At 68.8% G+C, this 81,888-nt stretch carries 92 protein-coding genes (1 of these 92 running past the window's edge); 75 read left to right on the top strand and 17 right to left on the bottom strand.

The annotated features are described in order from the left end of the window. Positions 1-162: 162 nt before the first annotated feature. Genes CQ047_RS07390 through CQ047_RS07380 form a run of 3 tightly spaced genes read right to left on the bottom strand, consistent with a single transcriptional unit; the run spans position 163 to position 3,493 of the window. Positions 163-1,218 (bottom strand): NtaA/DmoA family FMN-dependent monooxygenase, encoded by a 1,056-nt coding sequence (locus tag CQ047_RS07390; protein ID WP_258132519.1) that lies wholly within the window; start codon positions 1,216-1,218, stop codon positions 163-165. An 18-nt stretch (positions 1,219-1,236) separates the two neighbouring features. Next, on the bottom strand, positions 1,237-2,433 hold the full coding sequence (locus tag CQ047_RS07385) for an LLM class flavin-dependent oxidoreductase (protein ID WP_219844599.1): 1,197 nt from the start codon (positions 2,431-2,433) through the stop codon (positions 1,237-1,239). A gap of 31 nt (positions 2,434-2,464) precedes the next feature. Then, a complete protein-coding gene (locus CQ047_RS07380; protein ID WP_105673780.1) occupies positions 2,465-3,493 on the bottom strand; it encodes an LLM class flavin-dependent oxidoreductase in 1,029 nt (342 codons plus the stop codon). Between the two features lie 242 nt (positions 3,494-3,735). Here CQ047_RS07380 and CQ047_RS07375 point away from each other — a divergent pair, with 242 nt between their 5' ends. After that, on the top strand, positions 3,736-4,461 hold the full coding sequence (locus CQ047_RS07375) for a GNAT family N-acetyltransferase (RefSeq protein ID WP_105673778.1): 726 nt from the start codon (positions 3,736-3,738) through the stop codon (positions 4,459-4,461). Here CQ047_RS07375 and CQ047_RS07370 read toward each other — a convergent pair. Beyond that, positions 4,458-5,099: a thioredoxin domain-containing protein gene (locus CQ047_RS07370; RefSeq protein WP_105673776.1), complete on the bottom strand. Its 642-nt coding sequence runs from the start codon at positions 5,097-5,099 to the stop codon at positions 4,458-4,460. The two genes, CQ047_RS07375 and CQ047_RS07370, sit on opposite strands and share 4 nt — an antisense overlap. Positions 5,100-5,165: 66 nt before the next feature. Beyond that, positions 5,166-5,570, bottom strand: coding sequence for a hypothetical protein (locus CQ047_RS07365; RefSeq protein ID WP_105673774.1), 405 nt, complete (start codon positions 5,568-5,570; stop codon positions 5,166-5,168). 72 nt (positions 5,571-5,642) lie between these two features. Between CQ047_RS07365 and CQ047_RS07360 the strand changes: the two genes are divergently transcribed. Genes CQ047_RS07360 through CQ047_RS07350 form a run of 3 tightly spaced genes read left to right on the top strand, consistent with a single transcriptional unit; the run spans position 5,643 to position 8,507 of the window. After that, the gene (locus CQ047_RS07360) at positions 5,643-5,987 is read left to right on the top strand and encodes a PLD nuclease N-terminal domain-containing protein (RefSeq protein WP_105673772.1); all 345 of its coding nucleotides are present in this window, start codon (positions 5,643-5,645) and stop codon (positions 5,985-5,987) included. Beyond that, positions 5,984-7,648, top strand: coding sequence for a 2-succinyl-5-enolpyruvyl-6-hydroxy-3-cyclohexene-1-carboxylic-acid synthase (gene menD, locus CQ047_RS07355; RefSeq protein ID WP_105673770.1), 1,665 nt, complete (start codon positions 5,984-5,986; stop codon positions 7,646-7,648). The genes CQ047_RS07360 and menD overlap by 4 nt, the downstream gene beginning before the upstream one ends. Positions 7,649-7,664: 16 nt before the next feature. Then, the gene (locus CQ047_RS07350; RefSeq protein ID WP_105673768.1) at positions 7,665-8,507 is read left to right on the top strand and encodes a PPK2 family polyphosphate kinase; all 843 of its coding nucleotides are present in this window, start codon (positions 7,665-7,667) and stop codon (positions 8,505-8,507) included. Positions 8,508-8,834: 327 nt separating this feature from the next. Here the strand turns inward: CQ047_RS07350 and CQ047_RS07345 are convergent, their stop codons facing one another. Then, positions 8,835-10,088: an isochorismate synthase MenF gene (locus tag CQ047_RS07345; RefSeq protein ID WP_105673766.1), complete on the bottom strand. Its 1,254-nt coding sequence runs from the start codon at positions 10,086-10,088 to the stop codon at positions 8,835-8,837. Between the two features lie 163 nt (positions 10,089-10,251). On the opposite strand from CQ047_RS07345, the gene CQ047_RS07340 reads away from it, so the two are divergent. From CQ047_RS07340 to CQ047_RS07315, 6 genes are all read left to right on the top strand, one after another. Further along, the gene (locus CQ047_RS07340) at positions 10,252-10,839 is read left to right on the top strand and encodes a hypothetical protein (RefSeq protein WP_105673764.1); all 588 of its coding nucleotides are present in this window, start codon (positions 10,252-10,254) and stop codon (positions 10,837-10,839) included. A gap of 69 nt (positions 10,840-10,908) precedes the next feature. Then, positions 10,909-11,568 (top strand): ubiquinone/menaquinone biosynthesis methyltransferase, encoded by a 660-nt coding sequence (locus CQ047_RS07335; RefSeq protein WP_223587448.1) that lies wholly within the window; start codon positions 10,909-10,911, stop codon positions 11,566-11,568. A 34-nt stretch (positions 11,569-11,602) separates the two neighbouring features. Next, entirely contained in the window at positions 11,603-12,664 is a 1,062-nt protein-coding gene (locus CQ047_RS07330; RefSeq protein ID WP_105673760.1) for a polyprenyl synthetase family protein, read from the top strand. 56 nt (positions 12,665-12,720) lie between these two features. Further along, on the top strand, positions 12,721-14,094 hold the full coding sequence (locus CQ047_RS07325) for an FAD-dependent oxidoreductase (RefSeq protein WP_105673758.1): 1,374 nt from the start codon (positions 12,721-12,723) through the stop codon (positions 14,092-14,094). Positions 14,095-14,175: 81 nt separating this feature from the next. Then, entirely contained in the window at positions 14,176-15,198 is a 1,023-nt protein-coding gene (locus CQ047_RS07320; RefSeq protein WP_146114281.1) for a hypothetical protein, read from the top strand. Positions 15,199-15,226: 28 nt separating this feature from the next. Continuing rightward, positions 15,227-16,237, top strand: coding sequence for an alpha/beta hydrolase (locus CQ047_RS07315; RefSeq protein ID WP_105673754.1), 1,011 nt, complete (start codon positions 15,227-15,229; stop codon positions 16,235-16,237). On the opposite strand, the gene CQ047_RS07310 is transcribed toward CQ047_RS07315, so the two are convergent. After that, positions 16,228-16,860, bottom strand: coding sequence for a GntR family transcriptional regulator (locus CQ047_RS07310; protein WP_105673752.1), 633 nt, complete (start codon positions 16,858-16,860; stop codon positions 16,228-16,230). The two genes, CQ047_RS07315 and CQ047_RS07310, sit on opposite strands and share 10 nt — an antisense overlap. Before the next feature lie 413 nt (positions 16,861-17,273). Here CQ047_RS07310 and CQ047_RS07305 point away from each other — a divergent pair, with 413 nt between their 5' ends. From CQ047_RS07305 to CQ047_RS07295, 3 genes are all read left to right on the top strand, one after another. Next, positions 17,274-17,957 (top strand): response regulator transcription factor, encoded by a 684-nt coding sequence (locus tag CQ047_RS07305; protein ID WP_181155862.1) that lies wholly within the window; start codon positions 17,274-17,276, stop codon positions 17,955-17,957. Next, positions 17,954-18,985: a sensor histidine kinase KdpD gene (locus CQ047_RS07300; RefSeq protein ID WP_105673750.1), complete on the top strand. Its 1,032-nt coding sequence runs from the start codon at positions 17,954-17,956 to the stop codon at positions 18,983-18,985. The genes CQ047_RS07305 and CQ047_RS07300 overlap by 4 nt, the downstream gene beginning before the upstream one ends. Positions 18,986-19,069: 84 nt before the next feature. Continuing rightward, a complete protein-coding gene (locus tag CQ047_RS07295; RefSeq protein ID WP_105673748.1) occupies positions 19,070-19,606 on the top strand; it encodes a hypothetical protein in 537 nt (178 codons plus the stop codon). Positions 19,607-20,494: 888 nt separating this feature from the next. Here CQ047_RS07295 and CQ047_RS19220 read toward each other — a convergent pair. Both CQ047_RS19220 and CQ047_RS07280 read right to left on the bottom strand, forming a co-directional pair. After that, a complete protein-coding gene (locus CQ047_RS19220) occupies positions 20,495-20,713 on the bottom strand; it encodes a PLDc N-terminal domain-containing protein (RefSeq protein ID WP_105673744.1) in 219 nt (72 codons plus the stop codon). 10 nt (positions 20,714-20,723) lie between these two features. Next, entirely contained in the window at positions 20,724-21,410 is a 687-nt protein-coding gene (locus CQ047_RS07280) for a hypothetical protein (RefSeq protein WP_146114280.1), read from the bottom strand. Positions 21,411-21,742: 332 nt separating this feature from the next. On the opposite strand from CQ047_RS07280, the gene CQ047_RS18830 reads away from it, so the two are divergent. Then, positions 21,743-21,880 carry a hypothetical protein gene (locus tag CQ047_RS18830; RefSeq protein ID WP_181155861.1) on the top strand — a complete coding sequence of 46 codons (138 nt, stop codon included), beginning with the start codon at positions 21,743-21,745 and terminating at the stop codon, positions 21,878-21,880. A 187-nt stretch (positions 21,881-22,067) separates the two neighbouring features. On the opposite strand, the gene CQ047_RS07275 is transcribed toward CQ047_RS18830, so the two are convergent. Both CQ047_RS07275 and CQ047_RS19215 read right to left on the bottom strand, forming a co-directional pair. Then, positions 22,068-22,502: a hypothetical protein gene (locus CQ047_RS07275; protein WP_105673740.1), complete on the bottom strand. Its 435-nt coding sequence runs from the start codon at positions 22,500-22,502 to the stop codon at positions 22,068-22,070. Between the two features lie 9 nt (positions 22,503-22,511). Next, positions 22,512-22,790, bottom strand: coding sequence for an antA/AntB antirepressor family protein (locus CQ047_RS19215; RefSeq protein ID WP_146114279.1), 279 nt, complete (start codon positions 22,788-22,790; stop codon positions 22,512-22,514). A gap of 108 nt (positions 22,791-22,898) precedes the next feature. Between CQ047_RS19215 and CQ047_RS18825 the strand changes: the two genes are divergently transcribed. Then, complete coding sequence (locus CQ047_RS18825; protein WP_181155860.1) at positions 22,899-23,060, top strand: hypothetical protein; 162 nt, start codon at positions 22,899-22,901, stop codon at positions 23,058-23,060. Between the two features lie 273 nt (positions 23,061-23,333). Here the strand turns inward: CQ047_RS18825 and CQ047_RS07270 are convergent, their stop codons facing one another. Beyond that, positions 23,334-23,822, bottom strand: coding sequence for a YajQ family cyclic di-GMP-binding protein (locus tag CQ047_RS07270; RefSeq protein WP_105673738.1), 489 nt, complete (start codon positions 23,820-23,822; stop codon positions 23,334-23,336). A gap of 186 nt (positions 23,823-24,008) precedes the next feature. On the opposite strand from CQ047_RS07270, the gene CQ047_RS07265 reads away from it, so the two are divergent. The 3 genes from CQ047_RS07265 (at position 24,009) to CQ047_RS07255 (ending at position 27,787) form a co-directional block, all read left to right on the top strand. After that, positions 24,009-25,223 (top strand): maltose ABC transporter substrate-binding protein, encoded by a 1,215-nt coding sequence (locus tag CQ047_RS07265; RefSeq protein ID WP_105673736.1) that lies wholly within the window; start codon positions 24,009-24,011, stop codon positions 25,221-25,223. Positions 25,224-25,293: 70 nt separating this feature from the next. Continuing rightward, positions 25,294-26,898 carry an ABC transporter permease subunit gene (locus CQ047_RS07260; RefSeq protein ID WP_105673734.1) on the top strand — a complete coding sequence of 535 codons (1,605 nt, stop codon included), beginning with the start codon at positions 25,294-25,296 and terminating at the stop codon, positions 26,896-26,898. Between the two features lies 1 nt (position 26,899). Then, positions 26,900-27,787, top strand: a complete 888-nt coding sequence (locus CQ047_RS07255; RefSeq protein ID WP_105673732.1) for a sugar ABC transporter permease — start codon at positions 26,900-26,902, stop codon at positions 27,785-27,787. A 9-nt stretch (positions 27,788-27,796) separates the two neighbouring features. Here the strand turns inward: CQ047_RS07255 and CQ047_RS07250 are convergent, their stop codons facing one another. Beyond that, a complete protein-coding gene (locus CQ047_RS07250) occupies positions 27,797-29,008 on the bottom strand; it encodes an ROK family transcriptional regulator (protein WP_105673731.1) in 1,212 nt (403 codons plus the stop codon). Positions 29,009-29,195: 187 nt separating this feature from the next. Here CQ047_RS07250 and CQ047_RS07245 point away from each other — a divergent pair, with 187 nt between their 5' ends. From CQ047_RS07245 to CQ047_RS07210, 9 genes are all read left to right on the top strand, one after another. Further along, positions 29,196-31,805 carry a chitosanase gene (locus CQ047_RS07245; RefSeq protein WP_105673729.1) on the top strand — a complete coding sequence of 870 codons (2,610 nt, stop codon included), beginning with the start codon at positions 29,196-29,198 and terminating at the stop codon, positions 31,803-31,805. Positions 31,806-31,810: 5 nt separating this feature from the next. Next, positions 31,811-33,079 carry an MFS transporter gene (locus CQ047_RS07240; protein ID WP_105673727.1) on the top strand — a complete coding sequence of 423 codons (1,269 nt, stop codon included), beginning with the start codon at positions 31,811-31,813 and terminating at the stop codon, positions 33,077-33,079. After that, positions 33,076-34,032, top strand: a complete 957-nt coding sequence (locus CQ047_RS07235; RefSeq protein WP_219844598.1) for a hypothetical protein — start codon at positions 33,076-33,078, stop codon at positions 34,030-34,032. Before CQ047_RS07240 ends, CQ047_RS07235 begins: the two co-directional genes overlap by 4 nt. Positions 34,033-34,088: 56 nt before the next feature. Then, positions 34,089-34,241 carry a hypothetical protein gene (locus CQ047_RS18820; RefSeq protein ID WP_181155858.1) on the top strand — a complete coding sequence of 51 codons (153 nt, stop codon included), beginning with the start codon at positions 34,089-34,091 and terminating at the stop codon, positions 34,239-34,241. A gap of 115 nt (positions 34,242-34,356) precedes the next feature. Then, the gene (locus tag CQ047_RS07230; protein ID WP_105673725.1) at positions 34,357-35,334 is read left to right on the top strand and encodes an ABC transporter; all 978 of its coding nucleotides are present in this window, start codon (positions 34,357-34,359) and stop codon (positions 35,332-35,334) included. A gap of 8 nt (positions 35,335-35,342) precedes the next feature. Further along, the gene (locus CQ047_RS07225; protein ID WP_105673724.1) at positions 35,343-35,834 is read left to right on the top strand and encodes a hypothetical protein; all 492 of its coding nucleotides are present in this window, start codon (positions 35,343-35,345) and stop codon (positions 35,832-35,834) included. 54 nt (positions 35,835-35,888) lie between these two features. Further along, positions 35,889-36,536, top strand: coding sequence for a spermidine/putrescine ABC transporter substrate-binding protein (locus tag CQ047_RS07220; protein WP_181155857.1), 648 nt, complete (start codon positions 35,889-35,891; stop codon positions 36,534-36,536). A gap of 127 nt (positions 36,537-36,663) precedes the next feature. Next, entirely contained in the window at positions 36,664-37,659 is a 996-nt protein-coding gene (locus CQ047_RS07215; protein ID WP_105673722.1) for an ATP-binding cassette domain-containing protein, read from the top strand. Beyond that, complete coding sequence (locus CQ047_RS07210) at positions 37,656-38,489, top strand: ABC transporter permease (protein WP_105673720.1); 834 nt, start codon at positions 37,656-37,658, stop codon at positions 38,487-38,489. Before CQ047_RS07215 ends, CQ047_RS07210 begins: the two co-directional genes overlap by 4 nt. Before the next feature lie 27 nt (positions 38,490-38,516). Here CQ047_RS07210 and CQ047_RS07205 read toward each other — a convergent pair whose 3' ends face one another. After that, on the bottom strand, positions 38,517-41,717 hold the full coding sequence (locus CQ047_RS07205; protein ID WP_105673718.1) for a BTAD domain-containing putative transcriptional regulator: 3,201 nt from the start codon (positions 41,715-41,717) through the stop codon (positions 38,517-38,519). Positions 41,718-41,942: 225 nt separating this feature from the next. On the opposite strand from CQ047_RS07205, the gene CQ047_RS07200 reads away from it, so the two are divergent. From CQ047_RS07200 to rplQ, 39 genes are all read left to right on the top strand, one after another. Next, positions 41,943-42,419: a DUF2975 domain-containing protein gene (locus tag CQ047_RS07200; RefSeq protein WP_105673716.1), complete on the top strand. Its 477-nt coding sequence runs from the start codon at positions 41,943-41,945 to the stop codon at positions 42,417-42,419. Further along, a complete protein-coding gene (locus tag CQ047_RS07195) occupies positions 42,419-42,640 on the top strand; it encodes a helix-turn-helix transcriptional regulator (protein ID WP_105673714.1) in 222 nt (73 codons plus the stop codon). Before CQ047_RS07200 ends, CQ047_RS07195 begins: the two co-directional genes overlap by 1 nt. Further along, complete coding sequence (locus CQ047_RS07190) at positions 42,637-46,338, top strand: SCO7613 C-terminal domain-containing membrane protein (protein WP_105673713.1); 3,702 nt, start codon at positions 42,637-42,639, stop codon at positions 46,336-46,338. The genes CQ047_RS07195 and CQ047_RS07190 overlap by 4 nt, the downstream gene beginning before the upstream one ends. A gap of 209 nt (positions 46,339-46,547) precedes the next feature. Next, positions 46,548-46,916, top strand: a complete 369-nt coding sequence (gene rpsL / locus CQ047_RS07185) for a 30S ribosomal protein S12 (RefSeq protein ID WP_013584051.1) — start codon at positions 46,548-46,550, stop codon at positions 46,914-46,916. A 5-nt stretch (positions 46,917-46,921) separates the two neighbouring features. Next, entirely contained in the window at positions 46,922-47,395 is a 474-nt protein-coding gene (rpsG, locus tag CQ047_RS07180; RefSeq protein ID WP_045256225.1) for a 30S ribosomal protein S7, read from the top strand. 84 nt (positions 47,396-47,479) lie between these two features. Further along, on the top strand, positions 47,480-49,597 hold the full coding sequence (gene fusA, locus CQ047_RS07175) for an elongation factor G (protein ID WP_105673711.1): 2,118 nt from the start codon (positions 47,480-47,482) through the stop codon (positions 49,595-49,597). Between the two features lie 148 nt (positions 49,598-49,745). Then, complete coding sequence (gene tuf, locus CQ047_RS07170; RefSeq protein ID WP_105673709.1) at positions 49,746-50,936, top strand: elongation factor Tu; 1,191 nt, start codon at positions 49,746-49,748, stop codon at positions 50,934-50,936. Between the two features lie 179 nt (positions 50,937-51,115). Further along, on the top strand, positions 51,116-51,328 hold the full coding sequence (locus CQ047_RS07165) for a hypothetical protein (RefSeq protein WP_105673707.1): 213 nt from the start codon (positions 51,116-51,118) through the stop codon (positions 51,326-51,328). Positions 51,329-52,195: 867 nt separating this feature from the next. Then, positions 52,196-52,504 carry a 30S ribosomal protein S10 gene (gene rpsJ / locus CQ047_RS07160; RefSeq protein WP_017201594.1) on the top strand — a complete coding sequence of 103 codons (309 nt, stop codon included), beginning with the start codon at positions 52,196-52,198 and terminating at the stop codon, positions 52,502-52,504. An 8-nt stretch (positions 52,505-52,512) separates the two neighbouring features. Then, the gene (gene rplC / locus CQ047_RS07155; protein WP_105673705.1) at positions 52,513-53,172 is read left to right on the top strand and encodes a 50S ribosomal protein L3; all 660 of its coding nucleotides are present in this window, start codon (positions 52,513-52,515) and stop codon (positions 53,170-53,172) included. A 2-nt stretch (positions 53,173-53,174) separates the two neighbouring features. Next, positions 53,175-53,837 (top strand): 50S ribosomal protein L4, encoded by a 663-nt coding sequence (gene rplD / locus CQ047_RS07150; protein WP_105673703.1) that lies wholly within the window; start codon positions 53,175-53,177, stop codon positions 53,835-53,837. Continuing rightward, entirely contained in the window at positions 53,834-54,157 is a 324-nt protein-coding gene (gene rplW, locus CQ047_RS07145) for a 50S ribosomal protein L23 (RefSeq protein WP_017201591.1), read from the top strand. Before rplD ends, rplW begins: the two co-directional genes overlap by 4 nt. Before the next feature lie 20 nt (positions 54,158-54,177). After that, on the top strand, positions 54,178-55,017 hold the full coding sequence (gene rplB, locus CQ047_RS07140) for a 50S ribosomal protein L2 (protein WP_105673701.1): 840 nt from the start codon (positions 54,178-54,180) through the stop codon (positions 55,015-55,017). Positions 55,018-55,029: 12 nt separating this feature from the next. Continuing rightward, positions 55,030-55,311 (top strand): 30S ribosomal protein S19, encoded by a 282-nt coding sequence (rpsS, locus tag CQ047_RS07135; RefSeq protein ID WP_017201589.1) that lies wholly within the window; start codon positions 55,030-55,032, stop codon positions 55,309-55,311. After that, the gene (gene rplV / locus CQ047_RS07130; RefSeq protein WP_105673698.1) at positions 55,311-55,709 is read left to right on the top strand and encodes a 50S ribosomal protein L22; all 399 of its coding nucleotides are present in this window, start codon (positions 55,311-55,313) and stop codon (positions 55,707-55,709) included. Before rpsS ends, rplV begins: the two co-directional genes overlap by 1 nt. Then, positions 55,709-56,464 carry a 30S ribosomal protein S3 gene (rpsC, locus tag CQ047_RS07125; RefSeq protein ID WP_105673696.1) on the top strand — a complete coding sequence of 252 codons (756 nt, stop codon included), beginning with the start codon at positions 55,709-55,711 and terminating at the stop codon, positions 56,462-56,464. The genes rplV and rpsC overlap by 1 nt, the downstream gene beginning before the upstream one ends. Continuing rightward, on the top strand, positions 56,464-56,883 hold the full coding sequence (gene rplP, locus CQ047_RS07120; RefSeq protein ID WP_105673694.1) for a 50S ribosomal protein L16: 420 nt from the start codon (positions 56,464-56,466) through the stop codon (positions 56,881-56,883). Before rpsC ends, rplP begins: the two co-directional genes overlap by 1 nt. Further along, positions 56,883-57,200 carry a 50S ribosomal protein L29 gene (rpmC, locus tag CQ047_RS07115; protein ID WP_017829202.1) on the top strand — a complete coding sequence of 106 codons (318 nt, stop codon included), beginning with the start codon at positions 56,883-56,885 and terminating at the stop codon, positions 57,198-57,200. Before rplP ends, rpmC begins: the two co-directional genes overlap by 1 nt. Then, positions 57,200-57,517 carry a 30S ribosomal protein S17 gene (gene rpsQ, locus CQ047_RS07110; RefSeq protein ID WP_105673692.1) on the top strand — a complete coding sequence of 106 codons (318 nt, stop codon included), beginning with the start codon at positions 57,200-57,202 and terminating at the stop codon, positions 57,515-57,517. The genes rpmC and rpsQ overlap by 1 nt, the downstream gene beginning before the upstream one ends. After that, positions 57,514-57,882, top strand: coding sequence for a 50S ribosomal protein L14 (gene rplN / locus CQ047_RS07105; RefSeq protein ID WP_017201583.1), 369 nt, complete (start codon positions 57,514-57,516; stop codon positions 57,880-57,882). Before rpsQ ends, rplN begins: the two co-directional genes overlap by 4 nt. Positions 57,883-57,884: 2 nt before the next feature. Further along, positions 57,885-58,244, top strand: coding sequence for a 50S ribosomal protein L24 (gene rplX / locus CQ047_RS07100; RefSeq protein ID WP_105673690.1), 360 nt, complete (start codon positions 57,885-57,887; stop codon positions 58,242-58,244). Next, on the top strand, positions 58,244-58,834 hold the full coding sequence (gene rplE, locus CQ047_RS07095) for a 50S ribosomal protein L5 (protein WP_105673689.1): 591 nt from the start codon (positions 58,244-58,246) through the stop codon (positions 58,832-58,834). The genes rplX and rplE overlap by 1 nt, the downstream gene beginning before the upstream one ends. A gap of 141 nt (positions 58,835-58,975) precedes the next feature. After that, positions 58,976-59,374: a 30S ribosomal protein S8 gene (gene rpsH, locus CQ047_RS07090; RefSeq protein ID WP_105673687.1), complete on the top strand. Its 399-nt coding sequence runs from the start codon at positions 58,976-58,978 to the stop codon at positions 59,372-59,374. Between the two features lie 6 nt (positions 59,375-59,380). Then, the gene (gene rplF / locus CQ047_RS07085) at positions 59,381-59,917 is read left to right on the top strand and encodes a 50S ribosomal protein L6 (RefSeq protein ID WP_105673685.1); all 537 of its coding nucleotides are present in this window, start codon (positions 59,381-59,383) and stop codon (positions 59,915-59,917) included. Between the two features lie 2 nt (positions 59,918-59,919). After that, positions 59,920-60,279 (top strand): 50S ribosomal protein L18, encoded by a 360-nt coding sequence (gene rplR, locus CQ047_RS07080; RefSeq protein WP_105673683.1) that lies wholly within the window; start codon positions 59,920-59,922, stop codon positions 60,277-60,279. After that, on the top strand, positions 60,276-60,974 hold the full coding sequence (rpsE, locus tag CQ047_RS07075; protein ID WP_105673681.1) for a 30S ribosomal protein S5: 699 nt from the start codon (positions 60,276-60,278) through the stop codon (positions 60,972-60,974). Before rplR ends, rpsE begins: the two co-directional genes overlap by 4 nt. Then, positions 60,974-61,159: a 50S ribosomal protein L30 gene (gene rpmD / locus CQ047_RS07070; protein WP_067121122.1), complete on the top strand. Its 186-nt coding sequence runs from the start codon at positions 60,974-60,976 to the stop codon at positions 61,157-61,159. The genes rpsE and rpmD overlap by 1 nt, the downstream gene beginning before the upstream one ends. Continuing rightward, positions 61,159-61,791, top strand: coding sequence for a 50S ribosomal protein L15 (rplO, locus tag CQ047_RS07065; RefSeq protein WP_105673679.1), 633 nt, complete (start codon positions 61,159-61,161; stop codon positions 61,789-61,791). Before rpmD ends, rplO begins: the two co-directional genes overlap by 1 nt. A gap of 103 nt (positions 61,792-61,894) precedes the next feature. Then, positions 61,895-63,217, top strand: a complete 1,323-nt coding sequence (secY, locus tag CQ047_RS07060) for a preprotein translocase subunit SecY (RefSeq protein ID WP_105673677.1) — start codon at positions 61,895-61,897, stop codon at positions 63,215-63,217. After that, positions 63,214-63,810: an adenylate kinase gene (locus tag CQ047_RS07055; RefSeq protein ID WP_105673675.1), complete on the top strand. Its 597-nt coding sequence runs from the start codon at positions 63,214-63,216 to the stop codon at positions 63,808-63,810. Before secY ends, CQ047_RS07055 begins: the two co-directional genes overlap by 4 nt. A 1-nt stretch (position 63,811) precedes the next feature. After that, complete coding sequence (gene map / locus CQ047_RS07050; protein WP_105673673.1) at positions 63,812-64,660, top strand: type I methionyl aminopeptidase; 849 nt, start codon at positions 63,812-63,814, stop codon at positions 64,658-64,660. A 125-nt stretch (positions 64,661-64,785) separates the two neighbouring features. After that, a complete protein-coding gene (locus CQ047_RS07045) occupies positions 64,786-65,454 on the top strand; it encodes a thioredoxin domain-containing protein (RefSeq protein ID WP_105673671.1) in 669 nt (222 codons plus the stop codon). A gap of 161 nt (positions 65,455-65,615) precedes the next feature. Beyond that, the gene (locus tag CQ047_RS07040) at positions 65,616-67,061 is read left to right on the top strand and encodes a choice-of-anchor A family protein (RefSeq protein ID WP_105673669.1); all 1,446 of its coding nucleotides are present in this window, start codon (positions 65,616-65,618) and stop codon (positions 67,059-67,061) included. Between the two features lie 161 nt (positions 67,062-67,222). Continuing rightward, positions 67,223-67,444: a translation initiation factor IF-1 gene (gene infA, locus CQ047_RS07035; RefSeq protein ID WP_005050493.1), complete on the top strand. Its 222-nt coding sequence runs from the start codon at positions 67,223-67,225 to the stop codon at positions 67,442-67,444. Between the two features lie 64 nt (positions 67,445-67,508). Continuing rightward, positions 67,509-67,625: a 50S ribosomal protein L36 gene (gene rpmJ, locus CQ047_RS07030; RefSeq protein ID WP_005050492.1), complete on the top strand. Its 117-nt coding sequence runs from the start codon at positions 67,509-67,511 to the stop codon at positions 67,623-67,625. 186 nt (positions 67,626-67,811) lie between these two features. Then, the gene (gene rpsM, locus CQ047_RS07025; RefSeq protein WP_047524098.1) at positions 67,812-68,186 is read left to right on the top strand and encodes a 30S ribosomal protein S13; all 375 of its coding nucleotides are present in this window, start codon (positions 67,812-67,814) and stop codon (positions 68,184-68,186) included. 31 nt (positions 68,187-68,217) lie between these two features. Next, positions 68,218-68,616: a 30S ribosomal protein S11 gene (gene rpsK, locus CQ047_RS07020; RefSeq protein ID WP_050722515.1), complete on the top strand. Its 399-nt coding sequence runs from the start codon at positions 68,218-68,220 to the stop codon at positions 68,614-68,616. Between the two features lie 124 nt (positions 68,617-68,740). Then, positions 68,741-69,730: a DNA-directed RNA polymerase subunit alpha gene (locus CQ047_RS07015; RefSeq protein ID WP_017201565.1), complete on the top strand. Its 990-nt coding sequence runs from the start codon at positions 68,741-68,743 to the stop codon at positions 69,728-69,730. Between the two features lie 63 nt (positions 69,731-69,793). Next, complete coding sequence (gene rplQ / locus CQ047_RS07010) at positions 69,794-70,345, top strand: 50S ribosomal protein L17 (protein ID WP_105673667.1); 552 nt, start codon at positions 69,794-69,796, stop codon at positions 70,343-70,345. Between the two features lie 158 nt (positions 70,346-70,503). On the opposite strand, the gene CQ047_RS07005 is transcribed toward rplQ, so the two are convergent. Together CQ047_RS07005 and CQ047_RS07000 are read right to left on the bottom strand one after the other, a co-directional pair. Beyond that, positions 70,504-72,081 carry an AMP-binding protein gene (locus tag CQ047_RS07005; RefSeq protein WP_105673665.1) on the bottom strand — a complete coding sequence of 526 codons (1,578 nt, stop codon included), beginning with the start codon at positions 72,079-72,081 and terminating at the stop codon, positions 70,504-70,506. A gap of 82 nt (positions 72,082-72,163) precedes the next feature. After that, the gene (locus tag CQ047_RS07000; protein WP_105673663.1) at positions 72,164-73,384 is read right to left on the bottom strand and encodes a PAS domain-containing protein; all 1,221 of its coding nucleotides are present in this window, start codon (positions 73,382-73,384) and stop codon (positions 72,164-72,166) included. Positions 73,385-73,545: 161 nt separating this feature from the next. Here CQ047_RS07000 and CQ047_RS06995 point away from each other — a divergent pair, with 161 nt between their 5' ends. The 8 genes from CQ047_RS06995 to CQ047_RS06960 all read left to right on the top strand — a co-directional run bounded on the left by CQ047_RS06995 (position 73,546) and on the right by CQ047_RS06960 (position 80,047). Continuing rightward, complete coding sequence (locus CQ047_RS06995; protein WP_105673661.1) at positions 73,546-74,574, top strand: tripartite tricarboxylate transporter substrate binding protein; 1,029 nt, start codon at positions 73,546-73,548, stop codon at positions 74,572-74,574. Position 74,575: 1 nt separating this feature from the next. Next, complete coding sequence (locus tag CQ047_RS06990; RefSeq protein WP_105673659.1) at positions 74,576-75,142, top strand: tripartite tricarboxylate transporter TctB family protein; 567 nt, start codon at positions 74,576-74,578, stop codon at positions 75,140-75,142. After that, on the top strand, positions 75,142-76,689 hold the full coding sequence (locus CQ047_RS06985; protein WP_105673657.1) for a tripartite tricarboxylate transporter permease: 1,548 nt from the start codon (positions 75,142-75,144) through the stop codon (positions 76,687-76,689). Before CQ047_RS06990 ends, CQ047_RS06985 begins: the two co-directional genes overlap by 1 nt. Positions 76,690-76,805: 116 nt before the next feature. Next, positions 76,806-77,603, top strand: coding sequence for a sulfite exporter TauE/SafE family protein (locus CQ047_RS06980; RefSeq protein ID WP_105673655.1), 798 nt, complete (start codon positions 76,806-76,808; stop codon positions 77,601-77,603). Between the two features lie 26 nt (positions 77,604-77,629). Continuing rightward, entirely contained in the window at positions 77,630-78,085 is a 456-nt protein-coding gene (locus CQ047_RS06975) for a MaoC family dehydratase N-terminal domain-containing protein (protein ID WP_105673653.1), read from the top strand. Further along, complete coding sequence (locus CQ047_RS06970) at positions 78,085-78,483, top strand: MaoC/PaaZ C-terminal domain-containing protein (protein ID WP_105673651.1); 399 nt, start codon at positions 78,085-78,087, stop codon at positions 78,481-78,483. The genes CQ047_RS06975 and CQ047_RS06970 overlap by 1 nt, the downstream gene beginning before the upstream one ends. Further along, positions 78,483-79,613: a UDP-N-acetylmuramate dehydrogenase gene (locus CQ047_RS06965; RefSeq protein WP_105673649.1), complete on the top strand. Its 1,131-nt coding sequence runs from the start codon at positions 78,483-78,485 to the stop codon at positions 79,611-79,613. Before CQ047_RS06970 ends, CQ047_RS06965 begins: the two co-directional genes overlap by 1 nt. 32 nt (positions 79,614-79,645) lie before the next feature. Beyond that, on the top strand, positions 79,646-80,047 hold the full coding sequence (locus CQ047_RS06960) for a glyoxalase/bleomycin resistance/extradiol dioxygenase family protein (protein WP_105673647.1): 402 nt from the start codon (positions 79,646-79,648) through the stop codon (positions 80,045-80,047). Positions 80,048-80,139: 92 nt separating this feature from the next. Here CQ047_RS06960 and CQ047_RS06955 read toward each other — a convergent pair whose 3' ends face one another. After that, entirely contained in the window at positions 80,140-81,339 is a 1,200-nt protein-coding gene (locus CQ047_RS06955; protein ID WP_105673645.1) for a pyridoxal phosphate-dependent aminotransferase, read from the bottom strand. Between the two features lie 129 nt (positions 81,340-81,468). On the opposite strand from CQ047_RS06955, the gene CQ047_RS06950 reads away from it, so the two are divergent. After that, positions 81,469-81,888, top strand: partial view of a PaaX family transcriptional regulator C-terminal domain-containing protein gene (locus tag CQ047_RS06950; RefSeq protein ID WP_105673642.1) — the beginning only. It continues 435 nt past the right edge of the window; only the first 420 of its 855 coding nucleotides appear in the window; it begins with the start codon at positions 81,469-81,471; the stop codon falls past the right edge of the window.

The following is an 81,888-nucleotide window of genomic DNA, read 5'->3' as shown; positions in this document are numbered from 1 at the left end:
CCTGCCCGACGTCGACCCCGACCCCCAGGCGCCCGCCATCATCCAGGGCCGTGCGTTCGTGTTCCAGGACCGCATCGAGACGGTGCGCGCGTGGCGTGAGCTCGCCGAGGCGAAGGGGCTGACCCTGCGCGGCCTCGCCCATGAGATCGCCGGCAGGGCCGGTTACGTGGGCACGGCCGCGCAGGTCGCCGACCAGCTCGACACGTTCGTGCAGGAGGGCGGAGGCGACGGCGTCGTCCTCGGCTCGCACCTGGTGCCGTCGGGGTCGTACGCCGAGAGGTCGCGATTCCACACCTGCTCGAACGTGACCTGGATGGTCTTGTCCGTCAGCTGCTGCTCGCGGATGTGACGCTCCTTCTCCTCGGCATCCGCCTGCGAGTCGCCCAGGACGAACCCCGCGGCGGGCAGGATCTTGATCTCGTCCGGACCGCGGCCGAAGCGTGCGGCGCGCTCCCTGATGTCGGCGGAGAACGCCTTGCCCTCCGCGAGCGTCGCGTAGGGGGAGAAGATCGCATCGGCCGTGGATGCCGCGAAGTCCCGCCCCTGCGGGGAGACGCCCGCCTGCACGATGACCGGACGGCCCTGCGGGCTGCGCGGCACCGTGAACCGCCCGGAGATGTCGAACTGCGTGCCGCTCTGCGCGAAGGCGCCGGCATCCGCATCCGCGAGGAACACACCGGACTCCTTGTCGGCGAGGATCGCGTCCTGAGCCCACGAGTCCCACAGGCGTCGGACCGCGGCGACGGTCTCCTCCGCCCTGACGTAGCGTTCGCTGTGCGGGAGGAATCCGCCGCGACGGAAGTTGGCTCCGGTGAACGCGTCGAACGACGTGACGACGTTCCACCCCGCCCTGCCCCCGGAGAGGTGGTCGAGGCTGGCGATCTGCCTGGCCAGCTCGTAGGGCTCGTTGAACGTCGTGTTCAGCGTGCCGACGAGGCCGATGTGCTCGGTGACCGCGGCCAGGGCGGCCAGCACGGGGAGCGTGTCGGGTCGCCCGGCGATGTCGTGGTCGAAGATGCGCCCGGCGCGGGCGCGCAGGGCGAGGCCCTCCGCGAGGAAGAAGTAGTCGAAGCGGCCGCGCTCGGCGGTCTGGGCGACGTGTCGGAACGTCGCGAAGTCGATCTGGCTCCCGGCATCCGGGTGCTCCCACAGCGTGTGCTCGTTCACGCCGCCGACGTAGGCGGCGAGGATGATCTGCGTGCGCGGTCTGGTGGTCATGTCATGTCCTCCGGGTTCTCAGGCGATGGCGTAGCGGTTGGGGACGGTCTCGGCGAGCCCGAGCAGCCCCCGCAGGGTGTCGGCCTCGTAGGACTCGTGGAACAGCCCGCGCGACCGCAGCTCCTCTGCGAGATCTCCCGCGATGCGCGGGAGATCGTCGGTGAGCACGCCGGGGCGCAGTCGCACGCCGTCGTAGCCGATGGCGCCGAGCTGCGTGATGAGGTCGGCGAGCTCGGCGGCCGAGCCCGTGAAGATCCGCGCATCGCTCGTGAGGGGCCGGCCGAGGGCGTCGAGCCTGCGCAGTCGATCGGCGGCGCGCTCGCCACCCGGCTCGTCGAGGAGCACGACGATGTCGGCGAAGATCCGCAGGCGCTCGCCCGTCCGCCCCTCGGCCTCCTCGGCCGCGGCGACCTCGTCGAGGATCGACCGGGCGTGCGCGGCATCCGCGGGGGTCACGAAGACCGCATCGGCCGACCGTGCCGCCAGGCGATACGGCACCTCCGCATGGGCGAGGGCCACGACGACGGGCTGCCCCTGCGGCGGGCGCGGCGTGATCGATGGCCCGCGGACGCTGAACCAGCGCCCCTCGAAGTCGACCTGGTGCACTCTGTCGGCGTCGAGGAAGCGGTCGGTGGCGACGTCGCGGATCTCGGCGTCGTCCTCCCAGCTGTCCCAGAGCCGGCGGACGACCTCGACGGAATCGGCGGCCTCGTCGAAGAGCTCGGCGACGAGCGCGTCGAACGCCGGCTCGCCCCACGCCGCATCGGCGCCGGGGTGCTCTCGCCGGCCGAAGTGCGTCGCCTCGTCGTGGCGACCGGACACCTTCACCTGCCACCCTGCGCGCCCCTCGCTGGTGTAGTCCAGGGTTGCGACCCCCTTCGAGACGTGGAAGGGCTCGGTGTGGGTCGTGGTGATCGTGGGGATGAGCCCGATGCGCGAGGTCGCCGGCGACACCCGCGATGCGATCAGCAGGGCGTCCAGGCGCCCGCGCACCTCGTCGGTGCGGTCGTCCGGTCGGCCCTGCTCGGAGGACTGCAGCGCGAGCGAGTCCTCGATGGTCGCGAAATCGAGGAGGCCCTCCTCGGCGAGGCGGACGAGGTCGACCCAGTACCCGGGTGTGAACAGCTCCGCCGGGCGGGACGAGGGCTCGCGCCAGGCGGAGGGATGCCAGCCGGCGCCCTCGAGGGCGACGCCGATGCGCAGTCGTGAACTCATTGTGTGTGCTCCAGTTCTCAGGCGGTGGATGTCAGGCGGAGGGGACGAGGGCGGATGCCGCCGGCACCCAGCCGAGGCGGGGGAGGACGGCGTGGCGGATGTCGGAGAGGATCTGCCGGTAGTCGTCGAGGGCGAGCGCATAGGGCAGCGCGATGCGCAGCTCCGTACGTCCGTCGATCGCAGGGTCGGCGAGCAGGCGCTCGACGATGTCGTCGGCGGTGCCGAACAGATCGCGCTGGAAGACGTGGCCGCCGACCGGCGCCTCGGTGCGCGCCTGGCGGCTCTCGGCGAACGCCGTGTACCGCGCGCGCTGCGAGGAGGTGGCGCTGTCGAGCGGCAGGATCACCCGCTCGACCCCCACCGACGGGGCGCCGGGACCGGAGTGATGCGCGTAGTAGTCATCGATGTGCGTGCGCTGGGCGGTCTCGAAGTCGTCGCCGGATGCGCTCGCCGTGATGTTGCCGAGCAGGAGCTTGAGTCCGCGCTGGGCGGCCCAGCGCACCGAGCGGGCGGATCCGCCGCCGAGCCAGACGCGCTCGCGCAGATCCGCGATGTGCGGCTGCACGCGGGGCGTCTGCGGCCCGTACGGCGTGGTGATGTCCGGACCCAGTGCGCGGCCCTCCACGGCCTCCAGGAATCGGGAGATCAGCTCGTACGGATCCACGGCCTCCTCCTCGCCGCGGCCGAGGTGGCGGAGCAGGTCGCCGTGCGGCGCCGAGGAGCTGATGCCCACGTTGAGCCGGCCGCCCGACAGCGCGTCCACGGTCGCGAAGTCCTCGGCGAGCCGGAACGGCGTCTCGTAGCCGAGCGGCACCACCGCCGTCTCCAGGCGGATGGTGTCGGTGCGCTGCGTCGCGGCGGCGAGGAAGGTCAGCGCCGAGGAGACCCCGCGTTCGAGGTGCCGCTGGCGGATGCCGGCCACCTGGAACCCGATCTCCTCGGCGAATTCGAACAGCCGCAGGGTCTCCTCGAGACCTCCGGACGGATCCGCCTCCGGATAGTTGCCGGCGAGCGTGAACCCGGCCTCGGAGATGGTGTGGCCGTGCGGGTGTGCGGTCATCGGTGCGGGTCCTTCCCTGCGACGTGGAGTGCCGATGGGCGATGTTCTCACCGCGCCGCGGAGCCGCCAACGCGACGGTCACGCGCTGTCGCCCACGGTCACCGCCCGACCTCGACGGTTAAGCGGTGACGCGAGACGTCACCGGGCGACACAGGACGGAGGCAATACGACGGAGCCGACCCGTGTTGCTCCTAACGTGGGTGCACGCCACCCCGAGAGCCCCTGACGAACGGACCGGTCCCATGACGCACGTACCCACCGACGACCACGTCCTCGACAACCCCGCGTGGCACGCCCTCACGGGGCCGCACGCCTCGTTCGCCGTCGGCGGCGACCTGGTGCGCCGCTACCCGGCCGACGTCGCTCCGTTCGTCGCAGTGCGGACCTGGGAGCATCCGTACGTCTGGCAGGAGCTCACCGAGCTGGTGGGGCCAGGACAGGAGGTGGGCATCTCCGCCGCCGACCCCGAACTGCCGGAGGGGTGGGAGGAGCTCGGGCGCGGTGCGGGCGTGCAGCTGGTGGAGACGGATGCGCTGCGCCCCCGCCCCGATGAGGAGGCGGTGCTGCTCGGCGCCGCGGACGTCCCCGAGATGCTCGCGCTCGTCGAACGCAACCAGCCGGGGCCCTTCCGTCCGCGCACACACGAGCTGGGCCGGTACGTCGGCATCCGCCGCGACGGCAGGCTGGTCGCGATGGCGGGGGAGCGGCTGCATCCGGAGGGGTGGACCGAGATCAGCGCCGTCGCCACCGACGCGGAGCACCGCGGACAGGGTCTGGCCTCGCGGCTGGTGCTCGACGTGGCGTTCCACATCCAGGAACGAGGCGACCGGGCGCTCCTGCACGCGGCGGCGACGAACACGGGGGCGATCCGCGTCTACGAGCGCCTGGGTTTCACGCTCCGACGGCGCACCACCTTCCTCTCGGTCCGCACCCCCGTGGACGCGGACGACCGGGTCCTCGCCGGCTAGCCGTTCACGGCCTTCTCGATCGCGGCCTCCAGGTCGCCCCAGGCGGTCAGCTCGAGCAGCGTCCCGTCGAGGAAGAACGACGGGGTGCTCTGCACGCCGAGGGCGACGCCGTCCGCCTTGTCGGCCTCGATGCGCGCGAGCGTCGCCGGATCCGCGACCGCCTCGTCGTACGCGGCCAGGTCGAGACCGAGCTGCTCGGCGAACCCGCGGAACACCTCGGGGGTCTCGACGGGCTTCTCGCCCCACTCCGCCTGGGTCTCGAAGAGCATCGCGTACATGTCCTCGAAGCGGTCCTGCTGCGCCGCGGCCTCGGCGGCCAGCGCCGCCTGGGTCGAGTTGATGTGACCTGGCAGCGGGAAGTAGCGCACGACGTAGGTGATCTCGCCGTCGTACTTCTCGCGGAGGTCTTCGACGATCGGGTGGAAGGCGCCGCACGCCTCGCACTCGAAGTCGAGGAACTCGACGAGGGTCACGGCGCCCTCTCCGGCGTCGTCGAGGACGTGCGAGTCGGTGCGGACTGTCTCGCCGTCTCCCGACGGGGCGGACGCGCGCTGGTTGAGGGCGAACACGATGGCGCCGATCGCGACGAGGACGATGACGGCGAGGGTGATGATGAGGGCTTTGAACGAGGTCTTCATGGGGTCTCCGAACACAGGACGAACAGGGGTGAGCACAGCGGATGCCGCAGAGAGCGGCGGCGCGGCTCAGGTTCGCGAGACGGAGAGCTGGGTGAGGGTGAGGGCGGGGACGTGCAGACGGGGGCTGGCTCTGCTCGGCAGCTGCGCGCGCACGGCCACGCCGGTGGTGACGACCAGCCTGTCGGCCGCCACGCGCAGGACCAGGAGCACCAGCAGGAAGCAGCAGATCACCGCGATGACGCCGAGGCCGGCATCCGAGGTGAGGACGTCCGCCGTCGTCGTGCCGTGGTGATCGGCCGCGGCGGTCCCCGCTGGTGCGTCCGCCGCGACGCACAGCGTCGCGTGGGCGTCGCTCTCGCCGTGCGACGACGACCAGGCCCCGACGACGAGCAGCAGTGCGAGCCCGAGCGCGATGGCGATCCTGACGATCAGCATCCGCTCGGTCCGAGGCGACGACGACGGACGGGGCATCGCCGGGCAGTCTAGCAAGGCCGCCTCTGCGGACAGGGGCCGGTGCTCAGCCGACGCGCCTACACTGAAGACGTGGCGAGATTGTTGATCGTCGGCGGCTTCCTGGCCGCCGTCTTCTGGGTGTTCAGCATCGTCGACTGCGCAGTGCAGCCGGCGACGCGGCACCGCGGTGTGCCCAAGCCAGGGTGGATCGCCATCGTCGTCCTCATCCCCGTCGTCGGAGGCGTGCTGTGGTTCGCTCTCGGCCGGCGCCGTGGCGATGATCGCTCCGCGAGGGTGTTCGCTCCCGACGACGACCCCGCCTTCCTGCGCAGCATCGACAAGAAGGAGCAGGACGCCCGCATCGCCGAGCTCGAAGCGGAGCTCGCACGCCTCGAGGACGAGGGCGACGGGACTGCGACGGACGCGCGTCCGTGACGTCGTCTCCTGCGGCGGATGCCGCGGCATCCCTGATCTCAGACCTCATCGCGCACGGCGTGCGCGATCTCGTGCTCTCACCGGGCTCCCGCTCTCAGGCGCTCGCGCTCGCCGCGGTGGCCGCCGCCGGACGCGGGGTGCTCCGCGTCCACGTGCGCATCGACGAGCGCGTCGCCGGGTTCACGGCACTCGGGCTGTCGCGGGAGACCCGCGTGCCCACCGCCGTCGTCTGCACCTCAGGCACGGCCGTCGCGAATCTGCTGCCTGCGGTCATGGAGGCCTTCCACTCCGGCGTGCCGATGCTCCTGCTCACGGCCGACCGGCCGCCGGAGCTCCGCGGAGTCGGCGCCAACCAGGCGACGATCCAGCCGGGGATCTTCGGGCCGTTCGTGCGTGCGCAGCTCGATGCGCCGGTGCCAGGGGACGGCGACTGGACGGGGCTCGCCTCCGCGGCGGTCGCGACCGCCATGGGCGGGGATGCCGCGCACGGGCTCCCCGGTGTCGCCGGCCCCGTGCACCTGAACCTCCCCTCCCGCGAGCCGCTGTCGAGCGGGTCCCCGGTCATCGACGTCGACCCCGGTGAGGCCCCGCGCCACGGCGAGGGCGCGCCGATCGTCCTCGAAAGCGGTCCGCGGACGGTCGTCATCGCCGGCGCCGACGCCGGGCCGCGCGCCGAGGAGATCGCCCACGAGGGCTCCTGGCCGCTCATCGCCGAGATCGTCAGCGGCGCCCGCTTCGGCAGGCGGCTCGTGCACGGCTACCGAGCGCTTCTCGGCGAGCCTGAGCTCGGCGGACGCATCGAGCGCGCCGTGGTGCTCGGCCACCCCACGCTCAGCCGAGAGGTGTCGCGCCTGCTCGCCCGCACCGACGTCGACGTCGTCGCCGTGCGGCACGGGGGAGAGGATCTGAACCTCAACGGACGCACGCGCCCCGCGGCATCCGTCGTCGTCGCCCCGGGGGAGCCGGATCGCGACTGGCTCGGCGCGTGGCTCACGGCATCCGCCTCCCTCGCGATCGACCTCAGCGAGCGGGCCCCCGATGCCGACGGACTCGCGTCGACCGACGTCGCGGCGCGGAGGGACGCGGTGCGGGCAGAGCTCGCCGCCGTGCGACGCCCGCTCGATCGCGAGCTGCTCGCCGACGCCGTCTGGCGCGCGACCTGGCCGCACGACCGGCTGGTGTTCGGGTCGTCGCGGCTCGTGCGCGTCGCCGACGCCGTGCTGGGCGGCAAGAAGGTGCCCGTGCACGCCAACCGCGGGCTCGCGGGCATCGACGGAACGATCGCCACCGCCACGGGCATCGCCGTGGCCAGCCAGGCCGAGGGGGCGCACGGCGTGACCCGCGTGCTGCTCGGCGACCTGGCCTTCCTGCACGACGTGGGGGCGCTGCTGCTGCCACCGGATGAGACCGCGCCCCGGCTGCAGGTCATCGTCGGCAACGACGGCGGCGGCACGATCTTCGACGGACTGGAGGTCGCGGCATCCGCACCCGCCGTCGACCTCGACCGCGCCTTCTACACGCCGCACGCCGTGCAGCTCGAGCAGCTGGCCCTCGCGTACGGCTGGGAGCACCACCGCGTCACGACGCGCTCCGCGCTCGACCAGGTGCTCACCGCCCCGTCGGGAGGACGTCAGCTCATCGAGGTGCCGCTGCCGCGCTGACTGGCATGATGTGTGCATGAACGCACACGCCTGGACACGCGAGCTGCAGGTCGGCGAGGGGTTCCGCCTCGCCGACGTCGACCCCGACGGCAAGCCCGGATTCTCCGGTGGCAAGACCGAGGGGGCGCACGCCCTGGTCTCCGGGCTCGATGACCTGAACCACCTGCAGGAACGGCTGTTCGCGGAGAGCCGTGCGGGCGTCGCGAAGGATGCCGTGCTGCTCGTGCTGCAGGCGATGGACTCGGCGGGCAAGGGCGGCATCGTGCGGCACGTCGTCGGCGGGGTCGACCCGCAGGGCGTCTCGCTGGCCGCGTTCAAGGCGCCGACCGCGGAGGAGCGGGAGCACGACTTCCTGTGGCGTATCGAGAAGCGCCTGCCCGAACCCGGCTTCATCGGGGTGTTCGACCGCTCGCACTACGAGGACGTGCTGATCGGACGCGTGCGCGCGCTCGCGGAGCCGGACGAGATCGAGCGCAGGTACGGGGCGATCAACGACTTCGAGGCGGAGGCCGCGGCCTCCGGCATCCGCATCGTCAAGGTCATGCTGCACATCTCGCGCGACGAGCAGAAGGCGCGGCTCATGGAGCGGCTGGAGCGCCCGGACAAGCACTGGAAGTACAACCCGGGCGACGTCGACGAGCGGTTGCGGTGGGACGACTACATGGCCGCGTATCAGACCGTGTTCGAGCGCACGTCGACCGAGGTCGCCCCCTGGCACGTGGTTCCGGCGAACGCCAAGTGGTACGCCCGGCTCGCCGTGCAGGAGCTGCTGCTCGCGGCGCTGGAGGACATCGATCCGCAGTGGCCGGCCGCCGAGTTCGACGTCGAGGCCGAGAAGAAGCGGCTCGCCGCGAGCTGATTCCGGGCGCGCCCGGAGCGGCTGGCGCGCACGCGGTGCACAACTCCTCAAGAATCCGCCTCAGGGCGCCGGATCCGGTTCGGTCGGGCGGTTTCCTCGCATTCTGTGAGGAGTTGTGAACGGAGCCGTGCTCCAGAACTCCGGAGATCCGGTCCGGTTCGGACGGCCGCCGCCCTGGATCTGTCAGCCGCTGTCGAGGGGCCGGAGCGTTCTCCGGAGTTCTGGCGCGCGCACGCGGTGCACAACTCCTCAAGAATCCGCCTCAGAGGGCCGGATCCGGTCCGGTCGGGCGGTTTCCCCGCGTTCTGTGAGGAGTTGTGAACGCGCTCAGGCGAGGGCGTCGACCAGAGGGCGGAACTTCACCCTGGTCTCCAGCAGCTCGGACTCCGGGTCGGAACCGGCGACGATGCCCGCACCCGCGTACGCCGTGACGGCGATGTCGTCGGGGCCGGTCTCGAACTGGGCGCAGCGCAGCGCGATCGCCCACTCGCCATTGCCCGCGGCGTCCACCCAGCCGACCGGCCCGGCGTAGCGGCCGCGGTCGAAGGGCTCGAGCTCGCGGATCGCGGCGATGGCGTCGGGGGTCGGCGTGCCGGCGACGGCGGCGGTCGGATGCAGCGCGCCGATGAGGTCGAGCGCGGACTCGCCGTCGGCCAGCTCCCCCTCGACGTCGGTCGCGAGGTGGAACAGATTGGGGAGCTTCAGCAGGAACGGCTGTTCGCTCGCCGCCAGCGCCCTGGTGTGCGGTCGGAGAGACGCGAGCACGCTCTGCACGGCGTACTCGTGCTCGTCGAGGTCCTTGGTGCTGGACGCCAGCGATGCGGCGGCAGCGGTGTCGGCATCCGCATCGGCGCCTCGCCCGATGGTGCCGGCCAGAACCCGTGCGGTGACCGTGCGGCTCCGCACGGTCACGAGGGTCTCCGGGCTCGCGCCGATCAGCCCGTCGACGGCGAACGCCCAGGTGTCGGGGTATCCGCTCGACAGCGCGCGCACGAGGCGGCGCAGGTCGGATCCGGCGGGGATGCTGCCGGTGAGGTCGCGCGCCAGCACGACCTTGCTCAGCTCGCCGTCGGCGATGCGGCCGAGCGCCTGCCGCACGGAGTCCTGGTATCCCTGGGGGCTCTGCGCGCCCGGTCCGACCGTTCCCGCCCAGTGCGGCCCGTACTCCCGGGGCTCGGGGTCCGCGGACGTCGCCGGGTCGGACGAGCTGCGGATGCGGGTCAGCCAGGTGCGGCCGCGGTGACGGCCGATGACGGCGGAGGGCACGACGAGGATGCTGTCGACGGCGGAGTCCTCATCGAAGGAGAGGGCGCCGAAGGCGACCAGTCCGGTGCCGGGGAGGCCGAGGGGATCGTCGATCTCGGCATCCTGCACCAGATCACGCCAGAGCCGAGCGGCGATCGCCGACCGCAGCGGGCCGCGGCCGGCAGGGATGCGGATGCTCTCCACGACACCGGATCCGACGGCGACGATCCCGTCGCCGCGGCGCAGCCACGCGAGCGGGTCGGCGGGGTCGGCGTACGCCAGGGGGTCTTCGACCGGGTCGATCTCGCGGGTCTCCACGACCAGCCTCGTGCTCACCCCTCCAGCCTAGTTCGTCGGTCCGGGCGGTCTCCCCGCCCGAGCCCCGTCTCCGCTTCTGTCCGCTTCTTCCTCCAGGAGTCTTCGCCCGACTCCACGGGCACGAGAGCTCGGCAGGGGGCGCAGCGGCGGGCGTGGGGGTGGGGGCGCATACGCTGAGGGCATGAGCGATGCACGCCCCGCACCCGGCACCGAGATGATCATGCAGTGGCGCAAGTGGGACGGCTCCCCGCACTGGCGGCACGAGTGCGTGTACCTCGGCTCCGACCGATGGGGCGACTGGATCGGACAGCCGGTCGGCTGGCGGAGTGCTCGTCCGGGTCGCGAGTTCACGGCGGACGGGCTCAATGTCACTCTCGTCCCCGCCGGTCGAGAGGACTTCGCGCTCACGGTGAACCGAGACCACCCCAAGGGCATGCGGATCTACATCGATCTGGGCTGGGACGTGCACTGGTCCGACGACCCGCTTCTCGTGACCGGGATCGACATGGACCTCGATGTCGTGCGGGTGACGGGGGAGCGCGGCACCTGGGTCGACGATCGTGACGAGTGGGCCGAGCACAGCGCCGAGTACGTCTATCCGCCCGAGGTCATGGCCCACCTCGAGGCGCTCGCGCTCGATCTCGAGGAGGGGGTGCGGGCGCAGCATCCGCCCTTCGACGACGCCACGGCGGATGCCTGGCTCGACCGCCTCGCCGCGCTCGACCTCGGACCCGGCGAGCAGGGCGGGCGCTCAGCCGGGCGCGCCTAGACTGAACCCGTGACCCCGAACGAGCCCAACCGCGCAGATCTCGGCAAGGACCCCGCCCGCGTCAGCGGCATGTTCGACCAGGTCGCGGCGGGATACGACCGCACGAACACGGCCATGACGGTCGGCAACGACGCACTCTGGCGCGCCGCGACGACGCGAGCCGTCGCCCCGAAGCCGGGGGAGCGCATCCTCGACCTCGGCGCGGGCACCGCCTCGTCGTCGGCCTCCCTCGCCCGCAGCGGCGCCGAGGTCGTCGCCGCCGACTTCTCTCCCGGCATGCTGGCCGAGGGCAAGCGTCGGCACGGCGGCATGCGCAACCTGTCGTTCGTCGAGGCGGACGCCACCGACCTCCCCTTCGCGGATGCCGAGTTCGACGCCGTCACGATGTCGTATTCGCTGCGCAACGTGAACGACCCGAAGAAGGCGCTGCGCGAACTGTTCCGCGTGACGAAGCCCGGCGGGAGGCTCGTGATCAACGAGTTCTCCACCCCGCCGCGGAAGCTGTTCCGGGGTGCGTACCGCTTCTACAACGCGCAGGTGCTCCCGCGGGTGGCGCGCGTCGCCGGCACCAACGGCGACGCCTACGACTACCTGAACGAGTCCATCCGCGAGTGGCCAGACCAGCGCAGGCTCTCCGCCTGGATCCGCGAGGCGGGCTGGACGGATGTCGCGTACCGCAATCTGTCCTTCGGCATCGTGGCCCTGCACCGTGCCCGCAAGCCCGAATGATCGAGGGGTCGCGCCGCGCAGGTAGGCTGGGTTCGTGACTTCGAGCCCCATCGCCCCGGGTTCGCGACTGGCGAGCCGTCTCGGCTTCAGCGACCGCGTCTTCATCGGACCCGCCGCTCGCCGTGTCGCGCGCGCCATCGAAGACGGACTCGAGCTCGTCGAGACCGGGCTGGCCGAGGACGTGCGCGTCGCCGACCCGCTCGCCGACGCGACCAGCCGCTACCTGTACGAGGCCGGGGGCAAGCGCATCCGCCCCGTGCTCACCCTCCTCGCCGCCCAGCTCGGCGACGGCAGCACGGAGGCCGTGATCGACATCGCCAAGGCGCTGGAGATCACCCACCTCGGCTCGCTGTATCACGACGACGTCATGGACGGCGCCGACCGGCGCCGTGGAGTGCCCGCGGCGCAGACCGTGTGGGGCAACAACATCGCCATCCTCACCGGCGACATCCTGTTCTCCCGCGCCAGCCAGCTCATGGCCCGCCACGGCGACCGTGCGATCCGTCTGCAGGCCGACACCTTCGAGAGGCTCGTGCTCGGCCAGATGCACGAGACGATCGGCGCCCAGCCCGGCGACGACCCCATCGAGTTCTACATCCAGGTGCTCGCCGACAAGACCGGATCCCTCATCGCCGCCGCCACGCAGGCCGGCGTCATCTTCTCGAACGCCTCCGCGGAGTACGAGGAGCCGATGCGCGTGTACGGCGAGAAGATCGGCGTGGCGTTCCAGCTCCTCGACGATGTGATCGATCTCTCGGCCAAGCCCGAAGACACCGGCAAGGTGCCGGGGACCGACCTCCGCGCGGGCGTCCCCACCATGCCGTACCTGCTGCTGAAGGCCGAGCCCGACGCGGCATCCGCCGACCTCGCCGCCCGGATCGACGAGGGGGTCGCCCTCATCGCCGACGGCGCCGACCCCTCGATCCTCGACGGACCTCTGGCCGAGCTGCGCGACCACGCCTCGACGCAGAAGACCCTCGAGCTCGCACTCTCCTGGACGCAGGACGCCATCGACGCGCTCGCGCCGCTGCCGAAGGGCACGGTCCGCGACGCGCTCACGCGCTTCGCCGAGTCGCTGGCCGAACGCTCCAGCTGACCCTCGCCGCTCCGCGCGGCCGCACCCGGATCGCCGGGCGTGACGAAAGGACACCCATGACCAAGCTCAGACTCGCCATCGTCGGTGCCGGCCCCGCGGGCATCTACGCCGCCGACATCCTGCTGAAGGCGGAGCGCAAGTTCGACGTCTCGATCGACCTGTTCGAGCAGCTCCCCGCGCCGTACGGCCTGGTCCGCTACGGCGTCGCCCCGGATCATCCCCGCATCAAGGGCATCATCACGGCGCTGCGCGATGTGCTCGACCGCGGCGACATCCGACTGTTCGGCAACGTCCGATTCGGCGAGGACATCACCCTCGAGGATCTCAAGAAGCACTACAACGCCGTGATCTTCGCCACGGGTGCGATCCGCGACACCTCGCTCGACATCCCCGGCAGCGACGCGGTGGCGTCCTACGGCGCGGCGGACTACGTGAGCTGGTTCGACGGACACCCCGACGTGCCGCGCGAGTGGCCGCTGGACGCGGCATCCGTCGGCGTCCTCGGCAACGGCAACGTCGCGCTCGACGTCGCCCGCATGCTCGCCAAGCACGCGGAGGACCTGCTCGTCACCGAGGTTCCGGAGAACGTCTACGAGGGCCTCAAGGCCAGCGAGATCACCGACGTGCACGTGTTCGGTCGCCGCGGTCCCGCTCAGGTGAAGTTCACGCCGCTGGAGCTCCGCGAGCTCGGGGAGCTGCGCGACGTCGACATGGTCGTCTACGACGAGGACTTCGACTACGACGAGGCGTCGAAGGACGCGATCGCCAGCAACAAGCAGGTCATGGTCATCGATCGCGTGCTGCAGTCGTGGCGCAAGCGCGACTCGGTCAACAACGCCGGCGGCACGGCATCCCGCCGCCTGCACCTGCACTTCTGGGCCCGCCCCGTCGAGGTCCGCACCGACGAGAACGGCCGCGTCGCCGCTCTCGTCTACGAGCGCACCGAGCCCGACGGTCAGGGCGGCGCGGTCGGCACCGGAGAGCTCCGCGAAGTCCCGATGCAGGCGCTGTACCGTGCGATCGGCTACTTCGGCTCGCCGCTGCCCGGCGTGCCGTTCGACAAGAAGCACGGCGTGATCCCGAACCGCGAGGGCCAGGTGCTCGCGAAGGACTCCAACCAGCGCGTGCCGGGCATCTACGCCACCGGCTGGATCAAGCGCGGACCCGTCGGCCTCATCGGCCACACGAAGTCCGACGCCATGGAGACCGTGCGCCACATCATCAACGACCAGGGCTCATGGTGGCAGCCGGAGGATCCGTCTGAGGAAGCGATCACGGCGCTGCTCTCCGAGCGCGGCGTGAAGTGGACGGACCTCGAGGGCTGGCACCGCCTCGACGAGCACGAGATCGCCCTGGGCGCCCCGCAGGAGCGCGCCCGCGTCAAGGTCGTGCCGCGCGACGAGATGGTGCGGGTCTCCCGGGGCGAGTGATCGTCATCGGTTCGTTGCAGGGATGCGGCGGGTCGACGGGGGAGCCACATCTAGCATGAAGTCATGCGTCACCCTCGATACTTGGTATTCGGCACGGCCGTGCTCTTCGCACTCGTCGGCTGCGCACCGACTCCTGAGCCCGTAGTGACACGGACGGCGTCGCAACCACCCACACCCTCCGCCACGCCTGCACTCGAGCCGGTGGTGGAGCCTGCGCCGGCCTTCGATGTGACGTGCGCCGATGTGGCTGACGCGGTAGCTGCGGTGATCGGCGAGCCCTCCACGCCTGTGCTGCCGGTCATGTCGACGGTGTCGACCATGGGCTGGATCGCCGGACCGGCGCAGTACATGTTCCAAAGGGCGGGAGGGATTGCGTGCTCTGCAGGCGGATCCGACGATTTCTGGGAGATCCTTCTGTTTCCCGGTGCCGAGGCAGTGATCGCCGGCGTGGACGCCCGCATCGGAGTGCCGATGAGCGAGGGCGGCAGTTGCTCTGCCGACGGATACTGCGGGTTCGAGATCACGGAGGGCGACGTCCATCTCTCCGCCCTCTTCGTGGATCCGGACCTCGATGACTCGACGAGCGCCGGGCTCGATGCGGCTCTGCGCGGCCTCGTCAGGAGCGCTGCCGAAGACACGCGCGACGTCGAGATCGCGAACAGCGACATCGAGGGAGCCCGTTGCGAGCGCTTCGTCACCATCGAGGAGCTGTCGGCTCTTCTGGGAACCGAGGTGAAGCAATTCGCCCACTTCGGAGGCTGGGGTGTGCCCGCAGAGGTCTACAACGTCGTGGACAGAGCGAGCCACTGTCTTTACACCTCACCGGGCGCGGGGTACGAGGTGAGCAACTATCTGCAGATAACCACGCTCCCGGCGGGTCGATGGGCGTTCGAGCGACAGGACGGGGTTCCGGTCGTCGTAGAGGGGGCGGACGAGGCGAAAGCCAGTTCAGGCGAGCTGGGAGAGAGCTTCTTGGACGTGCGTGTCGGCGATGACTGGATCAGGTTCACCACCTACGAAGGAGAGTCAGGCGCGAGGGACCCTCTACCGATCGCGACCAGGATCGTACGCAACCTCACCGTCGGTCACCTCGCTCCGCAGTAGACGGATCGCGGTCGGCTAGCCTGGCGGCATGGCTGACTGGATTCCCGACGTCCTCGGAGAGGAGTTCGCGCAGCTGACGCTCGAACTCGGCGACGACGACGAGGGGCCGGTCGTCGCGACCCTGGTGAGAGCGCTGCCGATCGAGGCGGGGTGGTGGGAGCGGTTGCTCGGACGCCGCCGTCCGCTGGAGGACGTGGACGTGCTCTACGTGCACGGGTGGTCGGACTACTTCTTCCAGAAGCGCCTCGCGCGGTTCTGGACGGCGCGGGGTGCGCGGTTCTACGCGCTCGACCTGCGCAAGTACGGCCGCAGTCTGCGACCCGGACAGACGCCCGGATACATCACAGATCTCGCGACCTACGACGAGGACATCGCCGCCGCTCTCGACGCGATGGGTCGCGGCGCGGATGGCGCGGCATCCGCACGTCGCCTGGTGCTGTTCGGGCACTCGACGGGTGGGCTGACGCTGAGCCTGTGGGCCTCACGTCACCAGGGGAGTGCGGATGCCGTCATCCTGAACAGTCCCTGGCTGGAGTTCCAGGTGGCCTCCGTGCGCCCGCTGATCGCCCCCGTGGCGGAGCTGCAGGCGCGGTGGGCTCCCCGCGAGGTGGCTCCCCAGGTCGACCTCGGCTTCTACACCCGTGCGCAGCAGGAGGTCGCCGATCCCGACGACCCGGTCGAGGTGAACCTCGACTGGCGCCCCGTGCAGACCATGGCGGTGCACGCGGGGTGGTTCCACGCGATCCTCCGGGGGCACACGACCGTGGCCGCCGGCCTGACGATCGCGGAGCCGGTCTGCGTGCTGCTCTCGGCGCGGTCCGCGACTCCGACCAGGTGGTCGGACGACCTCACGCGGGCCGATACGGTGCTCGTCGTCGACGACATCGCCCGCGCGGCGCTGAAGCTCGGCCCGTCGGTCACCGTCGAGCGCATCGACGGCGCCCTGCACGACGTCTTCCTCTCGCGTCATGAGGCGCGCGAGGACGCGTACCGGCGTCTCGGCCGCTGGGTCAGCGGGTGGGCAGCGGCTCAGACGTAGTGCATCGCGCGGGTGAGCTGCTCGGCCCTGTCGCCGTCGGCGCTCAGCACGGCGTCGCGGAAGTCGCGGTAGACCTGCTGCATCCGCTCCTCGTCCTCCTGGGGGATCTGCCAGTCCCGAAGGTTGCGGAACAGTGCCATGCCCGTGTCCTGGATCAGCGCGCGGTGCTGAGCGTTGGCACTGCGATCGCTGAGGTAGGAGAACACCGCCCACCGCGACTCGGAGATGCTGCGCGGCTCCTGCGCCTCGTACATCTTCTCGATGAGGCCGGCCACGTGCTCGCGCTCCACCTCGGTCATGCGCGCGACGCCCATGCGCGCCGCGACGCCCGCCTGGTACCCGGCGAACTCGAGGGTCTGCGCCACGATCTCGGGTGTGACCGCGGTGACCTCCGTGTACCTGCTCGGGTACATCGTCACCAGGCCTAGGCGCTCGAGGCGCTGCAGTGCTTCACGCACCGGTGTGCGCGACACATGGAGCTCGTCGGCGACCTCCACGTCGCGGATGCGGTGCCCCGGTGCCAGATCGCCGTTGACGATCTGCGTCGCTATGTATTGGAACACCTCTTCAGCGAGCAGCTGCTTGCTCTCGCCGATGGTGCTGTTCGAACGCTTTCCGTTCATGGATTGCCCCCAGTTGCATGTCCAGATCCCGGACGCCCCCATGATGTGCCCGGAGGGCAACTACATCACGAACTGCGGCCGGATGCCAACACTCCACGCGCAGGCGCTCGGATTACGTCTGCGCGCGGGTTTTCCCCTGATATTTCGTAAAAATCATTTCTGTGGTCGGCGGGCGTTAGGGACGCCCGCCGACCACAGGCGATGGGCATGCACGGAGCTGTCGGGTGCCCGGTCCCCACAGGGCAGGATCCGCGATCCCGAGAACGCGAATCCGAGATCGGCAGCGCGTCGTGCACGCGAACATCGTTCGTCGCTTCCGGATGCGACAGCTTCCAGTCTTGAGCAACTAAACCCGTATATCAGTATGCGATCGCTGGGATCCCTCCATAGGCGCAGCGGAGCATACTGGGAGCGTGTCGAACTCACGTGACGGTCAGCCCGTGGGGCGGGCGCGGCTGCTCTACGTCGAAGACGAGCCCGACATCGCCGAGATCGCCGTCGAGGTGCTCTCCGACGACTTCGTCGTCGATCATGCGGCAGACGGCGAGGCCGGGCTCCGGATGGTTCTCGCCCGTCGTTACGACGTGATCGTCGTCGATCGACGGCTCCCCGGCATGAGCGGCATCGAGCTGATCCGCGCCATCCGGACCGCGCGGCTGGCGACCCCTGTGCTCATGCTCACCGCGCTCGGAGCGGTCGAAGATCGCGTCTCCGGCCTCGATGCCGGAGCCGACGACTACCTCGTGAAGCCGTTCGACTTCGCCGAGCTGCGCGCGCGACTGCGTGCGCTGATCCGCGGCAGGGGCGTCGGCGACCGCAGGGAGATCGGCGACTGGCTCTTCACCCCGGTCGCCCAGGCACTGTACTCGCCCGCGGGCGAGAGGATCCCGCTCACTTCGGCAGAGACCGAGCTCCTCGAGCTGCTCACCTCGAGCCCCGAGCACGTGTTCTCCAGGGAGGAGATCCTCGACAGCGTGTTCCCCGGTGGTGCGGCGGCGACGGTCGACGCATACGTCCACTACGTCCGCCGCAAGTCGACCCCCGAGATCATCGACACGGTGCGCGCTCGCGGCTACCGGACGGGGACTCCCCGATGAGCGGGCGGACGGATGCCGCGATCCGTGCCGACCGCCGCAGGGTGCAGCGTGCGGCGCTCCGAGCCGGAGTGTGGGTGGCGGCGGCATCCGCCGTGGTCGTCACGCTGCTCAGCGTCGTGACGATCGCCGCGCTGTCGGCGTCGTCGCGCCCGGAGCACCCGCCGGAGGGCCCCGGTCCCGGTGGGGGACGACCGCCGGGGCGCGTGATCGAGCTCGGCACGGCGATTCCGATCGCCGTCGCCGTGGGTCTGCTCGGCATCATCGCCCTCGGCGCGACGTCCTGGTATCTCGCGCGCCAGGCGGCCCAGCCGCTGGCCGCAGCTCTCGAGGTGCAGCGCTCTTTCGTGGCCGACGCCAGCCACGAGCTGCGCACTCCGCTCACCACCCTCACCAGTCGGATCCAGCTCGCCGAGCACCGCGCCGCACGCGGGGGCGACGTCGGCGGCGCCCTCGCGGATCTGCGTCGCGATGCGGCGGTGATGGATGCCGTGCTGACCGATCTGCTGGTCACCGCGGAGTCCGCCGGCACGACCGGGGCCGATGCGCACGCCGCCGCTTCCGTCGGGGCCGCCGCGCGCGAGGCGGCCTCCGTCCTCGCCCCGCGTGCCGCGGAGGCCGACGTCTCCGTGGCGGTCGAGGTCGCGGACGGGCTCGTGGTCGCGGCGGACGCCGTCGCCCTGCAGCGAGCGCTGACGGCACTGCTCGACAACGCCCTGCGCTTCGCGCCGAGGGGCTCGACCGTCGAGGTATCGGCGGTCGTCGTGGGGCGGCGCGTCGACATCAGGGTCGTCGACCACGGCCCGGGGATCCGCGGCATCGACCCCGAGCACGTCTTCGACCGGTTCGCGCGAGCGGAGGGCGCGGGGGACAGCAGCGGACGCCGCGGTTTCGGACTCGGGCTCGCCCTGGTCCGTGACCTCGCCCACCGGTTCGGCGGCACGGTCGCGGTCGAGGAGACCTCGGCGTCTGGCACCACCTTCCTGCTCTCGCTCCCCGCAGCGACCGCCACGGATGCGCGGAAGGGCTGAGGCTTTCTGATCACCGGGCTATGAATCCGCCGGACGGGGCCGATTCTTGGTCCTGTCTTGGGGGCGGGCGGCGACAGTGGCGTCATGTCCAAGAACTCAGACAACAGCACCGGTTCATCAGGTGCGGATGCCGAGGCGTCCGCACACCTCGGCTCCGATTCCGCGGCCACATCGCCCGAGCAGGAGACCGTGCCCCTGACGCCGACGGCCTCCGCGCCGCCACCGGCGGCGTCCTACGCCCCGGCCGCAGCGGCCCCGGCGGGCGCGCCGGTCGCGGTGGCCGCTCCACCCGCGGCTCGACGCAACGGGCTCCTCATCCTCGTCGCCGTGCTCTCCGGCATCCTTCTGCTCGGCATCGGGTTCGGGGCGGGCTGGGCGATCTCCGGCGTCGCCCACTCCCACTCCCAGGGCGGCTTCGGGCCCGGCGGAGTGTCCGGCCCCGGCGAACGCCCTGGCGGGTCGGAGGACGGCCGAGGCGGTCCTGGAGGAGGCGGCTCCGGCGGACAGGGGGGTCAGCAGAACGGGCCGCGCGGCGGTTCGACGGACAACGGCGGCACCGGGTCGACGGACGGCGGCGGCACCGGGTCGACCGAGGACGGCGGCAGCGGCACGAGCGGCTGAATCCCGCGCGCTCTTCGCGCGCACGAGAACGGCCGGATGCCGGGGCTCACCCCTCGACATCCGGCCGGTGTCGTCTGCGCGTCAGCGGTAGTTGATGAACTGCAGGTCGAGGTCGAGGTCAGCGCCCTTCGTCGGATAGGTGAAGGGGGTATCGGGCAAGTTTGGTCCTTAAGTTGGATTTCTATCAGCCTCGCTGTCCGAACGGCGGGGCTGTGATGCGGGATCGTTCGAGTGGATTCATGTGCGCGTGTTGCGGCCATTGTGATGACCATGGTGGGAGCGAAGAGTCGTTTCCACTCCCTCCCTGATCAAACGTCGCGCATGTTCATCGAACGGGCAATCAACATCGCGAACCGATACCCCGACTCGATCGCGATCACCGATGACTTCATGTCCTCAGGACCTATCAGCGGTGCCGAATCCATTCCGATCGCTGACCTGAAGGTCGGAAAGCTCCACACGGGCGAGGGAAAGCATCTGCGGGTCAACGGATCTGCGACGCGACACCAGCGAACTGGCTTACCTCGCCACCGCTCTGTAGGGATATCGACGTACTCGTCGGGATGATCCGCCCACGAGGCTCCCAGACGCCGACGTCACCGGCCCGTCTCGCGAAGATACGCAGCAGCAAGTAGGAGCGCTCCGCCCCACCGGGCTCGAGTTCATCACCGCGACGACCGAGACGATCAAAGGTTCCGCGCTGATCAAGACCACCGGCACCTACCAGCGCCGTGACGACGTCCGCGGGGTCGAGGCCGACGACGTGCCCGAGCTCCAAGCCAAAGTGCACGGCGGGTGGCAGCGGTTGCCTGTGCGTGACAGGTAGCCTTGGAACGTAGAAAGACCCCCACCCGCCTTTCCGGCGGTGGGGGTCTTTCTCTTCCCTGTTTAGGCAGAGTCTCTGCTAGGGGCCTTGGGTGCAGCTATGAGCACTGCGATTGCGCCGACTACTGGGAGCAGCAGGATGAGTAGGACCCATAGGATGACCCGCCCTGTGACCCCTTCACGCAACCGCACGATTCTGATCAGAGCCAGGACGTCCAGTGCGATGACTACGACGGCGAAGGCGATGATCAGGAGGACATGGAAAGCGGAAAGGCCGATCATGATCGTCAGCTTAGTTCGACCAGGCCGTGCGGTCCTTGACGAACAGGCTGAGCGTGACGCTCGTGTTGCCAGTCGCGAAGTTGTAGTTCGTCTTCAGGTTGATCTGAGCGGCGCTTTCGCCCGACTGGTACTGACGGACGAGCTCGAAGACGGGCTCAGAGCAGGTCCCCGGCCCGCATCCCCACGTCGTCTGCCCCCAGTTGTACACGCTCGCGTGCCGGTCGTTCTTGGTGTAGGAAGACCGGAACGACATCTCGACCGGGCCAAGCCAGCCGTACACCTTGCAGTTCGTTGCGTAGGTGGTGGCCACCGTCGTGCACCCGTCGACGCTGCGTGCGAGGCTGGACGAGTCAGGGGCGATCGAGCTGACCGCGACCGAGCCGTCGGAGAACCGCGACACGGTGACCTGCTTGGCGCCTTCCGAATGCTCCTCCTGCGAAACAGGAGCCAGCCCGAGCATGGAGTCCAGAGGCGTGCCCTGGTCCAGCTTGGCGAGGAGTTGATCCTGCGTTGCGGCCGGCACGTCGTACTCGGTCCAGACAGCGACCATCGCTGCCTCTGAGGTGCCGTAGGCGTCTTCGTCTGCAGCCGTGGTGTCTGCGAGTGCTGCGGAGGGCAGTGCGCTGGCGGCAACGGCTGCAAGCATGACGCTGGCGGCTGCCGCTGTGACTCGCCGCCACATTCTCTTGTTGTTCATGACGCTATCTCCGATCTGGCCCCTGTTCAGGGCCTCGCAACGAAGCTAACAATTCGACTGGACTAACTCTGTAGGATCTTCGGCCTACAGACAGATCCTGAGACGCCGCCTATACTCGCGCACACGTGGAACTCGCCGCCCGGGAGGGGCGAAGCTCGAGGCCAGGCAGGTAAGCATCGCGGTCACGCTGCGCGCCGCAGATGCCACACCTGGGCGTCCCGCAGCGCGATCATCCCGTTCACGCCCCTAGGCCTCGTGCGGCGCGGACTTCTGCTGTCCGCTGGCCGATGCTCCATGCCGGGCTCTCATCCCTGGATCGGGACATGAGAACGATGTACGACAACCTTGAGCCCGACATCGACATCGCAACAACACCCGACGATGAGCTCGGGCGCATTTGGGTCGAGCGTCACGAAGGAATGTCAGCCGAGCTGATTGAGACCGTGCTTGACGAGATCAACGGCCGATAGCCTCAGCATTTCCAACGGATGGCGAGAATCTGCGCATGAATGAAGAACGCGGCCCGACTGTCCGAGGGGACTGTCTACCGCGTTCACCACGATTTTACATCGTCCACCTGGGCGGTGGATGGACCATCCCGGCAGGGGTCAACGCGGGATCAAAGGTTCCCCGCGAAGGCTGCTCATGACGTGCGTCTTACCTTTCTGGCGCGAGGTAGACCTGCCCTTGCCGGGAGAACCTCCACGGACGGACGGTGCGCCGCGGCGCCCGCGCCACCAGTTCAAGCAAGCGCAGAAGGACGTCCTGACGTCGGTTGACTCGTCCGCTCGCCCAGAGCGCCCCCAGCAGGGCGAACACCACGACGACCCCGGCAACATGACCGATCAACGTTTCGGCTCCGAAGGAGGCGACGATAGCCCACAGAGCAGCGCCGAGGGCGGTCAAGGTCCAGAGGCCTGTCATTGTGTCTCGATCATCGGCCGCCGACAACTGCATCACGGAGATCGCGTAAGTCACGTCATCCAGACGGTACTCGTCATTCTCGTCGAGCCACCTTCGGACCTGGTCACGCCTTTGTTGCGCACGGACATTTGTGAGATCTCGCAGCTCGGCCGCCCTGGAATCGGTCACTCCCGAGCCCTACAAGCTCCGTGCCGTCGTTGGCCCTGCACTGCGGCGGCACGGTCTGACTCCTCGTACGCAGGGCGTCGAGGTAACCGATCCCGGCATGTCCAGCGTCAGAGCGTGATCGGTGGATGGTCGATCACCGGTGCTTTCCGTCAGAACTGACGAACAGTCCTGGCTGTCGACCAACCCATACTCGACCATGCGGGCGAACCACTTCGCGCACTCGGCTGCAAGCGGCCCGCGCCAGGCGCGTTTCTCGTCGAACGTTGCGCTTCGCGCTGATCCGGCCATGGTTTCACCTGGACGCGGTCGCGTGAGGCTACTGGTGCCGGTGTCGCTGGGGTCTGGGATGCTGTCGTTGTCCCGTGCGCAAGGTTCGGGCAGAGGAAGGAACAGGGTATGGCGAAGTTCATCATCAACGAAGACCACACAACGGAGCTGGAAGTCGAGGCACGGAACTACACCCTTGCAAGCGACTTCTTCTGGTTCGCTGCTGAAGACGGCGAGACCGTTCTGGCTTACTCGGCGTCGAAGGTCGTCAGTATCCGTCGCAAGGACTGAACTCGTTGAGCGAAGCCCCGGTGACCTCCATGAGGGCCGGGGCTTCGTTCTGGGCGAAGAGGTGCGCAGTCTCGGTTGCACGCGGCTAACGTACGTGCGCGTCAGCGCCTCGAACGTTCGAGCCCCCTCATCGGAATTCGCTTGCGCGCGGCCCGTGCGCGCACCATACGTGCGCGCGTCACAGGGTTCGACCGGTCGAAAGGTGTCCGCAGAGAGTGATTCTGCGGACACCTCGCGGACTGATTCAGGAAAACCCCTGTTCAGAGCACGTGCCTACCGGTAGTTGATGAACTGCAGGTCGAGGTCGAGGTCGGCGCCCTTGAGGAGCGCGATCACCGACTGGAGGTCGTCGCGGCTCTTGGACTGCACGCGCAGCTCGTCGCCCTGGATCTGGCTCTTGACGCCCTTGGGGCCCTCGTCGCGGATGATCTTGTTGATCTTCTTCGCGTTCTCCGAGGAGATGCCGTCCTTGAGGGAGGAGACGATGCGGAACTCCTTGCCGCTGGCGAAGGGCTCGCCCGACTCCAGGCTCTTCAGCGAGATGCCGCGCTTGATGAGCTTCGACTGGAACACGTCGAGCACGGCCTTGGCGCGCTCTTCGGTGTTCGCGATGATCAGCACCTGCTCGCCGCTCCACGCGATCGATGCTCCGGTGCCCTTGAAGTCGTAGCGCTGTTCGATCTCCTTGTGAGCCTGGTTGAGCGCGTTCTGCGCCTCCTGGTGATCCACTTTCGAGACGATGTCAAAGGAACTGTCAGCCATAGGGAGAAGTCTACCGACACCCTCATTTCCAGGGGAGTTGGAAGCGCTTTCATCTTGATCAGCGCGCAACGACACGGTCACAGGTTGGTATCGACGCACTTTTTCATTGCGGATCACGACGATCCCGGTGCATACTGTAAGCGCTTGCAGTACCGCAGGCCACAGCACTGAGAGAGGCTCACACCAATGAAGGTGAACAAGAGGAGCATCGCTGCCGTCGGCGCGATCGCCATCGTTTCGACCCTGACGCTCGCCGGTTGCTCGACCGGTACCAGCGGCGACTCGTCCAAGGGCGAAGAGGCCGGCAGCACCCTGACGGTGTGGGTCGACTCCGAGCGCGTCGACGCGCTGCAGGGCGCAGCCGACTCCTACGAGGAGAAGACCGGCGTCAAGGTCAAGCTCGTCGGCAAGTCCGTCGACGACATGAAGGACGACTTCATTCAGCAGGTGCCGACGGGCAAGGGCCCCGACGTCGTCATGGGCGCGCACGACTGGCTGGGCGAGCTCTCCACCAACGGCGTCATCGCCCCGCTGGAGCTCGGCGACTCGGCATCCGACTACCTGCCCGTCGCCCTCCAGGCCGCGACCTACGACGGCACCGTCTACATGCTCCCGTACGCGGTCGAGAACATCGCCGTGCTGCGCAACGCCGACCTCGTCCCCACGGCTCCGACGAGCTTCGACGACATGCTCTCCAAGGGCACGTTCGTCGTCGAGCAAGGCGCCGAGGGCAACCCGTACCACCTCTACCCGTTCCAGACGGCGTTCGGCGCCCCGGTCTTCGGCACCGACGACTCCGGCAGCTACGACCCGACCGACCTCCAGCTCGGCAGCGAGGGCGGCTTCGCCTTCGCCGACTGGCTCGCGGCCAAGGGCAAGAACGGCACCGGCACGCTGAACACCGACATCGACGGCGAGATCGCCAAGCAGCAGTTCCTCGACGGCACCGCCGCCTTCTGGCTCACCGGCCCGTGGAACGTCGGCGCGGCTGTCGACGCCGGCATCAACGTCGCGATCGACCCCGTCCCCAGCCCCACCGGTGAGACCGCGTCGCCGTTCGCCGGCGTCAAGGGCTTCTTCGTCAGCGCCGAGTCCAAGAACAAGGTCGCGGCCAACGACTTCCTCGTCAACTACCTCGGCACCAAGGACGTCCAGCTCGAGCTCTTCAAGGCCGGCAACGTGCTGCCCGCGCTCACCGCTGCGGCCGACGAGGCGGCATCCGACCCGATCATCGCCGGCTTCCAGGCCGTCGGCGCCGACGCCGTCCCGATGCCGGCCATCCCGGCCATGGGCTCGGTGTGGCAGTTCTGGGGCGTCGCCGAGGCGGCCATCATCAACGGCGCAGACCCGAAGACGACGTGGCAGAAGCTCGTCGACGACGTGACCGCGGCCATCAAGTAAGACACACCCAGCACCATCCTGCCGGGGCGGACGTCACCGTCCGCCCCGGCAGCTCCACGACGGGGACGAGATGACAGACACCGCCGAGCCCACGGCTCCTCCGACCAAGCGCCAGCGTCAGGCCGCGAAGATCGCCGAAGCGGCGTCCACGCCGATCGGCTGGATGCTGCTGAAGATCCTGCTGCTGGCCATCGTCGACGCGATCGCGCTCTACGCGGCCTACGTGCTCTTCACGCACCAGGAATGGCTGATCCTCGGCATCGTGGTCGTGGTCGCCGTCCTCGTCAACTGGATCTACTTCTCCCGCAAGCGGATCCCCGCGAAGTACCTCACGCCCGGCATCATCTTCCTGATCATCTTCCAGGTGTTCACGCTGCTCTACACCGGGTACATCGGCTTCACGAACTACGGCACCGGTCACAACGGCACCAAGGACCAGGCGATCTCCTCGCTGCTCGCCTCCGCGCAGGAGCGCGTCGAGGACTCGCCCACCTACCCCGTGACCGTCGTCGAACAGTTCGGCACCTACGGCCTCCTGGTCACCGACCCCGACTCCGGCGATGCGCTCCTCGGCACCGCCGAGCAGCCGCTGCAGGAGGTCGACGCGGAGTTCGACGGCGACAGGGCCGTCTCGGTCGACGGCTGGACCACGCTCCCTCTCGCCAAGGTCTTCACGCTCTCGAGCGTCCTGGAGAAGCTCTCGGTGCCGTTCAGCGACGACCCCAACGACGGGAGCCTCCGGGCGCCAGACGGGCAGAAGGGTTATCTGTACTTCTCGACGCTCGCGTACGACGCGGATGCCGACACCATCACCGACACCGACACGGACACGGTCTACTCCGACGTCGGCACCGGCGCGTTCACCTCCGACAGCGGCGAGGAGCTGCTCCCCGGATGGCAGACGACGGTCGGCTTCGACAACTTCGTGCGCGCCGTCGCCGACGAGTCCATCCGCGGCCCGCTGATCTCCGTCACGATCTGGACGTTCGTGTTCGCCCTCGTCTCCGTGGCGTCGACGTTCTTCCTCGGTCTTCTTCTCGCGCTCGTGTTCAACAACACCCGGATGCGGTTCCGCAACGGCTACCGGATCATCCTGATCCTCCCGTACGCGTTCCCCGCGTTCCTCTCCGCTCTTGTCTGGGCGGGCATGATGAACGAGAGCTTCGGCTTCATCAACCAGGTCATCTTCGGGGGCGCGGAGATCCCGTGGCTCACCGACCCGAACCTCGCCAAGGTGTCGGTGCTGATCGTCAACCTCTGGCTCGGCTTCCCCTACATGTTCCTCGTCTGCATGGGCGCCCTGCAGGGCATCCCCGAAGACGTGAACGAGGCGGCGGTGATGGACGGCGCGAACCCGTGGCAGGTCTTCCGGCGCATCAAGCTGCCGCTTCTGCTCGTGACGGTGGCGCCGCTGCTGATCTCGTCGTTCGCGTTCAACTTCAACAACTTCAACCTGATCTACATGCTCACCAAGGGCGGTCCCCGCTTCGACGACGTGAGCATCCCGGTCGGGCACACCGACATCCTCATCTCGATGGTCTACAAGGTGGCCTTCACCGGTCAGAACCGCGACTACGGTCTGGCCTCCGCCTTCACCATCCTCATCTTCATCGTGGTGGCGACGATCTCGATCATCAGCTTCCGCAAGACCAAGGCACTCGAGGAGCTGAACTGACATGAGCACCGACATCCTCGCTCCGCGCAAGCGCAGCCTCGGCGCGTGGTTCGCCGACACCGGATGGCGCCACGTCGTCGCCATCGTGGTGAGCGCCTTCGCCCTGTTCCCGCTGCTCTACGTGTTCTCCGCATCGCTGAACCCGAAGGGCACGCTGACCGGATCCAACCAGCTGTTCTCCGCGATCGGCATCGACAGCTACGTGCGCATCCTCAGCGATCCGCAGAACCCCTACGGCCTGTGGTTCCTGAACACCCTCGTCATCGCCGTGGTTACGGGCGCATCGACCGTGTTCATCGGCGCGCTGGCGGCATATGCCTTCTCACGCATGCGATTCGCCGGGCGCCGCATCGGCCTCGTCACGATCGTCGTGGTGCAGATGTTCCCGCAGCTGCTCGCGGTCGTCGCGATCTTCCTGCTGATGTCCACGCTGGGGGACTGGTTCCCCGCGATCGGCCTGAACACGCACACCGGCCTGATCCTCGTGTACCTCGGCGGCGCTCTCGGCGTGAACACCTACCTGATGTACGGGTTCTTCAACACGCTGCCGATGGAGCTCGACGAGGCCGCGCGCATCGACGGCGCCGGGCACGCGCGCATCTTCTTCACGATGATCCTCCCGCTGGTGGCGCCGATCCTCGCGGTGGTCGCCCTGCTGTCGTTCATCGGCACGGTGAACGAGTACGTGATCGCGAGCATCATGCTCGTCGACGTCGACAAGCAGACGCTCGTCGTCGGTCTCACGAAGCTCGTCGCGAACCCCCGCTACGCGGACTGGTCGGCCTTCTCCGCCGGCGCCGTGATGGCGGCCGTGCCGGTGATGATCCTGTTCCTGTTCCTGCAGAGGTACATCGTCGGCGGCTTGACCGCCGGAGCGACCAAGGGCTGACGCGGCGGGTCAGTCGTCGTCGCCCGCAGGCTTCGACTGGCCGCCGCTCACGGTGCTCAGCACCTCGTCCTGCACCCGCTCGAGCGCAAGGCGCAGGGCGCCGTCGAGAACCGGGTTCTCGTCCAGCGCCGAGAGCAGCACGGGCGGCCGTGCGACGACGGCGGCGTGCAGATGGTGCTGCACCAGGCTGCGCAGACGCTCCCCGCCTGCAAGGGCGAAGTCGCCGGCCAGGACGATGAGGTCGGGGTCGACGATCGCGACCACCGCAGACAAGCCGAGGGCCAGTCGGCTGGCGATCTCGTCGAGGGCCGCTGACGCCGCGTCGCCGTCTGCGGCGACGGCATCCGCCACCGCCTCCACCGGCGTGGCCGCGTCGAAGCCGTGCTCCGCGAGCACGCGGCCGAGCGCGGGTGCGCCGGCGAGAGCCTGCATGCCGCTCGCGCCGAACTCGTTGGTCAGGCTGCCGACCGGCGCCCCGGGGAGCGGCAGGTCGGAGATCTCGCCCGCGCCTCCTGTGAGGCCACGGTGCACGCGTCCGCCGAACATCAGACCCATGCCGATGCCGTCCGAGACCCAGAGCACCGCGAAGCTGTCGTTCTCCGTCGCGACGCCGTGGGCGCGCTCGGCGATCGTGACGAGGTTCACGTCGTTCTCGATGTCGACCGGGGCGCCGATGCGCTCCTGCAGGGCGGCGGTGAGACCGGCGCGCTGCCATCCAGGGAGGTGCGCCGCGAAGCGCAGGCGGTCGGAGGTCGGGTCGATCGCGCCCTGGATGCCGATGACGACGCGGCGCAGGTCGGACGGATCCACGCCGATCGGGGCGCACGCGCCGCTGAGCGCCTCGTGCACCTGCAGGGTCGGGTCGCTGACGTCGCCCTCGGGGGTCGGCAGCGCGAACTCTCCGACCTTCCTGCCGGTGAGGTCGACCACGACGGTCGCGATGCGCTCGGGCGTCACGTCGACGGCGGCGGTGTAGGCGGCCTTCTCGTTGACGCTGAAGAGCTCGGCGGCGCGTCCGATGGCGCCGTCGCGGTTGCCCTCGCTCTTGACCAGGCCGCTGTCGCGCAGCTGCATGAGCAGGTGGGATGCCGTGGGCTTCGACACGGCGAGATGGGCGGCGATCTCGGGGCGGCTCAGCGGGCCGAGATCGAGCAGGAGCCGCAGCGCCGCGCGCGCGTTGATCGCTCTGACGACGCTGGTTCCGGTCGGGGCAGTAGGCACGGAGTCCTCGATGTTTCGTGGTCGGGTACTCCGAATCGTACAGACCTTGACGACCGATGAACGCGAGAAGAAGTAATCATCCGACCATTGCGCACGGCAGGCGACTGGGGTATAACTCTTCGTAAAGAATGTTTCCTAACTTTCTGAACCGACCCCCATCGGAGGAACCATGCGTCAACGTCGACCAATGCTCGCGCTGCTGGCAGCCGCGATCGTCATACCCCTCACCGGGCTCGTGGCGACCTCGGCGCAGGCAGCGACCCCCCTCTCGCTGCGCGACCCCGTCAAGCGGGAGATCGCGCAGGAGATCATCACCTCCGCCGAGAACTCGCACCTGAACTGGTACGACTACTACGACTACATCGAGGACATCGACGACGGCCGCGGCTACACGGGCGGCATCGTGGGCTTCACCTCGGGCACGCACGACATGCTCGTGCTCGTCGAGAACTACACGAAGAAGTACCCGAACAACCCCCTCGCCAAGTACATCTCCGCTCTGCGCAACGTCGACGGCACCGAATCGCACGCCGGACTCGGCACCGCGTTCGAGACCGCCTGGAAGGCGGAGGGCAAGAAGCCCGAGTTCCAGCGGGCGCAGCGCGACGAGACCAAGGTCCAGTACTTCGACCCGTCCGTCAACCTCGCGATCTCCGACAAGCTCGGCCCGCTCGGGCAGTTCGCCTACTACGACGCGGCGGTCGTGCACGGCTTCGACGGCCTGGAGGACATCCGCACCCAGGCGAAGAAGAAGGCGACGACCCCCGCATCCGGCGGCAACGAGACCACTTACCTCAACGCCTTCCTCGACGCCCGCGTGGTCGAGATGAAGAAGGAGGCCGCGCACGAGGACGTCAGCCGCATCGAGAACGCGCAGCGTGTCTGGCTCAACGCCGGCAACCTCAACCTCAACACCCCGCTGAGCTGGTCCGTCTACGGCGACCCCTTCAGCATCCCGACCGACCCGACACCCCGCTGGCCCAACGACGACGGCACCACGCCGACGCCGACTCCGACGAGCACTCCGACGTCGACGCCGACGCAGAACCCCGGCACCGCGACGCTGATCTCGAAGAACAAGCCCGTGACGACCTCGTCGTCCGAGGGCTCGGGCTTCGAGGGTGCGAAGGCGGTCGACGGCAACGCGACGAGCCGCTGGTCGAGCGTCGAAGGCGTGGACCCGCAGTGGATCCGCATCGACCTGGGCGCAGGGTCCAAGGTCGACAAGGTCGTCCTGAAGTGGGAAGCCGCGTACGCATCCAAGTACCGCGTCGAGGTCTCCGCCGACGGCACCACCTGGACCACCCTCGCCACGGAGGCTGCGGGCAACGGCGGCACCGACGAGTTCACGAACCTCAACGGCACCGGCCGCTACCTGCGCATCTACGGCACCGCACGCGGCACCTCCTACGGGTACTCCCTGTTCGAGGTCGAGGCCTACACCCTCACCAGCGGCGGCACCCCCACGGCGACGCCCACGCCGACCCCGACGCCGACGCAGACATCCACTCCGACGCCGACCCCGACACCGACCAGCACGGCGAACCCGGCGGCCACCCTCATCTCGAAGAACAAGCCCGCGACGACCTCCTCGGTCGAGAGCGCGGAGTTCGACGGGGCGAAGGCGGTCGACGGCAACGCGACCAGCCGCTGGTCGAGCGTCGAAGGCGTGGACCCGCAGTGGATCCGCATCGATCTCGGTGACGGCGCGAAGGTCAACAAGGTCGTCCTGAAGTGGGAAGCCGCATACGCGTCCAAGTACCGCGTCGAGATCTCCGCCGACGGCACCACCTGGACCACCCTCGCCACCGAGGCCGCGGGCAACGGCGGCACCGACGAGTTCACCAACCTCAACGGCACAGGACGCTACCTGCGCATCTACGGCACCGCACGCGGAACCGCCTACGGCTACTCGCTGTTCGAGGTCGAGGCCTACGGCACCGCAGGCAGCACCCCCAACCCCGGCACGGGCTTCACCGTGGTCGCCGCCGGCGACATCGCGGGCCAGGGCTGCACGACCCGGGGCAAGAAGGTGACGGGGGAGTTCCCCTCCGACTGCAAGCACTTCGAGACGTTCGACCGTGCGCAGGCGATCAACCCGGTGTTCTACATCACCCTCGGCGACATGCAGTACGACGACGCGAAGGCGAGCGATTTCTCGACCGTCTACGCCAAGTCCTGGGGCACGGTCAAGGGCAACACCTGGCCGATCCCCGGCAACCACGAGACGTACGACGACTACGACAACCTCGACCCGAAGGCCTACCGGGACTACTTCGGCAACCGTGCGACGCCCCAGGGCAAGATGTACTACAGCTACGACTACTCGAACTGGCACTTCATCGCCCTGGACTCGAACACCTTCACCGACCAGGCGCAGCTCAACTGGCTCGCGGCCGACCTCGCGTCGAACACCAAGCAGTGCGTCGTGGCGTACATGCACCACCCGGCGTTCAGCTCGGGCGATCACGGCAACGAGCCGGCGAGCCAGCCGGTGTGGAAGATGCTCGCGAACGCGAACGTCGAACTCGTGCTCAGCGGGCACGACCACGACTACGAGCGCTTCAACGCCATGAACGCCTCTGGTGCGGCATCCTCGTCGGGCACGGTCCAGATCGTCAGCGGTCTGGGCGGTCATGAGATGCGCGACTTCGGCAACACCAAGGCGAACAGCGCCAAGCGCATCAACACGGCGTACGGGGTGTCGAAGCTCGACTTCACCGACACGTCGGTCACGCACTCGTTCGTCGACATCGGCGGCACCGTGCTCGACACCAACACGATCACCTGCCACTGACGATCATGTACCTCGCCGGCAGCAAATCGCGGCAGGACGACGGAAGCACGGCGGTCCACCCTCAGGTGGGCCGCCGTGCGGCCGGAGTCGGCAGCACCGCGATCGCACTGGGGGCGGTGAGCCTGCTCACCGACCTCTCCTCCGAGATGGTCACGGCGGTCCTTCCGCTGTACCTCGTCATCGGGCTGGGCATGACCCCGCTCGCCTTCGGCTTCCTCGACGGCCTCTACAACGGCGTCACCGCCTTCGTCCGCCTTCTCGGAGGTCACATCGCCGACCGCTGGTCGCAGCACAAGCTCGTGGCGGGCATCGGCTATGCGCTGTCCGCCATCTGCAAGCCGTTCCTGCTGCTGTCGGGGACGTCGACCGTGGCGCTGTCGGCGACGCTCGCCGTCGACCGCATCGGCAAGGGCATCCGCACGGCGCCTCGTGACGCCCTGATCTCGCTCTCGGTGGACGACGCCCATCAGGGGCGCGCGTTCGGCGTGCACAGGGCGATGGACACGGCCGGCGCACTGCTGGGCCCCCTGGCCGCCTTCGGGCTGCTGTGGATGCTGGCCGACGCCTTCGACGCCGTCTTCATCGTGAGCTTCTGCGTCGCCACGCTCGGGGTCCTCGTCCTCATCGCCTTCGTCCCTGGCCGGGGAAACGTCCCCGTCGGGGCCCCGCGCCCGACGCTGCGGGAGACGGTGAAGATCCTCGGTGATCCGGCGTTCCGTCGTCTCCTCATCGCGGCGACGATCCTCGGTCTGGCCACGATCGGCGACGGCTTCCTCTACCTGGGTCTGCAGGACCGGATGCAGTTGGATGCCGTGTTCTTCCCGCTGCTGCCGCTGGGCAGCGCGCTCGTCTATCTGACGCTCGCCGTGCCGATGGGGCGTCTCGCCGATCGGATCGGACGTCGGCTGCCGTTCCTGCTGGGAAACCTCGCCCTGCTCGGCGCCTACTCGACCCTGCTGCTCCCGATCGACGGCCCCGTGCTGCTGGTGCTCCTGCTCCTGCTCCTCGGCGTCTTCTATGCGGCGACCGACGGCGTGCTGATGGCGCTGGCCGGTCCTGGCATCCCGCGCGACCGCCGCGCCGGCGGCATGGCGCTGCTGCAGACCGGGCAGGCCACCGGTCGGCTGTTCGCCGCTGTCCTGTTCGGCGCCGCCTGGACGTTCTGGGGCGTGACGGCGGCGTTCGCCGCGGCATCCGTCGTGCTCCTGGTCGTGCTCCTCGCCGCCGCCGTGCTGATCCGCCCCGAGCGCTCCACTGCGGAGGAGGTCGCGTGACCCCGATGACGAAGCGGATCGCGCTCGTGGGGTCTGCGGCGCTGGTCCTCGCGTTCGTCGGCGTCGGCTACTCGCTGTTCGCCGTGAACCGCGACGGCGCGCCCTCGCACGCCGAGGCCGCCGTCGCTCCGGCGACCGATGCGGGGCTCTACGTGCGCGGCACCGACGGATACGTCGTGCAGCAGGACGGACAGGACAGGAGCGGCACCGGTCTGGAGTGCAGCCGGTTCTACGCGGCCGCGGACACCGCCGTGTGCGTGAGCATCGAGGGCAGCCTGAAGCCGACGACCACCGTGTCGGTGAGGGATGCCGACCTCACGGAGGAGCAGACATTCACCTACAGCGGGGTGCCCTCGCGCGCACGGGTATCGCCATCGGGGCGGATGGTCGCGTGGACGGTGTTCGTGACGGGCGACAACTACGCCGGGACGAACTTCTCCACCAGGACCGGGATGTACGACCGCGAGAAGGACTTCCTCGTCGACTCGATCGAGGGGCTCCAGCTCTTCATCGACGGGCAGCGCGTGCACCGCGTCGACGCGAACTACTGGGGAGTGACCTTCACCGACGACGACAACACCTTCTACGCCACGGTCTCGACCGGCGGCAAGACCTACCTCGTCCAGGGCGACTACGAGAAGTGGACCGCGCACACCGTGCGGGAGAACCTCGAGTGCCCCTCGCTGTCTCCCGACGGGACGCGACTGGTGTTCAAGAAGCGCGTGAACGACAGCGTCGACGACCCGTGGCGACTGTACGTCCTCGATCTGGCGACCATGGAGGAGGAGCCGCTCGCCGAGGACCGCAACGTCGACGATCAGGCCGCCTGGCTCGACGACGATACGGTCGCCTATGCGGTCGGCGACGACGTCTGGTCCGTGCCGGCCGACGGCAGCGGGAAGCCCGTGCGCATCGCCGAGAACGCGTCGTCGCCGGTGATGGTGAGCCGCTGATCGTGATGTCGGCGTTGCGCCGCTCACCGGCGCATCAGCGGTCGTAGCGTGGAGTCATGGCGAAAGTGGGGGGACGCAACCTGGCGATCAGCTGGATCGCCGGGCTCCTGTGCACCGGGGTGATCGCCGTGCTCGTGTGGTTCGCGATCCCGATCGTCCCGGCGATGGCCTCGTTCGTCGGCGACAGCCTCCGCAGCGTCCTGCCCTGAGGTCCTGTCCCGGTACCGCGGAACCCCGGGTCGGCGACACGTCGGCACGCCTCCGGCAGCGCGTGAACACGCGGAGGTACCCTCGCACTGACCACATCCTATGAGAGGCGCCCCCATGAGTGACCCCGAGGTTCCCCGGCCCGAGCAGCCGAACGACGTCGATGACGTCGTCGACAGCGCGAACGCCGGTCTCGACGCCGCCGCAGCAGCGGGTGCGGATGTCCCCGGAGCGGCGTCCGACGCCGCGGAGACGACGGATGCAGCGGCCGACGCCGCCCCCGTCGCCGACCCCGATCTCGCCGCCTTCGAAGAGGCAGAGCGCGACCACCCCGGAACGTTCTCCACTCCTGCGCTGAACGACGTCTACGCCGCCGACGCGGATGAGACCGCGGTGTACACCGCGCCCGTCGCGCACGAGGAGTCGACGATCGCCGATTCCGCCTACGCGTCTGCGGACGACACCGAGACGCGCATCGTCCCGTCCGAGCCCGTGCTCGCCGAAGCTCCGGTCGTCGCCGCCTTCGCGCAGCAGCCCATCTTCGTGCAGGCCCCGGAGCCGCCTCGTGAGCGGGGCAACCGCGGCACGGCCGGCGCGATCGGCCTGCTCGCCACCCTCGCCTTCGCGATCCTCTACCTCGGGGCCACTCTGGGGCTCGGCGCGCTCTCCGGAGACGTCACGGGGAAGAACATCGGCGAAGCCGCCCTCGCCCCGCTGACGACGTTCGGCTTCTGGATCCCCGTCGTGGTCTTCTTCCTCGGCTTCTGGCTGCTGGGAGCGATCATCAACCGCGGTCGCTGGGGTCGCTGGGTGATCTTCGGCATCATCGTCGGCGCGATCGCGTACGGCGGGCACATCCTCGGCCAGCTCGTCGAGGAGCCGTTCTGGCGCCTCACGGCCTCGGAGGGCGCGGAGTTCGTCAACGGCCAGCTCCTGACCCCGCTGGCGATCGCCGCCTTCGTGTTCGCACGCGAGCTGACCATCTGGTTCGGCGCCTGGGTCGCCCGCAGCGGCGCCCGCAAGACCGAGCTCAACGCCGAGGCGCAGCGCGAGTACGAGCGCACGCTCGAGGCGGGGCCGACGCTCTCCCGCTAGGACACGAGATGTCATCGTCAGACCCCCGCAGGCCTTCGTCTGCGGGGGTCTCGGCCGTTCTGGCCCTGGTCATGGCCGTGATCAGCTTCTTCGCGCTCGCCGTGTTCGGGCTCGGGGCGCTGAGCATCACGACGGATGCCGACATCATCTCCATCCGGGGCCTCGGTCAGGCACCCGGAGCGGTGGGGATGCTGTTCGGCGTGATCGCGTTCGCCGCGACCCTCGGCCTCGCGCTGCGGGCGCGGCATCCGTCCTTCCTCTCCGTGCCCGTGGTCGCTCTGAGCGCCGCTCTCGTCCACCTGCTCGCGGTGTGGGTCGCCGTGCTCCTCTCGACGAGCGATCTGATCGTCGCGACGGCGGTCGTCGGCGATCTGGTGCGCGGCGGCCCGAGCCTCGTGCTCCTCGCCGCCGCGGCCGTGGCCGCATGGGGTGGCATCGCCCTGCGGCGCACGAGGGCGCAGCATCCGCACTGGCCGTGGGAGGGCGACGACGCCGAGTGACGCCACGACCCGCGAATCTGGTCCGACACGCCCGGCGCGCCGTACGCTTGTGGTGTGGAGCGCTCGCTGGAGACGCAGGTCGACCAGGCCGTCGAGGCCTGGCTGCGCTGGGTGCCGCGCTGGGAGCCGGCCACCCACCGCGGACGCGTCGCGCCCTGTCGCCGGTGCCTCGGATCGCCGGTGCTCTCCGCCGCCGGGATCGCGGCGAACGCCCCGCACGGTGTGCAGCACGGCCTCTCCACCCGCATCAAGGCGATCGTCGACGCGGCGGTGGCCGAGTACACGGCACGCAACCTCCCGATGCTGCAGCGCGAGCTCGACCAGCAGTCCGCACGCAACAGGGCCCGCAGCTACCGGCCGTCGGAGGACCTCGATCCGGAGTTCGACGGACTGCCGCTCGACCCGGAGCCCGTGCCGGGTGCGCCGTTCCTGTTCACGATCGCCGGCATGGCCGATGACGCCGCCGAGGAGCTCCCTCCGCTGCCGCCGCTGAGCGACGAGGCCAAGGCCGCCCTCCGGCAGGAGGTGTCGCTGGCCGACGAGTACGCGAACATGGTCGGGCGGGAGATCTGCGGCATGCTCCTGCGCCACCGCCTGCACATCCAGGCCGCGATCTCTCAGCACGTCGAGCCGCAGATCGAGGCGATGCTCGCCGAGCTCACGCAGTCGCTGGACTCGCCCTTCGGCCCCGACACCGTCTGACCGCGGCCGGTCGGCGGAGCGCGTCGGCATCGCCGACGCCGCACCGCGACGTGCGCCGACAGTGCGCGACAGCGGACGACAGCGACGCGACAGCGCCCTGAAAGCGGGCGAGCGGATGCTGTCTCCCATGACAGAACGCAGCGCAGACTGGGCCGTCGAGGCCGATGGACTCGTGAAGGTGTTCGGGCAGAACCGCGCGGTCGACGGCGTCGACCTCCGCGTGAAGACCGGCACCGTCTACGGAGTCCTCGGCCCGAACGGCGCCGGCAAGACCACCACCATCAACATGCTCGCGACCCTGATGCGTCCGGACGGCGGATCGGGTCGGATCTTCGGCTACGACGTCGTGAGCGACCCGCAGATCGTCCGCCAGCTCATCGGCGTCACGGGGCAGTTCGCATCCGTCGACGAGACGCTCTCCGCCACCGAGAACCTCATGATCTTCGCCCGTCTGCTCGGCCTCGGCCGCAGCGAGGCGAAGACCAAGCAGGAGGAACTGCTGGAGCGCTTCGGGCTCGCGGAGGCCGCCCGTCGTCCGCTCAAGGACTTCTCCGGCGGCATGCGTCGGCGCCTCGACCTCGCGGCATCCCTCATCGCCCAGCCCCCGCTGATCTTCCTCGACGAGCCGACAACCGGCCTCGACCCCCGCACCCGCGGTCAGATGTGGGACACGATCCGCGAGCTCGTCGCGACCGGGTCGACCGTCCTGCTCACGACCCAGTACCTCGACGAGGCCGACCAGCTCGCCGACCGCATCGCCGTCATCGACCACGGCAAGGTGGTGGCCGAGGGCACCGCCGACGAGCTCAAGGCGTCCGTGGGCACGTCGAGCCTGCAACTGCGGCTCACCGACCCCGCCGACACGGCGGACGCGCTGACCGCGATCGAGAGGATCCTCGGGGTCCGCGGCACGCTGTCGCCCGAGGCTGCTCGCCTCACGGCTCCGATGGCCGATGCGAACCGCGTCGCCGACCTGCTCATCACCCTTCGCGAGAGCGGCATCGGCGTCACGGAGCTGAGCGTGCAGAAGCCGACGCTCGACGAGGTGTTCCTCACCATCACCGGTCGCCCGGCGACCGCAGACGAAGACGCAGACACGCAGAAGGAAGAGGTGCACGCATGAGCGCCACCGCCGTCGCGCCCGCCCGCATGATCGTGCCGGCATCCGAGCGCCGCCTGAAGAACCGCACGAGCCTCGGACAGACCGTGCAGAACACCCTCACGATGGCCTACCGCGGCCTCGTGAAGATCCGCCGCACGCCGGAGCAGCTCTTCGATGTGACGCTCCAGCCGATCATCTTCACGCTGATGTTCACCTACATCTTCGGCGGGGCGATCTCGGGCGACGTCGCGTCCTACCTGCCCGTGATCATCCCCGGCATCCTCGTGCAGACCGTGATCACCACATCCGTGGTGACGGGCACGCAGCTGCGCGAGGACATGGACAAGGGCGTGTTCGACCGGTTCCGGTCCCTGCCGATCGCCCGCATCGCGCCGCTGTCGGGTGCGCTGCTCGCCGACACCCTCCGCTACGCGATCGCGACGACGCTGACCTTCGCGATGGGCTACATCATGGGCCTGCGTCCGGAGGGCGGCATCGGCGCGGTGATCGTGGCCGGCCTCCTCGTGATCGGCTGCTCGTGGGCGATCAGCTGGATCTTCGCCTTCTTCGGAGTGATCGCGCGCACCGCGTCGAGCGTGCAGGGCATCTCGATGCTCGTGCTGTTCCCGCTGACGTTCCTGTCCAACGCCTTCGTCCCGGTGGACACCATGCCGGACTGGCTGCAGGGGTTCGTGAACATCAACCCCGTGTCGCACCTGGTGACCGCGGTGCGGGAGATCATCAACAACGGCGTCTTCGGCGCTGACGCCTGGATCTCGATCCTCGGCGCCGCGGTGATCGTCGCGATCTTCGCTCCGCTCACGGTGCGCGCGTACATGCGCAAGGCCTGACCCGGATCCGGACGGCCCCGTGCGGACTCAGTCCGTGCGGGGCTTCTCCAGCATCCGCAGGGCGCGCTCGGCGAGCTCGTCCGATGCGAGGACGGATGCCTCGGCGCGTGCCGCCGCGACCGCCTCCGCGCCCGTGACCTCCGCGGCGCGGGCGAACAGGGTCGCGAGGCTCAGGCTCGGCAGGTCCTGTCGGGCGCCGAGCCTCTCGGCCAGGGCCAGCGCGGCCAGCCCTCGATCCCGCTCCGGTGCGCTCGTGAGCGCCCAGGCCGCCCACCCCGCGAGCACGGTGCCCAGCACGGGGCGGTCGACGTAGACGGGGTTCATGCGGTGCAGCGCCCGCATCCGCGTGCGAAGCCGGGCCGCCCAGCGCGCGACGTCGGCGGGCGGCAGCAGCCCGTCGGAGGCGGATGCCGCGATCAGGCTCGCGACGAGCAGCAGGTACCAGGGGTTCGCGCGCTGGGAGCCGTGGGCGAAGGCGTCGAGGGAGCGCTGGTAGTCGGCGACGGCGCGGTCGCGCTCACCGCGGGCGCGTGCCACCTCCGCGAGCCCGAACCAGCCGAGCGCGGCGTACTCGAGGCCCTGCTGCGTGAGCTCGCCGGTGCGCGAGAGGTCGTCGAAGTAGCCTTCGGCCTCGTCGATGCGCCCGAGGCCGAGCAGCGCGATGCCGCGAGTCCAGTCCTGCTGGACCCGCTCCTCGGCCGCGTCGAAGTCCTCCGCGGCGCGCTTCGCCCTGTCGAGCCAGACGAGCGCGTCGGCGGGTCGGCCAGACTGCCCGGCGATCTGGGCGGACGAGCTCGCGGAGAGCGTGGCGATCCAGCGATCACCGGTCTGCTCGGCCAGCTCCCATGCGCGCTGCGCCGAGCGGGCGGCGCCCTCGGCGTCGCCCATGTTCTCGGCCGTCTGCGACGTCATGAACTCGCCGATGAGTCGTGCGGAGGGCTCGCTCGACCGGCGCAGCTCCTCCAGCGCCTGCATCATCCTCTCCGGCCGGGCGATCTGCACGGCCACCGAGGTGAGCGCGGCCCACCCTGGGCTCAGGACGACGGCGGGGGAGCGGTGCAGTCGGCGCAGCCTGCTGAACGCGCGCAGGCCGCGGGGGTCCTCGCCGAGCAGCGACATCAGCGCGCAGGGCAGGAGCACGCTGACGAGCACGTCGTGCGGCACCGCATGGTCGTCGAGGCGGTCGATCGCCGCGATCATCGCCGCCGCGAATCCGATGAACTCGGTGAAGGAGCCGCGCACGACCCACGACGTCGCGAGCGTCGCGAAGATCCGCACGGCCTCGGCGGAGCGGTTCCCGTCGAGTGCGTGACGCAGCGCGGCGACGAGGTTGTCGTTCTCCGCGCTCAGCTCGCGCAGCGCCTCGGCCGTCGCGGGGGAGTAGGCGCCCAGCAGGCTGGCGCCCGGCATCCGCGAGTAGGCGCTCGCCCAGGAGAGCACGGCATCCCAGGCGGCGTCCTCCGCACCGGAGGAGGCGAGCCTGGCGAGCCCGAACTCGCGCACGGTCTCCAGCATCCGGAACCGCAGGTCCGCGCCGTTGCCCGCCTCCGCGACGACGAGCAGCGACTGGGCGACCAGACGGTCGAGGAGGTCGTCGACGACGGGCTCGTCGAGCACGGCGGATGCCGTCGCCGCGGAGAACCCCGCAGGGAGGAGGGACAGCCTCGTCAGCGCGGTGCGCGAGTCGTCGTCGAGCAGATCCCAGCTCCACTCGATGACCGCCTGCAGCGTGCGGTGGCGCTCGGGGGCCGCGCGATCGCCGCCGGTGAGCAGGGCGAAGCGGTTCTCCAGCCTGGCTTCGATCTGCTCGGCGGTCATGGTGCGCACACGGGCGGCCGCCAGCTCGATCGCCAGGGGGAGGCCGTCGAGGCGCACGCACAGTCGCGCGACGGCATCCGTGTTCAGCCGGGCGTCGGGCCGCACGGCGCGCGCCCGCTGCAGGAAGAGCCGCACCGCCGGTCCCTCACCGTCGTCGGCGCTGAGGGAGGTCAGCGGGTAGACCGCCTCTGCCGCGATCGCCACGGGAGTGCGGCTGGTCGTGAGGATGCGCAGGGTCGGCGCGGACGCGAGCAGCTCCGTCGCCCAGCGCGCCGTCGCGTCGATGATCTGCTCGCAGTTGTCGAGCACCAGCAGCGTCGGGCGCTCGGTGAGCAGCGCGACGATGCGGGTCCGCAGATCGGGCTGGGCGCGCGCTTCGGAGAGACGGCCGCCGGTCGACGCCTCGCTGATGCCGAGGGCCGCGCCGATCGCCGGTTCGAGGTCGGCATCGGCGCGGATGCTGGCGAGGGCGATCACCGCGACGACCGGGGCGTCGGAGGCCGCCGCGACCGCCTGGGCGAGCCGGGTCTTGCCCAGGCCTCCCGCCCCGAGGATCGTCACGAGGCGCGAGCGCACCAGCAGGTCGCCGATCCCCGCCACGTCTCCTTCGCGGCCGATGAGCTCGTTGGGCGCAGCCCGCAGACCGATGCGGATCGGCGCGGGGGAGCCACCGGTCTCGCCACGGAGGATCCGCGCGTTGAGGGCGGTCGTGGTCTCACCGGGAGAGGCGCCGAGGTCGTCGCGCAGGCGCGTGCGCATCGCGGCGAACACCGCGAGCGCCTCCTGTGGTCGACCGGAGTCGGCGAGGGCCGTCATCAGCTGCGCGTGCACGTCCTCGTCGTAGGGCTGCGCGGTCGCGATCTCGGTGAGCTGCGGAACGGCCTCCGCGGCGCGGCCGAGGGCTATGAGCGAGCGCGAGCGCGCGGACCGCAGTCGCCGGTGCAGCGCATCGGACGCCTCGGCGAGGTCGGCGGCCACGGGGGAGAGCCCGAGGTCGGCGCCGGCGTCTCCCCGCCACAGGGCGAGGGCGTCGTCGAGCAGGGCGAGGCGAGCGGGATCGCCGTCGGGCAGGCGGAGCGCCTCGGCATCCGCCGACCGCGCGATCGTGAGGTCGCAGGAGCCCTGATCGCCGAGCGCATAGCCGATCGCGTCGCTGCGGATCACGTCGGCTCCGCCCGATGCGCGCAGGCGGGAGACGAGCGTCTGCAGCGCGCCGCGCGGATTCGCCGGCTGCTCGTCGCCCCAGACGTCGGCGGAGAGCGCCTCGATGCTGCGGGAGGCCCCGGCGCTCAGCGCCAGGGACGCGAGGAGGGCGCGGGAGGTCGCGCCGGGGATCTCGACCGGGGATCCGTCCGCTGCCGCGACCGTCACGGGGCCGAGCACGGCGACCCGGGGAGCGTGCTGCGTCACCTCGCCAGCATAGGCCGCGCGCGCCGCTCCGCGCGGTCCGTCGACAGGGAGGCGCGCCCTGGGTGCGCTCGCCGGTCCCGGAAGCGACGCCGCCCCGCATCGCGGAGGGGATGCCGGAGCCGGATCCTGCGCATCCCCTGGGAGAAGCGCGGCGCGAGTGGAGCGTCGAGTCGGCGATGGCTATCGTTTTTCGATAGATATCCATTGCTGATCGATAGGGTCGTCATGCAGCCTCACGTCACTCGCATCCTCAAGGCGTTGATCGTCCTCCTGCTCGGGCTCCTGCTCGCGAGTCAGATCCTGGTGATCCCGGAGGTCGCGCGCATCACCGCGATCCGCAATCCCGACGTGGCCCAGCTGGAGGTGCCGGGCATCATCGGCGCCGTGCTGTTCCTCGGACTCGTCGAGGTGACCCTGGTGTGCATCTGGTTCCTGCTCTCCCTCGTGCAGGCCGAGCGCATCTTCCGCGTGGAGGCCTTCCGGTACGTCGATGTCATCCTCGCCGCCCTCGTCTCGGCCGGAGCCCTGATCCTCGCCTCGTTCATCGTGATCGTCGCGAGCCGCGCGGTGTCGCTCTCGCTCGTGCTCCTCGCCGTGCTCGGCATCGTGGTGAGCGCGGCGCTCGCCCTGCTCGTCGTCGTGCTGCGCGGACTCCTCCGCAAGGCGCTGGAGCTCGAGCAGGATCTGTCAGAGGTCGTCTGATGCCCATCGTCATCGACCTCGACGTGCAGCTCGCCCGCAAGAAGATGAGCGTGCAGGAGTTCGCCGACGCGATCGGCATCACCCCCGCCAACGTCGCCGTGCTCAAGAACGGCAGGGCCAAGGCCGTGCGCTTCACCACCCTCGACGCGATCTGCCGCGTCCTCGACTGCCAGCCGGGAGAGATCCTGCGCTGGATCCCCGATGAGGAGGAGCAGCGATGACCACGACGGGCACCATGCCGCTGTCGACCTGGGGCGAGTCCGTCGCCAGACACCTGCTCGACGACTCCAGCTGTCCCATCTGCCAGTGGACGCTGTCCGGCGGAACCTGCGCGCGCTGCGGCGCCGATCTGCGCGGGCCCATCTCGGGAGACGTGTGGAAGGCGTCGCAGTCCGCGGCCGCGGCGATGCGCGCCCGAGACGAGCTCCTCCGTCAGGTCCCGGTCCTCTCACTCGCACCGGTCGGCGCGATGCCGCGCCCAGCGGAGGATGCTCCGACCCCGGTCGTGGCCACGGACCTCTCCCCGGCATCCGCTCCCGATCCGCAGAGCAGCGCGACGCTGCAGTCGGTGCTGGCGACGGCGGGGGCCGGTCTGTTCGCCGTCGCGGCGATCGTCTTCACCTACTTCAACCCCGACCTCGCCGACCGTGCGCTGCGCGGGGTGATCGTCGGCCTGGTGACCCTGCTCTTCCTTGGGGGAGCGTGGATGCTCTCCCGTCGCTCGCTGCGCTTCTCGGCGGAGGCGGTCGGCGGCCTCGGCCTGGTGTTCGCGGGGCTCGACATCCACGCCTTCGCGCAGCTCGCCGCCCCCGCGGTGGATCCGTGGTTCACGGCCGCCGCCGTGACCGCCGCCGCCGGTGCGGTGATGCTCCTCGCGGGGCGTCGCCGCGGCATCCGGATCTGGGAGTGGACCGCGGTCACCGCGCTCGCGCTCACCCCGGCGATGCTGGGCGTCGCCGGGGGCACTCCGCTGTCGGTGGTGCTCGGTGCGATCGGCGTCGCCGCGGCCGGAGCAGCGCTGATCGAGTGGGTGCGGCCGCCTCTGGTCGAGCAGATCACCCTCACCGCGGTGCAGCTCATCGCCTCCCTGAGCGCCCTCGCCCTCATGTGGCGGGTGGATGCCGGGAGCGACACCGCGTTCTTCCTCACGATCAGCGGGGTGCTGCTGCTCGTCGCGGTGCACGCCGTCATCGCCGCACGGCGGATGCTCGCCGGTCTCTGGGCGTACGGCGCCGGAGGCACGGGAGCGGCGGCCGTGGTCGTCGCGGTCTTCGCGCTCACCGGGGAGGCGCTGCAGAGCACGCCGTGGCTGTTCGCGATCGTCCCCGCTGCGGCATCCGTCGCGCTCGTGCTGATCGGGGCGCTCGTCCCGCTGCCCCGTGCGGTGCCCCGTGGTCTCGTGGCGGCCGGAGCCCTCACGGTCCTCGCCGTGCCCTCCGCGGTGCTGCTCGGCTTCTCCGCCATGTCGGGCGTCGCCACGGTGGGCGAGTTCGTGCGGGGCGGCGACTCCGGCTACGCGCTGGGAGACACGGCGTGGGGTGTCGTCGTCGGACTCGCCGCGGTGTGCGCAGGGCTGGCCGTCTTCGGCGGGCTCGCACGCGACCGCGACGGGCTCCGCGGGCTCTCGGTGCCCGCCGCGCGGCTGTCGCTCGTCGCCGCTGCCGTCGCGGTGCTCGTGCTGGGCTGCGCGAAGCTGGTGCCGCTTCCGGCCTCCGTCGCGGTGCTCGCCGCGGCCGTGGTGCTCGTCGCCGCCGCGCTCCGGATGCTCCCGACCTTCGTGTCCGCTCCGGGGGCCAGGCTCATCCTGCTGGTCGCGGCCCACCTGGCGCTCGTCGCCGCGGTGATGGTCGCGTGGCGCGAGACCGCGGCGGTCCCGCTCGCAGGGGCGGGGACCCTGGTCGCGCTGGCCGCGCTCGCCTCCGCGCGTCCGCAGCGGTTCCGCTTCCTCTACGTGGGCGCCGGCTTCGCGTACGCCCTGGTCCTCGTCGCCATCGCGCTCGGGCAGGGCGGCGTCTCCGGGATCGCGCAGCTGTGCCTGACGGCATCTGCCGGCCTCGGCGCCGCGATCGTCTGCACCTACCTCCCGCGGGTTGGAGCGCGCGCCTGGCAGGCCGTGCTGGTCGTCGCGACCGTGCCCTTCGGCATCGGCATCCTGCAGGTGGTCGTCGAGCGCAGCGGATGGACGGCGCTGTCCACCGGTCTGATGTTCGCCCTCGCGATGTCTCTGCTCCTCACACGGCGTCCAGGGCTCACCCTCGCCGTGCGCACCGCGGCCGCGGCGATGCTCGTGCCCGCGCTCGCCGTCGTCGTGGTGTGCCTCGGCGCGCAGCTGCTGACGTCGAGCGGATCCCCGGTGACGCTGCCGATCATCGCCGTGCTCGTCGCCCTGGTGCTGCCGTCGACGCCGATCGTGAGAGCCGCGCTCGTGACCAGGGGACACCCGATCGGAACGGCGGATGCCGCGCGCATCGCGATCGAGGCGTCCGCCCTGCTCACCGGGGTGATCGCGGTCGGGCTCGCGCTCTGGCGCGACGCCGCGGGGCTCGGGACGACGTTCCTCGTGCTGCTGATCCTCGGCATCGGCGCGACCGCCGGCGCGATCTTCGCCGGCCGTCGCCTGCTGTGGTGGGTCGCGGCCGCGTCCTTCACCGGGGCGCTGTGGTGCGTGTGGGGGATGACCGGGGTCGACCTGCTCGAGGCGTATCTGCTGCCGCCGACCCTCGGCGCCGCGGCCGTCGCGACGGTGCTGACCCTGCGGGGTCGGGCGGCGATCGGTCTGTACGCCGCGGGTCTCGCGCTCGCGATCGGCCCGCTGCTCGCCATCGTCGCCGTGGTCGAGCCGGATGCCGCGGGCCAGGTCTCCGTGCCCTGGCGGGTCGGCGGTCTGCTGCTCGCCGCCTGGGCGCTGCTCGGGCTCGCGGCTCTGCTCGGCCGCGAGGGCGCCGGGGTGAGGATGCGGCGGCTGCGGAGACTGCGCATCCCGACGCTCCTCGCCGCGGGCCTGGCATCCACGGTCGGCACGATCCAGGCCATCCGGATCGGGCTCGGTCAGGACGTCCCGACGCTGCACGGCGCCGCTCTCCTCCTCTCCTGCCTCGGCGTGAGCGCGCTCGGCGCCGCCGTGCTGCTGCTCGCCGCCCGCGGCATCCGAAGGGCTGTCCCCGCGGAGTCCCCTGTGCGATCGAGTCGCTGGCTCGGCGCCCCGTCTGCGCTCGCGCTCGCCGCGGGGACGTGGTTCGCGATCGAGCGCGACTGGTTCTCGATCTGGGCGATGTGGTCGTTGATGCTCGTGTGGCTGCTCGCCGTGGTGGTCGCCGCATCCCGTGCGCGACGCGGGGGGACACTGCTCCCGCCGGTCTGGTTCCTCTTCGCGATCGCGTTCGTCACGGCCGTGGTCGCGTGGAGCCCGCGCGACCTGCGCGTGGAGTGGTTCTCGCTCCCGCTCGGCGCCTTCCTGCTCCTCGCCGGCGTGCTCGGCGGCTCCTCGACGCCGCCGAGCGGCGGTGAGGGGGAGGCCTCCACGAAGAGCCGGCCGACGCTGAACAGCTGGCCAGGGCGGTGGAGCGGATCCTGGGCGCTCCTCGCCCCGGGGATCGTCGTGATGATGATCGCGTCCATCGTCTCGACCTTCACCGATCCGCTCACCTGGCGGGCGATCCTGGTGATGGTGCTGGCTCTCGCCGCGATCCTCGTCGGATCCCGCGGGCGGCTCGCCGCGCCCTTCCTCATCGGACTGATCGTGCTGCCGATCGAGAACGTGTTCGTGTTCTCGGTGCAGATCGGGCGCGGCATCGAATCCATGCCGTGGTGGATCACGCTGGCGGTCATGGGAGCGGTGCTGCTCATCATCGCGGTCACGGCCGAGCGCAGGACGGGGGAGGGCGGTTCGGTGGCCGCGCGTATCAGAGACCTGCGGTGAGCGCACCTCCCATTTGACCGCCACGTTACGCGGCATTACACTTGGTCAGGTGTGTGCACGTCTTGACGTGCGCGCTGGGCGTCGGCTCCATAGCCGGTCCGCCCCCACGGCATACCCACCACCACACAAGCACGTCGGTTCCGGCGTGCCGGTGGGTCATGATGTGAAACCCATCACGCTGTCACCGTGCAGCATTATGAGGAGAGAACGTGCCAACCATTCAGCAGTTGGTTCGCAAGGGTCGCTCGCCCAAGGTCTCGAAGACCAAGGCGCCCGCACTGAAGTCGAACCCCCAGCAGGCCGGTGTCTGCACCCGTGTGTACACCACCACCCCGAAGAAGCCGAACTCGGCGATGCGCAAGGTCGCCCGTGTCAAGCTCCGCAACGGCACCGAGGTCACCGCGTACATCCCCGGTGAGGGCCACAACCTCCAGGAGCACTCCCTGGTCCTGGTCCGCGGCGGTCGTGTCAAGGACCTCCCCGGTGTGCGTTACAAGATCGTCCGCGGCGCCCTGGACACCCAGGCCGTCAAGAACCGTAAGCAGGCTCGCAGCCGCTACGGCGCGAAGAAGGGTTGAGTTAGATGCCTCGTAAGGGTCCCGCACCTAAGCGTCCCGTCGTCAACGACCCGGTATACGGCGCTCCGATCGTCAGCCAGCTGGTCAACAAGATCCTCGTCGACGGCAAGAAGTCCCTCGCCGAGTCGATCGTCTACAACGCCCTCAAGGGCGTCGAGGCGAAGAACGGCGGCCAGGATGCCGTCGCCACGCTGAAGAAGGCGCTCGACAACGTCCGCCCCACCCTCGAGGTCAAGAGCCGCCGCGTCGGTGGCTCGACCTACCAGGTGCCGGTCGAGGTCAAGCCGCACCGCGCGAACACCCTCGCGCTGCGCTGGCTCGTCAGCTACGCCAAGGGTCGTCGTGAGAAGACGATGACCGAGCGTCTCCAGAACGAGATCCTGGACGCGTCGAACGGCCTCGGTGCCGCGGTCAAGCGCCGCGAGGACACCCACAAGATGGCCGAGTCGAACCGCGCGTTCGCTCACTACCGCTGGTAACAGCTTCGCCCGCCCCCGGCCGCCCGCCGGGGGCGGGCACCCCCCTCTTCGCAGTTCGACTGCCAAAAAGATAAGGACACTCCTGTGGCACAAGACGTGCTCACCGACCTGAGCAAGGTTCGGAACATCGGCATCATGGCTCACATCGATGCTGGCAAGACCACCACGACCGAGCGCATCCTGTTCTACACGGGCGTCAACCACAAGCTCGGCGAGACGCACGACGGTGCCTCGACCACCGACTGGATGGAGCAGGAGAAGGAGCGCGGCATCACGATCACGTCTGCCGCCGTGACCTGCTACTGGAACAAGAACCAGATCAACATCATCGACACCCCCGGTCACGTGGACTTCACGGTCGAGGTGGAGCGCTCGCTCCGCGTCCTCGACGGCGCGGTCGCCGTGTTCGACGGCAAGGAGGGCGTCGAGCCCCAGTCCGAGACCGTGTGGCGTCAGGCCGACAAGTACAACGTCCCCCGCATCTGCTTCGTCAACAAGATGGACAAGCTCGGCGCGGACTTCTACTTCACCGTCGACACCATCATCAACCGCCTCGGCGCCAAGCCGCTCGTCATCCAGCTGCCGATCGGCGCGGAGAACGACTTCATCGGCGTCATCGACCTCGTCGAGATGCGTGCGCTGGTCTGGGCCGGCGACTCCAAGGGTGACGTCACCATGGGCGCCTCCTACGAGATCCAGGAGATCCCGGCCGACCTCAAGGAGAAGGCGGACGAGTACCGTCAGCAGCTCCTCGAGACCGTCGCCGAGACCGACGACGCGCTGCTCGAGAAGTTCTTCGGTGGCGAGGAGCTCACGGTCGCCGAGATCAAGGGCGCCATCCGCAAGCTCACCGTCGCGTCCGAGATCTACCCGGTCCTCTGCGGTTCGGCGTTCAAGAACCGCGGTGTCCAGCCGATGCTGGACGCTGTCGTCGACTACCTCCCGAACCCGCTCGACGTGGGCTCGATCGAGGCGCACGACCCCAAGGACTACGACACGATCATCGAGCGTCACCCCGACGCCAACGACCCGTTCGCAGCTCTCGCGTTCAAGGTCGCCGTGCACCCGTTCTTCGGTCGCCTGACCTACGTGCGCGTGTACTCCGGCCAGCTCGACTCCGGCGCTCAGGTCATCAACTCGACCAAGGGCAAGAAGGAGCGCATCGGGAAGATCTTCCAGATGCACGCCAACAAGGAGATCCCGGTCCCCTCGGTCACCGCCGGCAACATCTACGCGGTCATCGGCCTGAAGGACACCACGACGGGTGACACCCTCACCGACCCCGCAGCGCCGGTCGTCCTCGAGTCGATGACGTTCCCGGAGCCCGTCATCGAGGTCGCCATCGAGCCGAAGACCAAGGCCGACCAGGAGAAGCTGGGTGTCGCCATCCAGAAGCTCGCTGAGGAGGACCCGACCTTCCGCACGGAGCTCAACCCCGAGACCGGTCAGACGACCATCAAGGGCATGGGCGAGCTGCACCTCGACATCCTCGTCGACCGCATGAAGCGCGAGTTCAACGTCGAGGCGAACGTCGGCAAGCCGCAGGTCGCGTACCGCGAGACGATCCGCAAGGCCGTCGAGAAGCACGACTACACGCACAAGAAGCAGACCGGTGGTTCGGGTCAGTTCGCGAAGATCCAGTTCAACATCGAGCCGCTCGAGCTCGACAACGACAAGACCTACGAGTTCGTCAACGCCGTCACCGGTGGGCGCATCCCGCGTGAGTACATCGGCTCGATCGACGCCGGTTTCCAGGATGCGATGAACGTCGGCGTCCTCGCCGGCTACCCGATCGTCGGCGTCAAGGCGACGATCGTCGATGGTGCGGCTCACGATGTCGACTCCTCGGAGATGGCGTTCAAGATCGCAGGCTCGATGGGTCTCAAGGAGGCTCTCCGCCGGGCGAGCCCGGTGCTGCTCGAGCCGCTGATGGCCGTCGAGGTCCGTACTCCGGAGGAGTACATGGGCGACGTCATCGGCGACCTGAACTCGCGTCGTGGCCAGATCCAGTCGATGGAGGATGCCGCAGGCGTCAAGGTCGTCCGCGCGCACGTCCCGCTGTCCGAGATGTTCGGCTACATCGGCGACCTGCGCTCGAAGACCTCGGGTCGCGCCGTCTACTCCATGGAGTTCAACAGCTACGCTGAGGTTCCCCGTGCAGTGGCCGACGAGATCGTCCAGAAGCACCAGGGCGGCGAGTAACACTTCTGGGAGCCGGGTTCCGACCCGGCTCCCAGGTCACCTACAACTTCACATTCCCTCTCTACTAAACTGAGAAACAAAACCCGTAGAGAACCGGTCGCAAACCAGTGCCCGGTCACCTCTACAACGACGTCCTGAGGAGGACCCAGTGGCTAAGGCCAAGTTCGAGCGGACCAAGCCGCACGTCAACATCGGAACCATCGGTCACGTTGACCACGGCAAGACCACGCTCTCCGCAGCGATCTCGAAGGTGCTTGCTGACAAGTTCCCGTCTGACACCAACGTGCAGCGCGACTTCGCTTCCATCGACTCGGCGCCGGAAGAGCGCCAGCGTGGTATCACCATCAACATCTCGCACATCGAGTACGAGACCCCGAAGCGCCACTACGCGCACGTCGACGCTCCCGGCCACGCCGACTACGTCAAGAACATGATCACCGGTGCGGCTCAGATGGACGGCGCGATCCTCGTGGTCGCCGCCACCGACGGCCCGATGGCTCAGACGCGTGAGCACGTGCTGCTCGCCAAGCAGGTCGGCGTTCCCTACCTGCTCGTCGCGCTGAACAAGTCCGACGCGGTCGACGACGAGGAGATCCTGGAGCTCGTCGAGCTCGAGGTTCGCGAGCTGCTCGCCGCTCAGGGCTTCGACGAGGACGCGCCGGTCGTGCGCGTCTCCGCTCTGAAGGCCCTCGAGGGTGACGAGAAGTGGACCCAGGCCATCCTCGACCTGATGCAGGCCGTCGACGACAGCGTTCCGGAGCCGGAGCGCGACCGCGACAAGCCCTTCCTGATGCCCGTCGAGGACGTCTTCACGATCACCGGTCGTGGAACCGTCGTCACCGGCCGCGCCGAGCGTGGCACGCTGGCCATCAACTCCGAGGTCGAGATCGTCGGACTCCGTCCGACCGTCAAGACCACGGTCACGGGTATCGAGATGTTCCACAAGCAGCTCGACGAGGCATGGGCCGGCGAGAACTGCGGTCTCCTGCTCCGTGGCACCAAGCGTGAGGACGTCGAGCGCGGCCAGGTCATCGTGAAGCCGGGTTCGGTCACGCCGCACACCAACTTCGAGGGCACCGCCTACATCCTCTCGAAGGAAGAGGGCGGCCGTCACAACCCGTTCTACACGAACTACCGCCCGCAGTTCTACTTCCGCACCACCGACGTCACCGGCGTCATCTCGCTGCCCGAGGGCACCGAGATGGTCATGCCCGGCGACACCACCGACATGACGGTCGAGCTGATCCAGCCGATCGCCATGGAGGACGGCCTCGGCTTCGCCATCCGTGAGGGTGGACGCACCGTCGGCGCCGGTACGGTCACGAAGATCATCAAGTAAGCATCCGCTTCCTTCGCACAGGGGTCGAGCCTTCGGGCTCGGCCCCTTTGTGTTTCCCGATTCGATGACACTCGGTGTCTCAATCGGTGCACGGGGTTCCGTATACCGGCGTCGACATGCAGAATGAGTGGGTCGGCCTGATCGGTCGGCGCAGAGCACACCTCAGAAGGGGATTCACCATGGGTATCGAGGACGCCGTCAACAAGGGCAAGGAACTCTTCGAGCAGAACAAGGACAAGATCGAAGAGGCGGTCAAGAGCGAGCAGGCCGAGGACATCAGCGACAAGGTCCTCGACGGTGTCGCCGACTTCGCCAAGAAGATCGCCCCCGGCGCGGCCGACAAGATCGACGAGATCCGCGACGGCGCCGACAAGGCCGTCGGCAACGAGTAACCCTCGCGCAGACTCGGAGCGGCGGTCCTTCCTGAGGGGAGGGCCGCCGCTTCTCTGCGTCCGGACGAGATCGGGGAGGAACCCAGTATTCCGGTCTCCGGTATCGCGTTCCTGCGGAGTCATCCCGTACAATGACATCTGACCGTCTGGGGAACTTGCGGTCTGGGACGTCGAAGGGGTTCGACCTCCCGCATCCACGCGGCTCGCCGCGTTCGAACTGGGGAACGATCTTGGGGATCATCGTGCGACGCGCGCACTCTGTGCGCCACAGCGTCTCCCTGCCTGCGCGGCAGGTCATCTGCCGCGCCCTCGGTCGGGGAGCACGGCGTCCCTTCACGCCGGGCTCCTCGCGTTCGGTGTGCCCCCTCGCACTGGACGCCCTCCCCAAGCGGGGCGAGGCATGGGGATGCCTCGCCCCGCTCTCCTGATCCGCCCGCGTCGCGGGCTGCAGAGGCCTGAAGAACGCCGTTGCGACGGCTGCGGCGGAAGCGCGACACGCCCGGGTTTGCAGAAGTGAAATCCGGCATGGCAGAATAGTCAGGTTCGACATTTCGGCGTGCTTCGCGTGCGCTGGATCACCATCACGAGTGTGCATAGGCGGCGTCGTCCCGAATGGGATGGGGCGCAGGGACCTAGGCCGCGTATGGCAGAACACCCCCGACACTCCTCATCGAGGCTTCATCATGCGTGATGGAGGTCGGCATCCGCACGTCGCGAGGCGTGCGGGATGACAGCAGAACAGTGGTGCAGCAGATCGACTCGCAAGAGCCGTTCTCGTGCCGAGGCGCAACCAGCGCCATCGTGCGTCCAATGCCCCAGGATCATCCGGTCCCGGACGGTACGACGCCTAAAGAGAGAGAGCAGACAATGGCGGGACAGAAGATCCGCATTCGCCTGAAGTCGTATGACCACGAGGTCATCGACACGTCCGCACGCAAGATCGTCGACACCGTGACCCGTGCGGGCGCGACCGTCGTCGGACCCGTGCCCCTTCCGACCGAGAAGAACGTCGTGTGCGTCATCCGGTCGCCCCACAAGTACAAGGACAGCCGCGAGCACTTCGAGATGCGCACCCACAAGCGTCTGATCGACATCGTCGACCCGACGCCCAAGGCCGTCGACTCGCTGATGCGCCTTGACCTGCCGGCCGATGTCAACATCGAGATCAAGCTCTGAGGTTCGACATGGCTGACATCAACGCAAAGATTTCCAAGGGCATGCTGGGCACGAAGCTCGGCATGACCCAGGTGTGGAACGAGAGTGGCAAGCTCATTCCCGTCACCGTCATCGAGCTCGCGCCGAACGTGGTCACCCAGATCCGTACCCCCGAGAAGGACGGCTACAACGCCGTGCAGATCGCGTACGGTCAGATCGACCCGCGCAAGGTGAACAAGCCGCTCTCCGCCCACTTCGAGGCTGCAGGCGTCACGCCGCGTCGTCACGTCACCGAGATCCGCACCGCGGATGCCGGCGACTACACCCTGGGCCAGGAGCTCACGGTCGACGCCACCTTCGAGGCCGGCCAGCTCGTCGACGTCGTCGGCACGAGCAAGGGCAAGGGCTTCGCCGGTGTCATGAAGCGTCACAACTTCAAGGGCGTCTCGGCATCGCACGGTTCGCACCGCAACCACCGCAAGCCCGGCTCCATCGGCGCATCGTCGACCCCGAGCCGCGTCTTCAAGGGCATGCGCATGGCCGGCCGTATGGGTGGCGAGCGCGTGACCGTCCTCAACCTCACGGTGCACGCCGTCGACATCGAGAAGGGTCTGCTGCTCGTCAAGGGCGCAGTCCCCGGTGCTCGCGGTCGCATCGTCTACGTCCGCAACGCAGTGAAGGGTGCCTGATCATGGCTGACTCGACTCTCGCGCTCGACGTCCTCAAGGCAGACGGCAAGAAGGCAGGCTCGATCGAGCTTCCCGCCGCGCTGTTCGACGTCAAGACGAACATCCCGCTGATCCACCAGGTCGTCGTCGCGCAGCTCGCTGCCGCACGTCAGGGCACCCACTCGACCAAGCGTCGCGGTGAGGTCTCCGGTGCCGGCCGCAAGCCCTTCAAGCAGAAGGGCACGGGTAACGCCCGTCAGGGCTCGATCCGCGCGCCGCACATGACCGGCGGTGGCATCGTGCACGGCCCGAAGCCGCGCGACTACTCGCAGCGCACGCCCAAGAAGATGATCGCCGCCGCCCTCCTGGGCGCGCTGAGCGACCGTTTCCGCGGCGACCGCATCCACGCCATCGAGTCCTTCGGCATCGACGGCACGCCTTCGACCAAGACCGCGGTGAGCTTCCTCACCAACGTCGTCTCGTCGAAGAACGTGCTCGTGGTGATCGAGCGCAACGACGACGTGACGCTGAAGAGCATTCGCAACCTGTCGAACCTGCACGTGCTGACGTTCGACCAGCTCAACGCCTACGACGTGCTCGTCTCCGACGACATCGTCTTCACCCAGGCCGCTCTCGAGGGCTTCATCGCCTCGAAGACCGGCGCCAACCAGGAGGTCTCCGCATGAGCGAGCAGGCATCTGTTCTCCAGACGGCCCTGAACAAGGACCCGCGCGACATCATCCTGAAGCCGGTCGTGTCCGAGAAGAGCTACGGGCTCATCGATGAGGGCAAGTACACCTTCCTCGTCGACCCCCGTGCCTCGAAGACCGAGATCAAGCTCGCCATCGAGAAGATCTTCGGCGTCAAGGTCGCGAGCGTCAACACTCTCAACCGCGTCGGCAAGGCTCGCCGCACCCGCTTCGGCACCGGCAAGCGCAAGGACACCAAGCGCGCCATCGTGACCCTGAAGTCGGGCACCATCGACATCTTCACGGCAATCGGCTGATCCGGGGGATAAGGACAATCATGGCTATTCGCAAGTACAAGCCCACGACCCCGGGCCGCCGCGGCTCGTCGGTGGCTGACTTCGCCGAGATCACTCGATCGACGCCGGAGAAGTCGCTGCTGCGCCCGCTCTCGAAGACCGGTGGTCGCAACAACCAGGGCCGCATCACGACCCGTCACATCGGTGGTGGCCACAAGCGCCAGTACCGTGTCATCGACTTCCGTCGCAATGACAAGGACGGCGTGAACGCCAAGGTCGCTCACATCGAGTACGACCCCAACCGCACCGCACGCATCGCACTGCTGCACTACTTCGACGGCGAGAAGCGCTACATCATCGCGCCGAACAAGCTGAAGCAGGGCGACATCGTCGAGTCGGGTGCATCGGCCGACATCAAGCCGGGCAACAACCTCCCGCTGAAGAACATCCCCACGGGTACGGTCATCCACGCCATCGAGCTCCGCCCCGGCGGCGGCGCGAAGCTGGCACGTTCGGCCGGCGTGTCCGTCCGTCTCGTCGCCAAGGACGGCCCCTACGCCCAGCTGCGTCTGCCCTCGGGCGAGATCCGCAACGTCGATGCGCGCTGCCGCGCGACCATCGGCGAGGTGGGCAACGCCGAGCAGTCGAACATCAACTGGGGCAAGGCCGGCCGCATGCGCTGGAAGGGCGTCCGCCCGACCGTGCGTGGTGTCGCGATGAACCCGGTCGACCACCCCCACGGTGGTGGTGAGGGTAAGACCTCCGGTGGTCGTCACCCGGTCTCCCCCTGGGGTCAGGCTGAGGGTCGCACCCGTCACGCCAACAAGGAAAGCGACAAGTACATCGTGCGCCGTCGCAACGCCGGCAAGAAGCGCAAGTAGGAGTAAGAGAAGATGCCTCGCAGTCTTAAGAAGGGCCCCTTCGTCGACGAGCACCTGCTTCGCAAGGTGGTCGTGCAGAACGAAGCCGGCACGAAGAACGTCATCAAGACCTGGTCTCGCCGGTCCATGATCATCCCGGCCATGCTGGGTCACACGATCGCGGTCCACGACGGTCGCAAGCACATCCCTGTGTTCGTGTCCGAGACCATGGTCGGTCACAAGCTGGGCGAGTTCGCGCCCACCCGCACCTTCCGCGGCCACGAGAAGGACGACAAGAAGGGGCGGCGCCGCTAATGGTCGAATCCATCGCACGCGTGCGACACATCCGCGTGACCCCGCAGAAGGCTCGTCGTGTCGTTGCGCTCATCAAGGGCAAGCAGGCCCAGGAGGCTCTCGCGATCCTGAAGTTCGCGCAGCAGAGCGCCAGCGAGCCGATCTACAAGCTTGTCGCGTCGGCCATGGCCAACGCGCAGGTGAAGGCGGATCGCGACGGGGAGTTCCTCGACGAGCAGGACCTGTACGTGGCTAACGCCTACGTCGACGAGGGCACGACGCTCAAGCGTTTCCAGCCCCGTGCACAGGGTCGCGCTTTCCAGATCAAGAAGCGCACGAGCCACATCACGGTCGTGCTCTCGACGCCCCAGACGGCTCCGGCCGCCTCGGGCGACAGCAACAAGAAGGCGAGCAAGTAATGGGACAGAAGGTAAACCCGTACGGCTTCCGTCTCGGCATCACCACGGACCACGTGTCGCGCTGGTTCTCCGACTCGACGAAGCCGGGTCAGCGCTACGCCGACTACGTCGCCGAGGACATCAAGATCCGCAACCTGCTCAAGACGCAGCTCGACCGCGCCGGTGTCTCGAACATCGAGATCGAGCGCACCCGTGACCGCGTCCGCGTCGACATCCACACCGCCCGTCCGGGCATCGTGATCGGTCGTCGTGGAGCCGAGGCCGAGCGCATCCGCGGCGACCTCGAGAAGCTCTCGGGCAAGCAGATCCAGCTGAACATCCTCGAGGTCAAGAACCCCGAGGCCGACGCTCAGCTCGTCGCACAGGGCATCGCCGAGCAGCTCTCTGCTCGCGTGGCGTTCCGTCGTGCGATGCGCAAGGGTCTCCAGGGCGCGCAGCGCGCTGGCGCCAAGGGCATCCGCATCCAGGTCTCCGGCCGTCTCGGCGGCGCCGAGATGAGCCGGTCGGAGTTCTACCGCGAGGGCCGTGTGCCGCTGCACACGCTTCGTGCGAACATCGACTACGGCTTCTACGAGGCCAAGACCACCTTCGGCCGCATCGGCGTGAAGGTCTGGATCTACAAGGGCGACCTCACCGCCAAGGAGCTTGCCCGCGAGCAGGCCAACGCACCGAAGTCCCGTCGTGACGACCGTGGTGGCGACCGCCGCCGCGCGCCGCGCAACGAGGCCCCCGTCGCAGAAGGAGCGTCTGCCTGATGCTTATCCCTCGTAAGGTCAAGTACCGCAAGCAGCACCACCCGGGCCGCTCGGGCCAGGCCACCGGTGGCACCAAGGTGTCGTTCGGTGAGTTCGGCATCCAGGCGCTCACCCCGGCGTATGTGACCAACCGTCAGATCGAGTCCGCTCGTATCGCGATGACGCGTCACATCAAGCGTGGCGGAAAGGTGTGGATCAACATCTACCCCGACCGTCCGCTCACGAAGAAGCCGGCCGAAACCCGCATGGGTTCCGGTAAGGGTTCCCCCGAGTGGTGGGTTGCCAACGTCAAGCCGGGTCGCGTCCTCTTCGAGGTCGCCGGCGTGAGCGAGGAACTCGCTCGCGAGGCACTGACCCGTGCCATTCACAAGCTGCCGCTCAAGGCACGCATCATCAAGCGCGAGGAGGGCGACGCGTAATGGCGATCGGCACCAAGGAGCTCGCTCCGGCAGAGCTCGACACGTTCGAAGACCAGCGCCTCGTTGAGGAGCTGCGCAAGGCCAAGGAGGAGCTGTTCAACCTCCGTTTCCAGTCGGCCACCGGCCAGCTGGAGAGCCACGGCCGCATCCGCGCCGTCAAGCGCGACATCGCGCGTCTCTACACCGTGATCCGCGAGCGCGAGCTGGGCATCCGTGCGACGCCCGCTCCCGTCGAGGCTCCGGCCAAGAAGGCGACCAAGTCGAAGGCGAAGAAGGCGGACTCCGCTGACGACGCCGTGAAGGAAGAGGCTGAGTGATGGCCACCAAGAAGGAAGCCGCCGTCGAGGCTGAGCACGCCGCTCACGACGTCCGCGACGAGGATGCCCGCGGGTATCGCAAGTCGCGTCGTGGCTACGTCGTCAGCGACAAGATGGACAAGACCATCGTGGTCGAGGTCGAGGACCGCGTGAAGCACCCGCTTTACGGCAAGGTCATCCGCCGCACCTCGAAGGTCAAGGCGCACGATGAGACCAACTCCGCCGGCATCGGCGACCTGGTCCTCATCAACGAGACCCGCCCGCTGAGCGCCACGAAGCGCTGGCGTCTGGTGGAGATTCTGGAGAAGGCCAAGTGATTCAGCAGGAATCCCGACTCAAGGTCGCCGACAACACCGGCGCCAAGGAGCTGCTCACCATCCGCGTGCTCGGTGGCTCCAAGCGTCGTTACGCCGGCCTGGGCGACACCATCGTCGCGACCGTCAAGGACGCGATCCCCGGTGGGAACGTCAAGAAGGGCGACGTCGTCAAGGCGGTCATCGTCCGCACCAAGAAGGAGGTCCGTCGTCCGGACGGCTCCTACATCAAGTTCGACGAGAACGCCGCCGTCATCCTGAAGAACGACGGGGAGCCCCGCGGCACCCGCATCTTCGGTCCGGTCGGTCGTGAGCTTCGTGACAAGAAGTTCATGAAGATCGTGTCGCTGGCGCCGGAGGTCATCTAATCATGGCGAAGATCAAGAAGGGCGACCTGGTTCAGGTCATCAGCGGTCGCAAGCAGGAGAAGGGCGGCGACCGCGGCAAGCAGGGCAAGGTCCTCGAGATCCTGTCCGGCCAGAACCGCGTCATCGTCGAAGGCGTGAACTACGTCACCAAGCACACCCGCGTCGGCCAGACGCAGCGTGGCACCAAGACGGGCGGCCTCGAGACTGTCGAGGCTCCCATCCACATCTCGAACGTCGCAGTCGTCGACCCCTCGACCAAGAAGCCGACCAAGGTCGGCCACCGGGTCGAGGAGCAGACCAAGGACGGCGTCAAGCGCACCGTCCGCGTGCGTTACGCGAAGAAGAGCGGTAAGGACCTCTGATGAGCAACGCCACTGCCGCGCCGGCTGGCAAGATCCAGCCGCGCCTGAAGCAGAAGTACAACGCCGAGATCAAGAAGGCTCTGCAGGACGAGTTCGGCTACTCGAACGTCATGCAGATCCCCGGTCTGGTCAAGGTCGTCGTGAACACCGGTGTCGGTGAGGCGGCTCGCGACAGCAAGGTGATCGATGGTGCGGTCGACGACCTCACCAAGATCACCGGCCAGAAGCCGATCGTCACGAAGGCCCGCAAGTCCATCGCGCAGTTCAAGCTGCGTGAGGGTCAGGCCATCGGCGCGCACGTCACCCTCCGTGGTGACCGCGCGTGGGAGTTCGTGGACCGCCTGGTCTCGCTCGCACTGCCCCGCATCCGCGACTTCCGCGGTCTGTCGGCCAAGCAGTTCGACGGCAACGGCAACTACACCTTCGGTCTCCAGGAGCAGAGCGTGTTCCACGAGATCGACCAGGACAAGATCGACCGGGTTCGCGGTTTCGACATCACCGTCGTCACCACCGCGAAGACGGATGACGAGGGCCGGGCACTGCTCCGTCACCTCGGCTTCCCGTTCCGGTCGGACGACGCCCAGGCGTAAGCCCGGCATGTGAGAGCCGGATGCTGTGTTCACCCGCAGCATCCGGCTCCCGGCATGCCGTACAATTGAAGATTGCGTGTTCATCGCAGGCCGTCTGTCGTGTAACGGCAGCCGGAACCTCATGACCAAAGGAAAACAACAATGACAATGACAGACCCGGTCGCAGATCTGCTGACCCGTCTGCGCAACGCGAACTCGGCGCATCACGACTCCGTGACCCTGCCGTCGAGCAAGCTCAAGACGCACATCGCCGAGATCCTCCAGCAGGAGGGCTACATCGCCGGCTGGGAGACCTCTGACGCTCGCGTCGGCAAGAATCTCACCCTCCAGCTGAAGTACGGCCCCAACCGTGAGCGTTCGATCGCGGGCATCAAGCGCGTGTCGAAGCCCGGCCTCCGCGTGTACGCGAAGTCCACCGAGCTCCCCAAGGTCCTCGGCGGCCTCGGCGTGGCCATCCTGTCCACCTCCTCCGGTCTTCTCACCGACCGTCAGGCTGAGCAGAAGGGCGTGGGCGGAGAAGTTCTCGCCTACGTGTGGTAATCCGAAATGTCGCGTATTGGACGACTTCCCATCGAGGTTCCCGCGGGCGTGACCGTTTCGGTCGACGGCCGTGAGGTCGCGGTGAAGGGCCCCAAGGGTGAACTCACCCTGACGGTGGCCAGCCCCATCGAGGTCGCGGTCGAGGAGAACCAGGTTCTCGTCACTCGTCCCGACGACGAGCGCGCGTCGCGGTCGCTTCACGGCCTGACCCGCACGCTCATCAACAACAACATCATCGGCGTGACCCAGGGCTACACCAAGGGTCTCGAGGTCGTCGGAACCGGTTACCGCGTGGCTCAGAAGGGCAGCTCGGTCGAGTTCGCCCTCGGCTTCTCGCACCCGGTCCTCATCGACCCGCCCGCCGGCATCACCCTGACGGTGGAGGGCACCAACAAGCTCACCGTCAGCGGCATCGACAAGCAGGCTGTCGGCGAGGCAGCTGCGAACATCCGCAAGATCCGCAAGCCTGAGCCGTACAAGGGCAAGGGTGTCCGCTACGCGGGCGAGGTCGTGCGTCGCAAGGCCGGAAAGAGTGGTAAGTAACCATGGCTCTCAAATCAAAGTCTGACGCCCGCGCGCGTCGTCACGCCCGCCTTCGCAAGAAGGTCGTCGGCACCGAGGCGCGTCCGCGTCTCGTCGTCAACCGTTCGGCTCGCCACGTCTTCGTGCAGCTCGTCGACGACAGCAAGGGTCACACCGTGGCGTCGGCTTCGACGCTCGAGACCGACCTGCGCACGCTCGAGGGTGACAAGACCGCCAAGGCCCGCAAGGTCGGCGAGCTCCTCGCCGAGCGCGCGAAGGCCGCAGGCGTTTCCGAGGCAGTGTTCGACCGTGGCGGCAACCGCTACGCCGGTCGTGTCGCCGCCATCGCCGATGGCGCTCGCGAAGGGGGCCTGGCACTGTGAGTGACAACAAGGAGAACGAAGTGACCGAAGCGGCTGCTGCCACTTCCGAGACGGCCACCGGCACCACGCAGGCAGAGCCGTCTCAGCGCGACAACCGCCGCGGCGGTGGCCGTGGTGACCGCAACCAGGGTGGCCGTGACCGCAACTCGCGCGACCGTGGTGACAACCAGTTCCTCGAGCGCGTCGTCACGATCAACCGCGTGTCGAAGGTCGTGAAGGGTGGTCGTCGCTTCAGCTTCACCGCTCTCGTGGTCGTCGGCGACGGCAACGGTCTGGTCGGCGTCGGCTACGGCAAGGCTCGCGAGGTGCCCCTGGCCATCTCGAAGGGCGTCGAAGAGGCCAAGCGCAACTTCTTCCGCGTTCCGCGCGTCGGCAGCACCATCCCGCACCCGGTGCAGGGTGAGGCGGCCGCCGGTGTGGTCCTGCTTCGTCCGGCCGCTGCCGGTACCGGTGTCATCGCCGGTGGTCCCGTCCGCGCCGTGCTCGAGTGCGCCGGCATCCACGACGTGCTGTCGAAGTCGCTCGGCTCGTCGAACACGATCAACATCGTGCACGCGACGGTCGCGGCCCTGAAGCAGCTCGAGGAGCCCCGTGCGGTCGCCGCGCGTCGTGGCCTCGAGTTCGACCAGGTCGCACCTGCGCGTCTCGTCCGCGCCGAGGCTGAGGCCATCGCCGCACAGAAGGTAGGTGCCTGATGGCCGCCCGGCTCAAGGTCACGCAGATCAAGTCCAAGGTGAGCGAGAAGCAGAACCAGCGTGACACGCTGCGCAGCCTCGGTCTGAAGCGCATCGGTGACAGCACCGTTCGCCCCGACGACGCGCAGACGCGCGGCTACGTCAAGACCGTCGCCCACCTCGTGAAGGTTGAGGAGATCGACTAATGGCTGAGAAGAACGAAGCCGTCGAGGCTGAGAAGGCCCCGAAGAAGGCAGCGGCCCCCAAGGCTGCCGCCGCGAAGAAGCCCGCTGCGGCAAAGGCTCCGGCGAAGGCCGCGGTCGACGCCAAGGCCGAGGCTCCTGCGAAGAAGCCCGCCGCCAAGAAGGCTGCGCCGAAGAAGGATGCTCCGGCATCCCGCCCCGGCGTCCTGAAGGTGCACCACCTGCGTCCGGTCCCCGGATCCAACACCGCGAAGACCCGTGTCGGTCGCGGTGAGGGTTCCAAGGGCAAGACGGCCGGTCGCGGCACCAAGGGCACCAAGGCCCGCAACACCGTTCGCGTCGGCTTCGAGGGTGGGCAGATGCCTCTGCACATGCGCACCCCGAAGCTGCGCGGGTTCAAGAACCCGTTCCGCGTGGAGTACCAGGTCGTGAACCTGGAGAAGCTCGCGGAGCTGTACCCGGCCGGTGGCGACGTCACCGTCAGCGACCTGGTCGCCAAGGGTGCCGTTCGCAAGAACGAGAAGGTCAAGGTTCTGGGCAACGGCGACATCGCCGTGAAGCTCACCGTCGCGGTCGACAAGGTCTCGGGTTCTGCCGAGCAGAAGATCGTGGCTGCGGGCGGATCCGTCAAGTAACCACTGCAAGAGAGGGGTCGGAGAAATCTCCGGCCCCTCTTTTGAGTTACCCTGGTCTTTCAGCCATCCCTCAGGGATAGGCAACCTTTTCAGGAGGACGTCCTTGTTTAGCGCCATCGCGCGGATCTTCCGCACGCCCGACCTGCGTCGGAAGATCGGTTTCACTCTGGCGATCGTCGCCATCTACCGGCTCGGGTCCAACATCCCCGCTCCGTTCGTGCACTTCCCGAACGTCGAGGCGTGTCTCGCGCAGAACTCCGGTACGGAAGGCCTTCTGGGTCTCGTCAATCTCTTCTCCGGCGGTGCACTGCTGCAGCTGTCGATCTTCGCCCTCGGCGTCATGCCGTACATCACCGCGACGATCATCACGCAGCTGCTCCGTGTGGTGATCCCGCACTTCGAGGCGCTGCACAAGGAGGGTCAGGCAGGGCAGTCCAAGCTGACCCAGTACACGCGCTACCTCACCATCGCTCTCGCGCTGCTGCAGTCGACCACGCTGGTCACCGTCGCGCGCAGCGGGCAGCTCTTCGGCAACACCGACGTCGCCGCATGCCAGAACCTGCTGACGAACGACGTGTGGTGGGCGCAGCTGCTCATCATCGTCGCGATGACCGCAGGCACCGGACTCATCATGTGGTTCGCCGAGCTCGTCACCGAGCGCGGCATCGGCAACGGCATGTCGCTGCTCATCTTCACCTCGATCGCCGCGACCTTCCCCGGCGCGATGGCGCTCATCTGGGAGACCAAGGGCTTCGAGATCTTCCTGATGGTGCTCGTCGTCGGTGTGATCGTGATGGGACTCGTCGTCTTCGTCGAGCAGTCCCAGCGCCGCATCCCGGTCCAGTACGCCAAGCGCATGGTCGGGCGCCGCACATACGGCGGCACGAACACGTACATCCCGATCAAGGTGAACATGGCCGGCGTGATCCCCGTGATCTTCGCCTCGTCGCTGCTGTACATCCCTGCGCTGATCGCGCAGTTCAACACTCCGCAGGACGGTTCGACGCCCGCAGCCTGGGTGACCTGGATCACGGCGAACTTCACCAAGGGCGACCACCCGATCTACATGCTGGTGTACTTCCTGCTGATCATCGGCTTCACCTACTTCTACGTCGCGATCACGTTCAACCCGGTCGAGGTCGCCGACAACATGAAGAAGTACGGCGGCTTCATCCCCGGCATCCGCGCGGGGCGTCCGACCGCCGAGTACCTCGACTACGTGCTCACGCGCATCACGCTGCCGGGCTCGATCTACCTCGGTCTGATCGCGCTCATCCCGCTCATCGCCCTCGCCGTCGTCAACGCCAACCAGAACTTCCCGTTCGGCGGCGCCTCGATCCTCATCATCGTCGGTGTGGGTCTCGAGACGGTCAAGCAGATCGACGCGCAGCTGCAGCAGCGACACTACGAAGGGCTCCTCCGATGACCGCATCCGCTCGTCTCCTGATCGTCGGCCCTCAGGGCTCCGGCAAGGGCACGCAGGGTGTGCGCATCGCCGAGTCGTTCGGCATCCCCGTGGTGTCGACCGGAGACATCTTCCGCGCGAACATCAAGGCCGGCACCGAGCTGGGCCAGCAGGTGACAGCGATCCTCGACGCCGGCGACCTCGTGCCCGACGAGCTGACCAGCGAGATCGTCCGCGATCGACTCGCGCAGGATGACGCCGCCGCCGGGTTCCTGCTCGACGGATACCCGCGCAACACGCATCAGGTCGAGCACCTCGACGAGTTCCTCGCGGGCCGTGGCGAGAGCCTCGACGCGGTGATCCTGCTCGACGTGCCGCGCGACGAGAGCATCTCGCGTCTGGCGCTGCGTGCGACCGAGCAGGGCCGCACCGACGACACCCCCGAGGCCATCGCGCACCGGCTGGACATCTACGAGCACGAGACCGCTCCGATCCTGTCCGTGTACGGTCCTCGCGGCATCGTGGACACGATCGACGGCGTGGGCTCGCTCGACGAGATCACCGAGCGCATCTTCGCGGCGCTCGACGCCCGCGGCCTCCGCGTCGCGGTCTGAGATGTTCCGTCGCTCGATCTACAAGACCCCCGCGCAGCTGCGGTCGATGGTCGAGCCGGGGCTCATCACGGCCGCGGCGCTCGACGCCGTCGCTCCGCTGATCCGTCCGGGCGTCACGACTCTCGAGCTCGACACCGCCGCGAACAGGACGATCCTGGACCGCGGTGCGGAGTCGAACTTCCAGCTCGTCCGCGGCTACCGCCACACGCTGTGCGTGTCGGTCAACGAGGAGGTCGTGCACGGCATCCCCGGTGATCGCGTGCTGGAGGCGGGAGACATCGTCTCGGTCGACGGCGGCGCGCAGTACCAGGGGTGGAACGGCGACAGCGCGCGCACGTTCATCGTGCCCGGCGACGCGGATGCCGAGATCGTCGCTCGCCGCACCGAGCTGTCCCGGGTGACCGAGGGCTCGATGTGGGCGGGCATCGCCGCCATGGCGTCGGTCTCCCACATCGGCGACATCGGCGCGGCCATCCAGGGGTTCATCGAAGACCAGGGGCCTTCGGCCGTCTCCGGAGAGACCTACGGCATCCTTCGCGAGTACGTGGGCCACGGCATCGGCCGGAAGATGCACGAGGCGCCCAGCGTCTTCAACTACCGGACGCCCGACCCCGGCGCCGAGATCAAGCCCGGCCTGGTGCTCGCGATCGAGCCGATGGTCACCGCGGGTGGAGAGGCGACCTTCGTCGAAGACGACGACTGGACCGTCTCGACCGTCGACGGCTCGGACGGCTCGCACTGGGAGCACAGCGTCGCCGTGCACGACGGCGGCATCTGGGTTCTCACCGCAGCCGACGGGGGAGCGGCGGGTCTCGCTCCCTTCGGCGTGACGCCGACGCCGATCGCCTAGGCGCCCCGGACGCGGTCACAACAGCCGCATAGGTTTCTCCAGGCAGAATAGAGTCGTGTGGCGCATCTGCGCCCGAGGACTTCAAGGCGGACTCACGACAGTGGGCCTCGACAGATCGGAAAGCAATGGCAGTCGCGAAGAAGAACACCAACTGGTTCGCGGTCGGCGTGTCCGCGGCCGTGGTCGTCGTGCTGATCGCGCTCGGTGGCGTCGTGTGGTTCATGAACAATCAGGCGACCAGCCCTGGCGCGACTCCCACCAGCAACCAGACGTTCGACGCCAAGACCGGCGCGATCTCGTTCGGCGAGGGCAAGGATGAGATCGCGGTCTTCGCGGACTTCCAGTGCCCGATCTGCAAGAGCTTCGAAGACCAGTTCGGCGCCGACCTCGAGGCGGCAGCCGCCGACGGGCGCATCACGCTCTCGTACCACCCCATCGCGATCCTGGACCGCTACTCGCAGGGCACCGAGTACTCGTCGCGCTCCGCAGGAGCCGCGGTCTGCGTGGCGGAGTCGAACCCCGACAAGTACCTCGACTTCGCCAAGGCGCTGTTCGAGAACCAGCCCGCGGAGAACAGCACCGGCCTCACGAACGAGCAGCTCGTCGACATCGCGAAGCAGGTCGGCGCGGATGATGCTGCCTCGTGCATCACCGACGAGACCTACCGCAAGTTCGGCGCCGCCCAGGCCCAGGCGCACGACATCAAGGGGACGCCGACCGTCGAGGTCAACGGCAAGCGCCTCAACCTCCAGGATGCCGCGGACATGAAGACGTTCACCGACCTGATCAGCTGACCGTCGTCCGGGCGCTCCGACGCCTGAACGCACACGTCCCGAAGCGGGCCCGCGAGTTATCGCGGGCCCGCTTCGTCGTGTGCAGGAGCGGCTCCGCCCAGGCGCCGCTCAGATTAGTTAGCTAAGGTAACAAAAGTCCATCATGAACCGGGGAGGGAGACATGATGAAGAGCAATTTCGCGCGCCCGAAGCGCGCTGGAGGAGCGGCCGCCGTTGCCGCCGTGGGAATCGCGATGATCGCCGGAGGCGCCGCCCCCGCGGCGTTCGCCGCTCCGCTGCCTGGAGGCATCGGAGCACCGCTGGGGATGTGCACGCCGGACGGCGGGTTCCCGTGGATCGACGGGAGCGCTCCGTGGCAGCCGCAGGTGCATGATACGGGCATCAACACCTACGTCGGCGGCGATCTCACCGTGACCGGATCGGCCGAGGCCGAAGGGCTGGTCGTGGTCGGCGGTGACATGCACATCGACCGCAGCTTCATCGTCGGCATCGCGATCGGATCCGACATCCGCCCCGCGCCGGGAGAGACCCAGCTCCAGGTCGGCGGAGACGTGACGGCGGCCGACGGCGCCGTCCTGCACGTCGGCGACACGTCGAACCCCGGTGGAGCCGTCAGGATCGGCGGCTCTGCGGCTCCTGGCAGCATCCAGAACAGCGGAGCATCCCTGGAGACGGGACTGACCGCCCCGGTGGCGCTGGACCCCCACGGCTCCTTCCAGAGCCGTGTCGAGGGGTGGTCCTCCGCACTGAGCGACGAGACCGCCAACGGCGTCGTCACCGTGCAGGGGGCCGGCTGGGTCGACATGGAGCTCAGGGGCACCGGCGCCGACGAGCTGCAGGTGTTCGACGTCACCGCGGAGCAGCTCGGATCCGCGAACGCGATCTACTTCCGCAACATCCGTCCGCACGCGCCGATCGTGGTGAACGTGAGCGGCGGCGCCGTCAGCCTGAAGGCCAACGCGTACGACTACAACGACCTGCGGGCGCCGTTCGGCATCGCGATGACGTCGCCAGGAGACGGCGACATCGCCGCATCCATCCTCTGGAACCTCGAGGACGCGACGACGGCGACGATCGGGGGATCCACGCAGATCCCCGGATCGTTCCTGGCTCCCCACGCCGACGCGGAGGTGATCGCCAACACCAACGGGCGCATGTACGTCGGCGGCGACCTCCTCGCCAGCGGCGGCGGCAACGAGATGCACGCCTACCCCTGGTCGGGGACATGCGGTGATGACCCCGATCCCGGTGTGGACGCGGATGCCGGTGCGGACGCGGATGCCGGTGCGGATGCGAATGGTGCGGATGCGAACGGTGCGGATGCGAACGGTGCGGATGCGGGCGCCGATGCGAACGGCGTGCACGCCGACGCCGGGGCGGACGGGGCGTCTGCGGGCGCGAGCGCCGCTGCCGACGCGAACGCGGCTGCCAGCGCCGCGGCCTCGGCCACGGCGGCAGCGAACGGCGATGCGAGAGGCGCTCACGACGGAGCGCTCGCGACCACCGGCGGCCAGGCGTCGACCTGGCTGATCGGGGGAGGCGCGGTGGTGCTCCTCGGCGGTGTCGTCCTCTTCCTCGCCGCACGCGCTCGGCGCGTCGCGGAGTGACGCATCGGCGGCGGGGGCGCCAGCTTGCCGGAACCCCCGCCGTCGGATACCATAGATCTTTGGTGCCTTGCGCCTTGATTCGGCGTGTCTGAATCGGTGCAGCACCGCAATCCAAATCACCCACCGCAGATCGACCGGTCTGCAGAAGCGTCAGCGAGGCTATGGCTAAGAAAGACGGTGTCATCGAGATCGAGGGCGTCGTGTCCGAGGCGCTGCCCAACGCGATGTTCCGCGTTGAGCTCACCAACGGACACAAGGTTCTGGCAACGATCTCAGGCAAGATGCGGCAGAACTACATCCGCATCATCCCCGAGGACCGCGTGGTCGTGGAGCTCAGCCCCTACGACCTCACGCGCGGGCGCATCGTCTACCGCTACCGCTGATCGGTCGAGAAGTAACACCCCAGGCATCGTGCCTGCCCGGTGAAGACAGCGAACAGGAAAAATCATGAAGGTCAACCCCAGCGTCAAGCCCATCTGCGATCACTGCAAGGTGATCCGCCGCCACGGCCGCGTCATGGTGATCTGCAAGAGCAACCCGCGCCACAAGCAGCGCCAGGGCTGATCCCTAGAGATCTGACACACAACTCAATACAGGTCGCGCGAGCGATGAGGCGTCTCGTCTCTCTTCGCTCGCTCACCGACCGCGACTAGCAGGCAGGATCAGATCCCACTCCGGTGGGGGACACCTCGGGGCGGAGGCCCGGGCACCGATCCTGTTCCACACCTCCACAAAACCCAGGAGAACCGCATGGCACGTCTTGCCGGCGTTGACATCCCGCGCGACAAGCGCGTGGTGATCGCCCTTACCTACATCTACGGCGTCGGCCGTACCCGCTCGGTCGAGATCCTCAAGGCTACGGAGATCGACGAGAGCATCCGCGTGAAGGACCTCAGCGACGACCAGCTGATCGCCCTCCGCGACTACATCGAAGGCAACTACAAGGTGGAGGGTGACCTGCGCCGCGAGGTTGCAGCAGACATCCGCCGCAAGGTCGAGATCGGCTCCTACGAGGGCATCCGCCACCGTCGTGGTCTCCCGGTCCGTGGTCAGCGCACCAAGACCAACGCCCGTACCCGCAAGGGCCCGAAGCGCACCGTCGCAGGCAAGAAGAAGGCCCGCTAAGCGCGGCCCCAGGGACTAGGAGAACATTTTCATGGCTGCACCCAAGGCCGCCGCGCGCAAGCCGCGCCGCAAGGAAAAGAAGAACATCGCGCTGGGCCAGGCCCACATCAAGTCGACGTTCAACAACACGATCGTCTCGATCACCGACCCGTCCGGCGCTGTCATCGCGTGGGCGTCGTCGGGTGGCGTGGGCTTCAAGGGCTCCCGCAAGTCGACCCCGTACGCCGCCGGTATGGCTGCCGAGTCCGCTGCCCGTCAGGCTGCGGAGCACGGTGTCAAGAAGGTCGACGTCCTCGTGAAGGGTCCGGGCTCCGGCCGCGAGACCGCGATCCGCTCGCTCCAGGCCGCTGGCCTCGAGGTCGGCTCGATCTCGGACGTCACCCCGCAGGCGCACAACGGCTGCCGCCCGCCGAAGCGTCGCCGCGTCTGATCCGGCTCATGCGAGGGGTGCCACGGCATCCCTCGCATGCCCGCGTGCGGGCATGACTTCCACAACTCAAGACCTCACCACACCACATGTCATATAGCGGGCATGTGATCGAAAGGAACACAGAGTGCTTATTGCACAGCGTCCCACACTGACCGAGGAAAAGATCGTCGAGAACCGGAGCCGGTTCATCATCGAGCCTCTGGAGCCCGGCTTCGGATACACGATCGGCAACGCGCTGCGTCGCAGCCTGCTGTCGTCGATCCCCGGCGCCGCGGTCACCAGCGTTCGCATCGACGGCGTGCTGCACGAGTTCAGCACCATCCCCGGCGTGAAGGAGGATGTCACCGAGATCATCCTCAACATCAAGCAGCTCGTCGTCTCGTCCGAGCGCGACGAGCCGATCACGGCGTACCTGCGCAAGACCGGTGCGGGCGAAGTGACCGCCGCCGACATCTCGGCTCCGGCCGGTGTCGAGGTGCACAACCCCGAGCTCGTCATCGCGACGCTGAACGACACGGCGAAGTTCGAGCTGGAGCTCACCATCGAGCGCGGCCGCGGCTACGTCTCGGCGACGCAGAACCGCAACGAGTACGCAGAGGCCGGTCAGATCCCGATCGACTCGATCTACTCGCCGGTCCTCAAGGTCAGCTACCGCGTCGACGCCACCCGTGCGGGTGAGCGCACCGACTTCGACAAGCTCGTCCTCGACGTCGAGACCAAGTCGGCGATCAGCCCCCGCGACGCCGTCGCTTCGGCTGCGAAGACGCTCACCGAGCTGTTCGGCCTCGCCCGCGAGCTGAACGTCGAGGCCGAGGGCATCGAGATCGGCCCGGCGCCGGTGGAGGCTGTGAACTCCAGCGAGCTGTCCATGCCGATCGAGGACCTCGACCTGTCCGTGCGCTCGTACAACTGCCTGAAGCGTGAGGGCATCAACACTGTTTCCGAGCTCGTCGCCCTGTCGGAGACGCAGCTCATGAACATCCGCAATTTCGGCCAGAAGTCGGTCGACGAGGTGCGCGACAAGCTCATCTCGCTCGGTCTGTCGCTCAAGGATTCGGTGCCCGGTTTCGACGGCGCCCACTTCTACGGCGGCAGCGAAGACGAGTCCTTCTGACCCACCCGGATTGTCATCTGGCAGAGGCCAGCTGACCCGACCTTTCCTGACCAGGAGTTAGATATGCCCAAGCCCACCAAGGGTCCCCGCCTCGGAGGCGGCCCCGCACACGAGCGCCTGCTGCTTGCCAACCTCGCGGCCCAGCTCTTCACCCACAAGTCGATCACCACGACCGAGACCAAGGCGAAGCGCCTGCGTCCGCTCGCGGAGCGTCTCGTGACGCTCGGCAAGCGCGGCGACCTGCACGCGCGCCGTCGTGCGCTCACGGTGCTGCGTTCCAACAAGGACGCCGCGCACATCCTCTTCAACGAGATCGCGCCGCTGGTCGCCGACCGTGAGGGTGGCTACACCCGCATCACGAAGATCGGCAACCGCAAGGGCGACAACGCTCCCATGGCCGTGATCGAGCTCGTCCTCGAGCCCGTCACCCCCAAGGCGAAGTCGACGAAGAAGGCTGCCGCGAAGGCTGAGAAGCCGGCCGAGGTCGTCGAGGAGGCTCCCGTCGAGGAGGCTCCCGTCGTCGACGAGGCCGCCGAGGCAGGCGCCGAGTCGCAGGCCGAGGGCGAGGCCGCCGAGGCTGCTGCCGCGGACGCCGTCGAGGAGAAGTCCGAGTAAGCACCCGCTTGCTGAAAGAAGCCCGCCGTCCCCTTCCGGGGCGGCGGGCTTCTTCGTGTTCCCGGGGGAACTGCTCCCCTCGCGGATCCGCCGTATGGAGACTGGGGATCGACGGAATCAGCGAGGGGAGCGTGGGGACCGGGCCTGGGGGACCCGTCTCAGGTGCGGATGCGGAGGTCCTTCCGGAGGATCTTGCCGGACGCGGACTTCGGGATGACGTCGATGAACTCCACCTGGCGCACCTTCTCGTGCGGGGCGACGTGGGAGGCGACATGGGCCATGACGGCATCCGCATCCAGCTCCGCGCCCGGCTGCACGACGACGAACGCCTTCGGCACCTCCTGGCCGTCTTCGTCGAACGCGCCGATGACGGCGGCGTCGGCGATGGACGGATGCTCCAGCAGCACGGCCTCGAGCACGGCGGGGGCGACCTGATAGCCCTTGTACTTGATGAGCTCCTTGAGGCGGTCGACGATCCGGTAAATGCCGTCGTGCGTCACGGTCGCGACGTCTCCGGTGTGCAGCCAGCCGTCGGCATCCAGCATCTCGGCGGTCGCGTCCGGGCGGTTCAGGTAGCCGACCATGACCTGCGGCCCGCGGACCCACAGCTCACCCGGTTCGCTCACGCCCTCGGCGGGGACTTCGACGTCGGCGCCGGACTCCGGGTCGACCAGCCGGGCCTCGGTGTTGGGCACGAGCGGACCGATGCTGGAGCGGTCGATGTCGTCTCGCGTCTCCGAGATGAGGTTCACGGCGGGGCTGGTCTCCGTCATGCCGTAGCCCTGCGTGACCGTGCAGCCCAGTCGGGAGGCGACCGCGGAGGCGAGAGCGCCGTCGAGCGGAGCCGCTCCCGAGAACACCACCTTGATCGAGGACAGGTCGTACTGGTCGACGATCGGATGCTTGGCCAGAGCCACCGCGATGGGCGGGGCCACGAACACCCAGGTCGTGCGGTGCTCGGCGATGATGCGCAGGAACTCGGCGAGGTCGAACCGGGGCATCGTCACGAGTCCGGCGCGCTGATGCAGCGCGAAGTTGAGCAGCACGGTCATGCCGTAGATGTGGAAGAAGGGCAGCACCGCGAGCACACGGTCGGTCTCGTCGACGCCGAGAACGGGCTGGCACTGCGACACGTTGGCGACGAGGTTGCGGTGCGTGAGCATGACGCCCTTGGGTCGACCTGTGGTGCCGGACGAGTAGGGGAGCACCGCGAGGTGCGTCGCGGGGTCGAACGACACCTCGGGGGCCGGATGCCCTTCGCCGAGGAGGGCGGGCAGCGAGGGGTGGCCGTCGGCGCCGTCGAGCACGATCACATGGTCGGCGTCGATGCCCAGCTTCTCCGCGGCCGCCTGGGCGCCGGGCAGCAGGGGCGATACCGTGACGAGCCAGGTGGCACCGGCATCCGTCAGCTGATTCGCGATCTCGTCGGCCGTGTAGAGGGAGTTGATGGTCGTCGCGGTGGCTCCGGCGCGCAGGATGCCGTGGAACACCGTCGCGAAGGCGGGGACGTTCGGGCACAGCACGCCGACGACGGTGCCGACCCCGACCCCGCGGGCGGCGAGGGCGCCGGCGAATAGGTCGATCTGACCGACGAGCTGACGGTACGTCGTCGTCGCTCCGCTCACCCCGTCGACGAGCGCGACCGCGTCCAGCCGAGACTCGTCGAGGCCCCCGAAGAGGAAGTCGTAGATCGAGACCTCGGGGATCTCGACATCGGGGTAGGTACTGCGAACCATGAGATCTCCTTCGATCCGGGTCTGCCGGTGGCGCCGTCTGATGCGATCCAGTGTCGCACATTACGGGACCGAGTCCCAGGGGTCAGTTGTTCTCGATGGTCCGATACCGCGTGCTCGGACGCCCCTTCGTCGAGTAGTCGAGCGCCCTGACCGCCCTGCCGGAGCTCGCGAGATGCTCCAGGTACCGTCGCGCGCTGACGCGGGAGATCTGCAGGGCTTCGCCGATCTCGCTCGCCGACGCGTCGACCCGTGATCCCAGGGCGCCCGCGACGCGATCGAGCGTCTCGGCGCTCAGGCCCTTGGGCAGGCCGAAGCGCTGACGGAAGGCGATGATGGCGTCGGCGGCCTCCACGCGGCGCACGACATCGTGCAGCTCGGTGTGGTCGCGCAGCAGCAGCGTCGCCTCGACGCCGGCGCCGTCGACCTCACCGCCCGTGCTGCGGGCGACGAGCACGTGCGAGCCCACGATCACCGGCCGACCCGTCGCCTCTCCCTCGCGCAGCACCGTGTACAGCTCGTCCCCGAGCATCTCCGCGGCGTCGGCGCCGTCGAGCTCTTCGGCATCCCTCCCGAGGAACCGTGCGGCGGCATCGTTGGCCAGGGTGATGCGTCCGGCGCCGTTCACCGAGACGACCCCTTCGCTGAGCCGGTGCAGCGTCGTCTCCTGGTTCTTCACGAGCGCCGCGATCTGGTGGGGCTCCAGACGGTAGATGCGCCGGCGGATGACGGACGTCACCCACGCCGAGCCGAAGACGCCGAGCACGGCCGCCGCGAGCATCGCGGAGATCAGCCATGCCAGCCCGCCGAGGAAGTCGGCGCTCAGATCCTCCTCCAGGATGCCGACCGACACCGTGCCGATGACCTCGCCGTCGTCGTCGCGGATCGGCACCTTCACCCGCCAGGACGGGCCGAGGGTCCCGGTCTGCGTCCCGACGTAGATCTTGCCGGAGAGGGGGATCGACGGATCGGTCGAGACGGGCTCTCCGATCAGGTCGGGATGCGGGTGGGAGTACCGGATGCCCTCCGCATTGGCCACGACGATGTACGCGAGGTCGGAAGCCTTTCGGATCACCTCCGCGACCGGCTGGATGGTCGCCGACGGGTCCTCGTCGTCGAAGGCGTCGAGCACGGTGGGCAGCTGCGCGACGGACTGGGCGACGGCCTGCATCCTGTCCTTGTACGACTCCCGCAGCGCGTTCTCCTGGAACGCCCCCGCGATGATGCCCGTGGCAAGGGTCACCAGGAACACGATCAGCGCCTGCAGCGCGAGCAGCTGCATCCGGAGCGTCATCTTCGAGGCCACCGGACCATTCTCCTCGCTGCCCGCGTGCGGGGCGACACGGGGGAGGCGCCGCTCGCGACCAATAGTTTCAGAACCGCGACCAATGGTTTCCGAAGCTTGAGCGGCGGCATCCGTCCTTCGAAGGTGGACGGACAGCACCCGACGCTCAAGGAGGAGCGAAGATGAAGAAGACCCGTATCGGCACCCTGACGGCCCTGGCCGCCGCAGCCACCCTGGCCCTCACCTCGTGCGCCGGAGGTGGCGGCTCGACGGGAACCGGATCGGACGACGCCGGAGCAGACGAGGCCTCGACGATCAGCGACCTGAACATCGTCGTCCCCGCCGACCCCGGCGGAGGGTGGGACCAGACAGGACGCGCCCTGTCGCAGCTGCTCACGGAGGAGAAGGTCGTGAGCTCCGCGCCCGTCACCAACGTCGGCGGCGCCGGCGGCACGGTCGGTCTCGCCCAGCTCGCGAACGAGAAGGACGCGAACACCCTGATGGTCATGGGGCTCGTCATGGTCGGCGCGGTGGAGACCAACTCCTCCGCAGTCCGCATCGAGGACATGACCCCGATCGCCCGCCTCACCGACGAGCCGCTGGTCGTCGTCGTGCCGGCGGACTCGAAGTACGACACCCTCGAGGACCTCGTGGAGGACGTCGTCGACAACGGGCAGGCCGTGACCATCACCGGCGGCTCGGCCGGCGGCGCGGACCACATCCTCGCGGGGCTCATGCTCGAAGAAGCGGGGCTCGACGGCTCCGAGATCGCGCAGAAGCTCAACTACACGCCCAACTCCGGCGGCGGCGAGGCGACCTCGCTGATCCTCGGCGGCAAGGTCTCCGCGGGCATCTCCGGTGTCGGCGAGTTCCTGCAGCACATCGACGCAGGCACCATGAAGGCGCTCGCCGTGTCGTCGGAGGAGCCGGTCGAGCAGCTTCCCGACGTGCCGACCGTCACGGATGCCGGCTACGACGTCGTGCTCACGAACTGGCGCGGCGTGATCGCCCCCGGAGGCATCTCCGACGGCGACAGGGACGAGCTCGTGCGCATCGTCACCGAGCTGCACGACTCGCAGGCGTGGACGGATGAGCTGGAGACGAGGGGCTGGGCCGACGCCTTCCTCACTGGCGCCGAGTTCGACGACTTCCTCACCGGCAACATCACGGAGGTCACCGCGACGCTGAAGAACATCGGGCTGGTGCAGTGACATGACCCCCTCCGGTTCTCTGGGGACGGGAGGGGACGCCGTGCGGGCGGGCGAGAGCCCGTCCGCACGGTCGTCGTCGTCGCTCCCCGTCGGCGAGCTGGTGTTCGCCGTGCTCATGGTCGGACTCGGCGTGTTCGCCGTCGCCGGCGTCTTCGCCATCCACGTGCCCCTCGGTGCGACCGTGGGCCCGAGGGTCTTCCCGATCTTCGTGTCGGCGATCCTGCTGGCCTCGGCCGTCGCGGTGCTCGTCGGCGTGCTCCGCGGCAAGCGGGGCGCCGCCGAGGAGGGCGAGGACATCGACACCAGCCTCCCGACCGACTGGCTCACCCTCGCGAAGCTCGCCGGCCTGATCGTGGCACACCTGCTGCTGATCGAACCGCTGGGCTGGGCTCCGGCCGCCGCCGTCCTGTTCGGCGGCGTCGCGTGGTCTCTCGGGGCGAAGAAGTGGTGGATGGCGTTCCTCGTCGGCATCCTCCTCGCGCTCGTCGTGCAGATCGTGTTCGGCGGACTCCTCGGGCTCTCGCTGCCGTGGGGCCCCGCGCTCGGCTGGCTCGGAAGGATGTTCTGATGGACAGCTGGTCCCTGCTCATGGAGGGGTTCGCGACCGCGTTGCAGCCCCAGTACCTCGTCTTCGCCTTCTTCGGCGTGTTCATCGGCACCGCCGTCGGCGTCCTGCCCGGCATCGGTCCGGCCATGACGGTCGCGCTGCTGCTGCCGCTCACGTACACCCTCGACCCCGCCGCCGCGCTGATCACGTTCGCCGGCATCTACTACGGCGGCATGTACGGAGGGTCGACGACGAGCATCCTGCTCAACACCCCGGGGGAGTCGGCCTCGATCGTCACGGCGATCGAGGGCAACAAGATGGCCAAGCTCGGGCGAGGGGCTGCCGCGCTCGCCACGGCCGCACTCGGGTCCTTCGTCGCCGGCACGCTGGCGACGGTCGGGCTCACCCTGCTGGCCCCGGTGCTCGCGCAGTTCGCCGTGAACCTCGGGCCGTCCGACTACGTCGCGCTCATCGTGATCGCGTTCGTGACGGTCGGCGCGCTGATCGGCAGCTCGATCTCGCGCGGGATGCTGTCGCTCGGCGTCGGCCTGTTCCTCGGACTCGTCGGCACCGATCTGCTCTCCGGACAGCAGCGCTACACGCTGGGGCTGCTGCCGCTGTCGGACGGCGTCGACATCGTGCTCGTCGCGGTCGGGCTGTTCGCGGTGGGGGAGACGCTGTACATCGCGGCGCGGCTGCGGCACGGCGGCGTGGAGGTCATCCCCGTCGCCAGAGGATGGCGCAGCTGGATGACCAAGGAGGACTGGCGCCGGTCGTGGAAGCCGTGGCTGCGCGGCACGGCCATCGGGTTCCCGATCGGCACGATCCCCGCCGGCGGCGCGGACGTCGCGACCTTCCTGTCGTACGCGACCGAGCGCAAGCTCTCGCGGCACAGGAACGAATTCGGCCGGGGTGCGATCGAGGGCGTCGCGGGACCGGAGTCGGCGAACAACGCGGCGGCCGCGGGTGTGCTCGTGCCGCTGCTGACGCTGGGGCTGCCGACGACGGCGACCGCGGCCATCATCCTCACCGCCTTCCAGTCCTACGGGCTCCAGCCGGGTCCGCTGCTGTTCCAGAGCCAGTCGAGCCTGGTGTGGGCGCTGATCGCGAGCCTGTACATCGGCAACGTGATCCTGATCGTGCTGAACCTGCCGCTCGTGGGCATGTGGGTGAAGCTGCTGCAGATCCCGCGGCCGTACCTCTACGCCGGCATCCTGCTGTTCGCCGTGTTCGGGGCGTACGCGCTGCACTACTCGCCCGTCGACATCCTCATCCTGCTCGTGGTGGGCGTGCTCGGCTACTTCATGCGGCGCTTCGGCTACCCGGTCGCCCCGCTCGTCGTCGGCATGATCCTGGGTCCGATGGGAGAGGAGCAGCTGCGCAAGGCGCTGCAGCTGAGCCAGGGCGATCTCACGACGCTCGTCGCGCAGCCCTTCGCGGCGATCGCGTACGGCGTGCTGGCGCTGCTGATCATCGGCGGGCTGTGGCTGCGGCGTCGGCAGCAGCGCTATGAGCAGGCGCTCACGGAGTCGATCGCCGTGCCGGTCAGAGCGGATTCGGAGATCTGACCGCTCAGGATGCCGCGTCCCTCCCTCGTCGATGCGCGATGCGAGTGAGGGGCGCGGCGTCCGTCCGCCGCAGGGACGGCGTCGGACGGAGCAGGGCCCGAGAGTAGGCTGGAACGGTGAACGACGTCCTGGCCCCGAACCGAGGGCCTCGCGCCTACGCATCCTTCATCGGCATCGGCCTCGTCGCCGGGCTCCTCTCCGGCCTCTTCGGCGTCGGCGGCGGCACCGTGATCGTGCCCCTGCTCGTGCTGCTGCTGCACTTCAACCAGCGGCTCGCCGCGGGGACGTCCCTGGCCGCCATCATCCCGACAGCGACCGTCGGCGTCATCTCCTATGCCGTGCACGACTCGGTGGCCTGGATCCCCGCGATCATCCTCGCGGCCGGATCCGTCGTCGGCGCGCAGATCGGCACGAGGCTGCTCCCGAAGATCTCGCAGACGGTGCTGCGGTGGGCCTTCGTCTCCTTCCTCATCGTCGTGATCGTGACGCTGTTCCTCGTGATCCCCTCCAGGGATGCCGTCTTCGACCTGAACTGGCTCAGCGGCGTCTCGCTCGTCGCCCTCGGCGTCGCGACCGGCATCATCGCCGGCCTCATCGGCGTCGGCGGCGGGGTGATCGTGGTGCCGGCGATGATGATCGCCTTCGGCACCAGCGACCTCGTGGCCAAGGGCACCTCGCTGCTGATGATGATCCCCACCGCGATCTCCGGGACGATCGGCAATCTCCGCAACCGCAACGTCGACCTCGTCGCGGCGGGCCTGGTCGGCGTCTCGGCCTGCACGACGACCGCGCTCGGCGCCTGGCTGGCGACCCTGATCGACCCGCTGACGGCCAACATCCTGTTCGCCGCCTACCTCGTCGTCATCGCAGCGCAGATGGCGCTCAAGGCGATCCGGGGTCGCAAGAAGAGCTGAGCACCCCCGAGAAGTAGGATCGAAGGGTGGCAGTGAATCAAGAACTCGTCGGACGGGACTTCCCGCCGACCACCCCGTACCTCGTCGGCCGTGAGAAGATCCGCGAGTTCGCGCGCGCCGTCTTCGCGGATGCTCCGCAGCACACCGATGTCGAGGCCGCGCGCGCCGCGGGCTTCGCCGACGTCGTCGCGCCGCCGACCTTCGCGATGGTCGTGCAGGATCACACGCTGCAGCAGCTGCTGAACCAGACCGACTCCGGCATCGTGCTCGCCCGCACGATCCACGCCGAGCAGCGCTTCACCTACTCGCGTCCGATCGTGGCCGGAGACGAGCTCACGGGCCAGCTGCGCGTGACCGGCATCCGCATGATGGGCGGCAACGCCATGATCACGAGCGAGGCCGAGATCACGGATGCCGATGGCGCCCACGTCGTGACCGCCACCAGCATGCTGCTCGTGGGGTCGGAAGAAGGAGCCGAGTGATGTCGTTCACCGTCGGAGACGTGATCGCCGAGCGCACCGTGCACCTGACCCGCGAGTCGCTCGTGCGGTACGCCGGAGCGTCAGGGGACTTCAACCCCATCCACTACCGCGACGACGTCGCCGCGGCCGTCGGCCTCCCCGGAGTGCTCGCGCACGGCATGCTCACGATGGGTGTGGCCTCCTCCGTCGTGGTCGCCGCCCTCGACCCCGCTGCGCGCATCCTCGACTACGGCGTGCGCTTCACGAAGCCCGTCGTCGTCGACCCGCAGGACGGCGCCGATGTGCACGTGCTGGCCACGGTCGGCGCTGTCGACGACGAGGCCGCGCGCATCGACCTGAAGGTCACGTTCGGCGAGACGACCGTGCTGGTCAAGGCGCAGCTGCGCGTCGCGATCTGATGCGCGAGGTCGAGCCGATCCGCCTGTCCGCCCTCACCACGCTGCACACGGGCGCCGCCCCGGAGCGGATGCTGGAGGCGTCGACAGCCGACGAACTCGTCGAGGCGCTCCGCGACGTATGGTCCCGAGGAGACGACTGGTTCGTCCTCGGAGGCGGGTCGAACCTCTTCGTCGGAGACGCGCCGTTCGAGGGCACGGTCATCCGCATCCTCACGCAGGGCATCGAGGAGCTCCCGTCGCCGCACGCCGGGCGCATCCGCCTCCGCGCCCAGGCCGGTCATGCGTGGGACGACCTCGTCGCCTACGCGGTCGAGCGCGGCTACGCGGGGCTGGAGGCCATGAGCGGCATCCCCGGCACCGTCGGCGCCGCCCCCGTGCAGAACATCGGGGCGTACGGCCAGGAGGTGCAGGAGACGCTGGTCGAGGTGGAGCTGCTCGACGAGCACGCCGACGAGATCCTCACGGTCCCGGCCTCCGAGCTCGGCCTCGGATTCCGCACCTCGGTGTTCAAGCACCACTACGGCAGCGAACCCCACCGCAGGGCGGTCATCCTCTCGATCACGGTCGACCTGCTCCTGGCGGGGGAGCGCGTCGTGCGGGGCGAGCAGCTGCGTCGGGCGCTCGCGCTCGAGGGCGACGAGCCGGTGCCGTTGCGCTGGGTGCGCGAGCGCATCCTCGCGACCCGCGCCTCGAAGGGCATGCTGCTCGACGAGGACGACCCCGACACGCACGGAGTCGGCTCCTTCTTCCAGAACGCGATCGTGCCGGAGAGCGTCGCCCGTGCGCTCCCGCCGGAGTGCCCTCGCTGGCCCGTCTCGCCCGACCTCGACGCCGTGACCGTGATCCCGCTGGCCTCCTACGACGGGCTGGTCCCGCCGTCGAAGCCGGAGCGCGCGGAGGTCAAGGTGAGCGCCGCGTGGCTGATCGAGCAGGCCGGCATCCGCAAGGGATTCAAGCTGCCGCGGTCGCGGGCGTCCGTGTCGACCAAGCACGCCCTCGCCCTCACCAACCGCGGTGGGGCGACCGCCGCTGAGGTCTCGGAGCTCGCCCGCTTCATCCAGAGCCGCGTGCACTCCGAGTTCGGTCTCGTGCTGCAGCCTGAGCCGGTGCTCGTCGGCGTCGAGCTCTGACGAGCGTCGGTGCGTCGACGTACACTCGCGGGATGAGCGGACTGATTCCCTACCTCCTGTTCCCCGGCAACGCGGCGGAGGCGCTGGCCCACTATCAGGCGGTATTCGGCGGCGAGCTGCAGATGTTCGACTACGCGACGGCGGGGCGCCACGACGGCCCGCCCGACGCCGTCGCTCACGGTCAGCTCTCCGGTCTCGTCGAACTGGCCGGAGCCGACGCGGGGGCCGATGACGACGCGGTGCAGATGGGCGGCATGTTCCTGTCGCTGCTCGGCACCGCGGATGCCGTCACGCTGACGCGCTGGTACGACGAGCTCGCCGCCGGCGGACGCGTCATCGATGCGCTGCAGAAGCGCCCGTGGGGCGACTGGGACGGCACGCTCGTCGACCGCTACGGCATCCGCTGGCTCATCGGATACCACCCCGAGGACTGAGCGGCCCGGCATCCCGACCCGCTGAACGACGACGCCCCTCCGGTCCACGTGGACCGGAGGGGCGTCGCGTTGCCGGGGAAGACCCCGCCGGCTCAGGAGAACAGGCGCTGGAGGCGCTGCACGCCCTCGAGGAGCTGGTCGTCGCCCAGGGCGTACGACATGCGGATGTAGCCCGACGGGCCGAACGCCTCGCCGGGGACGACGGCGACCTCGGCCTGCTCGAGGATGAGGTCGGCGAGCTCGAGGGAGGTGGTCGGCGTCACGCCGCCCCACGTGCGGCCGAGGAGGCCCTGCACGTCGGGGTACACGTAGAACGCGCCGAGGGGGTTCGGCACGATGAGACCGTCGATCTTCGACAGCTCCGAGACGATGAGCTGACGGCGGCGGTCGAACGCCTCGCGCATCTTCTCGGCCTCGGTCTGCGGGCCGTTGAGGGCGGCGATCGCGGCCTTCTGGGCGACGTTGTTCACGTTGCTCGACAGGTGCGACTGCAGGTTGCCCGCGATCTTGATGGCGTCGGCGGGGCCGACCATCCAGCCCACGCGCCAGCCGGTCATGGCGTAGGTCTTGGCCACGCCGTTGACGAGGATGGTCTGGTTCGCGGCCTCGGGCACGGCCTCGACGATCGAGGTGGCCTTGACGCCCTCGTACGTGAGGTTCTGGTAGATCTCGTCGGAGACGATCCAGATGCCGTGCTCGACGGCCCATTCGCCGATCGCCTTCGTCTCCTCCGCGGTGTAGACGGACCCGGTGGGGTTCGACGGGGAGACGAACACGAGCGCGGTGGTGCGCTCGGTGCGCGCGGCCTCGAGCTGCTCGACCGTGACCTTGTAGTCCTGGTCGGCGCCGGCGAAGACCTCGACGGGCGTGCCGTCGGCGAGGCGGATCGCCTCGGGGTACGTGGTCCAGTACGGCGCGGGCAGCAGCACCTCGTCGCCGGGGTTCACGACGGCCTGGAACGCCTGATAGACCGACTGCTTGCCGCCGTTGGTCACGATGATCTGACTGGGCGAGACCTCGAGCCCGGAGTCGCGCAGCGTCTTCGCGGCGATCGCCTCGCGCAGCGCCGGAAGGCCGGCCGCCGGCGTGTAGCGGTAGCTCGCGGGGTCGGCCAGGGCCTCGGCCGCGGCATCCACGATGAACTGCGGCGTCGCGAAGTCGGGCTCGCCGGCGGCATACGAGATGACGGGCTTGCCCTCGGCCTTCAGAGCCTTGGCCTTGGCGTCGACCTTGAGGGTCGCGGACTCGGCGATGGCGGACAGCTTGCGAGAGAGAGGTGCGCGTTCGGTCACGGTAAAAGCGTACCCGTGCGAGCGTGGGGGATGAGCGGTCGGATCGCACCAAGAACCGCAGTTCTTTCGCTGCAGCTATCCCGAACGGGCGACGAGTCCGGAGACGCGGAGCCGCTAGGCTCCTTCGACATGAGCGCAGATCTCCCGGCCGTCCGCGCCGACGATGCGGATGACGCCGCCGGCATCCCCGGCGCGGCCGTCAGGCCTCAGCACCTCATCGTCACCGTCTTCGGGCGGTACGTGCGTGCACATGGCGGCGTCATCCAGATCGCCGACCTCATCGAGATGATGGCCGCGCTGGGGGCTGATTCCTCCGCAGTGCGCTCGGCGGTCTCGAGACTCAAGCAGCGCGGCGTCCTCGTGAGCATGCGCTCGGGCGGCGGAGCCGCCTACCGGTTGGCCGACTCGCTCGAAGGTGTGTTCTCGGCCGGAGACCGCCGCATCTTCGAGGAGCGCAGGGCGCAGCCGTCCGATCCGTGGCTTCTCGCGTCGTTCAGCGTGCCGGAGCGGGAGCGGCCGCTGCGGCATCAGTTGCGCCGTCTGCTGCAG

Origin of the sequence: Microbacterium sp. MYb72 (assembly GCF_002979415.1) — a bacterium.
GTDB lineage: Bacteria > Actinomycetota > Actinomycetes > Actinomycetales > Microbacteriaceae > Microbacterium > Microbacterium natoriense.
The sequence above is the reverse complement of the archived record's forward strand: the minus strand, read 5'-3'. Positions and strand labels throughout refer to the sequence as shown.

Coding starts and splice junctions, on each gene's coding strand:
- CQ047_RS07390 (WP_258132519.1), bottom strand. CDS start 1,218: ATGACCACCAGACCGCGCACGCAGATCATCCTCGCCGCCTACGTCGGC.
- CQ047_RS07385 (WP_219844599.1), bottom strand. CDS start 2,433: ATGAGTTCACGACTGCGCATCGGCGTCGCCCTCGAGGGCGCCGGCTGG.
- CQ047_RS07380 (WP_105673780.1), bottom strand. CDS start 3,493: ATGACCGCACACCCGCACGGCCACACCATCTCCGAGGCCGGGTTCACG.
- CQ047_RS07375 (WP_105673778.1), top strand. CDS start 3,736: ATGACGCACGTACCCACCGACGACCACGTCCTCGACAACCCCGCGTGG.
- CQ047_RS07370 (WP_105673776.1), bottom strand. CDS start 5,099: ATGAAGACCTCGTTCAAAGCCCTCATCATCACCCTCGCCGTCATCGTC.
- CQ047_RS07365 (WP_105673774.1), bottom strand. CDS start 5,570: ATGCCCCGTCCGTCGTCGTCGCCTCGGACCGAGCGGATGCTGATCGTC.
- CQ047_RS07350 (WP_105673768.1), top strand. CDS start 7,665: ATGAACGCACACGCCTGGACACGCGAGCTGCAGGTCGGCGAGGGGTTC.
- CQ047_RS07340 (WP_105673764.1), top strand. CDS start 10,252: ATGAGCGATGCACGCCCCGCACCCGGCACCGAGATGATCATGCAGTGG.
- CQ047_RS07335 (WP_223587448.1), top strand. CDS start 10,909: ATGTTCGACCAGGTCGCGGCGGGATACGACCGCACGAACACGGCCATG.
- CQ047_RS07325 (WP_105673758.1), top strand. CDS start 12,721: ATGACCAAGCTCAGACTCGCCATCGTCGGTGCCGGCCCCGCGGGCATC.
- CQ047_RS07315 (WP_105673754.1), top strand. CDS start 15,227: ATGGCTGACTGGATTCCCGACGTCCTCGGAGAGGAGTTCGCGCAGCTG.
- CQ047_RS07310 (WP_105673752.1), bottom strand. CDS start 16,860: ATGAACGGAAAGCGTTCGAACAGCACCATCGGCGAGAGCAAGCAGCTG.
- CQ047_RS07300 (WP_105673750.1), top strand. CDS start 17,954: ATGAGCGGGCGGACGGATGCCGCGATCCGTGCCGACCGCCGCAGGGTG.
- CQ047_RS07295 (WP_105673748.1), top strand. CDS start 19,070: ATGTCCAAGAACTCAGACAACAGCACCGGTTCATCAGGTGCGGATGCC.
- CQ047_RS19220 (WP_105673744.1), bottom strand. CDS start 20,713: ATGATCGGCCTTTCCGCTTTCCATGTCCTCCTGATCATCGCCTTCGCC.
- CQ047_RS07280 (WP_146114280.1), bottom strand. CDS start 21,410: ATGAACAACAAGAGAATGTGGCGGCGAGTCACAGCGGCAGCCGCCAGC.
- CQ047_RS18830 (WP_181155861.1), top strand. CDS start 21,743: ATGTACGACAACCTTGAGCCCGACATCGACATCGCAACAACACCCGAC.
- CQ047_RS19215 (WP_146114279.1), bottom strand. CDS start 22,790: ATGGCCGGATCAGCGCGAAGCGCAACGTTCGACGAGAAACGCGCCTGG.
- CQ047_RS18825 (WP_181155860.1), top strand. CDS start 22,899: ATGGCGAAGTTCATCATCAACGAAGACCACACAACGGAGCTGGAAGTC.
- CQ047_RS07270 (WP_105673738.1), bottom strand. CDS start 23,822: ATGGCTGACAGTTCCTTTGACATCGTCTCGAAAGTGGATCACCAGGAG.
- CQ047_RS07265 (WP_105673736.1), top strand. CDS start 24,009: ATGAAGGTGAACAAGAGGAGCATCGCTGCCGTCGGCGCGATCGCCATC.
- CQ047_RS07260 (WP_105673734.1), top strand. CDS start 25,294: ATGACAGACACCGCCGAGCCCACGGCTCCTCCGACCAAGCGCCAGCGT.
- CQ047_RS07255 (WP_105673732.1), top strand. CDS start 26,900: ATGAGCACCGACATCCTCGCTCCGCGCAAGCGCAGCCTCGGCGCGTGG.
- CQ047_RS07245 (WP_105673729.1), top strand. CDS start 29,196: ATGCTCGCGCTGCTGGCAGCCGCGATCGTCATACCCCTCACCGGGCTC.
- CQ047_RS07240 (WP_105673727.1), top strand. CDS start 31,811: ATGTACCTCGCCGGCAGCAAATCGCGGCAGGACGACGGAAGCACGGCG.
- CQ047_RS18820 (WP_181155858.1), top strand. CDS start 34,089: ATGGCGAAAGTGGGGGGACGCAACCTGGCGATCAGCTGGATCGCCGGG.
- CQ047_RS07230 (WP_105673725.1), top strand. CDS start 34,357: ATGAGTGACCCCGAGGTTCCCCGGCCCGAGCAGCCGAACGACGTCGAT.
- CQ047_RS07225 (WP_105673724.1), top strand. CDS start 35,343: ATGTCATCGTCAGACCCCCGCAGGCCTTCGTCTGCGGGGGTCTCGGCC.
- CQ047_RS07215 (WP_105673722.1), top strand. CDS start 36,664: ATGACAGAACGCAGCGCAGACTGGGCCGTCGAGGCCGATGGACTCGTG.
- CQ047_RS07210 (WP_105673720.1), top strand. CDS start 37,656: ATGAGCGCCACCGCCGTCGCGCCCGCCCGCATGATCGTGCCGGCATCC.
- CQ047_RS07200 (WP_105673716.1), top strand. CDS start 41,943: ATGCAGCCTCACGTCACTCGCATCCTCAAGGCGTTGATCGTCCTCCTG.
- CQ047_RS07195 (WP_105673714.1), top strand. CDS start 42,419: ATGCCCATCGTCATCGACCTCGACGTGCAGCTCGCCCGCAAGAAGATG.
- CQ047_RS07190 (WP_105673713.1), top strand. CDS start 42,637: ATGACCACGACGGGCACCATGCCGCTGTCGACCTGGGGCGAGTCCGTC.
- rpsG (WP_045256225.1), top strand. CDS start 46,922: ATGCCTCGTAAGGGTCCCGCACCTAAGCGTCCCGTCGTCAACGACCCG.
- CQ047_RS07165 (WP_105673707.1), top strand. CDS start 51,116: ATGGGTATCGAGGACGCCGTCAACAAGGGCAAGGAACTCTTCGAGCAG.
- rpsJ (WP_017201594.1), top strand. CDS start 52,196: ATGGCGGGACAGAAGATCCGCATTCGCCTGAAGTCGTATGACCACGAG.
- rplC (WP_105673705.1), top strand. CDS start 52,513: ATGGCTGACATCAACGCAAAGATTTCCAAGGGCATGCTGGGCACGAAG.
- rplD (WP_105673703.1), top strand. CDS start 53,175: ATGGCTGACTCGACTCTCGCGCTCGACGTCCTCAAGGCAGACGGCAAG.
- rplW (WP_017201591.1), top strand. CDS start 53,834: ATGAGCGAGCAGGCATCTGTTCTCCAGACGGCCCTGAACAAGGACCCG.
- rplB (WP_105673701.1), top strand. CDS start 54,178: ATGGCTATTCGCAAGTACAAGCCCACGACCCCGGGCCGCCGCGGCTCG.
- rpsS (WP_017201589.1), top strand. CDS start 55,030: ATGCCTCGCAGTCTTAAGAAGGGCCCCTTCGTCGACGAGCACCTGCTT.
- rplV (WP_105673698.1), top strand. CDS start 55,311: ATGGTCGAATCCATCGCACGCGTGCGACACATCCGCGTGACCCCGCAG.
- rpsC (WP_105673696.1), top strand. CDS start 55,709: ATGGGACAGAAGGTAAACCCGTACGGCTTCCGTCTCGGCATCACCACG.
- rplP (WP_105673694.1), top strand. CDS start 56,464: ATGCTTATCCCTCGTAAGGTCAAGTACCGCAAGCAGCACCACCCGGGC.
- rpmC (WP_017829202.1), top strand. CDS start 56,883: ATGGCGATCGGCACCAAGGAGCTCGCTCCGGCAGAGCTCGACACGTTC.
- rpsQ (WP_105673692.1), top strand. CDS start 57,200: ATGGCCACCAAGAAGGAAGCCGCCGTCGAGGCTGAGCACGCCGCTCAC.
- rplX (WP_105673690.1), top strand. CDS start 57,885: ATGGCGAAGATCAAGAAGGGCGACCTGGTTCAGGTCATCAGCGGTCGC.
- rplE (WP_105673689.1), top strand. CDS start 58,244: ATGAGCAACGCCACTGCCGCGCCGGCTGGCAAGATCCAGCCGCGCCTG.
- rpsH (WP_105673687.1), top strand. CDS start 58,976: ATGACAATGACAGACCCGGTCGCAGATCTGCTGACCCGTCTGCGCAAC.
- rplF (WP_105673685.1), top strand. CDS start 59,381: ATGTCGCGTATTGGACGACTTCCCATCGAGGTTCCCGCGGGCGTGACC.
- rplR (WP_105673683.1), top strand. CDS start 59,920: ATGGCTCTCAAATCAAAGTCTGACGCCCGCGCGCGTCGTCACGCCCGC.
- rpmD (WP_067121122.1), top strand. CDS start 60,974: ATGGCCGCCCGGCTCAAGGTCACGCAGATCAAGTCCAAGGTGAGCGAG.
- rplO (WP_105673679.1), top strand. CDS start 61,159: ATGGCTGAGAAGAACGAAGCCGTCGAGGCTGAGAAGGCCCCGAAGAAG.
- CQ047_RS07055 (WP_105673675.1), top strand. CDS start 63,214: ATGACCGCATCCGCTCGTCTCCTGATCGTCGGCCCTCAGGGCTCCGGC.
- map (WP_105673673.1), top strand. CDS start 63,812: ATGTTCCGTCGCTCGATCTACAAGACCCCCGCGCAGCTGCGGTCGATG.
- CQ047_RS07045 (WP_105673671.1), top strand. CDS start 64,786: ATGGCAGTCGCGAAGAAGAACACCAACTGGTTCGCGGTCGGCGTGTCC.
- CQ047_RS07040 (WP_105673669.1), top strand. CDS start 65,616: ATGATGAAGAGCAATTTCGCGCGCCCGAAGCGCGCTGGAGGAGCGGCC.
- infA (WP_005050493.1), top strand. CDS start 67,223: ATGGCTAAGAAAGACGGTGTCATCGAGATCGAGGGCGTCGTGTCCGAG.
- rpmJ (WP_005050492.1), top strand. CDS start 67,509: ATGAAGGTCAACCCCAGCGTCAAGCCCATCTGCGATCACTGCAAGGTG.
- rpsM (WP_047524098.1), top strand. CDS start 67,812: ATGGCACGTCTTGCCGGCGTTGACATCCCGCGCGACAAGCGCGTGGTG.
- rpsK (WP_050722515.1), top strand. CDS start 68,218: ATGGCTGCACCCAAGGCCGCCGCGCGCAAGCCGCGCCGCAAGGAAAAG.
- rplQ (WP_105673667.1), top strand. CDS start 69,794: ATGCCCAAGCCCACCAAGGGTCCCCGCCTCGGAGGCGGCCCCGCACAC.
- CQ047_RS07005 (WP_105673665.1), bottom strand. CDS start 72,081: ATGGTTCGCAGTACCTACCCCGATGTCGAGATCCCCGAGGTCTCGATC.
- CQ047_RS06995 (WP_105673661.1), top strand. CDS start 73,546: ATGAAGAAGACCCGTATCGGCACCCTGACGGCCCTGGCCGCCGCAGCC.
- CQ047_RS06990 (WP_105673659.1), top strand. CDS start 74,576: ATGACCCCCTCCGGTTCTCTGGGGACGGGAGGGGACGCCGTGCGGGCG.
- CQ047_RS06985 (WP_105673657.1), top strand. CDS start 75,142: ATGGACAGCTGGTCCCTGCTCATGGAGGGGTTCGCGACCGCGTTGCAG.
- CQ047_RS06970 (WP_105673651.1), top strand. CDS start 78,085: ATGTCGTTCACCGTCGGAGACGTGATCGCCGAGCGCACCGTGCACCTG.
- CQ047_RS06965 (WP_105673649.1), top strand. CDS start 78,483: ATGCGCGAGGTCGAGCCGATCCGCCTGTCCGCCCTCACCACGCTGCAC.
- CQ047_RS06960 (WP_105673647.1), top strand. CDS start 79,646: ATGAGCGGACTGATTCCCTACCTCCTGTTCCCCGGCAACGCGGCGGAG.